General features: G+C 67.6%; 102 protein-coding genes, 1 pseudogene and 1 riboswitch (2 of these 104 only partly in view). Of the genes and pseudogenes, 42 read left to right on the top strand and 61 right to left on the bottom strand.

Annotated features, from left to right (window positions below; translation table 11 throughout):
• The 15 genes from GTZ97_RS00740 to GTZ97_RS00670 all read right to left on the bottom strand — a co-directional run.
• Positions 1-1446, bottom strand: the 5' portion of a protein-coding gene (locus GTZ97_RS00740; protein WP_161648588.1) for a putative baseplate assembly protein. The gene continues 849 nt to the left of window position 1, outside the view; 1446 of the gene's 2295 nt are visible here — the first part of the coding sequence; the start codon lies at positions 1444-1446; its stop codon lies off the left edge, out of view.
• Positions 1446-1889, bottom strand: coding sequence for a GPW/gp25 family protein (locus tag GTZ97_RS00735; protein ID WP_161648587.1), 444 nt, complete (start codon positions 1887-1889; stop codon positions 1446-1448). Before GTZ97_RS00735 ends, GTZ97_RS00740 begins: the two co-directional genes overlap by 1 nt.
• Positions 1886-3838, bottom strand: coding sequence for a hypothetical protein (locus tag GTZ97_RS00730; RefSeq protein WP_161648586.1), 1953 nt, complete (start codon positions 3836-3838; stop codon positions 1886-1888). Before GTZ97_RS00730 ends, GTZ97_RS00735 begins: the two co-directional genes overlap by 4 nt.
• Before the next feature lie 7 nt (positions 3839-3845).
• A complete protein-coding gene (locus tag GTZ97_RS00725; protein ID WP_201748108.1) occupies positions 3846-4532 on the bottom strand; it encodes a phage baseplate assembly protein V in 687 nt (228 codons plus the stop codon).
• The gene (locus tag GTZ97_RS00720) at positions 4529-5623 is read right to left on the bottom strand and encodes a phage late control D family protein (protein WP_161648585.1); all 1095 of its coding nucleotides are present in this window, start codon (positions 5621-5623) and stop codon (positions 4529-4531) included. Before GTZ97_RS00720 ends, GTZ97_RS00725 begins: the two co-directional genes overlap by 4 nt.
• 15 nt (positions 5624-5638) lie before the next feature.
• Positions 5639-5827, bottom strand: coding sequence for a hypothetical protein (locus tag GTZ97_RS00715; protein WP_161648584.1), 189 nt, complete (start codon positions 5825-5827; stop codon positions 5639-5641).
• A 53-nt stretch (positions 5828-5880) separates the two neighbouring features.
• Entirely contained in the window at positions 5881-7233 is a 1353-nt protein-coding gene (locus tag GTZ97_RS00710; RefSeq protein ID WP_161648583.1) for a CIS tube protein, read from the bottom strand.
• On the bottom strand, positions 7230-7778 hold the full coding sequence (locus tag GTZ97_RS00705) for a phage tail protein (protein ID WP_161648582.1): 549 nt from the start codon (positions 7776-7778) through the stop codon (positions 7230-7232). Before GTZ97_RS00705 ends, GTZ97_RS00710 begins: the two co-directional genes overlap by 4 nt.
• Positions 7779-9854 carry a phage tail sheath C-terminal domain-containing protein gene (locus GTZ97_RS00700; RefSeq protein WP_161648581.1) on the bottom strand — a complete coding sequence of 692 codons (2076 nt, stop codon included), beginning with the start codon at positions 9852-9854 and terminating at the stop codon, positions 7779-7781.
• Positions 9855-9875: 21 nt separating this feature from the next.
• Positions 9876-10325: a phage tail protein gene (locus tag GTZ97_RS00695; protein WP_161648580.1), complete on the bottom strand. Its 450-nt coding sequence runs from the start codon at positions 10323-10325 to the stop codon at positions 9876-9878.
• A 15-nt stretch (positions 10326-10340) separates the two neighbouring features.
• Positions 10341-12215 carry a phage tail sheath family protein gene (locus GTZ97_RS00690; RefSeq protein WP_161648579.1) on the bottom strand — a complete coding sequence of 625 codons (1875 nt, stop codon included), beginning with the start codon at positions 12213-12215 and terminating at the stop codon, positions 10341-10343.
• A 31-nt stretch (positions 12216-12246) separates the two neighbouring features.
• Positions 12247-13194, bottom strand: coding sequence for a hypothetical protein (locus GTZ97_RS00685; RefSeq protein ID WP_161648578.1), 948 nt, complete (start codon positions 13192-13194; stop codon positions 12247-12249).
• Positions 13191-13823 (bottom strand): Pvc16 family protein, encoded by a 633-nt coding sequence (locus tag GTZ97_RS00680; RefSeq protein ID WP_201748107.1) that lies wholly within the window; start codon positions 13821-13823, stop codon positions 13191-13193. The genes GTZ97_RS00685 and GTZ97_RS00680 overlap by 4 nt, the downstream gene beginning before the upstream one ends.
• 166 nt (positions 13824-13989) lie before the next feature.
• A complete protein-coding gene (locus GTZ97_RS00675; protein ID WP_161648577.1) occupies positions 13990-15135 on the bottom strand; it encodes a GGDEF domain-containing protein in 1146 nt (381 codons plus the stop codon).
• On the bottom strand, positions 15132-16313 hold the full coding sequence (locus GTZ97_RS00670) for a GGDEF domain-containing protein (RefSeq protein WP_161648576.1): 1182 nt from the start codon (positions 16311-16313) through the stop codon (positions 15132-15134). Before GTZ97_RS00670 ends, GTZ97_RS00675 begins: the two co-directional genes overlap by 4 nt.
• A 99-nt stretch (positions 16314-16412) precedes the next feature.
• On the opposite strand from GTZ97_RS00670, the gene GTZ97_RS00665 reads away from it, so the two are divergent.
• Complete coding sequence (locus GTZ97_RS00665; protein ID WP_161648575.1) at positions 16413-16781, top strand: phage holin family protein; 369 nt, start codon at positions 16413-16415, stop codon at positions 16779-16781.
• A 21-nt stretch (positions 16782-16802) separates the two neighbouring features.
• Here GTZ97_RS00665 and GTZ97_RS00660 read toward each other — a convergent pair whose 3' ends face one another.
• The 3 genes from GTZ97_RS00660 to thiL are packed head-to-tail and all read right to left on the bottom strand — an operon-like array spanning position 16803 to position 18917.
• Positions 16803-17297, bottom strand: coding sequence for a CinA family protein (locus GTZ97_RS00660; protein WP_161648574.1), 495 nt, complete (start codon positions 17295-17297; stop codon positions 16803-16805).
• A gap of 13 nt (positions 17298-17310) precedes the next feature.
• Positions 17311-17916 carry a phosphatidylglycerophosphatase A family protein gene (locus GTZ97_RS00655; RefSeq protein WP_236650932.1) on the bottom strand — a complete coding sequence of 202 codons (606 nt, stop codon included), beginning with the start codon at positions 17914-17916 and terminating at the stop codon, positions 17311-17313.
• Positions 17913-18917 (bottom strand): thiamine-phosphate kinase, encoded by a 1005-nt coding sequence (thiL, locus tag GTZ97_RS00650; protein WP_161648846.1) that lies wholly within the window; start codon positions 18915-18917, stop codon positions 17913-17915. Before thiL ends, GTZ97_RS00655 begins: the two co-directional genes overlap by 4 nt.
• A gap of 153 nt (positions 18918-19070) precedes the next feature.
• Between thiL and GTZ97_RS00645 the strand changes: the two genes are divergently transcribed.
• From GTZ97_RS00645 to GTZ97_RS00635, 3 genes and pseudogenes are all read left to right on the top strand, one after another.
• Positions 19071-21365 carry an NADP-dependent malic enzyme gene (locus tag GTZ97_RS00645; RefSeq protein ID WP_161648573.1) on the top strand — a complete coding sequence of 765 codons (2295 nt, stop codon included), beginning with the start codon at positions 19071-19073 and terminating at the stop codon, positions 21363-21365.
• Between the two features lie 179 nt (positions 21366-21544).
• The gene (locus tag GTZ97_RS00640; protein WP_161648572.1) at positions 21545-21994 is read left to right on the top strand and encodes a guanyl-specific ribonuclease; all 450 of its coding nucleotides are present in this window, start codon (positions 21545-21547) and stop codon (positions 21992-21994) included.
• Between the two features lie 101 nt (positions 21995-22095).
• A pseudogene (locus GTZ97_RS00635) lies at positions 22096-22482 on the top strand (barstar family protein); the annotation flags it as partial.
• Between the two features lie 249 nt (positions 22483-22731).
• On the opposite strand, the gene GTZ97_RS00630 reads toward GTZ97_RS00635, so the two are convergent.
• The gene (locus GTZ97_RS00630; protein ID WP_161648570.1) at positions 22732-23700 is read right to left on the bottom strand and encodes a complex I NDUFA9 subunit family protein; all 969 of its coding nucleotides are present in this window, start codon (positions 23698-23700) and stop codon (positions 22732-22734) included.
• Positions 23701-23732: 32 nt separating this feature from the next.
• A complete protein-coding gene (locus tag GTZ97_RS00625; protein WP_161648569.1) occupies positions 23733-25994 on the bottom strand; it encodes a lytic transglycosylase domain-containing protein in 2262 nt (753 codons plus the stop codon).
• A gap of 29 nt (positions 25995-26023) precedes the next feature.
• Between GTZ97_RS00625 and GTZ97_RS00620 the strand changes: the two genes are divergently transcribed.
• Together GTZ97_RS00620 and GTZ97_RS00615 are read left to right on the top strand one after the other, a co-directional pair.
• Complete coding sequence (locus tag GTZ97_RS00620) at positions 26024-26605, top strand: 5-formyltetrahydrofolate cyclo-ligase (protein WP_161648568.1); 582 nt, start codon at positions 26024-26026, stop codon at positions 26603-26605.
• A gap of 138 nt (positions 26606-26743) precedes the next feature.
• Positions 26744-27439 (top strand): PEP-CTERM sorting domain-containing protein, encoded by a 696-nt coding sequence (locus GTZ97_RS00615; protein ID WP_161648567.1) that lies wholly within the window; start codon positions 26744-26746, stop codon positions 27437-27439.
• Positions 27440-27577: 138 nt separating this feature from the next.
• On the opposite strand, the gene GTZ97_RS00610 is transcribed toward GTZ97_RS00615, so the two are convergent.
• The 9 genes from GTZ97_RS00610 to GTZ97_RS00570 form a co-directional block, all read right to left on the bottom strand.
• A complete protein-coding gene (locus tag GTZ97_RS00610; RefSeq protein WP_161648566.1) occupies positions 27578-28024 on the bottom strand; it encodes a hypothetical protein in 447 nt (148 codons plus the stop codon).
• On the bottom strand, positions 28021-28320 hold the full coding sequence (locus tag GTZ97_RS00605; protein WP_161648565.1) for a nucleotidyltransferase domain-containing protein: 300 nt from the start codon (positions 28318-28320) through the stop codon (positions 28021-28023). Before GTZ97_RS00605 ends, GTZ97_RS00610 begins: the two co-directional genes overlap by 4 nt.
• A gap of 70 nt (positions 28321-28390) precedes the next feature.
• Positions 28391-29155, bottom strand: a complete 765-nt coding sequence (locus tag GTZ97_RS00600) for a hypothetical protein (RefSeq protein WP_161648564.1) — start codon at positions 29153-29155, stop codon at positions 28391-28393.
• Between the two features lie 464 nt (positions 29156-29619).
• Positions 29620-30231, bottom strand: coding sequence for an OmpW/AlkL family protein (locus tag GTZ97_RS00595; RefSeq protein WP_161648563.1), 612 nt, complete (start codon positions 30229-30231; stop codon positions 29620-29622).
• Positions 30232-30450: 219 nt separating this feature from the next.
• On the bottom strand, positions 30451-31302 hold the full coding sequence (metF, locus tag GTZ97_RS00590) for a methylenetetrahydrofolate reductase [NAD(P)H] (RefSeq protein WP_161648562.1): 852 nt from the start codon (positions 31300-31302) through the stop codon (positions 30451-30453).
• A 4-nt stretch (positions 31303-31306) separates the two neighbouring features.
• The gene (locus GTZ97_RS00585; protein ID WP_161648561.1) at positions 31307-32083 is read right to left on the bottom strand and encodes a TlyA family RNA methyltransferase; all 777 of its coding nucleotides are present in this window, start codon (positions 32081-32083) and stop codon (positions 31307-31309) included.
• A gap of 32 nt (positions 32084-32115) precedes the next feature.
• The gene (ahcY, locus tag GTZ97_RS00580; RefSeq protein ID WP_161648560.1) at positions 32116-33552 is read right to left on the bottom strand and encodes an adenosylhomocysteinase; all 1437 of its coding nucleotides are present in this window, start codon (positions 33550-33552) and stop codon (positions 32116-32118) included.
• A gap of 84 nt (positions 33553-33636) precedes the next feature.
• Positions 33637-33735, bottom strand: a riboswitch (S-adenosyl-L-homocysteine riboswitch).
• Between the two features lie 24 nt (positions 33736-33759).
• Complete coding sequence (locus GTZ97_RS16920) at positions 33760-34818, bottom strand: GGDEF domain-containing protein (RefSeq protein WP_161648559.1); 1059 nt, start codon at positions 34816-34818, stop codon at positions 33760-33762.
• A gap of 108 nt (positions 34819-34926) precedes the next feature.
• Positions 34927-35661, bottom strand: coding sequence for a PEP-CTERM sorting domain-containing protein (locus GTZ97_RS00570; protein ID WP_161648558.1), 735 nt, complete (start codon positions 35659-35661; stop codon positions 34927-34929).
• Positions 35662-35847: 186 nt separating this feature from the next.
• On the opposite strand from GTZ97_RS00570, the gene GTZ97_RS00565 reads away from it, so the two are divergent.
• A complete protein-coding gene (locus GTZ97_RS00565; protein ID WP_161648557.1) occupies positions 35848-37464 on the top strand; it encodes a peptide chain release factor 3 in 1617 nt (538 codons plus the stop codon).
• Here GTZ97_RS00565 and GTZ97_RS00560 read toward each other — a convergent pair whose 3' ends face one another.
• Complete coding sequence (locus tag GTZ97_RS00560) at positions 37465-38697, bottom strand: HD-GYP domain-containing protein (RefSeq protein WP_161648556.1); 1233 nt, start codon at positions 38695-38697, stop codon at positions 37465-37467.
• Between the two features lie 251 nt (positions 38698-38948).
• Here GTZ97_RS00560 and GTZ97_RS16915 point away from each other — a divergent pair, with 251 nt between their 5' ends.
• Together GTZ97_RS16915 and GTZ97_RS00550 are read left to right on the top strand one after the other, a co-directional pair.
• Positions 38949-40490, top strand: a complete 1542-nt coding sequence (locus GTZ97_RS16915; RefSeq protein WP_161648555.1) for a methyl-accepting chemotaxis protein — start codon at positions 38949-38951, stop codon at positions 40488-40490.
• A gap of 37 nt (positions 40491-40527) precedes the next feature.
• On the top strand, positions 40528-41136 hold the full coding sequence (locus tag GTZ97_RS00550; protein ID WP_161648554.1) for a DUF938 domain-containing protein: 609 nt from the start codon (positions 40528-40530) through the stop codon (positions 41134-41136).
• 21 nt (positions 41137-41157) lie between these two features.
• Here GTZ97_RS00550 and metK read toward each other — a convergent pair whose 3' ends face one another.
• Positions 41158-42339, bottom strand: a complete 1182-nt coding sequence (gene metK, locus GTZ97_RS00545) for a methionine adenosyltransferase (RefSeq protein WP_161648553.1) — start codon at positions 42337-42339, stop codon at positions 41158-41160.
• A 237-nt stretch (positions 42340-42576) separates the two neighbouring features.
• On the opposite strand from metK, the gene GTZ97_RS00540 reads away from it, so the two are divergent.
• The 7 genes from GTZ97_RS00540 (at position 42577) to GTZ97_RS00510 (ending at position 49393) form a co-directional block, all read left to right on the top strand.
• Positions 42577-43497 carry a lysophospholipid acyltransferase family protein gene (locus GTZ97_RS00540; protein WP_161648552.1) on the top strand — a complete coding sequence of 307 codons (921 nt, stop codon included), beginning with the start codon at positions 42577-42579 and terminating at the stop codon, positions 43495-43497.
• The gene (locus GTZ97_RS00535) at positions 43494-44402 is read left to right on the top strand and encodes an LpxL/LpxP family acyltransferase (RefSeq protein WP_161648551.1); all 909 of its coding nucleotides are present in this window, start codon (positions 43494-43496) and stop codon (positions 44400-44402) included. The genes GTZ97_RS00540 and GTZ97_RS00535 overlap by 4 nt, the downstream gene beginning before the upstream one ends.
• Positions 44403-44494: 92 nt before the next feature.
• Positions 44495-46060, top strand: a complete 1566-nt coding sequence (locus tag GTZ97_RS00530) for a methyl-accepting chemotaxis protein (RefSeq protein ID WP_161648550.1) — start codon at positions 44495-44497, stop codon at positions 46058-46060.
• 73 nt (positions 46061-46133) lie between these two features.
• Positions 46134-46997 (top strand): diaminopimelate epimerase, encoded by an 864-nt coding sequence (gene dapF, locus GTZ97_RS00525; protein ID WP_161648549.1) that lies wholly within the window; start codon positions 46134-46136, stop codon positions 46995-46997.
• An 11-nt stretch (positions 46998-47008) separates the two neighbouring features.
• The gene (locus tag GTZ97_RS00520) at positions 47009-47725 is read left to right on the top strand and encodes a DUF484 family protein (RefSeq protein WP_161648548.1); all 717 of its coding nucleotides are present in this window, start codon (positions 47009-47011) and stop codon (positions 47723-47725) included.
• Positions 47726-47823: 98 nt separating this feature from the next.
• Positions 47824-48327 carry a PEP-CTERM sorting domain-containing protein gene (locus GTZ97_RS00515; RefSeq protein WP_161648547.1) on the top strand — a complete coding sequence of 168 codons (504 nt, stop codon included), beginning with the start codon at positions 47824-47826 and terminating at the stop codon, positions 48325-48327.
• Positions 48328-48424: 97 nt separating this feature from the next.
• Positions 48425-49393: a tyrosine recombinase XerC gene (locus tag GTZ97_RS00510; protein ID WP_236650931.1), complete on the top strand. Its 969-nt coding sequence runs from the start codon at positions 48425-48427 to the stop codon at positions 49391-49393.
• 21 nt (positions 49394-49414) lie between these two features.
• On the opposite strand, the gene GTZ97_RS00505 is transcribed toward GTZ97_RS00510, so the two are convergent.
• Positions 49415-51019: an ATP-binding protein gene (locus GTZ97_RS00505; RefSeq protein ID WP_161648545.1), complete on the bottom strand. Its 1605-nt coding sequence runs from the start codon at positions 51017-51019 to the stop codon at positions 49415-49417.
• A gap of 162 nt (positions 51020-51181) precedes the next feature.
• Between GTZ97_RS00505 and GTZ97_RS00500 the strand changes: the two genes are divergently transcribed.
• The 5 genes from GTZ97_RS00500 to GTZ97_RS00480 all read left to right on the top strand — a co-directional run bounded on the left by GTZ97_RS00500 (position 51182) and on the right by GTZ97_RS00480 (position 57675).
• Positions 51182-52378 (top strand): class I SAM-dependent rRNA methyltransferase, encoded by a 1197-nt coding sequence (locus tag GTZ97_RS00500; RefSeq protein ID WP_161648544.1) that lies wholly within the window; start codon positions 51182-51184, stop codon positions 52376-52378.
• A 102-nt stretch (positions 52379-52480) separates the two neighbouring features.
• Positions 52481-53560 (top strand): AraC family transcriptional regulator, encoded by a 1080-nt coding sequence (locus GTZ97_RS00495; protein WP_161648543.1) that lies wholly within the window; start codon positions 52481-52483, stop codon positions 53558-53560.
• Positions 53561-53737: 177 nt separating this feature from the next.
• The gene (locus GTZ97_RS00490; protein ID WP_161648542.1) at positions 53738-54568 is read left to right on the top strand and encodes an HDOD domain-containing protein; all 831 of its coding nucleotides are present in this window, start codon (positions 53738-53740) and stop codon (positions 54566-54568) included.
• Between the two features lie 99 nt (positions 54569-54667).
• Entirely contained in the window at positions 54668-55660 is a 993-nt protein-coding gene (locus GTZ97_RS00485; RefSeq protein WP_161648541.1) for a hypothetical protein, read from the top strand.
• A gap of 107 nt (positions 55661-55767) precedes the next feature.
• Positions 55768-57675 carry an ATP-binding protein gene (locus GTZ97_RS00480; protein WP_161648540.1) on the top strand — a complete coding sequence of 636 codons (1908 nt, stop codon included), beginning with the start codon at positions 55768-55770 and terminating at the stop codon, positions 57673-57675.
• Positions 57676-57707: 32 nt separating this feature from the next.
• On the opposite strand, the gene GTZ97_RS00475 is transcribed toward GTZ97_RS00480, so the two are convergent.
• Genes GTZ97_RS00475 through GTZ97_RS00465 form a run of 3 tightly spaced genes read right to left on the bottom strand, consistent with a single transcriptional unit; the run spans position 57708 to position 59569 of the window.
• Entirely contained in the window at positions 57708-58280 is a 573-nt protein-coding gene (locus tag GTZ97_RS00475; protein ID WP_407926716.1) for a YceI family protein, read from the bottom strand.
• Between the two features lie 53 nt (positions 58281-58333).
• Positions 58334-58966 carry a YceI family protein gene (locus tag GTZ97_RS00470; protein WP_236650930.1) on the bottom strand — a complete coding sequence of 211 codons (633 nt, stop codon included), beginning with the start codon at positions 58964-58966 and terminating at the stop codon, positions 58334-58336.
• A 39-nt stretch (positions 58967-59005) separates the two neighbouring features.
• A complete protein-coding gene (locus GTZ97_RS00465) occupies positions 59006-59569 on the bottom strand; it encodes a cytochrome b (protein ID WP_161648539.1) in 564 nt (187 codons plus the stop codon).
• Between the two features lie 193 nt (positions 59570-59762).
• Between GTZ97_RS00465 and GTZ97_RS00460 the strand changes: the two genes are divergently transcribed.
• The 3 genes from GTZ97_RS00460 (at position 59763) to GTZ97_RS00450 (ending at position 63800) form a co-directional block, all read left to right on the top strand.
• The gene (locus GTZ97_RS00460; RefSeq protein WP_161648538.1) at positions 59763-60938 is read left to right on the top strand and encodes a GGDEF domain-containing protein; all 1176 of its coding nucleotides are present in this window, start codon (positions 59763-59765) and stop codon (positions 60936-60938) included.
• 2 nt (positions 60939-60940) lie between these two features.
• Positions 60941-62110, top strand: a complete 1170-nt coding sequence (locus tag GTZ97_RS00455) for a GGDEF domain-containing protein (RefSeq protein WP_236650954.1) — start codon at positions 60941-60943, stop codon at positions 62108-62110.
• Between the two features lie 121 nt (positions 62111-62231).
• Complete coding sequence (locus GTZ97_RS00450; protein WP_161648536.1) at positions 62232-63800, top strand: PAS domain-containing hybrid sensor histidine kinase/response regulator; 1569 nt, start codon at positions 62232-62234, stop codon at positions 63798-63800.
• Between the two features lie 20 nt (positions 63801-63820).
• Here GTZ97_RS00450 and GTZ97_RS00445 read toward each other — a convergent pair whose 3' ends face one another.
• From GTZ97_RS00445 to GTZ97_RS00435, 3 genes are read right to left on the bottom strand one after another with little or no spacing between them, the layout of a single operon-like run.
• Positions 63821-64336: a flavin reductase family protein gene (locus tag GTZ97_RS00445; protein ID WP_161648535.1), complete on the bottom strand. Its 516-nt coding sequence runs from the start codon at positions 64334-64336 to the stop codon at positions 63821-63823.
• A gap of 21 nt (positions 64337-64357) precedes the next feature.
• On the bottom strand, positions 64358-65098 hold the full coding sequence (locus GTZ97_RS00440) for a class I SAM-dependent methyltransferase (RefSeq protein ID WP_236650929.1): 741 nt from the start codon (positions 65096-65098) through the stop codon (positions 64358-64360).
• A gap of 20 nt (positions 65099-65118) precedes the next feature.
• Positions 65119-66021: a ParB/RepB/Spo0J family partition protein gene (locus GTZ97_RS00435; RefSeq protein WP_161648534.1), complete on the bottom strand. Its 903-nt coding sequence runs from the start codon at positions 66019-66021 to the stop codon at positions 65119-65121.
• A gap of 61 nt (positions 66022-66082) precedes the next feature.
• Between GTZ97_RS00435 and GTZ97_RS00430 the strand changes: the two genes are divergently transcribed.
• The gene (locus tag GTZ97_RS00430; protein ID WP_161648533.1) at positions 66083-68176 is read left to right on the top strand and encodes a hybrid sensor histidine kinase/response regulator; all 2094 of its coding nucleotides are present in this window, start codon (positions 66083-66085) and stop codon (positions 68174-68176) included.
• Between the two features lie 6 nt (positions 68177-68182).
• On the opposite strand, the gene GTZ97_RS00425 is transcribed toward GTZ97_RS00430, so the two are convergent.
• The gene (locus GTZ97_RS00425) at positions 68183-68968 is read right to left on the bottom strand and encodes a ParA family protein (RefSeq protein WP_161648532.1); all 786 of its coding nucleotides are present in this window, start codon (positions 68966-68968) and stop codon (positions 68183-68185) included.
• 158 nt (positions 68969-69126) lie between these two features.
• Here GTZ97_RS00425 and GTZ97_RS00420 point away from each other — a divergent pair, with 158 nt between their 5' ends.
• On the top strand, positions 69127-70728 hold the full coding sequence (locus GTZ97_RS00420) for a choice-of-anchor I family protein (protein WP_161648531.1): 1602 nt from the start codon (positions 69127-69129) through the stop codon (positions 70726-70728).
• 40 nt (positions 70729-70768) lie between these two features.
• Here GTZ97_RS00420 and rsmG read toward each other — a convergent pair whose 3' ends face one another.
• Together rsmG and GTZ97_RS00410 are read right to left on the bottom strand one after the other, a co-directional pair.
• Positions 70769-71410, bottom strand: coding sequence for a 16S rRNA (guanine(527)-N(7))-methyltransferase RsmG (gene rsmG / locus GTZ97_RS00415; protein WP_236650953.1), 642 nt, complete (start codon positions 71408-71410; stop codon positions 70769-70771).
• Positions 71411-71639: 229 nt separating this feature from the next.
• Positions 71640-73760, bottom strand: a complete 2121-nt coding sequence (locus GTZ97_RS00410) for a tRNA uridine-5-carboxymethylaminomethyl modification enzyme MnmG/GidA (protein WP_161648529.1) — start codon at positions 73758-73760, stop codon at positions 71640-71642.
• Between the two features lie 283 nt (positions 73761-74043).
• Here GTZ97_RS00410 and GTZ97_RS16540 point away from each other — a divergent pair, with 283 nt between their 5' ends.
• The gene (locus tag GTZ97_RS16540) at positions 74044-74304 is read left to right on the top strand and encodes a YkgJ family cysteine cluster protein (RefSeq protein WP_330863516.1); all 261 of its coding nucleotides are present in this window, start codon (positions 74044-74046) and stop codon (positions 74302-74304) included.
• A gap of 25 nt (positions 74305-74329) precedes the next feature.
• Here GTZ97_RS16540 and GTZ97_RS00405 read toward each other — a convergent pair whose 3' ends face one another.
• The gene (locus GTZ97_RS00405; protein WP_236650928.1) at positions 74330-74761 is read right to left on the bottom strand and encodes a YchJ family protein; all 432 of its coding nucleotides are present in this window, start codon (positions 74759-74761) and stop codon (positions 74330-74332) included.
• Positions 74758-75738, bottom strand: coding sequence for a hypothetical protein (locus GTZ97_RS00400; RefSeq protein WP_161648528.1), 981 nt, complete (start codon positions 75736-75738; stop codon positions 74758-74760). The genes GTZ97_RS00405 and GTZ97_RS00400 overlap by 4 nt, the downstream gene beginning before the upstream one ends.
• A 303-nt stretch (positions 75739-76041) precedes the next feature.
• Here GTZ97_RS00400 and rbp point away from each other — a divergent pair, with 303 nt between their 5' ends.
• Complete coding sequence (gene rbp / locus GTZ97_RS00395) at positions 76042-76452, top strand: RNA-binding regulator (RefSeq protein WP_161648527.1); 411 nt, start codon at positions 76042-76044, stop codon at positions 76450-76452.
• A 94-nt stretch (positions 76453-76546) separates the two neighbouring features.
• On the opposite strand, the gene lptC is transcribed toward rbp, so the two are convergent.
• Both lptC and GTZ97_RS00385 read right to left on the bottom strand, forming a co-directional pair.
• Positions 76547-77158: an LPS export ABC transporter periplasmic protein LptC gene (gene lptC, locus GTZ97_RS00390; protein ID WP_161648526.1), complete on the bottom strand. Its 612-nt coding sequence runs from the start codon at positions 77156-77158 to the stop codon at positions 76547-76549.
• Positions 77155-77670: a KdsC family phosphatase gene (locus GTZ97_RS00385; protein ID WP_407926718.1), complete on the bottom strand. Its 516-nt coding sequence runs from the start codon at positions 77668-77670 to the stop codon at positions 77155-77157. Before GTZ97_RS00385 ends, lptC begins: the two co-directional genes overlap by 4 nt.
• On the opposite strand from GTZ97_RS00385, the gene GTZ97_RS17045 reads away from it, so the two are divergent.
• Complete coding sequence (locus GTZ97_RS17045; RefSeq protein WP_407926715.1) at positions 77636-77809, top strand: hypothetical protein; 174 nt, start codon at positions 77636-77638, stop codon at positions 77807-77809. The two genes, GTZ97_RS00385 and GTZ97_RS17045, sit on opposite strands and share 35 nt — an antisense overlap.
• On the opposite strand, the gene GTZ97_RS00380 is transcribed toward GTZ97_RS17045, so the two are convergent.
• Positions 77772-78770, bottom strand: a complete 999-nt coding sequence (locus tag GTZ97_RS00380) for a KpsF/GutQ family sugar-phosphate isomerase (RefSeq protein ID WP_161648524.1) — start codon at positions 78768-78770, stop codon at positions 77772-77774. The two genes, GTZ97_RS17045 and GTZ97_RS00380, sit on opposite strands and share 38 nt — an antisense overlap.
• Before the next feature lie 175 nt (positions 78771-78945).
• Between GTZ97_RS00380 and GTZ97_RS00375 the strand changes: the two genes are divergently transcribed.
• Positions 78946-83004 carry a response regulator gene (locus GTZ97_RS00375; RefSeq protein ID WP_161648523.1) on the top strand — a complete coding sequence of 1353 codons (4059 nt, stop codon included), beginning with the start codon at positions 78946-78948 and terminating at the stop codon, positions 83002-83004.
• Here the strand turns inward: GTZ97_RS00375 and GTZ97_RS00370 are convergent.
• The 3 genes from GTZ97_RS00370 to mnmE form a co-directional block, all read right to left on the bottom strand.
• Complete coding sequence (locus tag GTZ97_RS00370; protein WP_161648522.1) at positions 82985-84052, bottom strand: HD-GYP domain-containing protein; 1068 nt, start codon at positions 84050-84052, stop codon at positions 82985-82987. The two genes, GTZ97_RS00375 and GTZ97_RS00370, sit on opposite strands and share 20 nt — an antisense overlap.
• A gap of 59 nt (positions 84053-84111) precedes the next feature.
• Positions 84112-84579: a cyclic nucleotide-binding domain-containing protein gene (locus GTZ97_RS00365; protein WP_161648521.1), complete on the bottom strand. Its 468-nt coding sequence runs from the start codon at positions 84577-84579 to the stop codon at positions 84112-84114.
• Between the two features lie 115 nt (positions 84580-84694).
• Positions 84695-86122 (bottom strand): tRNA uridine-5-carboxymethylaminomethyl(34) synthesis GTPase MnmE, encoded by a 1428-nt coding sequence (mnmE, locus tag GTZ97_RS00360; RefSeq protein WP_161648841.1) that lies wholly within the window; start codon positions 86120-86122, stop codon positions 84695-84697.
• 160 nt (positions 86123-86282) lie between these two features.
• Here mnmE and GTZ97_RS16845 point away from each other — a divergent pair, with 160 nt between their 5' ends.
• Positions 86283-86411: a hypothetical protein gene (locus tag GTZ97_RS16845; protein WP_269089896.1), complete on the top strand. Its 129-nt coding sequence runs from the start codon at positions 86283-86285 to the stop codon at positions 86409-86411.
• Between the two features lie 104 nt (positions 86412-86515).
• Here the strand turns inward: GTZ97_RS16845 and yidC are convergent, their stop codons facing one another.
• From yidC to rpmH, 4 genes are all read right to left on the bottom strand, one after another.
• Positions 86516-88204, bottom strand: a complete 1689-nt coding sequence (gene yidC / locus GTZ97_RS00355; RefSeq protein WP_236650927.1) for a membrane protein insertase YidC — start codon at positions 88202-88204, stop codon at positions 86516-86518.
• The gene (yidD, locus tag GTZ97_RS00350) at positions 88201-88473 is read right to left on the bottom strand and encodes a membrane protein insertion efficiency factor YidD (protein WP_161648839.1); all 273 of its coding nucleotides are present in this window, start codon (positions 88471-88473) and stop codon (positions 88201-88203) included. Before yidD ends, yidC begins: the two co-directional genes overlap by 4 nt.
• A 38-nt stretch (positions 88474-88511) precedes the next feature.
• A complete protein-coding gene (locus tag GTZ97_RS00345; protein WP_161648520.1) occupies positions 88512-88982 on the bottom strand; it encodes a ribonuclease P protein component in 471 nt (156 codons plus the stop codon).
• Positions 88983-89175: 193 nt separating this feature from the next.
• Complete coding sequence (rpmH, locus tag GTZ97_RS00340; protein ID WP_161648519.1) at positions 89176-89310, bottom strand: 50S ribosomal protein L34; 135 nt, start codon at positions 89308-89310, stop codon at positions 89176-89178.
• A 206-nt stretch (positions 89311-89516) separates the two neighbouring features.
• Between rpmH and dnaA the strand changes: the two genes are divergently transcribed.
• From dnaA to gyrB, 5 genes are all read left to right on the top strand, one after another.
• On the top strand, positions 89517-90977 hold the full coding sequence (gene dnaA, locus GTZ97_RS00335; protein WP_161648518.1) for a chromosomal replication initiator protein DnaA: 1461 nt from the start codon (positions 89517-89519) through the stop codon (positions 90975-90977).
• A 270-nt stretch (positions 90978-91247) separates the two neighbouring features.
• Positions 91248-92378, top strand: a complete 1131-nt coding sequence (dnaN, locus tag GTZ97_RS00330) for a DNA polymerase III subunit beta (protein WP_161648517.1) — start codon at positions 91248-91250, stop codon at positions 92376-92378.
• A 149-nt stretch (positions 92379-92527) separates the two neighbouring features.
• Positions 92528-93589 (top strand): PEP-CTERM sorting domain-containing protein, encoded by a 1062-nt coding sequence (locus GTZ97_RS16535; protein ID WP_236650926.1) that lies wholly within the window; start codon positions 92528-92530, stop codon positions 93587-93589.
• Positions 93590-94474 (top strand): PEP-CTERM sorting domain-containing protein, encoded by an 885-nt coding sequence (locus GTZ97_RS00320; RefSeq protein ID WP_161648516.1) that lies wholly within the window; start codon positions 93590-93592, stop codon positions 94472-94474. It begins immediately after the preceding gene.
• Between the two features lie 77 nt (positions 94475-94551).
• Positions 94552-97080 (top strand): DNA topoisomerase (ATP-hydrolyzing) subunit B, encoded by a 2529-nt coding sequence (gene gyrB, locus GTZ97_RS00315; protein ID WP_161648515.1) that lies wholly within the window; start codon positions 94552-94554, stop codon positions 97078-97080.
• A 300-nt stretch (positions 97081-97380) separates the two neighbouring features.
• On the opposite strand, the gene GTZ97_RS00310 is transcribed toward gyrB, so the two are convergent.
• The 4 genes from GTZ97_RS00310 to GTZ97_RS00295 form a co-directional block, all read right to left on the bottom strand.
• On the bottom strand, positions 97381-98238 hold the full coding sequence (locus GTZ97_RS00310) for a DMT family transporter (RefSeq protein WP_330863515.1): 858 nt from the start codon (positions 98236-98238) through the stop codon (positions 97381-97383).
• Positions 98235-100925, bottom strand: coding sequence for a bifunctional acetate--CoA ligase family protein/GNAT family N-acetyltransferase (locus GTZ97_RS00305; RefSeq protein WP_201748102.1), 2691 nt, complete (start codon positions 100923-100925; stop codon positions 98235-98237). Before GTZ97_RS00305 ends, GTZ97_RS00310 begins: the two co-directional genes overlap by 4 nt.
• Before the next feature lie 14 nt (positions 100926-100939).
• Positions 100940-101863 (bottom strand): histone deacetylase family protein, encoded by a 924-nt coding sequence (locus GTZ97_RS00300; RefSeq protein ID WP_161648514.1) that lies wholly within the window; start codon positions 101861-101863, stop codon positions 100940-100942.
• A 100-nt stretch (positions 101864-101963) separates the two neighbouring features.
• Positions 101964-102470, bottom strand: coding sequence for a hypothetical protein (locus GTZ97_RS00295; RefSeq protein ID WP_161648513.1), 507 nt, complete (start codon positions 102468-102470; stop codon positions 101964-101966).
• Between the two features lie 45 nt (positions 102471-102515).
• On the opposite strand from GTZ97_RS00295, the gene GTZ97_RS16840 reads away from it, so the two are divergent.
• Entirely contained in the window at positions 102516-102650 is a 135-nt protein-coding gene (locus GTZ97_RS16840) for a hypothetical protein (protein WP_269089894.1), read from the top strand.
• Between the two features lie 14 nt (positions 102651-102664).
• On the opposite strand, the gene GTZ97_RS00290 is transcribed toward GTZ97_RS16840, so the two are convergent.
• Positions 102665-103768: a hypothetical protein gene (locus GTZ97_RS00290; protein ID WP_161648512.1), complete on the bottom strand. Its 1104-nt coding sequence runs from the start codon at positions 103766-103768 to the stop codon at positions 102665-102667.
• A 209-nt stretch (positions 103769-103977) separates the two neighbouring features.
• On the opposite strand from GTZ97_RS00290, the gene GTZ97_RS00285 reads away from it, so the two are divergent.
• Positions 103978-105549, top strand: a complete 1572-nt coding sequence (locus GTZ97_RS00285) for an esterase/lipase family protein (protein WP_161648511.1) — start codon at positions 103978-103980, stop codon at positions 105547-105549.
• 9 nt (positions 105550-105558) lie between these two features.
• Here the strand turns inward: GTZ97_RS00285 and GTZ97_RS00280 are convergent, their stop codons facing one another.
• Both GTZ97_RS00280 and GTZ97_RS00275 read right to left on the bottom strand, forming a co-directional pair.
• On the bottom strand, positions 105559-107154 hold the full coding sequence (locus GTZ97_RS00280; RefSeq protein ID WP_161648510.1) for a 2Fe-2S iron-sulfur cluster-binding protein: 1596 nt from the start codon (positions 107152-107154) through the stop codon (positions 105559-105561).
• A gap of 10 nt (positions 107155-107164) precedes the next feature.
• Complete coding sequence (locus GTZ97_RS00275; protein WP_161648509.1) at positions 107165-107710, bottom strand: carboxymuconolactone decarboxylase family protein; 546 nt, start codon at positions 107708-107710, stop codon at positions 107165-107167.
• A gap of 126 nt (positions 107711-107836) precedes the next feature.
• On the opposite strand from GTZ97_RS00275, the gene GTZ97_RS00270 reads away from it, so the two are divergent.
• A complete protein-coding gene (locus tag GTZ97_RS00270) occupies positions 107837-108739 on the top strand; it encodes a LysR family transcriptional regulator (protein WP_161648508.1) in 903 nt (300 codons plus the stop codon).
• On the opposite strand, the gene GTZ97_RS00265 is transcribed toward GTZ97_RS00270, so the two are convergent.
• Positions 108736-109395 (bottom strand): sterol desaturase family protein, encoded by a 660-nt coding sequence (locus GTZ97_RS00265; protein WP_161648507.1) that lies wholly within the window; start codon positions 109393-109395, stop codon positions 108736-108738. The genes GTZ97_RS00270 and GTZ97_RS00265 overlap by 4 nt on opposite strands.
• Before the next feature lie 62 nt (positions 109396-109457).
• On the opposite strand from GTZ97_RS00265, the gene bsrA reads away from it, so the two are divergent.
• From bsrA to GTZ97_RS00250, 3 genes are all read left to right on the top strand, one after another.
• The gene (bsrA, locus tag GTZ97_RS00260; protein WP_161648506.1) at positions 109458-110372 is read left to right on the top strand and encodes a LysR family transcriptional regulator BsrA; all 915 of its coding nucleotides are present in this window, start codon (positions 109458-109460) and stop codon (positions 110370-110372) included.
• Positions 110373-110562: 190 nt separating this feature from the next.
• The gene (locus tag GTZ97_RS00255) at positions 110563-111951 is read left to right on the top strand and encodes a hypothetical protein (RefSeq protein ID WP_161648505.1); all 1389 of its coding nucleotides are present in this window, start codon (positions 110563-110565) and stop codon (positions 111949-111951) included.
• A gap of 4 nt (positions 111952-111955) precedes the next feature.
• A protein-coding gene (locus tag GTZ97_RS00250) for a DUF1176 domain-containing protein (protein ID WP_161648504.1) crosses the window boundary here: on the top strand, positions 111956-111986 show its 5' portion. 1094 nt of this gene lie beyond the right edge of the window; 31 of the gene's 1125 nt are visible here — the first part of the coding sequence; the start codon lies at positions 111956-111958; its stop codon lies off the right edge, out of view.

Below are 111986 nucleotides of genomic sequence, written 5' to 3'. Positions count from 1 at the left end.
CAGTGGCGGCACCGGCGAGCTGAGCAACTCGCCCCAGCGTTGGAGCGCCTCGGCGGGCACATTGCCCGCCGCACCGCCGCCCCAACGATAGCGCCCCACACGCACGCGCTCGCCGATCTGCGGCGCATTCAGGCCGAAGCGCACCGTGCCAGCCTCGCGGTCGAGCACGAAGTGCGCGTCGTCGGGCCCGCTGGCATCCAGATCCTCGACCTGGATCCAGTCCTGCCACACGCCTTGCGACTCCACCTGCAGCGGCAGCGGCTGAACGGGGTCGTGCAGCACAGGCCGGTGCGCCAGCTGGAACACCGCGTCGGGCTGGCCGTCTCCCGTGCCCAGCAACTCCGGCGCCGCATGGACCACCTGCTCGCAGGGCAGCACGTTCAAGCCCACCCAGCGAAGCGGCCCCAGCCGACGGCCATCGCCAGGCCACACCCGCAGCCAGCACCAGATGCGGTCGGCGCGCTCGTCATCGAGCGCTGGCGGAAAATGCCCGGTGCCCGCCAGGCCGGGCGGCGCCACCGGCACGCCCCAGTCAGCGAGCGCGGCGCCCGCCGGCAGCTCCAGGCGCACCGTGCCGGCGCGGCTCAGGCCCTGGGTGTCGTCACCCGACACGCGCACGGCTGCGAAGCGCGGCTGTCCGTCTGCGCCCAGTGTGCGCAGCGACGCCTGCCACCACAGCGTGGGCGCCCCCCCTGTTGCGCAGGCCGCGACCTCGTCGAGCAGCGGCCGGATGGCTTCGGGCATCACCCCGAGGCTGAGCGACACCGGGCGTCCCGCCCCGGCGTTCAAGGCCGTGGCCGGGTCGAAGCCCGGCGGCGCCTCCGGCTTGAGCAAGGCGATCCACAGACAGTTGTCCACCGTCTGCCCCAGGTCGACCGGCTCGGAGCGGCCATCGGCCTCCAGCCGATGCAAGGTGTAGGGCGCCACGGCGGCGAGGCCCGGCTGCTGGCGCGACAGCGCGTCGATGCTGGCCTGCAGGGTGTCGTGCACCTCGGGGTCGAGCGCTTTCATGAAGCCTTGCAGGGCCTGCGCCGTGGGCTGTGCGATCTGGCGCACCCGGGCCACGGCCACGCAGTCCAGCGGCCACACCGTGGCATCCTGGGTGACGGTGAACACCGTGGCGCCTGCCTGAATCTGATCGCCCGCATACACGCTCACGCCGACCTCGGCTTCGCTGACGGCGCGCACCAGCGCGGTGGCGGGGCGCGCCGGCCGCAAGGGCAGATCCAGCAGACGCAAGAACGCCAGCTGCGTCGCCTCGGGCACCTGGTTGAGGCGGAACTGCAGGCCCTCGCCCATGTAGGCAAACAGCTGCAGCAACGTGATGGCCGGATCGCTGTCGAGGTGATCCGTCCACTGCGGGTTGTAGACCGGGATGCGGGCACGCAGCTCGGCAAAGAGCGATTCGAAATCGCGGTCGTCGAGCACCGGGGTGATCAGGGGCATCAGCGCTGCTCCAGGTAGAAGGGGTAGACCAGCACGTCCTGGCGGCCATCCAGCACATGGGCGTAATGCAGGTCGATGTGCACCAGCGCCGGGTCGTCGGTCGACAGCACCTGCACCTCCAGGACGCGGATGCGCGGCTCCCAGCGGGTCAGCGCCTGCGTCACGACGCGCTCGATGCCGGCGCGTGTGCCCGGGTTGTTGGGCTGCATCAGGAAGCGGCGCAAGCCGCAGCCGAAATCGGCTCGCATGACCCGTTCACCCGGCTCGGTGTCGAGGATGGTGAAGATGGCCTGGCGAACCTTCTCGGGCCCGGCCACACGGGCCAGCCGCCCCTGCGCATCGGGCGCCAGCGGCTGGCCCCAGCCCTGGCCAAGACGGCGATCGCGTTCGGACAGCGCGGCGGAGGCCAGCGGGCCGGACGGGGTGACAAAAGGACTGCTCATGCGGACGCTCCAGACGGCGCGGAAACCCCAGACGCCACGGGCCATACCGGCGTGACAGCCGGCTCCACGACCAGCCGTTCACCCACCGGCGGCAAGGCGGCAGCGCCCGCCGGCGAAGAGACCGGCTGCGGCACGGCCGGCAACGCGGCGTGGTCCTGGAAGGATTGATCGATGCTGCCCAGGGTCTGGTTGTCACGCCCTTCCAGTGACGGCGTGGTGTTCAGGCCGGCCGACTGGCGGATGCGCACCTCCATCTGGCCGATCCCGCCGTTGCCGGTCAGGTGGGCGGCCAGGTCGGTCGCGCGCACCAGGGTGTCGACCCCGTTGACCGCCACCGTGAAATCCGCGTCGAGGTCCACCCCCGGTGGCGTGGCCGCCAGGGCCGCATCCAGCGTGAGGTTGGCCTGCACCGACGGCGGGATGCAGAAGCGGAAGACCAGCAGGAACCACAGCTGGAACACGAACACCACGATGGGCAGGAACAGGTTGAGCACGAACAGCGCCACCAGCGTGATCAGCGGGATGGAGAAGCTGCAGATGGCCTCGCCGCCCAATGTGCCGCCGGCCAGTCCGCTGCCGTCGGTGTTGGGCGACAGATGCTGCGGCTGCACCATGCGCACCGGCGACAGCCGGCCCTTGGGCCGCATGGCCGCCTGGGCCGCCAGCTCGCGCAGATCGGGCAGCTTGATGGTGATGGGGCGGTTGGCCGAGCCCAGCACGTCGAACGGCGCGGCCACGCGATAGGCCTCGGTGGGTCGGCTCCAGGTGACCGGTCCGTGGCAGTCAGGCTGCTTGCCCACGCGCGCCGCGCACGGGCTGTGGCGGCGCACGAAGCAACGCACCTCGTACGTGGCCTGATCATGAAAACGCGCCTGCCCCTGCAGGTCGTGCTGCAGGCTGGCGGTGGGCACCACACCGTAGTACATCGTGCGCCCGGCCGCATCGTGCGCGGGCTCGCGCGGGTCGGCCACCAGCGCAAACATCGGGTAGACCTGCTCGCTGGCCAGCCCCTGCGCAGCCAGCGCCGCCACGCGGGCTGGTGCCCAGGGATCGCCATCGCCGCCGAGGTCGCCGCCATCGGTGGCTGCTGCGTCGCCGGCCCCGCCCGCCGTGTCGTCCAGCACGCGCCACTGGCCGAAAGTGGGGCTCGGGCGGCCGTTGACCCGTTGCGGGAACCAGCCCTCGATCTGCACCCGCACGCCTTCACGCTGCTGCACCGCCTGCAGCGTCGCACGGGCGGCATCCACCCGCTCGGTGGCCTGGGTCACCAACGCGGCCCAGTTGGTCACGCCGGCGGCCTGGGCCAGCGCGGCCTGACGCCGCTGCACGTTGCGCGCAAGGTCAGAGCCGGCTGCGGCGTCCTCGCCCGCGCGGGCCAGTTGCTGCAGCGCGTGCCAGTCGGCCTCGGCGGCACGCACGGCCTGCAGCGCCTGGTCGATGGCGGCCACATCGGCGCCGGCTGGCTGGACGCTCGTGCGTCGGCGCACCACAAAGCCGGCCTGGCAGACCTGCTGCCGCGTGACGGACGGCAGGCCTGGCGCATCGCAGTGCAGCTCGCAGCTCACCACGTAGTGCCGATCGTGTGTGGGCTGATACAGCTTGCGCAGGCCCGTGGGGGCCAGCCTGGCCTTGAAGGCCTGGCCACTGGCTTGCTCAGCCGCGCTCGCGGGTTGCCCCTGCCGGTTGAGCAGCAGCCAGCGGCCCAGCGGGCTGAAGCGGTTCATCGGCACCAGATCATGCTGATGCACCACGTCGTGCACCGGGTCGAACTGCAAGGATGCCTGGGGTCGCGCCAGAAAGGACTGGATGAAGTCGTCGCCCGCGAACTTCTGCAGCGCGGGCGCACTCAACCGCCCGGCGCGCGGCAAGCCCGGTGCCGACCAGCGGTACCACGGCCCGGTGAGCAGCCAGCCGTCGCTCAAGCCGTTGCTCAAGCCATCGCTCAGCATGTGCGCCTCACCATATGTTGCCCGCCCCGGGTGTGTAGCTTGGCGAAATCACACCCGCCTGCGCGATCAGCGTCTGGCACTGCACCACACCATCGGCCACGACCACCGGCGCGTGCAGGTTCACCGCGGAGGCGTTGACCTCGACGGTGCTGTTGGCCGTGATGCTGACCTGGCCGGCAATGTTGATCACGATGGTGCAACCATTGCTGTGCGTGAGCGAGACCTCCTGTGCGGCGTCGTCCATCACCAGCCGGTGGCCACTGGCCATGGACACCGTGACCTTGGCTGCGCCCCGCGTGTCATCGAACTGCAGCACACTGCCCGAGCGGGTCTTGAGCGTGCGCAGGTTGTTGGCGGCCTCGGGCGATTCGGGCTGGGTTGTGCGGCCGTTCCAGCAGGCGCCCACGATGTAAGGGCGCGAGGGGTCGCCGGCCTCGAAGCCCACCACCACCTGCGAATCGACCTCGGGCAGGATGTGCAAGCCCTGGTCGTCGTCGGCATAGGGCGACAGCAGTGTGGCCCAGGCTCGCACGGCCTCGCCCGCCTGCCCCAGAAAGGGAAAGCGCAGCTGCACCCGCCCCTTGCGGTCCGGGTCGACAATGTCGGTCACCACGGCGGGGTACAGCCCGTACCAGTGCGGGCCATGGCCGTCCGGCGGCAGTCGCGGGTCGAGCCCCTGTGCGGTCATGCTCATGCGCCCTGCCCCACCCAGGCCCGCTCGGCCTCGAAATGCGTGCGGTAACCGTGGACCAGGTCGAAGCGGTGCGCCACCTGCGTGGCCACGTAGCCATCGCCTTCGAACAGCGGCGAAACGCGCTGCAGGCACAGCCGGCTGCCCACCTGCAAGCCGGCATCGCCCTCGGCCACACCACTGGCACGCACGAAACGCCGCGCGCGCGTCAGCAGCTGGGCCCGGGCCCAGGCCCGCGCCTCGTCGCCCTTGAGCGGCACCTCCCGCGTGCGCAGGCTGTGGCGCTCGCCGAACGCCTGCTGCAGCACAGCCGGCCCATGGGTGCCCCCCTGCGCCTCGGCGCGCACCGCGCTGTCGTTGGCCGCCTCGTCCAGCGCCTCCGCCTGGGCGTCATCCCAGCCCGCAACATGCACGCTGCTGCGCTGGTGGGCCAGATCGGCCCGCAGCTGCACATGCACGAGGTTGTGGCCCTGGATCAAGGTGACCAGCGGCTGTTGACGCTGCTCACGTGCGGCCATGTGCAATGTGCGGCCGTCCAGCCACAGCTCGGCGCCCAGCCGGCGGGCGCGCTCGCGCAGAAAGGCCAGGTCGCTCTGGTTCCACTGCTGCAGGCAGGCATGGCGCGGGCCGTCGATCTCGGCCTGGGCCTGCAGGCCGTGGCGTGCGGCGATCTGCTGCACCAGCTCGGCATCGGTGAGCTGCAGCCAGGTCTGGCAACGGTGTGTCATGCGCAGGTCCATCAGGCGGTCTTCGGCGCGCACGGTGACCTCGGGCGCCCGGCCCTGGCTCATGTCCAGCTCGATGGCGCTGATGCGGCCCGCGAACACCGTGGCCCGGCCGGCCTCGGCGCCCATGGTCACCTCCAGCTCCCGCCCGAAATCCAGCACCTCACCGTCCAGCCACAGCAAGGGCTCATGCGCCTGGCCTTCAGCCGGGCCCACGGCCGTCAGCGTCATCTCCAGGCGGGCCAGGCCATCCAGGTCGTGGCGGGCCTCCAGCCGCACGAGGTCGCGCGTCAGGTGCGGGCGCAGCTGGCCGGCCACCGACAACGCGGGGCGGGTTTCGGCCTGGAGGGGCAGACGTTGCAGGGTCATGCCGACATCCCATGCTCAGTCATCAAAGCCCCAGGCCGCCGTGCGCGCCTCGCGCTCGGCCTCGACGCGCGCAAGCTGGGCCCATCGCCACGCTTCAGGGCGCGCGGGCGGCTCGGCGGTGCGTGCATCGGGCTCGCCATCGCCCGCGCCACGGTCGCCGTCCACCATGACGGTGCTGTCGATCTGTCCGATGGCGATGGGCATGGTGCGGTCTCCGAATGTGTGAGGGATGACATGACGTGGTCGGCGATGCGGATTCAGCGGCTCCGTGAGCCGCCGCGGGCGCGGCCCCGACAGCCACAGCCGGGCGCGGGGCTGCGGGCGGCCTTGCCCGCCAGAGGGCGAGGCGCGGTGGACATGCGCCCCGACAAGGCGGAGGCGGACGAGGCGGAGGGGGCTGAGGCAGTCCCAGCGTTCATGGCACCCGACTGGGGCCGTGCGCCGCGCGCCGTGCGCCGGCCCATGGCATCCAGATCGGCCTGCCCCAGGCGCGGACGCAGCGGCACCCCGGCACCCCAAGGGCGGTCGGCCGCGCCCTCGGTGGCGCCCGGTGCCTGCCCGAACGCGCGCAGGCTGTCGGCCGCGCCGCGCTGATGACGCGCGTCGTGGCGCTGGGCGATGGCTTCGCCCACGCCGCCCAGTGCCGTCATGGCCTGGCCCTGCATGACCGCCTGCTCCCCGCCGACAGCTGCAGCCGGGCTCATGCCGGGCTGTGAGCCGCGCTGGGAAGGCGAGGTGGCAGTCAGGGGCAAGCCGGCCGCCGCCCTGGCCGGGTCGCGGCCCGCGCTCTGGCGGCCGGTGGCCAGCCCCCCGCCCGAACCGGACGCCAGACCGGCCGGCACGGCCACCTCCTGACCCAGCGCCAGACCCTGGCTGCCAGTGGCCGCCAGCCCGCCCTGGGCCAGCGCCCGCCAGGCCCCTGGCGCCACGCCGGCGCGGGCGGACAACTGCGCCAGGCTTTCGCCCGGCAAGGCCGCCAGCAGTTGCTGGGCAGGCCCTTTGGCGCCCTGGGTGCCCGGCGCACCCGCCGGCAAGCCCCCTGCCCCCCCCGGCGGCGCCTGCAAGCCCGCGGCCCCGCCGGGCCGCCCGCCTGCTGACGCAGCGGGCGCCGCATTGCCACCCGCCAGGCGGGGATCGGGCTCGTAGGCCCACTTCGGATCCTGCCCCTTGATCGTGACCGACACCTTGGCCCGCAACGGCACGCCCGAGGCATCGAAGAAATCCAGGTCGATGTTGGCGCTTTCCATCACGCCCTGCACCTGAAAGCTGCCCCATTCAAACGCCACGCGGGGCGGCGCCTCCTGACCGGGTTGCGTGCCGCGGGGACGCACGAAGCGTTCGACCGCCGCCGTGCGCTTGAGCACATCCACGGGCGCATCCGTGTCGCCTTCGTCTGCGGTGTCGAACACGAGGTCGAAGGTGACCTGCATCTCGCCCGTGCCCGGACGCTGCCGGGCCTGCGCGCCAGCCTGCTGGCCCCCGGCCGTGCGGTTGCTGATCTGCACGCGCAGCGAACTGGGGTTGAACTGCACGTCCACCCAGTTGCGGCCCTCTTGCGGGCCGTCACCCGAGCCGATTTCGCCCAGACGGGCCTTGCGCAGCTCGCTCATTGCGGAGGCTCCACAGGCAAGAGGCGCAGGCCTTCATGCGCGATGGTCAACTCCTCGATGGCGATCTCGCCAGTGCGGGCGTTGAGCTCGGGGCCCTTGATCTTCTGCGGCAGGCCGCGGTCGAAGACCCAGCTGGCGCGCACCGTGCCATCGGCGCCCATGACATGGATGACACCGTCGTAACGCCGCACCGGACGCACCCCGTTGGCGATGCGCTGCAACCAGTGCCACAGCTCGGCGTTGACGCGCGCATCGGCCGGCTCGCCATGGAACATGCCCCGCTTGAGCAAGAGCGGCGCGTACTTGGCGCGCCCCACCCGGCGGACCACACCGTTGTTGCGCCCGCCTTCGACGTACTCCTGGATGTCCAGCTCGATGTCCAGCCCAGACACCTCCTGGAACGCGCCCGAGCCCAGCACCTGGCTGCCCTGAGGCGCGCTGTAGCCGCCCGCTGCGCCCGGCAGCCGCTGGCGCCCGGCAATGACCTGGGGCGATGCGATCAGGCGCACATCGAAGCGGAAGGTGGTCAGCAACAACTCGGACACTCAGGCCTCCAGCTCGAAGGCGCCGTCGGCATCGCGACGCAGGCGCACGAGGATGAACTCCATCGGCTCGGCCGGTGCCACGCCAATGTCCACACACAACTCACCGCGGTCGAGCCGGCGCGCCTCGGTGTGGATGCGCACGAAAAAGGACTCGGCCTCGGTGCGGCCGGCAAAGACGCCGCGCTGGTACAGACGGCGCAACAGCGTCTCAATGGCCGACTGCAGATCCCGCCACAAGGTGGGCCCGTTGGGCTCGAACACGGCCCACTGCGTCTCGACATGCAGCGTGCGGCACAGCATCAGCACGATGCGGCGCACCGACAGCTGACGCCATGCGCGCTCGCGTGACAGCGTGCGGGCCGCGAGCAGCTCGACGCCGCGCGGGCCCCGCACAAACGCGTTGAGGCCCAGCGGGTGCAGCGCATCGACGCAGCCTTCGGTCACCCGCTCGGCCAGGTCGACCACCTCGCGGGCCACCTCATTGGCCGGGCCCACTTGCAGGCCCCACTCGCGCTCACGCCGAGCCACGATGCCGGCGGCCACCGCGCTGGGCGGCACCAGGCCGCGGCGGTCGCGCAACCAGGGGTGGTAAGCCGCCACCCAACTGGAATCGAATGCCGCACGCCAACGCTCGACCGCCCCGTGCGACAGGCCGGGCGGCACATCGATCAGCGCGATGCGACGCGTGGCCTCGCAAAAGGCCACCACCGCCTGCTGCCAGCCCGTGATGGCTGCCAGCTCGGCGGGCTTGCGCGGATCGAGGATCAGGCCCGTGAGCGCCGATGGCGCCATGCTGGCCGCAGGGGGCGCCGTCGGCACGGTCACCGTCACGCAAGCACCGAAGCTCGCGCCGGCCCCCAGATCCGGGCTGGCTGCCTCCTCGTCGGGCAGCAAGGCCGCTGGCATGTACAGATCCGGCACCACGACCTGCGTGACGGCGGCCAGCCCCTCACCCGCCACGGTCTGGGCCTCGGGCACGGCCAGCGCCATCAAGCCGCCCCCTGGTGCGTCATCGGCCGGCGACCACAGCGGGTCGAAAAAGTCGGCTGGCGTGATGTCGGCGAAGTCGTCCTGGCCGCCGTGCATCAGCGTGCTGCGGCCATGCCAGCCGGTGCTCGCCAGGGAGGCTGGAACCAGCCGCTGGGCCACCCAGTCCGGATGCGGCCACACCAGCGCGGATTCGGCCACCAGCACCGACGCCAGACTGCGTGGGTGCGCAGGCGACAGCGCCAGGTCGTCGAAGCGCTCGACCTGACCCTGCCCGTCGTCGATCTGCAGCGCGGCGCGCAGCACCTCCAGGCGCACCACTGGCCCGCCCAGCAGCGCGGCGATGTCGGCCTCGCTGCCCAGGTCGAACACGGGCTGCAAGCGCGTGCGCGGCGCGCGGGCCAGTCGCGGCAGTGCGGCATGCGCCTGCGGCAGCACCGGGTCGGCCACCGGCTGCACGCCCTCGCACCACGCCAGCACGTTCGCGCCGCTGGCCGCCCACAGCCGCACCGCATCGCCTGCGGCCAGCGCGGCGTCGGGCGCCACCGTCAGCGCGGCCACATGCGGCGGCCAGGCAGGCACCGGCTCGCAGGCCACCGGCTGCGCGCTGAGGCTGCACTGCAGGCGCAGGCCCGCGCCCCAGCGGCCTGGGTTGCGCGCGAGGAAGGCCAGCGGCTGCGTGAACGGCGCAGGCAGCGTCAAGCGAGCCCAATGTGCATCGCCCAGCTGCGCATCGCGCGCATGCACCACGCGCACCACCCAGGCCAGTTGGCCGCCCTGCGCAAAGAAGCTGGCCACCGCCTGGGGCAGCAGGCCTGGCCCATCCAGCCCGCCGAAGATGCGCGCATAGTCGTCCACGCTGCGCACCGGCACGGCCACGCTGCGGCGCAGCGGGCGTGCCGGCTCGGTCAGCATCTGCCAACCCGCTGGCCATTGGTCGTCGACCACCGGCTGCCAGGCGGGCCCGCGCGCGGCCACCCCGACGAAGGCGCACACGTCCATGCGCTGCGGATGCAGCGTCAGCGGACGCACATCGGGCAGGGCAAAGACGCCAGGCGCTCCCAGCGGTGATCGGGCCGAACGCATCATGCTCAGTCAGGCGCGCCGCGCTTACTCGTAGACGATGCCTTCGTGCGTGAGGTGCAGCTCTTCCATCGCCACCTCTCCGCCGCCCTTGGCCGCCAGCGTGGGCCCAACCCACTTCTTGGGCTGGGCATTGAGCAGCTTGAACGAACTGACCGGGTTGCGGGCCTCGTCCAGCAGCGTGATGGTGACCGAGCGCCGACGGTCGGCGCCCTCGCGCACTTCCTTGACCCACTGGAACAGATCGGTCGAGCCGATCAGGCCCCGCTTGAGCGTCACGTCCTCCTGCTTGAAGGTGTTGGGCACCTTGCGCACGGTATTGACCGGGTCGTTGCCGCTGCGGTACTCGGAGTAGTTGATTTCGGTGCCCAGGCCGCTCACGTCGGAGAAGCCCGCGATCACACTGGTCTCATCGCCGTTACCCAGCGAGACCAGGAAGTTGAATGCACCGTAGGGATTGTTGCGCAGGGTGGCCATGCTGTGCCTCCTTCATCAGGACTGCGCGTTGGCCGTCCACTGGCCCACGCGGAAGATCACGAACTCGGCTGGACGGCTGGGGGCCACACCCACCAGACAGATCATGCGGCCGTTGTCCAGGTCGTTCTGGGTCATCGTGCTGCGGTCGCAGCGCACGAAGTACGCCTCTTCGGGCTTGCTGCCCAGCAGCGCGCCGTCGCGCCACAGCACGTAGAGAAAGTCCTCCACCGCCGAGCGGATGTTCTTCCACAGGCGCTCGTTGTTGGGCTCGAACACGGCCCACTGCGTGGCCTTGTCGATCGAGTGTTCCAGGTAGATGAACAGACGCCGCACGTTGACGTACTTCCACTCGGGGTCGGAACTCATCGTGCGCGCACCCCAGACGCGGTGCCCACGGCCCTCGAAGAAGCGCAGGCAGTTGACGCCCTCGGGGTTGAGCACGTCCTGACGGGCCTTGTTGATGTTGATCTCGAACTGCGTGAGGCCACGCACCACCTCGTTGGCCGGCGCCTTGTGCACGCCGCGCTCGATGTCGTTGCGCGCGTAGATGCCGGTGACGAAGCCCGAGGGCGGCAACAGCAGCTTGCGCGGCGGCACGCCGGGGGCGTTGGGCACGGTGGGATCGAGCACCTCGATCCACGGGTGATAGAGCGCGGCGTACTTGCTGTCGAACTTGCCCCGGAACTCGCGTATCGCAGTCAGCGATGCGTTGGGCGGCCCATCGACCACGGCAATGCGGTAGCGGCACTTCTCGGCATGCGCGATCAGGTGGCCGGCGGCTGCCTGCACCCGGTCGTCGCCATCGAGCGAGCCGGCGTCGGGCAGTGCCACGATGGCGATGTCCGTCAGCTCGGCCAGCGCCTCCAGACCCGTGGCCTTGACCGACGCGTTGTCGACATCGGCCTCGCTGCCCCGGAAATCATCCGGCTCCGGCACGACGCCGTCACTGCCCTGCGCCAGGCGCTTGTCGGCCCCCTGCAGCGCGGCCACCAGGGCGGCGGGCCACCAGGCCTCACCGGCGTCGTCCCATTCCAGCGCAACCAGGGCCGTTTCGTCTTCCGGGTTGTTGAGGCCCAGCACCGTGCCGATGAAACGGCGCTGCCCCGGATGGGCAGCCAGTTGCTCGTGGCTATCGACCCGCCCGCGCGGGCCATACACCGTCACGCGCATCTCGACGATGGCCAACTGCACCCCCGGCAGGTCGATCAGGGCGTTGTCCACCACGCCGCCCGAGCCGACAAAGGTCTGGCGCCCATCGGCATCGACCTGCACCACCAGCAGGCGGGCCGGCACCACTGCGTCATTGCCCTTGAGCACGGGATCGGCCGCCTGCGTCACCTCGACGACCGTGCCATGACGGGCCGTCTTCACCTGGATGCCCCAGGTGTGGCGCGCCAGCAGATCACCCACCACCGCCGGGTGCTTGAAGGCCAGGTTCTTGCTGCGCACGACCTCGGTGTGCAGCAGCACATTGCCATCGCGGCCGGGCCAGCGCGCCCACCACATGGCCGCGCCCAGCGCCGGCGAGGCGTCCAGCCGCGCGACATGGTCACGCACCGTCTTGCCGGCGTCCGGGCGGAACACACGCGAGATGTACAGCCGCGTGCCACCATTGTTGAAGAAGGCCCGCGCCGCATGTGCCAGGTACACCGGCCGCGGGTCGGAGACCCCCGTCATCTCCATGGCATCCAGGCCGCCATAGACACGCTCGAACTCGGTGTACGAGGTGATCAGGCGGGGTTCGGTGGCGGCAGGCCCGCCGGTGAACTGCACCGGGCCGAAGCGGGCCACGCCGGCAAAGCCGGTGGTGCTGGTCGGCACCCCCTCGATGGACTTGGAGCGGAAGCTGACTTCTTCCACATAGACGCCTGGTGCAAGGTACTCGGGCATGGTGATTCCCTCGGTTCAACGGTTGGGGTGGTCAGGAAAAGATCAGGCTGGCCTCGGGCACGACGTGCACACGGCCCAGCGTGAGTTGAAGGGCGCGCACCGCCTGAAGCGCGTAGCCCGGTGGCACCTGCGTGCCGCGCAGCACGTCATCGAGGCGCGCCGCGGAGGCGCGCTCCAGCGGCAGGCTGTCTTCGGGACGCTGCGTGTCGAAGCCAGGTGCAGCGGGCGGCAGGTAGACCCACAGGTGCACGGACAACTGCGCCGGCAGCGCGGCCCCGCTCACGGCCGAGGGCCCCAGCACCGCCAGGAACTCCCCCCGGTCATCGCCATGGGCGTGGGCCAGGCGGGCTTCGGTGGCCACGTTGGGCGCACCGTTGCCCGGCCGCGTCACCAGCACGCGTGCCCAGGGCACAGGCTCGCTGCGCCCCGGAGCCACGGTGCGGCGCACGGTGCCGCGGATGGCGGTGGCATGGCTGGGCAGGGGGTAGGCGGCACCCGGCCAGAGCCAGGCTTCGCGCAGGTTGTCCAGCGTCACAGGCGGGCTGCCATCGGCCAGCACGGGCGGCAGCGCCAGCCGGCGCGGCACGAACCAGCGCGGGTCGGCAGCCACGCCGTCGTCTGGCCCGGCCCCGGCACGGCGGCCCAGCACGCGCAGGTGCAGGCGACGTCCGTCTGCATCGTTGGCCGGGTTGCCATCGTCCACCGGCTCGGCCTGCGCCAGCGCGCGCGCCAGCAGCCTGGCCACCCGGCCTTCATGGCGCAAGGCCACGCGCCCTTCGCCATGCGCGCCGAAGGCCTGCGAGCAGGGGCGCTGGCCCACCGATTCCAGCCAGGTGTGCAGGCTCAGCCCGCCCGGCAAGGTCATGGGGTATTGCGTGACCGCATCGCGCCATTGCACACCCAGCAGCAGGCGATGCCGCACACGGCCCATCGGCACCGTGTCGTGGGGCGTCAGCGGCCGGGGCAGCACGACGCTCATGCCTGCGTGCCCTCAAGCTGGATGTCGGCGTCGATCACCGGCGGCGTGGGCAGAGCCAGACGCGTGTCAATGCGCACCACCCGCGCCACATAGGGCACAGAGAGGTGGTACTCGCCCGGCAATGAATCGAAGGTGCGCATCAGCGCCTCGGTCGAGACCTCTTCGAGCAGCAGCTGCACCGAATCGGTGGGCTGCAGGGCGGGCTCATCGGCATAGTCGGGCGGCAGCGCCGGCTGGTACAGCAGCGGGCCGGTCAGCGTGGGGCTGCCTTCGAGCACCTGCATGGCGCGGCCCAGGATCATGTGCTGATACTCGGCGTTCTCGGCCCAGGGCGTGATGAGGTAGTGCAGGTCGAGCGCCAGGTGGCCCCGGCCGTCACCGTGGCCCACGGCCGACCAGGTGCTGCGCATCGTGCGGTTGAAGTCCACCCGGTACAACAGGATGGACAACGCATACGTGCCGATGCGGCTGGCCAGCAGGCTGTCGCTGAGGTCTTCGGTGCGGATGAGCACGACCTTGGTGGTACGGCCCGGCACGGGCTGGCGCGCCAGAAAGGCTTGCGCCATCAGGCGCTCGATGCTTTTGCCGACGGCGGCGATGCTGGCGTAACCACCCACAAGTGTCCCCACGGAGGGGATGCCGCGCGACCGCTGCGGCAGGAGGCATCCCGTTCAAGTCGGCGCAGTGTGCCGAGCGCGACAGGGGGCGCCCATCCCTAGGGGTAGGGGGACGGCTCAGGGAACTTGCAACAAGGTGTACCACGCCGCCTGCCTCCCCGGCACGCTTGCGCTCAACTCAGCTCAGACTCGCAACAATGCGGTCGCGTCCGGCCTCCTTGGCCTGGTACAGATTGCGGTCGGCCGTCCTCAGGGCCTGATCCGGGTCACCACCGGTGTACTGGGTCACGCCCATGCTGGCCGTGACCTTCAGCGCGCGGCCCTTGGTCGCGAACGGATGCTCGCGCAGGCGCATGGCCAGCTTCTCGGCCACGAGCTGGGCGCCCTGCAGATCGGTTTCGGGCAGCAGCACGACAAACTCCTCGCCACCATAGCGTGCGGCCAGATCCACGCGCTCGCGGGTGTGCTGCCGCAACAGCCGACCGACCTGCACGAGCACCTCGTCGCCTGTGGCGTGGCCCCACTCATCATTGATGCGCTTGAAATGATCAATGTCCAGAATCAGGATGCTCAAGGGGCGGCCATGACGCTGATGCCGGTGGGCCTCGCGCGCCAGTTGCGTCATGAAGGCGCGCCGGTTGGCCAGGCCAGTCAAGGCATCGCTGAGCACCAGCGCCCGCAAGGCCAGGCGGCGGCGCATCAGCACCCAGGCCAACAGGAACAGCACACCCGACAGGGGCACCGTGGCCAGCAGGAACACCACCCGCACCCACAGGCTCCACCACGGTGACAGGGGGTGACCGTCGAACACGGGTCGGGTCAGCAGGAAAGCGTAAGGCAGGTTGCCGGCCCACTGGGCCACCTCGCACGCCATGATGAGCCCCAGGGTGAGCCACAGGGCGAACCGGATCTGCTCATAGCGAAAGAGGGCGCGGCCGATCACGAAGGTCACCAGCATCAGCATGCCCATCGGGGTGTCCTTGATGCCATGGCCCAGCGACAGAATCGCCAGCCCCGCCATGGCCGGCACCAGGGTGAGCTGCACCAGCCACGCCGCCGGCTCCCCGCGATGCCGCCACCACCAGGCGTGTGCGGCAACGGGCAGAAGCCACACCAGCACCGCGCCGTGCACGGCCTGCATCCACACCCATTGCGGCTGTGCATAGGCCGCGGCCACCTCGGGCCGCCCGAGCGGCGCCCACTGCAATGCCCACAGCACGCCCAGCATGGGCCACACCAAGGCCACGAACAGCAGGACGCCCGCGCGATCCTCACGCTGGGCGAAGCGCTGCTCCAGCCTCAACAGCCAGCCGGGCGCCCTCATGCCCCACCCCACATCGACACCATGCAGCACACGCGGTTGCGGCCTTCCGTCTTGGCCTGGTAGAGCTGGCGGTCGGCTGCGGCCAGGATGGCGTCGGCGTCCTGGCCGCGGCTTTCCACCAGACCGATGCTGACGGTGACCCGGTAGTTCTGACCTTCCGCGCGGAAACGCTGGGCGGCCAGCGTGCTGCGCAGGCGCTCACACACACGGCGAGCGTCCTCCAGGCGCGTGTCGGGCAGCAACAGCGCAAACTCCTCGCCGCCCAGGCGTGCCGCCACGTCGGTTGGGGTGCGCACCGAGCCCAGCATCACGGCACCCAGCGTGCGCAGCACCTCGTCGCCCGCGTGGTGGCCGAAGCGGTCATTGACACGCTTGAAGTGATCGGCGTCCAGCAAGGCCACGCACATCGGCTGACCGCTGCGCCCCTGACGCACCAGTTCGGCCTGAACGGCCTGCATGAAACGTCGGCGGTTGGCCAAGCCGGTCAGCTCGTCGGTGTGCGACAACTGGATCAGCGATGCATGCATGTCATCGAGGCGGCTGAACAGCAGCAGCAGCAGGTACAGCAGCACAACATAGCCGGCGTAGAACACGTACTCGCGCCACGCGGCGAGCCACCAGGTCGGCTGGTCCGACACGAAAGCCTGAGGCCCCAGCGCGGGGGCATAGGCCCACAGACCCAGCAGCACGCCGACGTCGTGCCCCACGATCAACCCCGTGCAGACCAGATAGGCCACGAACATGGTCGACATGGGAAAGATCAGCAGCCCGATGGCCAGCACGCCCACGAGGATCACGCTGGCGCAGGTGGTGAAGGTGCCTGACAGGATGGTCAGGGCCGTGTATCCGACGCCAATGGACAGACACACCAACATCGCCGATCGGGGCACGCGCTCACGCCGCCCGCGACGCGGCCACAGACGCCAGGCCAGCGTCAGGTTGAGCGCCACGCAGGCCAGCAGCAGCGCCTGCAACGCCCACATCGGCCCCGCATTGAGACCGGCACGCACCTCGTCGCTCGACAGCGCCCAGCCATGCGCGAGCAGCACGATGACGAAGAACGGCGTGCTGGCCCACACCGCCAGCAGCACGCGCGAAGCGGGGGTGGCGCTGACCAGGAGACGCTCGAACAGCTCACGCAAGGGCGTGCTCCCAGCAGGCGCAGAAGGGGCTGGCATAGGGGACCATGAAGGGTTATCGGCCACGCCCCCGCTGCGCCCAAGCAGCGCGGTCGTGCATAGCTCACGAAATCTGGGGGCTGCGCTATGCTTGAGGGCATGACTCTGATCCTGCGCTGGCTGCTGCTGGGCTGCGCCTTGCTGCTGCTGACCCAGCTGAACATCGGCATCGACGTCCGTTCATTCGGATCGGCCCTGTGGGCCGCTTTTGTGATCGGGCTGCTCAACGCCTTCGTGCGCCCGCTGCTCATCCTGCTGACCCTGCCGGTCACGGTGCTGACGCTCGGCATGTTCCTGTTCGTGATCAATGCCCTGACCTTCCAGATGGCATCGGGGCTGCTCGAAGGCTTTCAGGTCGCGGGCTTCTGGAACGCGCTGCTCGGCTCGGTGCTCTACAGCATCATGAGCCTGGTCATCGACGTCGCGATCCAGCGCCTGTTCGGCCCACGGCCGCCGCAGATCGGCTGAACGGGCCCCGTCAGCAGGGGCTCACAGCGGCGTCAGGCGTTGCCGTAACCCTGCCAGGGCATGTATGACCGTCGCGGCCCGCACGGCCGCACGGTCGCCATTGAACAGGTGATGCGTCGCATGCGCGGCCCCACCCCGCTGCGCCCACGCGATCCACACCGTGCCCACCGGCTTGTGGGCCGATCCACCAGCCGGCCCAGCGACCCCGGTGACCGCCACCGCGATGTCGGCCGCCGAGTGCGCCAGCGCCCCGCGCGCCATGGCCAGTGCCACGGGCTCGCTGACCGCGCCGTGCTCGGCAATCAACGCCGCATCGACGCTGAGCAACTCGGTCTTGGCGGCATTGCTGTAGGTCACAAAGCCGCGTTCGAACCAGGTGCTGGAGCCCGCCAGCTCGGTGCAGGCCGCCGCGATGAGGCCGCCGGTGCAGGATTCAGCCGTGGCGAGCCGCTCGCCCCGCGCCAGCAGCAGCGTGGCGAGGGCCTCGACCTCGGGCAAGAGGGTTTGCGTGTCCATCGTGTGCCTCCCGTCAGCCCAGCAGCCCCACAGGGGGGCCGCCGTGGCGCCAGGCCACGGCCAGGGCCAGCACCATCAAGGTACAGCCGGCCGCCACCAGGTCGTCGAACATGATGCCCAGCCCCTGGCGCCAGCCAATCGGCTCGCCCGGCCGGGCCTTGAACAACCCATCTGCCCAGGCCACCGGCCCGGGTTTGATGGCATCGAAGGCGCGGAAGGTGACCACCGCAAGCAACTGGCCCTTCCAGTCAACCGGCGAGGTCAGCCACAAGATCAGCCAGATCGCCCAGATCTCGTCCCATACGATGCTGCCGGGGTCGGCCACCCCCATGGTCTGCGCCGTGCGCGTGCACGCCCACCAGCCCACGATCCAGCCTGCGGCCAAGAGCACCAGCCAGTAGCCGTCTGACGCCGGCGCACGGCCCCATGCGTCTTGCAGCGCCACAAACGTCAGCCAGCCCCACAGCGTGCCCACCGTGCCGGGCGCGATCGGGCTGAGCCCGCTGCCCGCGCCCAGCGAGATGAAGTGCGCGGGGCGGGACAGCAGCAGGCGCACGCTGGCGCGACGTGGCGCCGCCACGGCCATCGGCCCGGCCGACCCGTCTGAACCGGCGTTCATGCGCCCCCCTTGAAGTGGTCGAACGACTGCCAGCGGTTGGCCACCGGCTGCCGCGCCGGGTCCCCCTCCCACAGATCCAGCTCGCCGCGCCATAGCCGCAGGCCCGGCTCGGCCTCGATCCGGCCGACACGGGTGAGCATCAGGCCCAGCGCGTCGCCCAGCGCATGGATGCGCGCGCGGGCGCCTGTCGGCGCGGTGAACGCCAGCTCGTAGTCGTCGCCACCTGCGAGGATGCAATTGAGCTGCTCGGCTTCCGGGCGCGCCGCGAGCCAAGGGCTGACCGGCAGGGCATCCACCACCAGCGCCGCCCCGACCCCACTGCGGCGCAGGATGTGTCCCAGGTCGCCCAGCAGGCCGTCAGAGACGTCGATGGCGGCGCTCGCCAGCCCCCGCAGGCCCACACCGAGGGCCACGCGCGGGTCGGGGCTCTCCATGGCCAGGCGCACGGCGTCGAAGGCCTCGCCCGGCAGGCTGGGATGCAGCGTGCCGCGGAACGCTTCGAGCGCCAGACGGGCCTCGCCCAGCATGCCGCTGACCCAGATGTCGTCATCCGGCCGCGCGCCCGAGCGCAGCAAGGCCTGCCCGGCCGGCACCTCACCGAACACCGTGATGCCGATGGCCAGCGGCCCGGCCGTGGTGTCACCGCCGACGAGCTCGCAGTCGTGTTCATCGGCGAGGTCGAACAGCCCCCGCGCAAACGCCTTGAGCCAGGCCGCGTCCACCCGCGGCAAGGTCAGGCTGAGGGTGAAGCCCAATGGCTGGGCGCCGCAGGCGGCCAGATCCGACAGGTTGACGGCCAGCGCCTTGTGGCCCAGCCGGCCCGGGTCGACGGTGGACAGAAAATGCCGCCCCTCGACCAGCGTGTCGGTGGAGATGGCCAGCTGCATGCCCGCCGCCGGGGCCAGCACGGCGCAGTCATCTCCGTTGCCCACCGCCGCTCGACGGGGGCCCTGGCCGGCGGGGCGCCGGAAGAAGGTGTCGATCAGGTCGAATTCGCCCAGGCTCATGCCGACATTGTCGCTTGCCGCACCGGGCGGGTCGTGCAAAACCGCGGCAGGTGCCGCGAGATGTGGACATCCACGCACCCGGGTGGCGCCGAAGTTCCTAGAATCGGGGGTCGCGACGGTGTCGTCCGTCGGCTCACAAGGCGCAGCATGACCACCCCTGAAGAAAAACGCGCGGAACTCAAAAAGGCCGCTCTCGAATACCACGAACGCCCGACGCCCGGCAAACTGGCCATCAGCGCCACCAAGCAGCTCACCAACCAGCGCGATCTGGCGCTGGCCTACTCGCCCGGGGTGGCTGCCCCGTGTGAAGAAATCGTCGAAAACCCGGCCAACGCCTTCAAATACACCAGCCGGGGCAACCTGGTGGCGGTGATCACCAACGGCACGGCCGTGCTCGGCCTGGGCGACATCGGCCCGCTGGCCGCCAAGCCGGTGATGGAGGGCAAGGCCGTCCTGTTCAAGAAGTTCTCCGACATCGATGTGTTCGACATCGAGATCAACGAGAAGGACCCGGACAAGCTGGTCGACATCATCGCCAGCCTGGAGCCCACCTTCGGCGGCATCAACCTCGAAGACATCAAGGCACCTGACTGCTTCTACGTCGAGCGCAAGCTGCGCGAGCGCATGAACATCCCCGTGTTCCACGACGACCAGCATGGCACCGCCATCGTCGTGGGCGCCGCCCTGCTCAACGGCCTGAAGGTCGTGGGCAAGGACATCCAGAAGGTGAAGCTGGTCACGTCTGGTGCGGGCGCGGCCGCCCTGGCCTGCCTGCAACTGCTGGTCAAGCTCGGCCTGCCGCGCGAGAACATCTGGGTCACCGACTTGGCTGGCGTGGTCTACGAGGGCCGCACCGAACTGATGGACCCGGACAAGGCCTTCTTCGCCCAGAAGACCGACCAGCGCAAGCTGGCCGAGGTCATTGCGGGTGCCGACGTGTTCCTGGGCCTGTCGGCTGGTGGCGTGCTCAAGGCCGACATGGTCGCGAAGATGGCCCCCAACCCGATCATCTTTGCCCTGGCCAACCCCACGCCCGAGATCCTGCCTGAAGAGGTCAAGGCCGTGCGTGACGACGTCATCATGGCGACCGGCCGCACCGACTACCCCAACCAGGTCAACAACGTCCTGTGCTTCCCCTACATCTTCCGCGGGGCACTGGATTCGGGCGCGACCACCATCACCGACGAAATGGAGATCGCGGCCGTGCACGCGATTGCCGAGCTGGCCCAGGCCGAGCAGAGCGACGTGGTGGCGGCCGCCTACGTGGGCGCCACGCTGAGCTTCGGGCCGGAGTACCTGATTCCCAAGCCCTTCGATCCGCGGCTGATGATCAAGATCGCCCCGGCCGTGGCCAAGGCGGCCGAGGAATCAGGCGTGGCCACCCGGCCCGTCACCGACTACATCGCCTACACGGAAAAGCTGCAGAGCTTCGTCTACGCCTCGGGCCAGACGATGAAGCCGATTTTCAGCGTGGCCAAGCGCGCCAAGCACAAGCGCATTGCCTACGCAGAAGGCGAAAACGAAGGCGTGATGCGCGCTGCCCAGATCGTGGTGGACGAAAACATCGCCCGTCCCATCCTGATCGGCCGCCCCGCTGTGATCGAGCAACGCATCGAGCGCTTTGGCCTGCGCCTGCGCCCCGGCGTGGACGTCGACGTCGTCAGCACCGAAAACGACCCGCGCTACCGCGACTACTGGCAGACCTACCACCGGCTGACCGAGCGCAAGGGCGTGACCGAGCAGATGGCCAAGATCGAGATGCGTCGCCGCCTGACGCTGATCGCTGCCATGCTGGTGCACAAGGGCGACGCCGATGGCCTGATCTGCGGCACCTGGGGCAACACCGCCCTGCACCTGCACTACATCGACCAGGTCATCGGCCGCCGGGCTGGCGTCAAGACCTATGCGGCCATGACCGGTCTGATCCTGCCGGGCCGCACGGTCAACATCGTCGACACGCACATCAACTACGACCCGACCGCCGAGCAACTGGCCGAGATCACGGTGATGGCGGCCGAAGAGATGATGCGATTCGGCCAGCGGCCCAAGGCCGCCTTGCTGTCGCACTCGAACTTCGGTTCGAGCAACCACCCCTCGGCGGTGAAGATGCGCGAGGCGCTCGCCCTGATCCAGCAGCAGGCCCCCTGGCTGGAAATCGACGGCGAGATGCATGGTGACACCGCGCTCGACGCCCCCTACCGCCAGCAGCTGATGCCGCACAGCACGCTGAGTGGCGAAGCCAACCTGCTGGTGTGCCCCAACATCGACGCGGCCAACATCTCGTACAACCTGCTCAAGGTTGCAGCTGGTAACAATATTGCGCTGGGCCCCGTGCTGCTGGGCGCGGCCAAGCCGGTGTGCATCCTGACCCCCTCGGCCACGGTGCGCCGCATCGTCAACATGACAGCCATGACGGTGGCCGACGCGAACGCGATTCGCTGAGCCGGCCGCGCTGCACGGGGGTGCGGCTTATAGCATGGGCCGTCAATCCCCCATGAAAAGGCCCCTTCTCCACGGTTTTCCCTGGGAAGGGGCCTTGAGCTTTTTAGCCGATTTCTATAGCATCACTGCTTTCACGAAGAGCTGCATTGCTGACGGAGATCCGGCAGGACACGCCCACCATGGTGCCCCGCACGCGCAACAGGGAACCTGCATCGAGCGCCTGTGGCTCGTCACGCCGCCGCGCCGGCTGGCTGGGCGCCTTGGCCTTGTCCTTGTGCCTGATCGCACCAGTTGACGCCCGACCGCCCGCGCCCGCTGCCCCGACCACCGGTTTGCCGGTTGTGGCCTTGAGCGCCTTGCCGGCGCAGGCCCGCCAGGTACACCAGCAGATCCACCGCGGCGGCCCGTTCCGCTACGAGAAGGATGGCACGGTGTTCGGCAACCGGGAGCGTCTGCTGCCCCGCCAGCCACGCGGCTTCTACCGTGAATACACCGTGCCCACGCCGGGGGTGCGCCATCGCGGCGCGCGACGCATCGTCTGCGGGGGCCAAATCATTCACCAGCCGGAAACTTGTTTCTACACCGAAGATCACTACCAGAACTTTCGCGAGATTGATCCGCGGCATTGACAGCCCTTCCGGCTGACCGCATTGTTCTTTTGTTTCAGACCTTCAACCTGGCCCGGCGGGACCCGACCCCAGATCGGCAGCACCCGAGGCCCACAGCGATCATGTTGTTGCAATCCGTTCGACCCAACATCGTCCAAGCCATCCGCGCCTACCGCCCGGAAGATTTGCAACAGGCGGCCAACGCGGCCGGGCAGCACTTCCTGTACACCAACCTCAAGGGCGCCAGGACCAAGCAGGATGTGCTGGACGTCATCGCACGCGACTTCCTCTTCCCGGATCACTTCGGCAAGAACCTCGATGCCCTGTACGACTGCATGACCGACCTGGTGCACAAGTCGGGCCCACAGCCTGGCTTCGTCGTCGTGCTGGAGCTGATCCCGGGCGGCACCGAGTTCGACCGCGAGTCGCGCGAGCAGTTGCTTGACGCCTTCCGCGACGCGGCCGATTTCTGGTCCGAGCGCAAAGTGCCCTTCCGCGTGTTCTATTCCATGGCCCTGTCGGGCAAGGAATCGGCAGGCAACTGGGACAAGGCCGACGTGGCCCAGAACGACGCCACCGTCAAGCCGGTGAAGGTGTCGAAGAACGCCGTGCAGCCCATCGTGATGAACCTGCCGCCGATGAGCAGCGTGTTCGACACCGGCGCCCTGCTGGCCGCGGCCTGAGTCCTGCGGCCCGGCCCGACCCGGCCGCCCTCGCTCGCCGCCGAAACCGCCCGCCCATGCGGGCGGTTTCGCTTTTCAGCGGCGCGCCCAGGCGCGCCAGGCGTCGAGTTGCCGGGCCAGGCTCGGCGTCTGTCGGCTGAGGTAGCCCGGCGCCACTGCCTCGGGCGAGGCCGGGTCGATCCCCAGTTCGCGCAGCCCGGGGAGCGTGCCGCCCAGCACATTGGCTACCTTCATTGAGTCGAGGTTGTCAGCCGACATCAGCGGCTCGCCTGGCAGGCAGGCCATCACCGCCGCCTGGATGCGCCCGACCGCCATGGGCACCGGCACCACCGGACGTGCGCAGCCCGCCAACCGCCCGGCCAGGCGTACGAGGTCGGCCAGCGTCATCACCACCGGCCCGCCCAACTCGTAGGTCGAACCGGCCAGCGTCGGGTCCATTACGCCCCGCACGACGGCACGGGCCACGTCTTCTACCCACACCGGCTGGAAGCGCGCGTCGGCCCCGGCCAGCGGCATCACGGGCGCCAGGCGCTGCAGCCCGGCAAACAGGTTGAGGAAGCGGTCGTGCTCGCCAAAGATCACGCTGGGCCGCAGGATCACGCAAGGCACACCCGAGGCGCGCAACACCGCCTCGCCCTGGGCCTTGGTGCGCAAATAGTTGGACGGGGCTTGCGCGGCTTGCTCGGGCACGCCCAGCGCACTGACGTGGACGATGCGGGCCACGCCGGCCTGCCGGCAGGCCGCGGCAAGCCGCTGCGGCAGCGTCACATGCGCCTGCTCGAAGGCCTGCGGGCTGCCATGCAGGATGGCAATGAGGTTGACGACCACATCGGCCCCACGCAGCACGGCCGCCAGATCGGCGTCCTGGTGCACATCGGCCTGCACCACGTCGACCTGCGGCAGGGGAAACAGGTGCTTGCCCCGCTCGCGTCGGCGAGACGGCACGACGATGCGCGCGCCCCCCAGGCGGCCGTCGGCCTGCAGCTGCTCACACACGGACCGGCCCACGAAGCCGGTTCCACCCAGCACGACGATGCGTTTCATGACAGCTCGCTCCTTGACTGCTCAACCGGAACTCAGGGCAGATCGCGGGACTCGGCCGGCGCCGTGGTGGCGCGCGGCCCGATGGTGGGCCCCAGCCTGTTTGTAATCGACAGGCTGTGGCCGTGCAAGAGCTGGCCGTAGACCACGGCGTTGGCCAGCACCTTCTTCACGTAGTCCCGCGTTTCGGTAAAGGGCACGTTCTCAACCCAGGCCGCCGCCTCCATCGTGGGGCCCTCACGCCAGCGGCGCGGGCGCCCCGGCCCCGCGTTGTAAGCCGCCGCGGCCAGGGCCTGCGCGCCCTGGAAGTCGTCCAGCACCAGCTTCAGGTAACCCGCACCCAGACGCAAGTTGGTGTCCGGATCGGTGATGCGGTCCGGCGTGTAGGGAATGCCCAGCTTGCGCGCCGTCCACGTCGCCGTCGCGGGCATGACCTGCATCAGGCCCGAGGCCCCCACCTGCGAGCGTGCGGTGGGCATGAAGCGTGACTCCTGGCGGATCAAACCGAACATGTAGGCCGGATCCAGCCCCACGTCACGGGCCGCGCGCAACACATCGGCACGGAAAGGTGTGGGGTAACGCTGATTGAGGTCGAACTCGGCGCGCGTGCGGTCGCTGGTGTTGATGCAGCGGTCCCAGATGGCGCGCGTGCAGGCGGCATCGGCCACGGCCAACAGCTCCCGGTCGTTGAAGCCACCCGGGCGCGCGTGGCCGATGGTGAAGTTCCACTCCCGCACGGCTTCGATCCGCCAGCCCAGTGCAAACAAGCGCAAGGCGCGGTCGACCCCGGGGTGGGAGGCAGCCCAACTGCGCTCCAGTTCGGTCAGCGGCGCAGCCGCCGCCACCGGCGGGTGCGGGCGACGGTGCAGGGTTTCGTGTGCGAGTTGGCCGTAGAAGCTGAACGGATCCACCGTGCGCGCCAACAGGGCGCGGGCCTGTGCGCGTTGCGCCTCGCCACCTGGACCGGCCGGTGCACGGGCGAGCATGGCGCGCGCCTTCCAGTACATCCAGGCGCCGTCGCGTTGCAGGCTCTCGGGCATGGCATCAATGGCCTGCTCGACGAGCGCCCAGCGAGCCGGCTCACCTGTCACGGCCGAACGCAGGCCGGCGCGGGCCATCCATTGCAGCGTATCGGTCGACCACGCCGCCGCCGCATGACCGCCCTGTGGGCGCCACTCGCCCGTCGATACGGCCAGCGCCAGGTCGGTCAGCGCGCGCTCGAAATGGGCCGGCGCCTCGGGCAGGAAGCGCCAGGCCGAATGCCGGCCCAGGTGAGCCCAGGCCCAGGCCGCCTCTTCGCTGCGCCACTGCCAGCGCTGCCGGGCAGCCGGATCCTGCATGGCCTGCGCGGCGGCGGCCGGGTCGCTGGTGGCCCAGCGGATGAAGGCCAGCAGGCTCATGGGCCCGCGCCATGCGGGCTGCACCTCGGGCACAGGGGGCGGCGCCGCGCGGCGCTTGGCCTGCTGGCGCGGCGTGCCCCGCTCGGGCGCAGGGCCGACAGCGGCGCCGGGCGTGCGAGCGCCCCCGCCAGCGCCGCCTGCCGCTGCGGTGCCGCCGCCCGCCATCAAAAAGGCCTGCGGCGCATCCATCAACCGCGCCACCACGGTGGGCGCTGAGCCACCCAGCAACCGCGCCGTCTGCTCGATGCCCCTTGGGCGGTTGGTCTCCACCATCAAACGCAGCTTGCGCCAGACATCGTCCTGCGTGAACACGCCGGCTGCCACCATCCGCCGCGCCAATGCGTCGCACCCTGCGTCTGCGTCGCGCTGCGCCAGCCAGGCATCGCGGGCCTGGCCGCGCCAGTCGCCTTGTGTATCCGACACCGCACGCGTCTCATAGCGCGCCAGCCACCCCAGGCACGTGACCTCGCGGTCGTCGTTCATCCGAAAGGCCGGCTGGATGCGCAAAAAGGTCTGCCAGTCCTGCCGCCGCCCCAGCTCCAGCAGCCAGTCATTGCGCGCCCGGTCAGCCACGTAGCTGTCGGGCCAGCGGGCGAGGAACGCGTCCACCTCGTCGGGCGTGGCCTGAGACAGGCGTTGCACCACGGCCCAGTAGTCGGCCCACGGCGCCAGCGGGTGGCCCGCCTGCAGCAGTTGCTCACGCGCGGCAAGCAGACGCACGCGGTCGCCGGTGCGGAAGGCCTCGCGGGCCACGCTGATCGCTGCGTCGGCCTCGGGCATCGCCTGCGCCGCAGCGGGCAAACCGAAGGCCATGGCGGCGCAAGTCAACCCCGCACCCGCGATGGCGCGGCGCACCCGGCCCGCCAGGCGGGGCGCATACACTGATCCCAGAGTCATCTTGTGTCCGTTTGCTGTTGGTGTGTGCCATGCCCCCTTCGCCTGCTCCCGATTCCGATCGCACCAGCCTGCGTCGCGCGCTGCTGGCTGCACGCAAGACCTGGTGGGCCAGCGAGGCCGCCGCCGCGGCGCATGACGCGCTCGCGCAGCGGCTGTGGGACGCGCTGGTGCAACTCGAGCCGACGTGCCTGGGGGTGTACTGGGCACTTCCAGGGGAATTTAACCCGAACTCCCTGGCCCTGAAGGCCCAACGGACGTTGGGCTGCACGCTTGCCCTGCCCACGTCGCAGAAAAACCCACCGGCCATGCATTACCGCCTGTGGGACGGGCAGCCGCCGCGGGCCACCGACGACCACGGCATCGCCTGCGCCGACGGGCGCGAAGTTCGGCCCGACGTGCTGTTGGTGCCATGCGTGGGCCACACCGCGGGGGCCATCCGCCTGGGTTATGGCGGCGGCTACTTCGATCGCTACCTCGCCGCCCATCCCGAGGCCGTCGCGATCGGTCTGAGCTGGGAAATCGGGCTGCTGCCGGCGGACCAGCTGGTCGCCCAAGCGCATGACGTGCCGCTGATGGCGGTGATCACCGAACGCAACACTTGGAGCAGTTAACGCACCCCGTGTTTCGGGGGGAATTAAGGTGAACCCTATCGCCCATCGGGTGGAGGAAGTAGAACATGGCGTAGACAAGGCCTCAGTGCCGTGTATTTGATCGAATCACCAGCCATTTCAGCCTTCAAGGAAGAACCGATGACATTCACCAAGCTCGCCAGCGCCGTTGCGCTGTTCGCAGCGGCCGGTGTGGCCTCTGCGGCCAACCAGCCCTTCACGGCCACCAACGCCACCGTGACGCTGAACCCGTCCGCCATCTCGTCGACCGGCTACTCGGTCGCCGCGACGGGCGGCTCGACGTTGAGCGGCAACAACCTGACCATCGCCGTCGAGTCGGTCAGCCTGGACGCCAGCCCCGGCCCGATCGACATCAACTTCGCCCAGACCGCCGGCATCCGCCTGACCAAGACGCTGAACCCGACCGTCACGCTGAGCGACTTCACCTTCGACGTGGGCACCAACACCCTGTACGGTGATCTGCTGGTGGGCTCGACCCTGCTGCCCCTGCTGAACCTGAACGACCAGTCGCTGCTGACCGCCACCAATGTGTCCAGCAGCTTCGGCGGCGTGGCCGGCACCAACGTGACCAGCTCGGGCACCACCCGCACCCTGGGCCTGGACGCCTCGGGCTTCGTGCTGTCGCAAGGTTTCCGCGACTACCTGACGGCCGCCGAACTGAACCCCGACGACTACACCTACATCGCTGACCTGATCGGCTCGATCAAGATCGGCACCGTGTCGGTGACGCCGGCCATCCCCGAGCCCTCGACCTACGCGCTGATGGGCATCGGCCTGATCGGCCTGGCCCTGGCCAAGCGCCGCCGCCAAGCCTGATCGCCGCAGGCTTCGGCCTGCCGCGTCGGCTCAAAAGCCCGCCTTGTGCGGGCTTTTTTGTGGCCTGAACGCGCCAGCCCATACGTGGCGACGCCTCAGGGGCAGCAACTCCGGCACGTCGTCCATCGGCGCTGGCTCTCAGGCGGCCTGGCGCATCCGCTGGGCGGTGTGGACCAGCAGAGGCACGAAGTCGTGAGCCGCTTGCAGCGCCTGGGCCAGTTCGGCCGGGTCTTTCACATACTCGTGGATCATGCGGTTGCGCAGCTTGCGCACCACCAGCCATTCATCCACCGAGGCCAGCCAGCCAAAGCGCTCAGCCTTGTTGAGGTTGTCGAGCGCCGGGCCCACGGATTCGGCTTTGGCCTGCAGCAAGGCGGGCAGCAGTTTGTCGGCCACGGTGTCTTGCAGCCGCCCGAACCGCGCCACAAACGCATCCACGCGCTCGGCCAAGTCAATGTCGTAGCGGAGCCGTCGCACCCGGTCCGCATCCATGGGCTCTTGAAACAGGCGCTGATCGGTTTGCTGCAGGTGCTCCACCTCCAAGGCCACGATGTCACGCAGGAAGGCCAGGCGCTCGTCGCTCACAGCACCACACCTTCCTGGCGGGCCACGGTGTGCACCGGCTGATGGGTGGTGGACGGGTCCACCAGCACGACATCCACCTTGCGGTCGCCCAGGCGGCGCTCCAGCCGTGCGGCCACTCGGGCGGCGGTCAGGGCGCGGTTGTTCAGCACATGGGGCGTTTCGATGTAGAGGTCGATGTCGCCGCCCCGTGCCTGATCATCCAGGCGCGAGCCAAATAGGCGCACCTCCACGTCGGGCCCAAGCTGCTGCTGGGCCACGTCCTTGATGACTTGAATCAGGTCGGCGTGCAAGCGCATGACTTCATTCTGACCGAAACCCGCGTTAGGCGCCACGCTGTGCTGGGTTCAAGCCAAAGCGCGGGGCCGATCACCCTCCCAGCTCGGGCACATCGCTCATCGGAAAAAAGCCCGACGGGAAATGCTGCTTGAGCTCGGCACGGCGCTCGGCAAAGGCGGCATAGTCGCGCGCCACATCGGCCAGATCGGGGGTGATGCGCACCAGGTAACCGTTCGGCATGGACTCGACCAGGAAGCCCGCAGCCTGCAGAACCGGGACGTCCACATGCTGAGCCATGCCCTCACCGAAATACATGGCCCAGGCGGCATTGAGAAACTGAGGGTTGTCGTAACTCCCGAGGGAGCCCGCGTGGAAATAAACGGCCTCGAGCTGTCGGTCGGCCAGTTCCGTGGGGGTGAAATGGTGCAGCATGGCCAACTGGGGCGGACAGATTTCACACCACTGCTTGAACAAGGCCAGCCAATCCACCTCAGGATGGGGGGCGGCCCTGAGGTTCAAGCGCCCAGGAATCACCTCTCCCCTCAGATTGACGAAGCCGTGGCAGAGGTACGCCAGGCAGGCGATGCGCTTGCGACGCTTCCAGGCGAAATCGTTCTGCAACAGAACGACATCATTGCCATGTCCGGCCACCGGGTGCTGCGCATTCCAGAGGCGCTCAGCCATGGCCTCATCCGTCAGCGGCTCGCGACAGTCGTCCGGGTTGTTCGACACGTAATGCGGTGTCAGAAGCGGGTGGGCCGCCACCTGAGCATCCAGCAACTGTCGGCCCACCGACCACGCGGAGGTGTCCCGGTGGGTGTAAAGGGCCATCACTATTTTGGGCTTCTTGCTCATGTGTCCGACGTCAGGTCTCTGGTGGTTGCGTTGAGGCAGGCCATGCAGGCGCCCATTGCCCAAGATTGTGTCGCGCAACGATGGCCACCGGCGCGATGATCCGTCGCACGCCACGACTCGGCATCAGGCCGCCGGGGGCGGCGGGCGGGCGCCTCGATGCGGCCGAGGCGCGCAGGCATGGGCTGGGCCGAGCTTCGCGGGCGAAGATCGGTCTCGTGATCTGACTGGCCGGGGATGTTCGAGCGGAGCGACAGCGCAGCGAGTTCCACGGCCCCAGCCCATGGCGAGCACCGCAGGGAAGCCCTGCGCCAGCAGGGCCCGCATCGTGAAGCCCGCCCGCCGCCCCCGGCGGCCTGATGCCCGCGACCCACACAAAGCAGCAGAGACCCCAAAAAACCAAAAGCCTCCCGAAGGAGGCTCTTGGTGCGGTGATGCGCGAGCGCTCAGCCGATCAGATCAGCCAATCAGAAGCGCCAGCCGATGCCCAGGCCGATCAGCAGCGGATCGACCTTGACCTTGCCCAGCTTCTCGCCTTCGAGCTTCAGGTCGGTGCGGATCTGCACCTTCTTGACATCCAGGTTCAGGTACATGCCCTTGCTGATTTCGTAGTCCACACCGGCTTGCAGAGCCAGACCGACGCTGTTCTTCTTGATCGTGAAGCCGTCGGGCAGGTCCACATTCGAGAAGCGGGTGTAGTTCAGGCCGGCGCCGACATAGGGCTTGAAGCCGTTGACCTGATCAAAGTGGTACTGCAGGCTCAGCACGGGGGGCAGGTGCTTGAGGGTGCCGATCTTGCCACCGTGGGCCGACGAACGCACGTCTTGCTTTTGCGGGTAGGTCAGGATCAGCTCGGCCGCAATGTTGGGGGTGAAGAAGTAGCTGATGTCCACTTCCGGCAGCCACTTGTTGTTGATGCTCACGTCGGTGATGTCGACGGTGTCCTTGTTGGCAGCATCCAGATGGACGGCACGGGCACGCACCAGCCACTGACCGTCAGCGGTCTGGGCGACGGCGGGCGTCAGGGTGGTGGCGGCCAGGGCCAGCGCAGCGGCGATGCGAACAGCGGTGTGGGTCATGATGGTGTCCTTCTTGATGAACCAGAAACCTGCGACCCCGCCCGGGGCCGCGATGGATTCATTTCAACAATCACCACCCCTGCCCGACTTGTGCTGCATCAAGTCGCAACCGCCTGAAAACGCTGCCGGGGTCTCACAGCCGCCCCGTCTTTGCGCCAGATCAGATGCAACAAGGTGAAACGATGCGGCCACGCAACACGGTGGCTGCGCGGCGGGCGTTCACCAGCCCAGGCGCTCGCAGATGGCCTTGACGGCCGTGGCCTGGTTCATCGAATAGAAGTGCAGGCCGGGCACGCCGGCGCAGCGCAATTGGTCGCACAGGTCGACCACCACATCGAGCCCAAAGGCCTGGATGGAGGCCTTGTCATCGCCAAAGCCTTCCAGGCGGGTGCGGATCCATCGCGGGATCTCGGCACCGCAGGCATCCGAGAAGCGCAGCAACTGGCTGGCATTGGTGATGGGCATGATGCCCGGGACCACGGGGATGGTGGCACCGGCCTTCTCGGCGTCGTCCACAAAGCGGAAGTAGGCGTCGGTGTTGTAGAAGTACTGGGTGATGGCCACGTCGGCCCCGGCCTTCACCTTGGTGACGTAGGCCTGCAAATCTGCCTGCGGGTTGCGGGCCTGGGGGTGCATCTCGGGGTAGGCGCCCACCTCGATGTGGAAGTGGCTGCCCGTTTCTTCGCGGATGAAGGCCACCAGCTCGCTGGCGTACTTGAACTCGCCAAAGCCACCGTAGCCACTGGGCAGGTCGCCACGCAGTGCCACGATGCGCGTGATGCCTTCGGCCTTGAACTGGGCCAGCTGCTCGCGCACGCTGGCCTTGCTCGCGCCAATGCACGAAAAGTGGGGGGCCGCATCGCAGCCTTCGGCCAGGATGGCGCGCACGGTCTGGATGGTGCCGTCTTGCGTGGAGCCGCCAGCTCCGTAGGTGACCGAGCAGTACTCGGGCTTGAGCGGGTAGAGCTGCTGGCGCACCGCCGCGAGCTTGTCCACGCCCTCGGGCGTCTTGGGCGGGAAGAACTCGAAGCTGATGGGCAGGCGCTGCTGCGTGGGGTCAACGGTGGTCATGAGATCACGCTTGCTCGGGCGCCAGCGGCGACTGCGCCCAGATGAAGAATTCCAGGTTGCCGTCGCCACCGGCAATCGGGCTGGCAAAGCCCTTGTGCACCTTCCAGCCCAGATCGGTACACGCGCGGCGCACCATGTCGCGGGCACGTGCGTGCTGGGCCGGGTCTTTGACGACGCCGCCCTTGCCTACATGCTCTTTGCCCACCTCGAACTGCGGCTTGATCAGCATGACCACCTGGCCGCCCGGCTTCAGCCAGGGGCCCAGGCCGGGCACGATCTTGGACAGCGCGATGAAGGACAGGTCGGCCACGATCAGATCGAAACCCTCGGCCGGCGCCTGCTCACGCAGTGCGCTGCCGTCCAGCTCACGGGCGTTGAGGTTCTCCAGGCACACCACGCGCGCATCGGCCTTGAGTTTGTCGTGCAACTGGCCATGGCCCACGTCCACGCCCACCACGCGGGCCGCGCCCTGAGCGAGCAGCACATCGGTGAAGCCACCCGTGCTTTGGCCCACGTCCAGGCAGGTCATGCCCGCCGGGCTCAGGCCGATGTGCGCCAGGGCGCCCTCCAGCTTGAGCCCCGCACGCGACACCCAGCGCAGCTCATCGTCGTTGGTGACGCGCAGCTGCGCGTCCTCCGGCAGGTCTTCACCCGCCTTGCGCAGCGTGGTCCAGCCCTTGGGGCCCAGCCACTGTGCGGCGCCTGCGTCCACCAGGCGGTGGGCGGCAGAGCGGGTGGGCGCATGCCCATGTTGAACGAGAAGCTGGTCAGCGCGTGGCATGCAATTCCTAACAATGGGCCGCAGGGGCGAGATCAATACCTGTAAGTGTCAGGCTTATAGGGGCCTTGCTTGGGCACACCGATGTAGGCCGCCTGCTCGTCCGTCAGCTCGGTCAGCTGGGCGTTCAGCGTGGTCAGCTGCAGGCGGGCCACCTTCTCATCCAGGTGCTTGGGCAGCACGTACACCTTGCCGATGTCGTAGGCATCTTGGTGGGCGTACAGCTCGATCTGGGCGATGGTCTGGTTGGCGAAGCTCGACGACATCACGTAGCTGGGGTGGCCGGTGGCGCAACCCAGGTTCACCAGGCGGCCCTTGGCCAGCAGGATGATGCGCTTGCCATCCGGGAAGATGACATGGTCGACCTGCGGCTTGATCTCTTCCCACTGGCACTGGCTTTCCAGCTCGGCCACGTCGATCTCGTTGTCGAAGTGACCGATGTTGCACACGATGGCCTGGTCCTTCATGGCCTGCATGTGCTTGTAGGTGATCACGCTCTTGTTGCCGGTGGCGGTCACGAAGATGTCGGCCTTGTCGGCAGCCCAGTCCATGGTCACCACGCGGAAGCCCTCCATCGCGGCCTGCAGGGCGTTGATGGGGTCGATCTCGGTCACCCACACCTGGGCGCTCAGGGCGCGCAGGGCCTGAGCCGACCCCTTGCCCACGTCGCCGTAGCCGCACACCACGGCCACCTTGCCGGCCACCATCACGTCGGTGGCGCGCTTGATGCCGTCCACCAGCGATTCGCGGCAACCGTATAGGTTGTCGAACTTGCTCTTGGTGACCGAGTCGTTCACGTTGATGGCGCGGAACATCAGGGTGCCCTTGGCGCTCATTTCATTGAGGCGGTGCACACCGGTGGTGGTCTCTTCGGTCACGCCGATGATCTCGGCGCTCTTGCGGCTGTACCACGTGGGGTCTTGCGCCAGCTTGGCCCTGATGGCGGCAAACACGATGCGCTCTTCTTCGCTGCCGGGCTTGTCCAGCACGCCGATGTCGCGCTCGGCGGCCTTGCCCAGGTGCATCAGCATGGTGGCGTCGCCGCCATCGTCCAGGATCATGTTGGGGCCTTCGCCCGGGGTGCCCTTGGCGCCAAACTCGAAAATGCGGTGGGTGTAGTCCCAGTACTCTTCCAGCGATTCGCCCTTGTAGGCAAACACCGGGGTGCCGGTGGCCACCAGCGCCGCCGCGGCATGGTCTTGGGTGGAGTAAATGTTGCACGAGGCCCAGCGCACCTCGGCGCCCAGCGCCTGCAGGGTTTCGACCAGCACGGCCGTCTGGATGGTCATGTGCAGCGAGCCGGTGATGCGCGCGCCTTTGAGCGGCTGGCTGGCGGCGTATTCCTTGCGGATGGCCATCAGCGCGGGCATCTCGCTCTCGGCGATCTTGATTTCCTTGCGGCCCCAGTCGGCCAGCGACAAATCGGCGACAACGTACTGGTCTGAGGCCAGTGGCTTGAGAACAGCGTTCATGACAGAGCTCCTAAAGCAGTTTCAGAAGCCGCGGTGCGCGCCCGGGAACACGAGAAATGGATACAGCTCACCCAGCGGGACACATGCGGGTGAGCGCCGTTGCAAGAGGGAGAACACCTTCGAGCCTGGGGCCACGCCGGGCGCAATGGTTTGCGCGGGGGCCTTGCAACGCTCCTCGAAAGCTGGAGAGGATTATAGGGCGACCGCTCAGGCAGCGGAAGCAAGGATCACACGGTTGCGGCCGGCTTCCTTGCCGCGGTACAGCGCCTGATCGGCCCGTGCCAGCGCCTGCTCCACGCCTTCGCCCGGGCGCAGCACACTGACGCCAAAGGTCATGGTGACGGCCAGCGCGCCGGCCCGCGGGCCCGCTTCCAGTCGCTGAACGGCCTCACGCAGCCGATCGGCCACCTGCTCGGCCTCGGCCACCTCGGTGCCAGGCAAGAGCACCAGAAACTCTTCGCCACCCCAGCGGGCCACATGGTCGATCTCGCGTACGCCTTCGCGCAGCGCCTGCGCGACCGCGCGCAGCACAGCGTCGCCTGCATCGTGGCCATGCTGGTCGTTGATGCGCTTGAAGTGGTCGATGTCGCACAGCAGCAGGGCCAGCGGCCGGCCGCCGCGCTCGAACACCGCCGCCTCGTGTTGCGCCACCTCCATCGCGAAGCGGCGGTTGCGCAACTGGGTCAGTGGATCAGTGCAGGCCTGCAGGCGCAACTGGTGTTCGGCCATGAGCACCAGACGCTGGTAGAAGAAGGCCAGAAAGCCGAGGATGGCCAGCGTGGCGACCAGGTTGAAATAGTAGAGAAAGGCCTCAAGCGCCTGAGGCACAGCCACCACCGGCGCTCGCCCGCGCAAATACACGTCCGCCGCAATCAGCAACGCGCCGATCATCACGGCCAGCAGCGTCTTGACCCGCAGCGTCCACATCGTGCTGAGCATGAGCACGGGAATCGTGAGGACCATGTAGTAATGGAAGCCGGTGTCCCAGCCGATGACAAAAGCCGCCAGCAGGGCATGGCCCAGGATCTCGACGCCCATGAAGAACAGCGCCGGATCGGGGCGGTGGCGCTTGACCAGCCAGAACGTCCACGCGTACAGCGCCACGCTGCCGACGTTGACCCAGGCCAGCAAGGTGACGCCCGCCCAGAGCATCAAGCCGATGAAGACAAGGTGTGCCAGACCGGCGATTGCGGCAATCGCCAGCATCATCCTCTGAAACACGTCTGGCCGCCATGGCATGGCAACCAGCCCATCACGGGTGTCCACGGAAACATCCATCCTTCACACTGCAACAGACCGGTACTTCGTCTGTCAGCGCAAGAACTTGAGGCCGGCGGCCTCTCGGTCGCCGGCCTTCCGTGGCGGCTGAACGGTTCAGACGAGACGGCGGCGTGCGACGCCGGCCACCGTGGCCAGGCCGGCCAGCAGCAGGGCCAGGCTCTCGGGCTCGGGCACCGGCGTCACGGGGCTGCCCGAGACGGTGACCATGTCGAAGCGCCAGGTGCCCGTGCCAGCATAGTTGCCGCCGGCGGCCGAAGCCTGGTATTGCGACGTGCCGGGGGCGAACGTGCTCACGATGCGAAACGCGAAGCTGGCGTTGTTGGCCACACCAGCCACGCCGGACAGGTCGACCGTGCGGCCATTGAACCAGGTGTCGCCGGCCGCCCCGGTGAAGGTGGCGAAGTCGATGAACTGCACGCCGTCGAGGCTGTACTGGAACAACTCGTGACGGGCGCTGGTGTTGCTGTGGCGCAGGTCGTAGCTTACCGAGATGGTGTCATAGCCCAGCGTGCTGACGGCAAACTGCACGCCGCGGGTTTTGTCGCCCATGCCTTGGGCGGCGTAGCCGGTGGTCTGCCAACCGGAGTTGTCGGTCGCGGCGGGGTCGGACGAGCCGCCGTTGGCCGTGCCGCTGGCAAACGAGCCGGTGACGCCCAGCAGGCTGGCGGTGCCCACGCCGGCGCTCGGCACGGTCACGCCGGTGCTGGTGCTGCCGTCGGCAGGCTGCGAGTTGAAGTTCCACTGGGTGATGACGTCGGCCTGGGCGGCGCCGGTCAGGACGATGCCGGCCATCAGGGCGGCGGTGCGAACGGATGCGAATGCGGACATGGGTACCTCTCGGGACGGTCGGAACAAAATCGCGGCCTGCTGACGGGCCGCTGGTGAGCGATGGTGCGCCGCGGTGGTGAACCGGCGATGACGCCGCCCCCCTGCCATCCGCACCACCGCCGCCCGACCTGCGAGAATCACGGGTTTGCCGCGCGCATTTCTTCACCGTTCCCGAGAGCCCGCCCCGTGAGCCACGCCGCCGAAACCCGCCGCCGCCGCACCTTTGCGATCATTTCCCACCCCGACGCCGGTAAAACGACGTTGACGGAAAAGCTGCTGCTGTTCTCTGGCGCCATCCACATCGCGGGCGCCGTGAAGGGCCGCAAGGCATCGCGCCACGCCACGTCGGACTGGATGGAGATCGAGAAGCAGCGCGGCATCTCGGTGGCGTCATCGGTCATGCAGATGCTCTACCGCGAGCACGTGGTCAACCTGCTGGACACGCCGGGCCACAAGGACTTCTCGGAAGACACCTACCGCGTGCTGACCGCGGTGGACTCGGCCCTGATGGTGATCGACGCGGCCAACGGCGTGGAAGCCCAGACCAAGCGCCTGATCGAGGTCTGCCGCCAGCGCGACACGCCCATCATCACGTTTGTGAACAAGATGGACCGCGAGGGGCGCGACCCGCTGGAGCTGCTCGACGAGGTCGAACAGGAACTGGGCATGCCCTGCGTGCCCATGACCTGGCCAGTCGGCCAGGGCAAGGCCTTTGGCGGCATCGTCAACCTGCGCACGCGCGCCATGCGCCTGTTCGATGCGGGCGGCGACAAGCGCAGCGACGAGTACGAAGAGGTCTCGCTGGACGAGCGCGACAAGCTGCACGCGCGCTTTGGCCACGACTGGGAGCTGGCCGAAGCCAACATGGAGCTGATGGCCGAAGCCGCTCCCGCCTTCGACATCGAACAGTTCCTGGCGGCCAAGCAGACGCCGGTGTTCTTCGGCTCGGCCGTGAACAACTTCGGTGTGCAGGAGGTGCTGGACGCCCTGGTCGACCTGGCCCCCTCGCCCCGGCCCCGCTTCAGCACCGAGAAGGATGGCAGCAAGAAAGAGATCGCCCCCGAGATGGAGAACTTCTCGGGCGTGGTCTTCAAGGTGCAGGCCAACATGGACCCGTCTCACCGCGACCGCATCGCCTTCGTGCGCGTGTGCTCGGGCAAGTACACCCCGGGCATGAAGCTCAAGGTGCAACGCAGTGGCAAGGAGTTGCGCCCCACCTCGGTCGTGACCTTTCTGTCGCAGCGACGCGAGGCGGTGGACGAGGCCTTTGCCGGCGACATCATCGGCTTCACCACGCACGGCGGCGTGCAACTGGGCGACACCATCACCGACGGGATCAACCTGCAATACACCGGGCTGCCTTTCTTCGCGCCCGAGCTGTTCCAGACGGTGGAGCTGGCCAACCCGATGAAGAGCAAGCAGTTGCAGGCCGGCCTGATGCAGCTGGGTGAGGAGGGCGCCATCCAGGTCTTCCGCCCCGAGGTGGGCGGCGCCATGTTGCTGGGCGCCGTCGGCCAGCTGCAGTTCGAAGTGGTGCAGCACCGGCTCAAGGCCGAGTACGGTGTCGAGATCCGGCTGATGCCCTGCCGCTTCACCGGCGCGCGCTGGATCACGGCCGACACACCCGAGGCCATGAAGAAGTTCACCGACGAGAACGCCAGCAAGCTGGCACTCGACGCGGCCGACACGCTGGCCTACATGATCACCTCGGCGTATGACCTGCGTCTGACGGCCGAGCGCCACCCGCAGGTGCACTTCCACCCGCTGCGCGAGCATGCGGGGCTGAGCTTGTCGACGCAGTGATCAGGGCTGGGGCCGCCAGAACCGATCCAGGTTCTCGAAGCCCCAGGCCGTCGATGACTCGCGCGAGACGATCTGGTCAGCCGACTGCCCCATGTCGATCAACTCGGGCGTGATGGGCTCATTGGCCTTGGTGGAATAGAACACGCGCACCAGCGGCTGCAGCAACGAACCGCTGCCCTGCTCGACCACCACGGCCAGCCGGCCGGATTTGAGCTTGACCAGCGAGCCGGTGGGATAGATGCCAATGCTCTTGACAAAAGCCTGGAAGATGGCCTCGTCGAAATGGCCGTCCTTGGTCCATTGCGCCATCTTCTGAACCGACTCGGCGGGATCCCAACCGGCCTTGTACGGGCGGTTGGAGGTGATCGCGTCGTACACGTCGCACACCGCGCCCATCTTGGCAAACAGGCTGATCTCGTCACCCTTGAGGCCTTTGGGGTAGCCCTTGCCGTTGACCTTCTCGTGATGGTGCAGGCACACGTCCAGGGGAATAGGCCCCACCCCGCGTCCTTCCACCAGCATCTCGTAGCCGGCCTGGGGGTGGCGCTTCATGATGGCGAACTCTTCAGTGGTCAGCGCGCCGGGCTTGTTGAGCACCTCCAGCGGCATCTGCGCCTTACCCAGGTCATGCACCAGCCCCGCCAGACCCGCTTCCCGGGTGTCGGCCTCGCTGAGCCTGAGCTGCTTGGCCAGGGCCACCATAAGGGCGCACACGGCCACCGAGTGCATGTAGGTGTAATCGTCGCTCGTCTTCAGCCGCGCGAGGCTGACGATGGCGCCCGGGTTGCGGTCCACCGAGCGGGTGATGTCGTCAACCAGCGGCAGGCAGGTCTCAGCATCCACTGCCTTGCCCAGACGGGCGTCCTGGAACAACGACTTCATCGCCGTGCGCGATTGCGCGATCAGCCGCGTGGCGCGGACGACTTCCTGCTGGAAGCTGCAACTGGTCTCAAGGGGTGAGGCTTCGGCCAGATTGTCGAGCGGCGCCTCGGGCCCTTCTTCGGCGGGGACCTCGATGTCATCCATCAGCGCCGCATCGTCGGGCGACGCCGGCACGTCCAGCCCGCGCGCCGTGTCGATCACCACATGGCTGACAGCCAGCAGCTGCTCGACCTGTTTGGCATGTTCCACCCGGAACGACGACCGCCAGAACGGGTGCGCGAGCCAGGAGCCGCACACCTCGTGCACGTACATGCCGACACGCAGTTGCTGAGTGGAGATCTTTCTGAGCATGGTGAATGGGCGCCCCTGCGGCCACGCGCAACGGGACACAGTGCGGATGGTAGTGCGCCACGCGCGCCTCGGGTGCCGGAAATGGGCCCGGGATGCGACATTGTTGTCACGCTTGCCCGGGCTACAGATTCGCATCACTGACGCCGATATGCCACTTGGGAGGCGCCATCCGGGGACACATCGGGCGGCGCGGGACGCCGTGTCGCGGCTTCTGCGCGACAGGGCCTGTTTGTCACAGGATGGATTGCACCATGTTCCGTGAAATCGGTATTGCCGGTCGTTTATGGGCGGCCGTGATGGCCTTGATCGTGGCGATGCTGGGCATCGTGGCATTCGCTGCCTGGCGCTCAGTCACTCAGCAGGCCGCCGCAGGCGAGGCCATGGCGCGCAGCGACGCCAAGCTTCGCGCAGCCAACGAATGGGTGTTGGTGGCCAATACCGCCACGGCGAAGCTGGTGGCGGTCGGGCTGAGTCAGGAGCCGGCCGTCGCGGAGCACCTGCTGCCGGAGGTCAAAGGAGCCACCCAGCGCGTGGAGCAGATCCTCGCGGATCTGGCGCAGCATCCGATGTCGGCCGCCGATCAGGCGCAGCTGGACCAGATCGCTGCGGCACGCAAGGAGGTGCTAAACCTGAATCAGCAGATTCAGAGTTTGAAGGCCCAAGGCCGTGCTGCCGAAGCATCGTCGCTGGCCCTGCAGTCGCTCGTCCCGAAGGCCAGGGCTTATGGTGAGGCGATCCATGGTTTTGCTCGGATTCAGGACGAGGAGGCCGCACGCATCCGCGATCAGATTGCCGCCAGCCGCAAGGCGATCACCGGCACGGCCGCGCTGATGGTGCTGTGCGTGATGGTGGCCGTGGCGGTGGGCGCGCACTTCCTGATCCGGTCGATCAAGCAGCCGCTGGCAGAGGCCATTGAGGCCGCATCGCGGATCGCCAGTGGTGACCTGCGGGTGAACATCACCGCCCACCGCCAGGACGAACTCGGCCAACTGATGACCGCCATGCAGGGCATGGCGCAGTCCTTGTCGCGTCTGGTACAGGATGTCAGACAAAGCACCGAAGGCATCGCCACGGCCTCCGGCGAGATCGCCTCGGGCAACCAGGATCTGTCGAACCGCACCGAACAGGCCGCCTCCAGCCTGCAAGAAACGGCCTCGTCCATGGAGCAGCTCACCGGCACGGTAATGCAGTCGTCGCAGGCCGCCCAGCAGGCCAACGAGCTGGCCGGTGGTGCCAGCCAGGCGGCACGCCGTGGCGGCGAAGTGGTGGGCCAGGTGGTCAACACCATGCAGGACATCGCGGCCTCGTCGCGCAAGATCTCCGACATCATCGGCGTGATCGACGGCATCGCCTTCCAGACGAACATCCTCGCGCTCAACGCCGCGGTGGAGGCGGCACGCGCGGGCGAACAGGGCCGCGGTTTCGCGGTGGTGGCCTCCGAGGTGCGCTCGCTGGCACAGCGCTCGGCCAATGCCGCCCGCGAGATCAAAAGCCTGATCGTGGATTCCAGCGACAAGGTCGACGCGGGCGCCACCCTGGTGTCCCAGGCCGGTGAGGCCATGAACGACATCGAGCGGGCGATCGACCGCGTCACCGACATGATGCGCGACATCAGCGCCTCGGCCTCGGAGCAGAGCGACGGCATCCGCCAGGTCAACCAGGCCGTCACCCACCTCGATCAGATGACGCAGCAGAACGCCGCGCTGGTCGAGCAATCGGCGGCGGCAGCCGCCAGCATGCGCGAACAGGCCGAGCGACTCAGCCATGCAGTGAACGCGTTCCGTACCCTGTGAGCCGCAGGGGCGGCCAGACTGTGCGAAGGTATCGCCCATGTCTGCTGCCACGCCCAAACCCTTTGCGCCCGCCTGCGAGCGCAACCGCGATCCCATCCTGGCCGTCCTGCGCCCGCTGTTGACCGGTTGCCGCACCGTGCTTGAAATCGGCAGCGGCACAGGCCAGCACGCCGTCTACTTTGCCGCGCACCTACCGCATCTGCGCTGGCAGTGTTCCGACCGGGTCGAGCATCTGAGCGGCATCCAGGCCTGGCTGGACGAGGCCGCGTTGCCCAACACACCCGCGCCGCTTGCGCTGGACGTGGACCACGACAAGGGGTGGCCTGTGGCGGCGGCCGACGCGGTGTTCACCGCCAACACCCTGCACTACATGCCGGCCGCCTCGTCGCAACGGTTGCTGGCCCGGGCCGCACGGGCGCTCGCGCCCGGCGGCCTGCTGGTTGCCTACGGGCCCTTCAATGTCGAAGGCCGCTACACCAGCGAGAGCAACGCCGCCTTTGACACGTGGCTGCGCGCGCTCGACCCGCGCTTCGGCATCCGCGACATGGGCGCGCTCGATGCGGCCGCCGCACCACTGGGCCTCACCCGGGTGGGCCAGCACGCCATGCCGGCCCACAACTTCTGCCTGGTGTGGCAGAAGGGCTGATCCGCTTCGCGGATGCTGTTCTTACAGGCCAGCCGCTGCACGCAGCGCAGCTGCTTTGTCCGTGCGCTCCCAGGTGAACTCGGGCTCTTCGCGGCCGAAGTGGCCGTAGGCCGCTGTCTTCGAGTAGATCGGGCGCAGCAGGTCCAGCATCTGGATGATGCCCTTGGGGCGCAGGTCGAAGTGGGCCTTGACCAGTTCGGCGATCTGCGCGTCGGGGATGACGCCCGTGCCCTCGGTGTAGACCGTCACGTTCATCGGGTGGGCCACGCCGATGGCGTAGGCCACCTGCACCTGGCACTGACGCGCCAGGCCAGCGGCCACGACGTTCTTGGCCACGTAGCGGGCGGCGTAAGCAGCCGAACGGTCCACCTTGGTGGGGTCCTTGCCCGAGAAGGCGCCGCCGCCGTGCGGGCAGGCCCCGCCATAGGTGTCGACGATGATCTTGCGACCCGTCAGGCCGCAGTCACCTTGCGGGCCACCGATCACGAAACGCCCGGTCGGGTTGATCAGGTACTTCGTTTCCTTGAGCCAGTCCTTGGGCAGCACGGGCTTGATGATCTCTTCGATCACGGCCTCGATGAAGCTGTCCTTCATCTTGGTCGGCGTCTCGCTCTGGTCAGGGCTGTGCTGGGTCGACAGCACCACGGTGTCGATGCTGTGCGGCTTGCCGTCCACGTAGCGCATCGTGACCTGGCTCTTGGCGTCCGGGCGCAGGAAGGGCAGGCGGCCATCCTTGCGCAGCTGGGCCTGGCGCTCAACCAGGCGGTGCGCGTAGTAGATCGGCGCAGGCATGAGCTCGGGCGTCTCGTCGCAGGCGTAGCCAAACATCAGGCCCTGGTCGCCCGCGCCGATGTTGAGGTAGTCGTCCGAGGCGTGGTCCACGCCCTGGGCAATGTCGTTCGATTGCTTGTCATACGCCACCAGCACGGCACAGCCCTTGTGGTCGATGCCGTACTCGGTGTTGTCGTAACCGATGCGCTTGATGGTGTCGCGCGCGACCTGGATGTAGTCGACGTTGGCTTGCGTGGTGATCTCGCCGGCCAGCACGACAAGGCCGGTGTTGGTCAGCGTCTCGGCGGCCACGCGGCTGCGCGGGTCCTGTGTGAGGATGGCGTCGAGGATGGCGTCCGAGATCTGGTCGGCCACCTTGTCGGGATGGCCTTCGGAAACCGATTCAGAGGTGAAGAGGAAATCGTTGGACACGCTGTGTAACTCCAGAGTTGACATGAACCTCGGCGTCGCCGGGGCTGGAGAGTCATCACTCTGGGCAGCGGCGAACGCTTTAGCGGCATTTGTGAATCGCCCCGCAAGTTGTCCTGTTAACTCGGCGATCTCCACAGTGTAGCGAAATCGGGCCGCCGCTTCTGCGAAGATGCGGGCTTTGTCCCACTTTGTGGCGGGTTGCTGCCCCCGCCGTGCCGCTGCGGCGGCCCTGCCTTGATGACGAAACTGTTCTTCGCGCTGTCCCGCTGGCCCCTGGGGGTGCTGCACGCCCTGGGCTGGATCATGGGCTGGCTGACCTACGCACTGTCGCCCAGCTACCGTCGGCGGCTGCGCGCCCATGCCGGCCAGGCCGGGCTGTCGCGCTGGCAACGCTGGCAGGCTGTGGGCCAGGTCGGGCGCATGGTGGCCGAGCTGCCGCGGCTGTGGGCCCGACCGCGTGACGAAGCGCTGGGCGCCCGCGTGCAATGGCAGGGTGCCGAGGCGGTGGCACAGGCGCTGGCCGAAGAACGCGGCCTGCTGCTGCTGACGCCGCATACCGGTTGCTTCGAGGTGGTCGCACAGGCTTATGCCGAACGCTTCGGCGCCGAGGTGCCGTTGACGGCGCTGTACCGCCCGGCGCGCCAGCGCTGGCTGGCCGAGTTGATGCTGCACGCGCGCAACCGCCCCGGCATCCAGACCAGCCCCGCCACGCTGACGGGTGTACGCCACATGCTGCGCGCACTCAAGCGCGGCGAGACCGTGGGCATCCTGCCCGACCAGGTGCCGCCCGAAGGCATGGGCACCTGGGCGCCCTTCTTCGGGCGGCCGGCCTACACGATGACCATGGCCGGTAAGCTCGTGGCGCAGACGGGCTGCGCCGTGGTGCTGATGCGCGGCGAGCGGCTGAGCACGCTGGCACGCTGGCGGCGCGGGTGCGATTACGTGGTGCATGCCGAGCGCGTGGCGCCGCAGGATGAGGCCGTGCTGGCCGCCGGTGATGCGGCACAATCGGCGGCCACCATCAACCGCCTGATGGAACACGTGATCATGCAAGCACCCGAGCAGTACCTGTGGGGCTACAACCGCTATAAAGGCCCGCGCCCCGAAGCGCTGACTTCGGCCGACGTGGGCGGCCCCCCGCCCGGAGGGGCTGGATGAAGCACACCTTGCGCGAAGCCGGCATCCGCTTGGGCCTGGGGCTGCTGTGGCTGCTGCACTGGCTGCCGCTGCCCATGCTGGCCATGCTGGCGGCCGGCGTGAGCCGACTGCTGTACCGCGTGGCCGCCTCGCGCCGGCGCATTGCGCTGCGCAACCTCGAGCTGTGTTTTCCCGAGCAGCCGGTCGCCGAAAGGGAGGCGCTCGCACGCGCCCACTTCCGCTGGCTCACGCAAAGCCTGCTGGACCGCGCCGTGCTGTGGTGGGCACCGGCCTGGCGCCTGCGCCGCCTGATCCACGTGGAAGGTGACATCGGCCTGGCCGAACGACTGTGGCAGACCGAGCAGCGCCCGACGATGTGGCTGTGCCCGCATTTCGTCGCGCTCGACGTGGCCGGCGCTGCCATCCTGCTCAAGCAGCCCAGGCCTGGCGCCTCGATCTACCAACGCCAGAGCCACCCGCTGATGGACAGGCTGATGAAGCGCGGCCGGCTGCGCTTCGGCAACGCCGAAATCTTCCCGCGCCAGGATTCGGTCAAGCCACTCTTGCGCGCGATCAAGTCCGGGCGGGGCTTTTTCAACCTGCCTGACATGGATTTCGGCCTGCGTGACGCGGCCTTCGTGCCCTTCTTCGGTGTGCCCGCGGCCACCTTGCTGGCGCCCTCGCGCATGGCGCGCATGCTCGACATGGCCGTGCAACCGGTGATCGCCGAGATCCTGCCCCGCGGCCAGGGCTGGCGAGTGCGCTTCATGCCGCCGCTGGACGGGTTCCCGACCGAACATGCCGAGGCCGACACCGCCGCGATGAACCGCTTCATCGAGGCGCAGATCCGCCTGCAGCCCGCCCAGTACCTGTGGGTGCACAAGCGTTTCAAGACCCGACCGCCTGGCAGCCCGCGTCTGTACTGATTCAAGTTGGTGCGCCCCGCGCCGATACCACCGATGTGATGCCAACGGATGCCCCCGGGGTGCCGTTTGGCGAGCTATCGGAGTACATACGCATGAACTGGATCGTCTGGCTGAGGAATTTTTCCATCCGATCGCGGCTGCTGATCTGCATGGGCCTCGTCGTGGTGATCGGCACCATTGTGGGCGCGGGCATGAGCTGGCAGTTGCTGAACCTGCAACACGAATTCGACGCTTTCGCCGAGCAGGAATTCACGGCTACGCAACGCATGGCCCGCCTGGCTCAGAGCATGAGCGACCTGCGTGGCCACGAGCGCGCGGCCATCATCAACGCGGGCGACTCGGTCTCGGCCGAAGAAGAGTTCAAGGCGTGGCAGGCTGCGCTGACCACCAGCATGCAGCGCGCCGACGAACTGGCCAAGGCCGCCCCTTCTGACGACGTGCGCCAGGGCGCCCAGGCGCTGAAGGACACGCTCAAGTCCTACGGCGACAGCATGCGCCCGACGCTGGAGCTGGTGGCCTCGCTGGCGCTGGCGTCCGCGGCCGAGGCGTATCAATCCAGTGGCCCGGCCCGCGAGCACGCCGTCGCGGCCGAGGCGGCCACCGACAAACTCAACGACCGCGTCACCGAGCTGGCCGAAGCCCGCCGTGACAAGGCCAAGAGCGCCGTGACGCAGGCCATCGTGTCGCTGTGGGCGCTGCTGCTGTCGCCCGGCATCATTTTCCTGCCGCTCATGGGCCTGACCATCCTGTCCATCACCGGGCCGCTGCGCCGCGCTGAAGACATCACCCAGGCCATTGCGCACGGCGACCTGACCCGCGACATCGCCCCCCGCGGCCGCGACGAAATCGCCCGCCTGATGTCGTCGATGAAGACCATGCAGGACGGGTTGCGGGAAATGGTGGCCTCGGTGCGCGAATCGTCGGAAAGCATGCTGACGGCCAGCACCGAAATCGCCGCCGGCAACCAGGACCTGTCGAACCGCACCGAGCAGACGGCCTCGAACCTGCAGGCTGCGGCCTCGTCGATGGACCAGATCAGCAAGACGGTGGAGCACTCGGCCGATGCCGCCACCGAAGCCAATCGCCTGGCCGATACGGCCAGCAGCCAGGCGGCCAACGGTGGCGACGTGGTCGAAAGCGTCGTCTCGCAGATGGAGCAGATCAGCCAGGCCTCGCGCCAGATCTCCGACATCATCGGCGTGATCGACGGCATTGCTTTCCAGACCAACATCCTCGCGCTGAACGCGGCGGTGGAGGCCGCACGGGCGGGCGAGCAGGGTCGCGGCTTTGCCGTGGTGGCCGGCGAGGTGCGCTCGCTGGCCCAGCGCTCGGCCGAAGCCGCACGCGAGATCAAGGCGCTGATCGGCAAGTCGGTCGAACGCGTCGAGGTCGGCTCGCAGAAGGTGCGTGAGGCCGGCTCTGTGATGACCGAGATCGTCTCGTCCATCCAGCGTGTCACGCAGGCCATGGGCGAAATCGCCGAGGCCACGCGCCAGCAATCGGCCGGCATCGGGCAGGTCACGCATTCGGTGACCGAACTGGACCACATGACTCAGCAGAATGCCGCGCTGGTGGAGCAATCGGCCGCCGCTGCCGACAGCCTGCGCCAGCAGGCGCGCGACCTGGCCCAGGCCGTGCAGCGCTTCCGCCTCAGCTGAGCTGGCCTGAACCGGCCGGGGCCATCGCGCGGGCGCCTTGGTGCGGGCGCCGTTGGGGCCGATAATCGGCCCCATGAAGCTGCGTTTCACCAAGATGCACGGCGCGGGCAACGACTTCGTTGTGCTCGACGCCACCCAGGGCCCGCTGAGCCTCAGCACGGCCCAATACCGCTTTCTGGCCGATCGGCGCTTCGGCATCGGGGCCGACCAGATCCTGGTCGTCGAGCCGGGCAACCCGGCTGATGGCACCGACTTCACCTACCGCATCTTCAACGCCGATGGCGGCGAGGTCGAGCAATGCGGCAATGGCGCGCGGTGCTTCGCCCGCTTCGTGCACGACACCGGGCTCACGGCCAAGGATGTGATCCGCGTGCAGACGCAAAAGGCCGTCATCGAGCCGCGCCTGCAGACAGATGGCCGCGTCACCGTCGACATGGGCGCGCCCTTTCTGGTGCCCGCCGAGGTGCCATTCGACACCCGCGGCCTGACGCCCCAGCTGATCAACGGCTGCGAGCTGTGGCCCATCGAGCTGGCCAACCACCCGGTCGAAGTGGCCGTGGTGTCGATGGGCAACCCGCACGCCGTGATGCGCGTCGACAGCACCGAACACGCACCCGTCGACGAGCTCGGCCCGCAGATCGAGGGCCATGCGCGCTTTCCGCGGCGCGTCAACGCCGGCTTCATGGAAGTGGTGTCGCGCGGCCACATCCGGCTGCGCGTCTTCGAGCGCGGCTCGGGCGAGACGCTGGCCTGCGGCTCGGGCGCCTGCGCGGCCGTGGTCGCCGGCATCCGGCTGGGCTGGCTGGACCCCACCGTCGACGTCGACATGCCCGGTGGCCGGCTGACGATTTCATGGGCCGGCCCCGGCCAACCCGTGATGATGACCGGTCCGGCCGTCAAGGTGTTTGACGGCGAGATCGACATTCCCGAACTGTGAGCATCCCCAACATGACCCTGCAAGGCATCACCGAAGAAGAGATCGCCAACTACCTCATCCACACGCCCGGCTTCTTCGAGCGCCAGGCGCCGCTGCTGGCCGCGGTGCAGCTTGTCAGCCCGCACGGCGGGCGCGCCGTCTCGCTGCAGGAGCGGCAGATGGAGATGCTGCGCGACAAGATCAAGGGCCTGGAGCGCCGGATCATGGAAATGATCCGCCACAGCCAGGAAAACGAAGCCATCGCGCTGCGCCTGCACCTGTGGGTGCGCAGCGTGATGCTCACCCACGACGACCGAGCCCTGGCCGACGTGCTCGTGGCCGGGCTGAAAGACCAGTTCCTGATCCCGCAGGCCGGCGTGCGCCTGTGGGGCACCGAATCCCACGCGCTGCGCGCCGAGCTGGCCGACCTGCCCTGCGCGCAGGCCGTCAGCGCCGACGCCCGCAGCTTCGCCAGCAGCCTGACACTGCCTTACTGTGGTGTCAACGCCGGCTTCGAAGCCAGCCGCTGGCTGGAAGACGGCACCAGCATGGCCTCGGTGGCCTTGCTGCCGCTGCACCACGGCGAGACCTGCTTCGGCCTGCTCGTGCTGGCCTCGCCCGACCCGACCCGCTACACCGCCGACATGGGGGTCGACTTCCTCGTGCAAGTGGCCGACATCGCCAGCGCGGCGCTGTCGCGCTGCCTGGTGCCGGTGGCGGCCGAGGGGGAAGGGACACCCGGCGAGTAAGCACACCTCGACAGCGCCCCCCAGACCAGGCGGCGGGACAGCGGCTCCCGCCGGTGTAAGCTCCCACGGACAACACAACAGATCCAAGGGAGCTTTCCATGCGACACCTGCTCGCCATCTTGGCGCTGGCCGCCGCCAGCCAAGCCCACGCGGCCATCCCCGATGGCCTCACCACCACCTGCAACGGCGCCTTCAGCCAGAGTTGGTCCGACGCCATCGTGCTGGACTGCGCCGGCGACCTGGCGCTGACCGGCACGCAGGCCGATGTGCGGGTAACCTCTCCGGTCTCGATCACCCTGCGGGCAGGCGGCATGCTGCAGCTGCTGAACCTCACACTCGCGGCCCCGGTGATCAACCTGGATGCCGGCACCCTTGACTTTCAGAACGCGCAACTGCTGACCGGCGGCACGGGCGTGCCCCCCGCGCCGCCCGCAGGCGGCAACATCGGCATCGGCCTCGGACCAGGCACCATCGGCGGGCTGCCCGGCAGCTTCGACCCGCACGTCATCGCCGTACCCGAGCCCACGACCTGGGCCCTGCTGCTGGCCGGCTTGGCCACGGTGGTCCTTCGCCGCCGCGCACCCGCCTCGGCGCGCCGCTGAGCGGTGCCGCCACCCCAGGCGCCGCTCGGTTGCCGCCCTGGGCGCAACGGGGCGTGCACCACACCGGCTGCCGCCATCCCGGGCCACAATGCGTCACATGTCGCCCGAGCCCGACCTGATTGACCAGCACCTCGAACACCTGCGCGTGCAGCGCCGGCTGGCCGAGCGCACGCTGACCATGTATGCCGAGGCGTTCGCGCGTCTGCGGCAGGCCTGCACCACGCAACAGCTCACGGTCACCCAGGTGCAGGCACACCATGTGCGCGGCTGGGCGGCCCGGCTGCACGGCCAGGGGCTGGGCCCGCGCAGCATCGCCATCGTGCTGTCGGCCTGGCGCGGCCTGTACCGCTGGCTGGCACAACAGCAGCACGTGCGCGTGAACCCGGTCGACGGCATCCGCGCGCCCAAGGCGCCCAAGCCCCTGCCCAAGGCGCTGACGGTGGACCAGGCCGTGGCCCTGGCCGAAGCCCGGCCCGACCCCGCCCCCCGAGCCGCCTCACCGGCGGCCCTGACCCGCATGGAGACCGAGGCGCCGTGGCTGCAGGCGCGCGACCACGCCATGGTCGAGCTCATGTATGGCAGCGGCCTGCGCAGCGCCGAGCTGCTCGGGCTCGACGTGCAGCCCGGCCCCCAGGCGCTGGGCTGGGTCGACCTGCAGTCCGGCGAGGCCCATGTGCTGGGCAAGGGCAGCAAACGGCGCATCGTGCCCGTGGGCACCGCCGCACAACAGGCATTGAAGCAATGGCTGGCTGTGCGCGGCAGCCTGACAGCGCCGCAGGACGACGCGCTGTTCCTCAGCCGCCTGGGCCGACGCATCACCGCGGCCCAATGGCGCAACCGCCTGCAGCAGCTGGCCACCGACGCCGGGCTGGCACAGAAGGTCCATCCCCACATGCTGCGCCACAGCTTTGCCAGCCACCTGCTGCAATCCAGCGGCGATCTGCGCGCCGTGCAGGAGCTGCTGGGCCACGCCCACATCGGCACCACCCAGGTCTACACCCGACTGGACCACCAACATCTGTCCAAGGTGTACGACGCAGCCCATCCCCGCGCCAAGCGCAAGTGAACCCGCCGTGGCCGGGGCCGCTCAGGCCGGCGTCACGCGACGGGCGTGCCGCAGCACCCGGTCGCGCAGGTCTTCGAACAGAAAAGGCTTGGTCACATGGTCGACCATACCCGCCGCGCGCGTGCGCGCCTGCGCGTCTTCCAGCGCATGGGCGGTGAGCCCGACGATGGGCAGGTCCGGATCCAGCTGGCCGATCAGGCGCGCCGCCTCGCAGCCGTCGAGCACCGGCATGTCCACATCGCAGAGCATCAGGTGGTAGTGGCCGGGCCCCGCCTCACGCACCGCATCGACGGCCGCCTCGCCGTCATCGCGGCAGTCCACCTCGGCACCCATCCCGGTCAGGAACTGGCCCAGCACCATCTGGTTGACCCGGTGGTCTTCGGCCACGAGCACGCGCAGGCCGGCCAGCATGCCGTCCGCCGGCCGCTCTGGCAGCGGTGGCGCCGCCACCGACAGGGACGGCGCCAGACCCGGCGCACCCAGGGCCTGCAGCGGCAGCGTCACGACAAAGCACGCGCCCGGGGCGACGGTGTCGTCCAGCGCGATCTCGCCGTCCATCAAATCAACCAGGCGCTTGCAGATCGACAGGCCCAGGCCTGTGCCACCCGCGCGGCGGCGGCTGGCGGCGCTTTGCTCGAAGGGCTGGAACAGCCTGGCGCGCATGTCGGCGTCCAGCCCCGGGCCGGTGTCCTGCACCGCGAAGCGCAGCCCATGTGGCACGGGCTGCAGCCGCAGCCTCACCTCGCCCACCTCGGTGAACTTCACCGCGTTGCTGAGCAGGTTCAGCAGGATCTGGCCCAGGCGCAGGCCATCGGCCCACCAGCGCTGCGGCAGCTCGGGGGGCGCGTCCAGCACCAGGCGCAGGCCTTTCGTCTCGGCCTGCGTCCTCACCAGCGCCAGCGTGCGGTCGAGCAGCTCGGGCAGGTTGAGTTCTGCCGGATGGAGGGTGAGCTTGCCTGCCTCGATCTTGGAGTAGTCCAGCACCTCATTGAGCAGCGCCAGCAAGTGCTGACCCGCATGCAAAATGCGCTCGAACGATTCGGCCGCCGGTGCCCCGGGATGCTGCAGCCGGCCGATCTGGGCAAAGCCGATCACGGCATTGAGCGGCGTGCGAATTTCGTGGCTCATGCTGGCCAGGAACTCGCTCTTGGCCCGGCTGGCCGCCTCGGCTGCGGCCTTGGCCTGCTTGAGTTCGGTGACGTCCAACGCCATCACGATGAAACCGCGCACCTCGCCACCGACCACGTCGGGTGTGTAGGTGACGTGGGCCGTCAACTCGTCGTGCTCGACATGCTCGACGTGCTCACACGCACTGGCCCGGCCTTCGAGCGCGGCGATGACATAGGGCCGTGAGCGCGCCCAACCCTGCGGCGACAACACCTCGGTGATGTGCCGCCCCATCAGCGGCCCCGGCTTATGAGCCCAGTGGCGGGCCAGATACGGATTCATGAAGCGCAAACGCAAGCCCGCGTCCCAGTAGGCGACAGCGCCGGGCATGCGGTCGAGGATGGTCTGCAGCCGTGCCTGCTCGGCCGACTGCTGCGCCAGGCGCGCACGCAACGCCTCGACTTCTTCCAACAGGGCCGCACGCTCGGCCTGCCAGGCCGATGTCGGGGTCGACGCCATACTGCTCCACGTTTGCTGTTGAAACAACAAGATACACGTAACCGACCGGTTTTCTTATGCCGGCGTCCGGTTTTGCGGACAAACCCTCCCCAGCAGATGTGGGGACATTCGGTCCGGACACAGCGGACAATGCGGGTTTTGACGGAGACCGGATTCCTGACCATGAAAGTCATCACCTTGCGCGAAGGCAAAGAGCGCTCATTGTTGCGGCGCCACCCCTGGGTGTTCCAGGGCAGCGTAGCCAAGGGCGGTGGTGACCCGGGCGAGACGGTGCGGGTGCAGTCGCACGATGGCAAGTTCCTGGCCTGGGCCGCCTTCAGCCCCAGCTCGCAGATTCGCGTCCGCGCCTGGAGCTTTGACGAGGCCGAGCGCATCGACGCGGCCTTCTTCGCCGGGCGCGTGCGCGCGGCCGTGGCCTTGCGCCGTCGTCTGGGCATCGACTCCAACGGCGTGCGGCTGATCCATGGCGAGGCCGATGGCCTCCCCGGGCTCATCGTCGACCAGTACGACGATGTGCTCTCGGCGCAGTTTCTGAGTGCCGGCACCGAGCGCTGGAAGGACGCGATCGCCGATGCGCTGGTGGCGGAGACCGGCTGCCCCTACTTGTACGAGCGCTCGGACTCGGGCGTGCGCGGTCTCGAAGGCCTGCCCCCGGTGACGGGCTGGCTACGCCACCCTGACGGCCCGCACCGCGCCACCGCCGTCACCATCCACGAAAACGGCTGGAAGCTCACGTTGGACGTGGCCGAGGGCCACAAGACGGGCTACTACCTCGACCAACGCGACAACCGCGGGCTGTTCGCGCGCCTGGTGCGCCAGCTGGACTGCCGCAGCGTGCTCAATTGCTATAGCTACACCGGCGGCTTCAGCGTGGCCGCCCTGGCTGGCGGCGCCAGCGAGGTGATCAGCGTGGATTCGTCTGCGCCTGCCCTGGCGCGCGCCAACGCCCATGTGACGCTCAACGGCTACGAAGCGAGTGCTCACGTCGCGCTTGACGCGGATGTCAACGGCACGCTGCGCCGCTTCATTCAAGAAGGCAAGCGCTTCGACGCCATCGTGCTCGATCCGCCCAAGTTTGCGCCCAGCGCTGCCCACGCCGACCGTGCCAGCCGCGCTTACAAGGACATCAACCGCCTGGCCTTCAAGCTGCTGAATCCGGGCGGCTTGCTGCTGACCTTCTCGTGCTCGGGCGGCATCGGGGCAGAGCTGTTCCACAAGATCGTCGCGGGCGCCGCCATGGACGCCGCCATCGACGGCTACCTGCTGCAGCGCCTCGAAGCCACAGCGGACCACCCGACCACCCTGACCTTCCCTGAAGGGGAGTACCTCAAGGGCCTCGCCATTGTCCGAAAAGCTTAAAACTTCCTGAAACTTTACCGGGCAAGCCGGGAAAGCCGGACACAGCGCCTTGGCACTTCGACATAATTCCTTTTCAGATTGGCAGGAAAGTGTTTTGGTGGCATGAACCCGAAGGCATCCCCCCGGTCCTCCTGGGACTTCCGCCGTGGCGTCGCCACGGCCCGCGTCTTGACCCAGCTCGGCTTTGACCATGGCGTCAGCGTGGACGCCATGCTGCGTCACACCGGCATCACCCGGGCCATCCTCGACGACCCGAAAGGCGAGATCGAGGCGCATCAGGAAATCCAGCTGATCCGAAACCTGCAGGCCGAGCGTCCACATGTGCCGACGCTGGGGCTGCAGGCGGGCACCCGCTACCACGTCACCACCTACGGCCTGTGGGGCTACGCCGTTCTGGCCAGTCCCACCCTGGGCGCGGCCGTCAGCATGGCCTCGCGCATGCTCAATCAGACCTTTTCGCTGACGACCAACGAGGTCGAGCAGGTGGGCGATCAGGTCATGGTGACCTACCACAGTGACCACTTGCCGCTGGATGTGCGCCAGTTCATTGTCGACCGCGACCGCGCTTCGGTGATGACACTGCAGCGCGAGATCCTGGGCCACCCCCTGCCCTACCAGGCCATCTACCTGCGGCGCCCCGAACCAGCCCAGGAGATGGTCGAAGCCTACACCAGTCTGTTTGGCGTGCGGCCATTGTTTGGTCAAGCGCACGACCGCAGCGTGTTCGCCGCCGCGCTGATGCAGCAACCGCTGCCCCAGGCCGACGCGCACACGGCGCAGTTGTGCGAGCAGATGTGCAAGCGCCTGGTGGAGCGGCGCAGCAGCCGCACGGGCGTGGCCGGCGCCGTGCGCGACCGCCTGCTGCGCACGCCGGGCCACATCCCCGACATGGAGGAAGTGGCCGCCGAGATGGGCATGACCTCGCGCACGCTGCGCCGCCACCTGACCGCCGAGGGCGCGTCCTTCCGAGGCCTGCTGGAAGAGGTGCGCTCCACGCTCGCAGAAGAGCTGATGGCCTCGGCCAGCCTGACCCACGGCGAGATTGCCGAGCGCCTGGGCTACGCCGATGTGACCACCTTCATCGAGGCCTTCCGCCGCTGGCGCGGCGTGCCGCCCAGCGAGTTCCGCCGACTGCGCGGCCTGCCCGGTCAGGCGCCGCGTCGCCGTTTCATCCCGCGCTGAGCGCCACCCGTCGCAGCGGCCCGACGGCCCGGCGGCCCTGCCTCGGCACAGTGGCCTGCGGCAAGCGGTGATCCTTCACGCCAAACGGGGCGTATGGCCCTTCGCGCGCCTGCTGTTCCGCTTTTCGTGATGCGGGCGGCGCCCTAGACTGATCCGATCTATTCGAGCGGATCCGTCATGAGCATTGCCCCCCAACTCCGCAACCTGAACATCGACCTGCCGGCCTGCCCCAGCACGCTGGTCAAGCTGTCGCTGCTGATGGCCGACGAAGAGTGTTCGGTCGACCAGCTCGCGGCGCTGATCGAGACCGACATGGCGCTGTCGTCGGCCGTGGTGCGCACGGTCAACTCGGCGCTGTTCGGCCTGCTCAAGCGGGTCGAGACCGTCCATGAAGGCATCCGCTACCTCGGCATGGCCCAGGTGGCCGGCCTGACCTACGAGATTGGCCTGCGCGGCGCCTTCCCGCCCAGCCCGCTGCTGCAAAGCATCTGGGACCGCGCCGGGGTGCGCGGCCTCGCCATGGGCCGCATCGCCCGCCAGCTTGACGTCGATCCCTGGCTGGCCCACACCACCGGCCTGTTCGCCGAAAGCGGCCGAGCCGTGCTGTACGCCCACGACCGCCAGCGCTACGCCGAGCTGGAATCGACCCATGACGATGAAGCGCTCGTGTGTGCCGCCGAGATCGAAGCCTTTGGCGTCAGCCACTCGGCACTGGGCGCCGCCCTTTGCCAAAGCTGGGGCCTGTCGCGCGACGTGGCCGACAGCGTGCGCGCCCGTCCGAACGCGCCGAGCCAGTGGGTGCAGGAGCGCGAGACCGTGCGTAAGCTGCTGACCATCGGCGCCGCCGTGGACGCCCTGCTGCTCAACGCGGCCCAGGCCAGCGACCCGCACGCCGTGTGGCAGTCGCTCGAGCCCCTTGCTCACCAGGTCGGCCTGCACTTCCAGGCCTTTCAGCTGGCGACGATGCGCGTGTGCGAGCGACTGAACCTCACGCACAACGAGGGGTGACAAACCCGCGCCACAGCATCCAGGCAGGTGGTTGACGATCCCGTTGGTGCACCGGATCATCCCGAGACACAAGCATAACGACGTGTCCCAGGGAGCCCCATGACCACCACCCCTTTCCGCGCACGTCGTGCAGCGGCCACCTTCGCCCGCACGATGGGCGCCGCCGCCCTGCTCGCCAGCGCCGGCCTGAGCCACGCGCAACTGGCGCCTCACGACACCGTGATGTTCGCGCATGCGAGTCTGACGAATCTCCAGGTCACCCTGATCGACCTGACCCCGGACGATGGCGTGGCGCCCAGCGCGACCTTTCTGGCGCAGCGGTACGCGCTCAGCACGCATTACGGGTCGAATCCGTTTGCGATGCGCCAGACGACCCTGGTCTGGCCCGAGGTTGACCTGTTGTCAGACCCAGAGCGGGCCGCCAGCGGCCTGTCGGCCAAGGCCGAGCTGAACGCGACCACGGCGGCCAGCCTGGTACAGGACTGGCAGGCCAGCCCACCGATGGGCTACTTCGGCTTGGCTGGCGAGACGCAAACCTACCGGACAGAAGTGACGCCCGAGCCCGTGGCCTCGGTGCTGCTGGGCAGCGGCACGGGCATCGTCCTGCGCGGCACGTGGTCGATGTGGGGCAGCACCGACCTGGACGCGCTGCTGACGCCGGTCGCCTCGCTGGACGAGGACACACGCGACCCGACGCTCATGACCGAGGTGTACGCCGGGTTCTCGCCCATTGGTTTCCGCCCGGGGCTGACCGGTCTGCATGGCATCGCCTCAGGCGAAGGCACGGGCACCGAAAGCAACTTCGGGTTCAGCAACACCGGCACCTTCGAGATCGGCTTCGGCAACTTGGGCGACGAGGAAGCGGCGGTGGCACTGACGCTGCTTGCCAAAGCCAGCGTCATGGCCAACTTCTCTGGACTGCGCATCCCGACCATTCCCGACATCCAGCCACCAGTGGCCATTCCAGAGCCCGCGAGCGCCGCGCTGATGCTGGTTGGGTTGGTCGGTCTATTGGCCCTGAGGGGGCGCATGGGCGCCACCCCCCGCTTTTCACGGATTGACATCCACCCCCCCACCCCGCAGCATGGTTGACCAATCCCGTCAACCGTGCATCCACCGCGTCGAGCGTTTGTCCCAGCCTCAAGCGGGAGGAGCGGGCAGACGATAGCGAAGGGATGCGGCTTCGCCTTCCCGCCTTCATGCTGTTTGCTCCCGACCCGGCCCGTGCGGCCGTGGACGATCCCGAGCTGGATCGGCTGATCCGCGCCGAGCGCCTGCGCATGCTGTTCGCGCCCACGCTGCAGGTGGCCGTGGTCAGCGCACTGTGCGCCGCTGCGCTCGGCCTGGTCGTGGCCGCAGGCAACGACTGGCGCAACCTGCCCTGGGTGGCGGGCTGGGTGGTGTTGTGCGTGCTGGGTTCGCTGCTGCGCATCGGTCACTGGCGCGCCTATCTGCGGGCCAGCGACCGCGCCTCGCCGCGCTGGTTGCACAGCCTGTCGATCGTCTGCGCCGTGCATGGCGCGGCTTGGGGCTTGGCCGGCCTGCTGGTGCCCGTCGAAGACCTCGTCACCAACGCCGCCATCGTGGCCACGCTGGTGGGCGCCTCGGCGGTGTCGACCTTCACGCTGCAGGCTCACCTGCGGCCCAACCTGGCCACCAACCTGCCCATGTTGACGCCGGTCGCGTTGATGCTGTTGACACGCCAGGATGTGCTGGGCGTGTTCGGCGGCATGGGCACGCTGACTCTGCTGGGCGTGATGCTGTTTGAGAGCCGACGGGCGGAGCGCCGCATCACCGAGCTGCTGTGGCTGCGCTTCCTGACCGACCGCATCTCGAAGGAACGTGCCGAGGCGCTGCAACTGGCTCGCCGCAACAGCGCCGTCAAGGACCAGTTTCTGGCCACGATGAGCCATGAGATGCGCACGCCGCTGCACGGCATCCTCGGCCTGTCGCGGCTGGTGCGCGAGCGCCTGCCCAACCGCCCGGGCGTGCTGCAGGAAAGTCACCACCAGCTCGAACTCATCGAGCACACGGGCGAGCACCTGCTGGAGATCATCAGCGACGTGCTCGATTACTCGCGCATCGAAGCCGGCAAGCTGCAAATGGATGCGGCGCTGATCAACCTGCGGCCGCTGATCGTCGAGGCGCTGGACGTGCTGCAGGTCACCGCGCAGGACAAGGGCCTGCGGCTGCTGACCGACGTGCGCCTGCCGCCCACCTGTTGGGTGTGGGTGGACGGCGCCCGGGTGCGTCAGATCCTGACCAACCTCGTGGGCAACGCCATCAAGTTCACCGAACGCGGGGAGGTGCGCGTGACCGCACAGCTGGCCAGCCGCGACGGCGCCGACACCGGGAGCTTCACGCTCACAGTGGAAGACACTGGCGAAGGCATCCCAGCCGACCAACTCGGCCAGATCTTCGAGGCCTTCCACCAGGTGGATGGCAGCTTCGGGCGCAAACACAAGGGCACAGGCCTGGGCCTGACCATCTCGCGCGAGATGGCCCGCGCCATGGGTGGGGACATCCGCTGCCGCTCGGTGTTGGGCGAAGGCGCCACCTTCGTGTTCGAAGCGCCCATGCCGCTGCGAGCCGGTGTCGTCGACGCGGCAACGCTGCCTCAAGGCGCCCCCCACCCTGCCGGCTCACCAATGTCCGAGCCGGCCGACGATGTCGGGGATGCCGGGCCCGCGCAGGCAGCGGCACGTGTGCTGCTGGCCGAGGACAATCCCGTCAATGCCCTCGTGGCCGAGGCCACGCTGGCCAATCTGGGGCTGATGGTCACGCGGGTGGAGGATGGCCGTCAGGCCCTGAAAGCCTTGCAGCAGGTGCCCCCGCCGTTCGAGCTGGTGTTGATGGACTGCCAGATGCCCGGGCTGGACGGCCTGGAGGCCACCCGTCGGCTGCGTCGCTGGGAGCGCGAGCAGGGCGTGCCGATGACGCCGGTGGTGGCGCTGACCGCCAATGCCCTGGCGGCCGACCGCGACCGCTGCCTGGCCGCCGGCATGGACGGCCATCTGGCCAAGCCCTTCCGGCAGGAGGAGCTGGCCGATGTGCTGCAGCGCTTTCTGCCACAGTATCCGAGGCCCGCCGAACCCATCGGCGGGTAAAGCTGGGGCAAGCCCCCCGGCCGCGCGCCAGCTTACTGGCGCACGCCTTCCACCTGGATCACGAGCCGGATGTTGTCAGGGATCATGGGCAGGCCATAGGTCATGCCGAAGGCGCTGCGCTGGATGGTGGTGTCGAAGTCGCCACCGCACACCTCACGCTGCAGGCGCGGGTGCTGGAAGCAGCCGTAGTTCGAGGCGGTCAGCGTCACCGGCAGGGTCTTGCCCAGCAGGGTCAGCTGGCCTTCGACGGCCTTGAGCTTGTCGCCATCGAACACCAGCTTGTCGCCCACGAAGGTGGCCGTGGGGTGGGCCTCCACGTTGAAGAAGTCCTTGCTCTTGAGGTGACCGTCGAACGAGGGCGTGCCGGTGTTGATCGAGCCCATGTCGATGCTCACCTCGATCTTGCCGGTCTTGGCCGCGGTGTCGATGGTGACGCTGCCGGTCTTCTTGTCGAAGCGGCCGCGGTTGGTCGACGTGCCAAAGTGCTTGGCCTCGAAGGTCACGAAGGTGTGAGTTGGATCCAGCACATAGGTGGCTGGAGCGGCGTGGGCCACACCGGTGACGGCAGCGGCAGCGATGGCGGCAAGGGCAATGCGAGACATCATGGTCAGGGCTCCTGGTTGCAACAGACAAGCGCCGGCTGGCGCGGGAAAGAAACTCACAGCGGCGGCATGCCGCGGAAGACGAGCTTGATGCGCACCTGCACGTCGTTGGCGACGATGCTGGTGTCGGTCCATTCGCCGTCGCCGATCTTGAAATCGAGTCGACGCAGCGTGGCGGTACCGGTGACGGTGCTCAGCCCCTGGGCCTGGGCCAGCTGCACGGGCACGACCAGGTCGCGGCTCAGCCCCTTGATGGTGAGCCGGCCGGCGACGTCGAAGCGGCCCGGCCCGGTCGCGGTGATGCGCGTGGACTGGAAGCTGGCCTTCGGGAAGCGCGCCGTGTGAAACCACTCGGGCTTGGGCAGCTCGACATCGGCATCGGGATTGAGGCTGACGCTGCCGAGCTCGACGTCAAAGGCGATCTGGCCGGCCTGGGGAGCGCGCGGATCGAACCGGCCCTGCGCGGCAAAACGCTGGAAGCGGCCGTTGAGCGGCACGCCGAGTTGGCGGACCACGAAGCCCACCTCGCTCTGGGCCGCCACGAGGTTCAACGCGGGCGCGGCGGAGGCGGGGGTCGCGGTGGGCGCGGTTGTCTGTGCAGGGGCCCCGGGCGCCCAAGTCATCAGGCTGGCCGATACGGCCATGGTCAGGGCGAGTCGGAAGCGGGGGGGAAAGTGCGTTGCGTGCATGGACAGTCTTTCGCGTGATGTACGGGTGGCGGCGGCCGCTCAGCGCCGGGGCAGCATGCGGGCCATCAGCCCGTCACGGTCGACCAGTTGGTGCTTGAGCGCCGCGGCGACGTGCAGGCCCGCCAGCGCGATCAGCCCCCATGCGGCCCATGCATGCAGACCCTGCAAGGTCTTGCCGAGTTCCTGATCGACGCCCACCCAGTCGGGCAGCGGCAGCACGCCAAACCACACGATGGGAAAGCCCTTGGCTGAACTGGCGGCCCAGCCCAGCAACGGCACGGCAAAGAACAGCCCATACAGCAGGTGGTGCACCCCGTGGTGTGCGGCCTGCTGCCAGCGGGGCATGGCACCCACCACCCGGGCTGGCAAGGCCGGCGGCCGGTGCGTGAGGCGCCACAACAGGCGCAGCACCGACAGAGCCAGAATGGTGATGCCCGCCCACTTGTGCCAGTTGATCAGCTTGAGCTTGGACAGCGAAAACGGCTGCTCGCTGAGGTACCAGCCCATGGCGAAGGCGCCCACGATGCCCAGCGCCAGCACCCAGTGCAAGACGATTGCAGGGGTGCTGTAACGTGGGTCTGCCGGGCTTTCACCGTGTTTCATGACCGTTCCTCCTGGAGGCGATGTGCCGATGATGTCAGCGTACCGTTCATCCTGTGAAACACGTTGCGCTGCCTTCACGCCATCGTTCAAAGAATTTGAGCGCAGGCGCAAAGCCTCAGGGGCGATCGTGCGCAAACGGGCTCAAGGATGAAGCAGAACGTCCGATAGTGGGACAAGTTGTCACCAAGCTGTCATGTCGACCCGCCTCCTCCCCCGCCTGCTGGACGCGCTGCTGAGCCGCGACCCCAAGCAACGCCTGCGCATCACGCGCTCGCTGTTGGCGGCCAATGTGTTCGTGGCCTGCTGTCTGTTGCAGCTGTATGCGGCGTGGATCGGCTTCATGGATTTTGACGATGTCTGGCGCCTGAGCGGGATCATCGTCGTCAACTGCCTGTTCTGGTACGGGTTTTTGCGCTCGGGCGCCAACCAGCGCTACGCCGACCCGGCGATGACCCTGCCGCAGATCCTGTCAGCGCTGACCATCATCGGTGGCGCCTATGCGGTCACCGGCCCGGTCCATGGTTCCACGCTGATGCTGCTGGCGCTGGTACTGGTCTTCGGCATCTTCAACATGAAGCCCAAGGGCGCCCGCATCGCCGGCGCCTACACCGTGGTGCTGATGGGCCTGATCATCCTGTACAAGACCCAGACCGATCCGGTTCACTACCCCTGGAAGCTTGAAATCGCCCACTTCGTGCTGACGGCCGCCATCGTGCCCACGATCTCGTCGCTGGCCGCCCAGCTCAGCAGCCTGAGGTCGCGCCTGCAGAAGCAGAAAGACGAGCTGGCCCAGGCGCTGACCCGCATTCAGATCCTGGCCACGCGCGACGAACTCACCGGCCTGATCAACCGCCGCCACATGATGGAGGTGCTGGGCCAGCACCAGAAGCGCCTGATCCGCTCGGGCCACCACCGTTTCTGCCTGGCCGTGGTGGACATCGACCACTTCAAGCGCATCAACGACACCCATGGCCACAACGTGGGCGACGAGGTGCTGCGCCACTTTGCCCAGGTGCTGCAGCGCGCGCTGCGCGAAACCGATGTGGTGGCGCGCTGGGGCGGTGAAGAGTTTCTGCTGCTGCTCAACGACACGGCGCCCGAACTGGCCAACATCGGTCTGGAACGCGCCCGAGCCGCGCTGGCCGAGGCTGTGCTGGTGCCTGCCATGCCGCAACTCAAGGTCACCTTCTCGGCCGGCCTGACGGCCTATGACGACCACGAATCGCTGGACCAATGCATTGACCGCGCCGACAAGGCGCTTTACCGGGCCAAGCGCGACGGCCGCAACCGCACGGTGATCGATGCCACACGATCCAGTGCCGACAACCCCGCCGCCCATTCCAACGCCGAGGCGGCCCTGCCCTCGTGAACATGACCTGGAAGCGGCCCTGGCGCCGCCTGCTCGATCTCGTGCTGGGCACCGAGCCCAAGCTCCGTGGCCGCGTCAAGCTGAGCATGATCGCGGTGTACGGCTATGTGATCAGCTCGATGCTGCTGGCCTACGGCATGGACATCGGGCTGGTCGAACAGGGTTGGGGCTGGGTGCTGATGGCCTACATCTGGGTCGGCATGCCCACCTTCTACCTGTTGGTGCGCACCGACCTGTCTTCCAGGCTGGGCAACCCCGGCATGGACCTGCCCCAGTGCCTCTACGCCATCGTGGCCATCCTGTTTGCCTATGTGATCACCGGGCCGGTTCGCAGTTCGGTGCTGATGCTGGTGTCGCTGGTGCTGGTCTTCGGCATGTTCACGCTGAGCGCGCGCCAGGTGGTGATCATGGGCGTGTTCACCGTGCTCGGGCTGGGCGTGGTGATGACCGCCATGGTCTGGCAGCACCCCGACCTGTTCGACGCCCGGCTGGAGTTCATCAAGTTCGTGCTGACCGCCTGCACCTTGCCGGCGCTGTCGGCCGTGGCCTTCTACGTGGCGCAAGTGCGCGAACGGCTGGTGCAGCGCAAGCAGGCGCTGCGCGAGGCCCTGGCCCGGCTGGAGCAGGTGGCCATGCGCGACGAGCTCACTGGCCTGTACAACAGGCGCCACATGCAGGCGCTGGTGGAGCAGCAAGCGTTGCGTCAGCAACGCAGCGGCGAGGGTTTCTGCCTGGCCATCATCGACCTGGACCACTTCAAGCAGATCAACGACCGGCTGGGCCATCAGGCGGGTGACCAGGTGCTGGGCACTTTCGCGCGCGTGGCCGGCGAGGTCATGCGGCAGACCGACACGCTGGCGCGCTGGGGTGGCGAAGAGTTTCTGCTGATGTTCACCGCACCCGATCCCGGCACCCCGGGCGTCGAGGCCGCGCTGGACCGGCTACGCCGAGCAGCCGCGGCCGCCCACTGGCCTGCAGGCATCCATGTGACCTTCTCGGCCGGTGTGACGGCTCACCCGCTCGGCGAGCCCTTGCATGAAACCCTGGAGCGGGCCGATCGGGGCCTCTACGAGGCCAAGGCCGCCGGGCGCAACCGCACGGTGGTGTTGCCCGCCCCCTCGGCCACCCGGCCGACCATGCAGGGGGAACTGGCCGAAACCGGCCAAGTGTGAGACAGTTTCACGACAGCCCGGGGCGCGCCACCTCCGGATGCACAGGGAGTCGTCTGGTGAAAGCGCCGCACACAGGTGCCAGCCGGAATGAGAGGTGTGGCGCACCGCAGCCCATTTGATCATGCACAGCCCGTCCCACGACGCGCCCTATCGCCAGATCTTCGAACAGGCCGGGTCTGGCCTGGCTCGTCTGTCGCTTGAGGGACGCTTTCTCGAAGTCAACCCGCGTTTTGCGGCCATCGCCGGCCGCCATGCGGTCGACCTGGTCGGCCTGCTGGCACAGGACCTCGTCCACCCCGATGACTGGCCGCTGACCCAGGCCCAGATGGACATGGCGCGGGCCACCGGATCGCCCTGCCCCGGCAGCGTCGAACTGCGCTGCGTGCGGCCCGATGGCCATGTCGTCTGGGTGGCACTCAATCTCAGTGTCTGGCGCGACGAGGCCGGCCAGCCCAGGCAGTTCGTGGCCGTGGCCGAAGACATCGGCCATCGCCGCCAGACCCAGGAAGCCATGGCCGCGGCCCAGGCGGCCGAGCGGGCGAGCAAGGCCAAGACCGAGTTCCTCTCGCGCATGAGCCACGAGCTGCGCACGCCCCTCAACGCCATGCTGGGCTTTGCCCAACTGCTGCGCGTCGACCCGCGCTACCCGCTGACCGACGTGCAGCGCCAGAAGGTGGACCACATTGAGCGCGCTGGCGCCCACCTGCTGGCCATGCTCACCGATGTGCTGGATCTGTCGCGCATCGAAGCCGGCAGCCTGCCGATGACGCTCAAGCCCGTGGCCGTGGCCCAGGCGCTCGACGAGGCCGTGGCCCTGGTCTCGAACCAGGCAGCGGAGGCGCACCTGTCGCTGCGCGCCACGCCGGCCCAGCCTGACTGGCTGGTGGTGGCCGACCAGGTCCGCCTGCGCCAGGTGCTGCTCAACCTGCTGAGCAACGCCATCAAGTACAACCGCCCCGGCGGCCGGGTGCTGATCGAGGCGCAGCAGGTGGATGAGGCCGTCGTGTTCGCCGTGACCGACACAGGCCGCGGCCTCACGCCCACGCAGCAGGCCCACCTGTTCGAGCCCTTCAACCGCCTGGGCGCCGAGCGCACGACCATCGAAGGCACCGGCATCGGGCTGGTCATCGTGCGCCGCCTGGTCGAGTTGATGAACGGGCGGGTCGAGGTCAGCAGCACACCGGAGGTGGGTTCCACCTTTCGCGTGTGGCTGCCGCTGGCGCGGTCAGAGGCCGAGGAAGAGCCCGAGGGCGGCCGCACCACGCGCTCAGGCTTCGGCGCGCTCGACGACCTCGGCAGCCGCACGCTGCACGTGCTGTACGCCGAAGACAACCCGGTCAATGTCGAGCTGGTGCGTCAGGTCTTGCGCATGCGGCCCCAATGGGCGCTGGACGTCGCCACCTCGGGTGAGGAGGCCATCACACGGGCCATGACGCAGCCGCCCGACCTGCTGCTGCTTGACATGCACCTGGGCGACATGACCGGGCTGGATGTCTCCGATTCGCTGTCGGCCCATCCGGCCACCAGCGACATCCCCCGCGTGGCGCTGTCGGCCGACGTGATGCCCGATCAGATCCACGCCGCCCAGCAGCGCGGCTTCGTCGCCTACCTGAGCAAGCCGCTGGACGTCAGCCGGCTGCTGCGGCTGCTGGATCGCTGCGCCCGGGGCGAGCTCGTGGCGCCCGGCTGACGAGCCGGCCCTGCAGGCGCTCAGATCGGCAGATCGGGAAAGAAGCGCCCGCCGTGGAACACCAGCGGCGTGGCACCAATGCGTCGGCGGCAATGGGCCACCTGCCCCACGAAGATGACGTGGTCGCCCTCGTCATGCTGGCTACGGTGGCTGCACTCGAAGACAGCCACGGCGCCATCGATCACGGGCGCGCCGGTCAGGCCTGGCCGCCACGGCGTGCCTTCAAAGCGGTCGATGCCCTTGCGGGCGAAGCGCTCCGCCAGCAGGCGCTGGTCACCGGCCAGCACATTGATGGCGTAGTGGGTGGCCGAGAGAAAGCCCGGCATCGAGGTGGACTGACGCGCCAGGCTCCACAGCACCAGCGGCGGCGCCAGCGACACCGAGTTGAATGAGTTGGCTGTCAACCCGACCAGCCGTCCATCGGGGGTGCGCGCCGTGACGATGGTGACACCGGTGGTGAACTGGCCCAGCGCGGCGCGGAAGTCCTCGGCAGAAAACGGGGGCGCGGACGAGGGGGCGGCGGGCAGATCAGGCATGGCAATCCAGAGAGCAAGCGCTCAGTGTAGACGGTAGACCCACACCGGCCGCCCGCCAGGCAGCGTCAGCACCACATGCGGCGCGTGGGCATGGCCCTGGGCATCGCGCCCTTCGAACTCCAGGCTGACCAGCCAGGTGCCCGGCCGCATCTCGCGCCGGGCTTTTTCGAGCGCCCGCGGCATGCTCTCGGGGCGCTGAAACAGATAGACCATCTCGAAGGCCGACCAGTCCACCGCCCACATGTCGCCGCGCTGCACGCGGGCCCAGGGGCAGCGCAGCCGGGCCACCGCCCACCACAGCCAGCTCCACTCGATGCCACTGAGTTGCGCAGTCGGGTAGGCCTCGCGCAGCGCCTTCAGGCCATCGCCCAGGCCGCAGCCAGCATCGTGGATGGCCGCGCCCGGCGGCAGGGCCACATGCGCCGGCAGCGCGCGCAATGCGCCCGCCGGCGTGGGAAAGACCGGCGCATCGCGCCAGGCCTGCCGTGGATAGGCCAGCAGCAACACGGCCAGGGGCACCAGCCACAACCAGGCCGGCAGCGCCGCGGCCTGCCCCAGCGCCAGCGCGCTGACCGGAAAGCCAGCCGCCACGAACACCTGGCGCCACCGGGTGGCCGCCACCGCCGGCATCAGCGCCAGCAGCGCCGCGCCCGCGGCCGGCAGCGCCCACACCGCCCAGCCCGGGGCACCCGCCTGATGCAGCACCCAGGCCAACGCCCAGGCCAGCAGCCAGGTCAGGGCCGCCGGGAGCGGCCAGGGCAAGGGCCACAGCCGCACCGGGCTTACGCCTCGCCGCGGCCGCCCCGCAGCTTGTCGATCAGACCGTTGAGCTCGTCCAGGCTGCCGAAGGCAATGGTGACCTCGCCTTGTTCGCCGCGCTTGGTGCGCTTGCGCACATGGATCTGCACCGGCGCGGTCAACAGGTCAGACAGCGCCTCTTCGATGCGCTGCAGGTCGCGAGACTTTTCTTGTTTGACGCGCAACAGCGGCGTCTGGCGGCCCATGCCCTGCGTGCGCGCCACGAGCTTTTCGGTCTCGCGCACATTGAGCTTGCGCGCCGCCACCTCGTTGGCCGTGGTGATCTGCAAGGCCTTGTCCAGCGGCAGCAGCGCCCGCGCATGGCCCATGTCGAGGTCGCCGGCCATCAGCATGCCCTGCACGGGCTCGGCCAGGTTCAGCAGGCGCAGCAGGTTGGTGGCCGCGCTGCGCGAGCGCCCCACCGCCTGGGCGGCCTGCTCGTGCGTCAGACCGAATTCGGTGGTCAGGCGCTGCAGGCCCTGGGCCTCTTCGAGCGGGTTGAGGTCCTCGCGCTGGATGTTCTCGATGAGCGCCATGGCGGCAGCGGCCTCATCAGGCACGTCTTTCACCAGCACCGGCACCTCGCTGAGGCCCGCCAGCCGGGCCGCACGCGAGCGGCGCTCGCCGGCAATGATCTCGTACTTGCCACCGCCGACGGGGCGCACGAGGATGGGCTGCATGATGCCCTGCGACTTGATGCTCTCGGCCAGCTCGTAGAGCGAGCCCTCGTCCATGCGCGTGCGCGGCTGGTACTTGCCGGGCTGCAACACATCCAAGCGCAGCACCGACGGCGCGCCCTCGGCCGCCGACCGCGGGGTATCACTGACCTTGGGGCCCAAAAGGGCCTCCAGGCCCATGCCCAAACCTTTGGATTTTTTCGTCGCCATGGGCCGCATTGTCGCCGCAACCATTCCTTCCGGACCAGCCCGGCTCGATAATCTGAAGTTGATGGAGCCCACTGCTGTACCTTCCGGACCGCATCCTGCCCAGCCTGACGACGACGCGGCGTCCGAGCTGGCTCGGCTGCGCGCGGCGGTGGTGGCCGGCGAGGCCGAGATCACCCGCCTGCGGGCGGCGCTTGCCGAGCGCGACAGCGTGCTCACGGGCTTCAGCCACCACGTGCCGGGTGCGCTGCTGATCCTCGACCGGGCGCCCGACGGCACCCGCGTGATCCCATTTGCCAGCGACGGGTTGGCCACGCTGTTTGATCTCGACCCCGCCCTGCTGTTGCAACCAGAGGCGCTGTTCCAAGCCATCGTCCAGCGCCTGCACCCGGAAGACCTGCCCAAGATTGCCGCGCTTGAAGCCGACGCCAATGCCGGATCGGGGCAGTTGACCGGCGAGTTCCGCATTCAGCGCCGCGATGGCCACCACTCCTGGGTGTGGCTGCAGCTCGGCCTGCAGCGCACCGAGAACGGCCACCGCATCTGGTACGGCGTGATCCAGGACATCACCGAGCGCAAGCGCCTGGCACGGCGCCTGGAAGCCCGCGATGCCATGCTCAAGAGCCTCAGCCGCAACCTGCCTGGTGTGCTGTTCAAGGTCATGGTGGCGCCCGACGGCCGCGCCGAGCTGGCCTACGTGAGCGAGCGCGCGCGCGAGCTGTACGCACTTGACGACATCGCCGCAGACCAATGGACCTGGGCCTCGCACCACGAACGCATCCACCCGGACGATTTGCCCGAGATCCAGCGGCTGAGCCGGCTGGTCTGCGAGCAGCCCGGTGAGCTGCAGCGCTACGAGTACCGGGTCTGCCTGCCTGGCAAGGGCGTGCGCTGGATGGCGGGCCAGTCCATCGGCCAGCGAGAAGGCACCGAGGGATACACCGCCTGGTACGGCTACGTTCAGGATGTGACCGAGCAAAAGCTCTACGCGGACGCCGTCATCTCGGCCGAGGCCGCCCAACGCGCCAACCAGGCCAAGAGCGAGTTCCTCTCGCGCATGAGCCATGAGTTGCGCACGCCGCTGAACGCCGTCATCGGCTTCGCGCAGTTGCTGCTGATGGACCGCAGCGGCCTGTTTGGCGCCGAACAGCGTGGCCGTGTGCAGTTGATTGAGAAAGCCGGCAAGCATCTGCTGTCGATGCTGGGCGATGTGCTCGACCTGTCGCGCATCGAAGCCGGCGACCTGCCCTTGTCCATCGAGCCGGTCGACGTGCGCAGCGTGGTCGACGAAGCCTTGGCCCTCGTCGAGCCGCAGGCACGCCAGGCCCATGTGCAGCTCGATGCCAGCGCGCTGGCCGACCACCTGTACGCCCAGGCCGATCGGGTGCGGCTGCGGCAGGTGCTGGTCAACCTGCTGAGCAACGCCATCAAGTACAACCAGCCTGGCGGCGCGGTGCGCCTGACCGGCAGCAGCACACAGACCGACCAGGGCGCACGCATACGGCTGAGCGTGGCCGACACCGGCATTGGCATGCGGCCCGAGCAACTGGCACAACTCTTCGAGCCCTTCAACCGGCTGGGCGCCGAACGCACGGCCATTGAAGGCACCGGCATCGGCCTGGTGATCGTACAGCGCCTGCTGACGCTGATGCACAGCGAGGTGGCCGTGCAGAGCCAGCCCGGGGTGGGCAGCACCTTCACGCTGAATCTGCCCCAGGCGGCCGACGCGCCCCAGCCCTCTGACCACGTGCCGCTGCACGACGCCACCCCGGCAGCCCAGCAGGCGGCCACCATCCTGTACGCCGAAGACAACGAAGTCAACGTGATGCTGGTGCACGAGGTGCTGAAACTGCGCCCGCACTGGCGCCTGCTGGTGGCCACCAACGGCGAGCGCGCCCTGACCTTGGCACGGCGCACGCCACCCGACCTGCTGCTCATCGACATGCACCTGGGCGACATGAGTGGGCTGGATCTGGCCGATGCGCTCACGCGTGTGCCCGGACTGGCCGACGTGCCGCGCGTGGCCCTGTCGGCCGACGCCATGCCCGACCGCATCCACACGGCCAAGGCGCGCGGCTTCAAGGCCTACCTGACCAAGCCGCTGGACGTCCTGGCGCTGCTGCGCTGCCTGGATGAACTCCTCGGGCAGCGGGGCTGAGGGCCGTCAGGCCACGGGCGCCGGCTCGTGCGCCACGCGCTCGACCAGTTCGCGCGCGAAACCCACAAAGGCCTGCGCCCCCTTGCTGGCCGGATCGAACACCACACCCGGCACCCCGTAACTCGGCGCCTCGGCCAGGCGCACATTGCGCGGAATGACGGTGTTGAACACCTTGTCGCCGAAGTGGCCCTTGAGCTGGTCACTCACCTGCTGCTGCAAGGTGATGCGCGGGTCGAACATCACCCGAAGCAGGCCGATCAGCTTGAGCTCGCGGTTGAGGTTGGCGTGCACCTGTTTGACCGTGTTGACCAGATCGGTGAGCCCTTCGAGCGCAAAGTACTCGCACTGCATGGGCACGATGACGCCATGCGCGCAGGTCAAGCCGTTGAGCGTCAGCAGGCTGAGCGAGGGCGGGCAGTCGATCAGCACGAAGTCGTAATCGGCTGCGGCCGCCTCGATGGCCGCTTTCAGGCGCCGGTCACGCCGCTCAAGGTTGACCAGCTCCACTTCGGCGCCGGCCAGTTCGCGGTTGGCGCCCAGCACGTCGTAGCCGCCCTTGTCACTGCGCACCCGCGCCTCCGCAATGCTGGCGTCTTCCAGCAGCACGTCGTAGACCGTGTGGGCCAGCGTGCGCTTGTCCACACCCGAGCCCATCGTGGCATTGCCCTGCGGGTCCAGGTCCACGATCAGCACCCGTTGCCCGATCAGGGCCAGGCCGGCGGCCAGGTTCACGGTCGTGGTGGTCTTGCCCACCCCACCCTTTTGGTTGGCAATGCAGAAGATGTGCGGCATGAGTCGGATTATCCCCGTATCCACGGGGGATCTTGGGGGTCTTGCGGCGTCATGCACGCCCGCGCTGTCACGGGGGTTTCATGTGCGACGCCGACATTACGGGCGGCCGGCGCCCAGATGCGCCCCATGGATTGTTGTACCCCCTGCATGACCACCTTATGAAAAAGACCCTGACTCTTGTGGCGCACCGCGCCTGCGCGGTCTCATTGGCCGCCACCTTCGCCCTCGCTGGCGCCCTGCCCTCGGCTCACGCCGGCCTGCTGGACAACGCCAGCCTGTCGTGGACCTACCAGCACAGCGCCAACGGCGGCTTTCTCTCCGAGATCGTCAGCTTCGACGCCACCCGCAACGAGCTGTGGGTGTCAGGCGTGACCGGCATCGACATCCTCCACGCCCGCACCGGCGCTTTCATCGAGCGCATTGATGTGAGCGCCTACGGCTTCGTCAACAGCGTCACCATCCACAACGGCGTCGCCGCCCTGGCCATCGAGAACAAGACCAACCGCGAGCTGCCGGGCGTGGTACAGACCTGGCAGACCGCCAGCCGCACGCTGAGCGCCAGCTACACCGTGGGCGCCCTGCCCGACATGCTGACCTTCACGCCCGATGGCCGCAAGCTGCTGGTGGCCAACGAGGGCACGCCCAACAACAGCACCACCGGGGCCACCGGGGCCGGTGTGCACTACGGCAGCCTGACCAGCCCGGCGGGCAGTTTTCCGCGCAGCTATGGCAGCAACCCGCTCGACCCGGCCGGCAGCGTCAGCATCATCGACCTGGCGTCGGGCGCCGTGACCACCAGCACCAACCTGGAGACCGCGCTGCGCACGGGCAGCCACCTGCGCACCAACACCGGCATGAACTTCGAACCGGAGTACATCGCCGTCAACGCCGCCGGCACCAAGGCTTATGTGACACTGCAGGAGGCCAACGGCATTGGCGTGCTCGACATCGCCAGCGGCCAGTTCGAGAAGGTCGTCGGCCTGGGCGCCAAGGACTTCAGTGCCCCGGGCAACCGCATCGATCCCAAGAACGACAGCACCCAGACGAACAACCAGATCGAACTGGTTTCGGTCAACGCCAAGGGCCTGTACATGCCCGACGGCATCGCCACCTACCAGCGCGCGGGCAAGACGTATCTGGTGATGGCCAACGAGGGCGACTTCCGCGAAGACGACGCCGACCGCAGCCCGGCCGCCAATGTGGACCCGAGCCTGACGGGCACCCTGCTGTCCAACCTGCGCGTGTCGAACACCGACTCGTCTCCCGGCAACCTGTACGTGGCGGGTGCGCGCTCGTTCTCCATTCGCGACGGAGACGGCAACCTGGTCTTCGACAGCGGCGAGATCCTGGACCGCGAGGCCATTGCCCTGGGCATCTACGACGATGGGCGCAGCCGCGACAAAGGCGTGGAGCCCGAAGGTGTCGAGCTGATGGACATCGGCGGCCGGACGTTCGCCTTCATCGGCCTGGAGCGCACCACGCAAGCGGCCGTGGCTGTGTTCGACATCACTGATCCGTATCAGGTGAGCTTCGTGCGCATGCTGGTGGCCGATGGCAGCCGATCCCCCGAAGGCCTGAAGGGCTTCCGCATGGGGGACGATTACTACCTGGCCTTGTCCAATGAGGTCACAAACACCACGGCCGTGTTCTACCTGGCCACGGCGACGGCCCCGGTGCCGGAGCCAGAGGTCTACGCCTTGATGGCGGCCGGGCTCCTGGTCGTGGGCCTTGCTGCCCGCCGTCGCGCCCGCAGTTGTTGAGAGGTGTAGTTGGCCGCCGAGGCGCGCTGGATCGACCCGCTCAGGCGGCCGGCCGCATCCACACGATGCAACGTGCCGCCTCCAGCCCCGGCACGACGATGGGTTCCACGTGAAACACATCCACATCGGGCGGGAGCGTCGCCCGCTCTTCTACTGGATCGTGCCCCTTCATGGCCATCCAGACACCGTCCGTTCCCAACAACTGGCGTGTCCAGGCGGTGAAATCAGCGAGCGCGGCAAATGCCCGGCAACTCACGACATCGGCCTGGAGCGCAAGCTGCTCGACCCGCGCATGCTCCGCGCGGAGGTTACTGAGCCGCAACTCGGCTGCCACCTGACGGATGAAGGCTGCTTTCTTGCCCACGGTGTCGACACAGGTCACCAACAGGTCAGGAAACACGATGGCCAGCACCACTCCCGGCAAGCCCCCGCCGCTGCCCACGTCGACCAGCCGTTTCAAGGGCTGACCAGCAGGCGATCCACCGCCTGCCGCCGCCCCCCAGGGCAAGCCCAGCTGTCGGCTCAAGGGTGCGCACACGGCCAGGCAGTCCGCCAGATGGTGACTCAGCATCTCGCGCGGGTCACGCACCGCCGTCAGGTTGAACGTCACGTTCCAGTGCGCCAGCAAGGCCAGGTAGGCGGCCAGGCGTTCAATCTGGCTCGCGTCAAGGCTCAACTGCATGTCTGCCGCGACACCGGCCACGCCCTCCTGCCACTGCGTGGCCGTCCAAGCTGGCCCGGGCGCTGCCGCCTTGTTGGCACGCAAGGCCGGGGCCGCGCCATCCGACGTGGGATGGGAAGCCGGGCGACTGGAGCGACCAGCAGAGCGTCTGAAAGGTGGGGGCATGGGCGTGGACAAACAGAGTCGAACAGAAAAGGTCGAGAGAAAAACGAGCGCAGTCGTTCGTGGATCAAGCCGCCTCGCCGCCCGTGTGAGGCGGGTCGCGTCGCTGAACATCTTGCTGTTCGTGCCGCCCATCATTGGCAGCAAAGCCCTTGAACCGCCCCTTCTTCAGGTGGATCAACAGCAGCGAGATCGCGGCAGGCGTGATGCCGGACATTCGTGAAGCCTGGCCCAGTGTTTCCGGGCGATGCTTGTTGAGCTTCTGGCGGACCTCATGGCTCAGGGCGCTGACTGCCATGTAATCGAGCTCGTCTGGAAGACGCAGGTTTTCATAGTGGGCTGCGCGCTCGACCTCTTCGTTCTGCTTGTCGATGTAGCCCGCATACTTGATGCTGATCTCCACCTGCTCGATCACCGCGCCAGCCAGCGCGGCGCCAAGCTCAGCAGCCAGCGTTTCACGTGAAACACACGAGGCGGCCGACTCATCCCGGCCAGACCCTGCGCGCAGGCGGGCTTGCTCCGCAGCTGCGATCTGGCCGACTTCAGCGACTTGGTCGTACCCGACTCCTGGGCGCCGAAGCAGATCAGCGAGGTTGTATTCCCGTTCAAGCGGCTTGCCCACCAGTCGCTCGGCGTCTGCCGCCGGCAGGGTTGCCGGGCGGGCCCACGTGCTGCGTAACCGCTCTGTTTCACGTGAAACCGCGTCGCGCTTGCGGTTGAAGGCGTCCCAGCGAGCGTCGTCCACCAGGCCCACACCCCGTCCCAGTTCGGTCAGACGCATGTCCGCGTTGTCCTCACGCAGCTGCAGCCGGAACTCGGCCCGGCTGGTGAACATGCGGTAGGGCTCGGTCACGCCCTTGGTGATCAGGTCGTCGACGAGCACCCCCAGGTAGGCTTGGTCGCGCCGCAGCGTGAACGCCTCTTTGCCCTGCGCCTGCAGCGCAGCATTGACCCCCGCGTACAGCCCCTGCGCGGCCGCCTCTTCGTAGCCCGTCGTGCCGTTGATCTGGCCGGCAAAGAACAGCCCGGCAATGGCTTTGGTTTCGAAGGTCGATTTGAGTTCGCGCGGATCGAAGTAGTCATATTCGATCGCATAGCCCGGGCGCAGGATGTAGGCCTGCTCCAGTCCGGGCATGGTGCGCAATGCATTGAGCTGAATGTCGAACGGAAGCGAGGTGCTGATGCCGTTCGGATAGAACTCGTTCGTGGTCAGGCCCTCGGGCTCCAGAAAGATCTGATGCGAGTCCTTGTCGGCGAAGCGGTTGATCTTGTCCTCAATGGACGGACAGTAGCGCGGCCCCACCCCTTCGATCACGCCGGTGAACATCGGGCTGCGGTCAAAGCCCGAGCGGATGATGTCGTGCGTCTGCTGGTTGGTGTGGGTGATCCAGCACGGCAGCTGGCGCGGATGCATCTCGGGCGAGCCGAAGAAACTGAACACCGGCACACCGGGCCCTGTGGGCGCCGACAGGGGCGCACCGGGCTCACCCCAGCCACCCACCCGCTCCACCCCATCGCCTGGCTGCTCGGTCAGCTTCGAGAAATCGATGCTGCGGCCATCGATGCGCGGCGGCGTGCCGGTCTTCAGGCGACCCTGCGGCAGCTTGAGCTCCCTGAGCCGCCCGGACAGCGACACGGCCGGCGGGTCGCCCGCGCGGCCCGCACTGTAGTTGTTCAGCCCGACGTGGATCTTGCCGTCCAGAAAGGTGCCGGCCGTGAGCACCACCGCCCGCGCCCGGAAACGGATGCCCACCTGCGTGACGGCACCCACCACCCGGGCCCCGTCGCCATCGCCTTCGACCATCAGGTCATCCACCGCCTGCTGGAAAAGCCACAAGTTCGGCTGGTTCTCGAGCCGCTTGCGGATGGCGGCCTTGTACAGGATGCGGTCGGCCTGGGCACGGGTGGCGCGCACGGCCGGGCCCTTGCTCGAATTGAGGATACGGAACTGGATGCCGCCTTCGTCGGTGGCCAGGCCCATGGCCCCGCCCAGCGCATCCACCTCCTTGACGAGGTGGCCCTTGCCGATGCCGCCAATCGAGGGATTGCAGCTCATCTGCCCCAGCGTCTCGATGTTGTGGGTCAGCAGCAGCGTGGCACAGCCCATGCGGGCGGCGGCCAGCGCGGCCTCGGTACCCGCATGGCCCCCGCCAACGACAATGACATCAAATTCTTGTGGATACAGCATGCGCACCTCGCTGGCCCGGCCCGACAGGCCGTTGCCACATTTTTGAGCAACCTTCCATTGTACCGAGACGGGGGCTGCCTGTGGCGATGCCCCCGCGCGCGGCCTTCTCGGCGTCTGCGACGCGCCCGGCCCTGCGCCTGCGCGGCTCAGCTGGCGCTTGGCAAGCGCCAGACTTGTCCGTATAGTGAATGTCTCGCTGTCGTCACTGAGCATTCAAGCAGGGTCCCCTTTCCTGCGGCACGCCGCCGCGACACGGCGGGCCTGTCTGCTGTTCGCCGCACTCGTGAAATGCCGTTCGGGCTGCGCTGCCTGCTGCATCGCCCCTTCCATCAGCTCCCCGCTGCCCGGCCTGCCGGAGGGCAAGCCAGCCGGCGTGCCCTGCCCTCATCTCGATGAGTTCCTGCGGTGCCGCCTCTTCGGTCAGCCACAGCGGCCTGCGGTCTGCGGCTCGCTCCAGCCGAGCCCCGACATGTGTGGCGACACGCGCGAACATGCCATGCGCTGGTTGGGCGCACTCGAGCGCGCCACCCAGCCTGCAGGCTGAGACCGCCTCCGTCGGGCCCGCCTGTTCAGCTGACGGGCACCGCACCGTCGAGCGCGGCCACGTACAGCCAGATGCCCGACTCGCGTACGAACCGGCTGTGCTCCACCAGGCGGTGGGCCCGGCCCCCGATCTTGTAGCGCGCAACGAACGCGACCGTGCCCTCGTCCCCACCACCGGTCGAACCCACCCGCTGCACCGTCAACCCCAGCCATCTCAGGCCCGGCTCGGGCGGCTCGATCTCGGCCGGGCGGGTATCCGGATGCCAGGTCGCCAGCAGGTACGGCCGCAAGTCGTAGACAAACGCGGTATACCGTGAGCGCATCAAGGCCTCGGGACCGGGCGCCATCGCGGCGTGGTCGCCGCGCGCCCAGGCCGCGTGAAAACGCCCGCAGCAGGCCTCATACGCTTGCGGTTGCCCACAGGGGCATGCCACCGCCATCGGGACCATGCGGCTCATGCCGCGCCTTCGGTCGAGTCCGTCTGGCCTGGCGCAGGCGCCAGCGCCAAATGGATCTCGCACACCCCGCGCAGGTACACGAGGGTGGGGAGCACCAGCGCCACCGCAAAAATGACCCCGCCGCCAATCGTGGCCGACCAGATGTACTGCAAAGACTCGGCCGGCACGGCAGACGGGTTGTTCACCCAGACGCCGCGTCCGATGAGCCCGGCCATGAGCGCCTCGGGCGGCACGTCGACGCCGATGATCCACACCGAAGCCTCCGCCATCACCCGCCCGCCCAGCAGCACCAGGCCACTGGTGGCGGCACCGACCAGGCCGGTCGCCACGCTGAGCGCCGCCGTCAGCACCGTCGCTGGCAGCAGGCGCCGCCGCATCAACCAGGCCACGCGCCGCAACGCGCCGATCGAGCCCAGGCCACTCCAGACCGTGGGGGCCGTCAGCGGTGCCAGCACGGCCGCACCGGCGACCACCGTCAGGCCAATCACCACCACCGTGACCGGCGCCACCACCGCAAACAACCACGGGCCCACGCCCCGCAAACCGCTGAGCCAGTACAGGCCACCCAGCGCTGCAGCCACCAGGGCGCCAGCCGCCAGCATGCACGCCAGGACCACCAGCACGCGATGGGCCATGCCCAGGGCGTCTTCGACAGCCTGCATCACCTCGCGCGGCGGGCGACCCATCGCCCGATCCATCATCACGAGCCCGGCGGCATTGACGCCATAGAAGGCCGCGAACAGCCCGGCCGCGCCCTGGCCGACGGCCCAGGCCAGTTCGTCGCGGCCAAATGAGGCCTGTGCAGACGCCCCGGCCAGCCCGGCGCCGCAAAAGGTGGCCAGCAGGATGTAAAGCGCCCGGCCCTCGCGCAGGCCCTCCAGGCTGCTGAACACCCGGCCCATGGCCTGACCCCAGTCAAATCCGGCGCCATTGCGACGCCGCGAAGCGCCTCCCAAGGTATCGATCTCGTCACTCATGCAAGGTCCCTGATGGTCCACGCTGTGCGCCCGCGTGGCGCCCTGTGCCCCTTGAACGGGCCGCGATGAAGGCGTCGAATTCAGGCGCTTGATCATAGGGCTAGCCCGAATCGGATCCTGAGGGGCCAGCACAACAACCCACACAATGGGTTGACATCGCCTTAAATTTTCAGGTGGAAAGTGTGGTGAAAGCGATGTAGCTCACCCATAATGGTCAGGTCTGTGTCTGGATGCGACACCGTCTGATGGAATGGGTCCTGATGGGTTGAAGCTCCGCATGGTTAATTGGAAAGGAGCTCTCTGATGGGCAACAAGCTGTACGTGGGCAATCTGGCCTACAGCGTCCGCGATCAGGATTTGAATGACGCGTTCTCGCAATTCGGTTCGGTCAACTCGGCCAAAGTCATGATGGACCGCGAAACCGGTCGTTCGAAGGGCTTCGGCTTTGTCGAGATGGCTTCTGACGAAGAGGCACAGGCTGCCATCAACGGCCTCAACGGCCAACCCGTGGCCGGTCGTGCCGTCGTGGTGAACGTGGCCCGTCCGCGCGAAGAGCGTCCGGCTGGCTTCCGCAGCCCCTACGGTGGCGGCGGCAACGGCGGTGGCCGCCGTGAAGGTGGCTTCGGTGGCGGCGGCGGCGGCGGTGGTCGTCGCGAAGGCGGCTACGGCGGTGGCCGTGGCGGCAACGGTGGTGGCTACGGCGGCGGTTACTGATCGCCGCGGCTGACCTGCCGCACGACACCCCACACGACAAGGCGACCCAGCGGGTCGCCTTTTTTCATGGCCCTCAGCGGGGCGACCGGCCCGGTCAGGGCTGCGGCATGAGGCGGCCCGTCACGCGACCACTCAGCTCGGTCACACCTTGGCGACCGTCGTGGACGAAAGCGCGCGCGTGCAGTTCATTGTCGCCCTGCATCACGACCACGGGCTGATCCGATCGCACGGTCCGCGTGGGCAGGGTCACCACCAACTCCTCGCCTTCCACCCGCGTGGGCGGCGCAGACACGCTGCCCGCGTCGGATGCGGGGGTCAACACCACGCGCGCCACGCCAGACAGCGTCACTTGTTCGGCGCGCTCGTCAGCCTGCCCGCGCAAGGCCTCGGCCTGCACGCGCCGGCCCGCTTCGTCCAGGGCACTGAGGCTCAGGCGCTCGACCAGCAGGCGCTCCTGCACCGGCAGATGACGAATGCGCTCGCCCGTCAGCACGGCCTGGAGGCGCCCATCGGGCCCAACCCTCAGCACACGGGCCTCTTCCAGCTCGACATCGGCCGTGTCCGGTGTCAGGGGAGCCGACGCCCGCGTCACCCGCTCGCCGGAGGACTGAACCAGCCACCAGGTGAAGCCGGCCACGGCGGCCAGGCCCAGCAGAGGCAGCGCGGCCTGCGCGCGCTCGATCCAGGTCCAACTGGCGGCCTTCACGCGCGGGGCCCCTCCGCAGTCGTGTCCAGCGTTTCAGCGTGGCTGTGGAACAGCCGGCGGTAATGGCCAGTGGCGCGCAGCAGCAGATCGCAACATTCGCGCGCCGCGCCCTGGCCGCCCCGCAGGGTGCTCACGTGGTGGGCCACGGCACGTACTTCGGCATGCGCGTTGGCCGGCGCCACGGCCACCCCGGCCCGCAGCAACAGCGGCAGGTCGGGCCAGTCATCACCCATCACGGCAACCTCCGTCCACGCGACACCCAGTTGCGTGAGCAACGGCTGCGCCACCGCCAGCTTGTCGTGTGCCCCAAACACCGCGTGGTTCACGCCGAGGTCCTTGAGGCGGCGGCGCACGGCGGGCGAGTCGCGGCCCGTGATCACAACCGGCGTGATGCCGGCCATGGCCAGCAGCTTGAGCCCGTGGCCATCGAGCGCGTGAAAGGCCTTGAGCGTCTCGCCCGCCTCGCTGATGTAGAGCGTGCCATCGGTCAGCACACCGTCCACATCGAAAATCGCAGCGCGTACACCGGCGCAGCGGCTCAGCAGCGGTTCGGGAAAAGTCAAGGCCGGTTCAGGCAAGGTCACGGCGGGGGTCACGGAAGGGGCGGACGGCATCAGATCACCTTCGCGCGCATCAGGTCGTTGGTGTTGACGGCGCCCACCAGGCGCCCGTCGGCGTCAACCACCAGCAGGGTGTTGATGCGGTGCGTCTCCATCAAAGCCACCGCCTCGGCCGCCAGCACGTCGTCGCGCACGGTGCGCGGCGCCGGCGTCATCAGGTCCACCGCACGCTGCGCGCGCAGGTCGGCTCCCGCTTCGATGCGGCGGCGCAGGTCGCCGTCGGTGAACACGCCCAGCACCTCGCCGGCCTCGCCGACCACAGCCGCTGCGCCCAGGCCCTTGGCGCTCATTTCGCGCATCAGTTCGCTGAAGCCCGCGTCTGGCCGCACGCGGGGCACGGCATCGCCCTGGCGCATGACATCGCGCAGATGGGTCAGCAGGCGCCGGCCCAGCGAGCCGCCCGGATGCGACCGGGCGAAGTCCTCGGCCTTGAAGCCGCGCGCGTCGAGCAGCGCGACGGCCAGGGCGTCGCCCAGGGCCATCTGGGCGGTGGTGCTGGCTGTGGGCGCCAGGTTCAAGGGGCAGGCCTCCTGGTCGACGGCGCTGTCAAGCACCACGTCGGCATGACGGGCCAGTGCCGAACCAGGTTTGCCCGTCATGGCCAGCAATGCAATGCCCTGCCGCTTGATGACGGGCAGCAAGGCGGTGAGCTCTTCGCTTTCGCCCGAGTTGGAAATGGCCAGCACCACGTCGCCAGGGCGCACCATGCCCAGGTCGCCGTGATGGGCCTCGGCGGGGTGGACGAACATGGCCGGCGTGCCGGTCGAGGCCAGCGTGGCGGCGATTTTGCGGCCCACATGACCGCTCTTGCCCATGCCCATGACCACCAGCCGGCCCTGGCAGGCCAACACGGTCTGCACCGCACGCGCAAAGGCCTCACCCGCTGCACCGGACAGGCGCTCACGCAGGTCGCTGAGCGCCTGCGCCTCAATGGCCAGCGCACGCTGAGCCTGAGCCACCACGGCCTGGGTCGTCAAATGGGGGAGAGACATGGGAAAGCGGTCAGTTGGAAGCAAACCTGATTCTAGGTTGTGTGCACTCTGTTGTTGTTCCGTAGACATAAATGGGGCCTGTCCCACTAGGCCGAAAAGCGGCAGCAAGGCACACTCGTCGGCATGCGCTCTGAGGGCTCAGGCCCGACGGGGTGCCCACACCACGGAGGACCCCATGGCCCTGGCCCCGCCCGCCCAAGCAGCCCCCACGCGCGTCGCCCCTCGGCCTTGGCGAGCCCTGTCCCGGCGCGTGACCGTGGCCGCCGTGGTGTGGACGGCGCTGGTTCTGGTTGCCGGCGCCTGGCTGACCCACACCGCCGTGGCCCATCGGCGGGCCGAACAGGTCGACGCTGCAGCCCATCGGCTCGACAGCGCGCACCGCACACTCACGGCCAGCCTGCAGCAGCTGACCGTGCTGCCGCGCGCCCTGAGTCGCCAGAATGGCATCCTGCAGTTCCTTCAGGACACGCGCCTGGCCCGCAGCGACCGCCTCAGCGTCGAGCAGCGCCAGCAGGTCCAGTCCATGGCGCAGGACGCCCCGGGCGTGTTGCAACTCAGTCGCCTGCTCAAGGACACGGCCGACGACTTCGGTCTCAGCGCCCTTTTCCTGACCGACTCCTACGGCACGGCCCTGGCCGACAGCAACCACGAGCTGGCTGACAACGCCATCGGCCGCAGCTTCCGCGGCCGACGCTACTACATTGATGCGCTGGACAACACCAGCGGCTTGGGGCACCAGTTTGCCGTCTCCCAGGTCGCCAGTGGTCCGGCGCTCTTTTTCTCCTCCCGAGTCGGCAGCCCGGATGCGCCACTCGGTGTCGTGGTGGTCATGCAGTACAGCCGGCACTTCAGCCCCATGTTCGAGGATCCACAACGTCGCCTGTTCGTCACCGACGAGCATGGCGTGATCGTCATGGCGCCGAACATCCAGGTGCCGCTGCAACGCACTCCGCTGGCCAGCACGGGCAAGCTGCCCGAAGAACAGGCACAGCGCCTGTACAGCCGCCTCCCTGAAACCCTGGACTGGCGGCTTGAGCGCATCAACGTCGGCAACCAGCAGGTGCTGCTGGTACACGACGCAGGTCAGCGCTACCTCGCGCTGTCGCGCCCGCTGGATGGCATGAACCTGACGGCCTGGATTCTTGTGCCCCTGGCTGGCGAGGCCCAGTTGATCGCTGGCATGCTCGCGCTGACCGCCCTGGTGCTGTTTGCCGGTCACGGGGTGCTGGCGCTGATCGGCCAGCGCATCCGCCGCCAGGCCGTCATCACGCGCGCCCAGCGCGAGTTGGAACACATGGCCCACGCGTTGCCGCTGACCGTCTTCTGCTATCGTCAGCCGGCTCAAGGTGCCGGACGATTCAGCTTTCTGGGCGACGGCGCAGCCGCCCTGTTGGGCATGGATCAGGGCGACATTCTGGCGAACCCCGAACGCGTGTGGGAGCGCATGGGCGGCGAGCCCCACGAGCAGCCTCTTCCGCCTCAGAAGGCCACCGATTTTGCCGTTGACACCCCGCGGGGACGCCGTTGGCTGCGCTGCGACAGCCAGTGCACCGTCAGCACCGACGGTGGCCGCGTCTACAACGGCTACTGGATGGACATCACCGCGCGCAAGCAAGTTGAAGCCCGCTCGCAGGCCGTCTTCACCAATGCGCCCATAGCCTTCCTGTTCTTCAATGCCGAGCAGGGCATCACGCGTTGCAATCCCAGCGCGGTGCGCCTGTTTGCCGGCGACAGCGAGCAAGCCTTGCTCGGATTGGATCTGACCCGTCCACCGCTGTCGCCCGCACATGCCCATGACCCGGTCCTTCAAGCCCGTGTCGAGGCGGCCGTGACCGCCCGCGAGGCGCTGACCTTCGAATGGCGCCACACCCGCCTGGACGGCGAGCCCTTCGACGCCGAGGTCGTGCTCGTGCCTTTCGAGTTCGAGCAGCGCATGCAGCTGTGCGCCATCATCCAGGACATCAGCGCCCGCAAGCGCGCCGAAGCTGCCCAGCAGTCCGCCCAGCAAGCTGCCGAAGCCGCGACCCGCGCCAAGACCCACTTCCTGGCCAACATGTCGCACGAGATCCGCACGCCCATGAACGCGATCATGGGCATGACACACCTGGCCCTGATGGACGAGCTGCCATCGAAGGCTCGCGGCTACATCGACAAGGCCCACCGCGCCGCCACCGCCCTGCTGCAGATCCTCAACGACGTACTGGACGTCTCCAAGATCGAATCCGGCAAGCTCGAACTCGAAACCACGCCCTTTCAGCTCGAAGACGTCGTGCGCCACATGGCCGAGGTACTGGGCGTGCGCGCCGAAGAAAAAGGCCTGGAGCTGCTGTTCACCGCGCCTCCCGACATCCCCACCGCCCTGATCGGCGACCCCACCCGGCTCGGCCAGATCCTGATCAACCTGGGCACCAACGCCATCAAGTTCACGCAAAAGGGCGAGATCCTGATCGGCTGCGAGGTGCAGCGCGTGGACGCCCACGAAGTGCTGCTGCACTTCTGGGTCCGCGACAGCGGCATCGGCATGCGCCACGATCAGATCGAGCAGCTGTTCGAGCCCTTCACCCAGGCCGACAGCTCCACCACGCGCGAGTACGGCGGCACCGGGCTGGGTCTGACCATCTCACGCCAGTTGGTCGAGCTCATGCGGGGGCGCATCTGGGCCAACAGCCAGCCCGGCAAGGGTTCCACCTTCCACTTCACCGCACGCTTTGGCCTGCAGTCTCAGCCGCAGGCCCGGCGGGCGCTCATGGCCAGTGAACTGCAGGGCAAGCGCGTGCTGCTGGTGGATGACAACGCCACGGCCCGCGAGGTGCTCGGCGACATGGCCCACCGCCTGGGACTGAGCGTTGAAACCTGCGACGGCGGCGAAACCGCACTCACCAAGATGCGCCAGGCGTCCAGTGAAGGTCGGCCGCACGACATCATCCTGACCGACTGGCGCATGCCCGGGATGGACGGCATCGCCTTTGCGCGCGCCGCCCTGGCCCTGCCCCCCGAGCAGCGCCCGTGCGTGCTGCTGGTCACAGCCTTCGGCCGCGAAGAGGCCATGCAGGCCGCGCAAGGCGTGGGCCTGGCCGGCGTGATCAACAAACCCGTGACCCCGTCCACCCTGTTCGACACCCTCAGCCGCGTGCTCGGCAAGGATGAGGCGCCACCCTCGGCCGCCCCGGAAAGCACACGCATCCTGGAGCAAGCCCGCGAGCAACTCGCCGGCGCGCGCGTGCTGCTCGTCGAAGACCAGCCCATGAACCAGGAACTCGCGCGCGACCTGCTGGAGCGCGTCGGCATGACCGTGGTCACCGCCAACAACGGCGAAGAGGCCTTGCGCCAGCTGGACGACAACGGCCCCTTCGACGGCGTGCTGATGGACTGCCAAATGCCCGTGCTCGATGGCTACAGCGCCACCGAGCGCATCCGCGAGCGGCCCGAGTGGCAGGGCCTGCCGGTGATCGCCATGACGGCCAGCGCCATGGCCACCGACCGCGACCGCGTGCTGCGCAGCGGCATGAACGACCACATCACCAAGCCGCTGGATCTGGGCCGCATGTTCTCCATCATGGCGCGGTGGATCCGGCCCAGCCGTCCCGGCGACGCGCTGGCGCTGCCCGAAGCCGCCGCACCCGAGGCCCCCGGCACCGACACGCTCGACACCGCCGACGGCATGGCCCGCTGCATGGGCAACCTCGACCTCTACAGCCGGCTGCTGCGGGGGTTTGCGCGCACGCAGCGCGATTTCGGTGCGCTGTTCGACGCCTGCGGCAGCCGTGAACAGGCGCAACTGCTCACCCACACGCTCAAGGGCCTGGCCGGCAACATCGGCGCGCGGCAGCTGCATGCGCACTGCCACACCCTTGAGCAAAAACTGATCGCCCTGGCCCAGGCCACCGACGCCTCTGACTGGCGCGAGGCCTGCCAGGCCGAACGCCGTGCCGCCGTGGCCGCGCTGGACTCCGTGCTGCACGAGATCGACCGCATGCAGCAACCCGATGCGACGCGCCAGCAGGCCCTGCAGGCCACCCTGGGCAACGCCGAGCTGACGCCGCACTGGGCCACGCTGCGCACCCTGTTGAGCGACCACGACGCCCACGCACGCGACCTGTTGCAGGAGTTGCTCGACCGCTGGCCCGCCCTGCTGGACGAGCCGCACGTGCAGGTCCTGCGTCAGGCCCTGGAACAGTACGACTTCGACGCGGCCGAAGCCGCACTGACCAAGCTCACATCTGCGAATCGCTGAATCCAGCGCCGCGGTCGTCGGCGTAAAGCTCCATGATGCGCAGGATCTCGTACTGCTGCTGCATGAAGGCGTCGACCAGCGCCGGGTCGAAACCCCGGCCGCGCTCGTCGGCCATGATGGTCAAGGCTTGGGCGGCCGTCATCGCCGCCCGGTAGGGCCGGCGGTTCATCAGCGCATCGAACACATCGGCCATGCCGACGATGCGGCCGAACAGCGGGATCTGCTCGCCCTGCAGGCCCTGCGGGTAGCCGGTGCCGTCCCAGCGCTCGTGATGCGTGAGCGCGATCGTGCGCGCGGTGGCCAGCAGTTCGTGCTCGTGCTTGCCGATGATGTCGGCGCCGATCTGCGGGTGCTGGCGCACGATGGCGCGCTCCTCATCGTTCAGCGGGCCGGGCTTGCCAAGAATGTGATCCGGGATGCCGATCTTGCCCACGTCGTGCAGGGCGGAGGTCTGGAACAGCAGCTGCAGCGCCTCGGGTCCCAGGCCAATCTGCATGCCCACCAGACGCGAGATGTGGCTGATGCGCACGACATGGTTGCCGCCCTGCTGGTCCTTGAAGCCCGCCGCGCGCCCCAGGCGACGGATGATCTGCTGGCGCGTCGCCACGAGTTCGCTGGTGCGCTGGGCCACCATGCGTTCGAGCTCGCGCGATTGGTCGTACAGCGCCAGATGGGTGCGCACGCGGGCCTGCACCAGGGGTGGACTGATCGGCTTGGTGATGTAGTCGACGGCACCCAGACTCAGGCCCAGGCGTTCATCATCGACCGTGCTCATCGCCGTCACGAAGATGATCGGTATGCGTCGCCGGTCGGGGTTGGCCTTGATGCGGCGGCACACCTCGTGCCCGCTGAGGTCGGGCATCATGATGTCGAGCAGGATCAGGTCTGGCGGCTCGTCCGAGTAGGCCAGCTGCAGGGCCTTCTCGCCCGAGGTGGCCACCTTGATGCGGTAGTCTTCCCCGAGCACGCGCGTGAGCAGCTCGATGTTCTGTGGCGAATCGTCGGCCACCAGAATGGTCGATCGACGCACCCCTTGCGTCACGGACATCACCCTCTCCTTGTGTGTCAGCCGGTCCGGCGTGGCCTGTCTCGGTCTACGGGCAGCCTTCAGGCCACCGGCACCTGCCGCGTCAGGTTGGCGCGCATGCGTGTGGCCATCACGGCCCCGGCGGCACGCACCACCTCGACGGCCACCGCCGGCACCCGCGCCGAGAGCTCCTCGAAGCGTGGCAGACGCAAGGCATACACCACACAAGGCGTCATGGCCTCCACGTTGGCCAGCCGTGCCATGTCAGAGAACAGTCCCGGTTCACCACAGATGGCACCCGGCCGCAGGATGGCAATGCGCGACGCACCCGGTGCCGCGCCCGTGACGAACACCTGCAGCGAACCCTGGCCGAGAAAGTAGACCGTCCGATCATGGTCGCCCTGCTTGATCAACAGGTCGCCCGAGCGCAGCTCATGACGGGTCAGGTACTGGCAGAACGTGCGCCACTGCTGCCCGTCAAACCGGGGCCTGAAAGCATCCTCGGTGTTGAGCGTCTGTATCGCCTGAATCAGTTCTGTCGAATCCATCGTTGCCTCGCCTGCTCGCATCCGACGCCGTACAGCGCAATCGACCGACTTTAATCCATCAAGCTACCCGTTTGGGTAGGAATTCACAACTTTTCAGGAAGGATGGCGCCAAGCGTCATTTGCCGATGCAGAAACGCGTGAATATTTCACCCAGCAGGTCGTCTGCCGAGAACGCGCCCGTGATCGTACCCAAGGCGTTGTGCGCCAACCGCAACTCCTCGGCCAAAAGGTCGAGGGCACCGTCGTTCAGTGCGGCATGGGCCTGCGCCACCATCAGGTGCTCACGCGCCGCGCGCAGCGCCTGGACGTGGCGTTGACGCGCGATGAACACGCCCTCGGGCACGGCCTGCCAGCCGGCCATGTCCAGCAAGGTCTGGCGCAAGGACTGCAGCCCCTCGCCCGTGCGCGCCGACAGAGCGATCACGGGGCCGGCCGGCTGAACAGCTTCGGCCGCCGCCGCCGACAGGCACGCCGCATCGGCCTTGTTGAACACATGGACCACCGACACGCCCTGCGGCAGACGCGCCGCGATCGCCGCGTCGGCCGCGGCGTAAGCAGGCTCCCCCAGCCGGGTCAGGTCGTGCAGGAACAGCACGGCATCGGCCTGACCGATGGCCTCCCAGCTGCGCGCCATGCCGATGCGCTCGACCTCGTCGCTGGCTTCCTCTTCAGCGCGCAGGCCGGCCGTGTCGATCACGTGCAGCGGGACACCTTCGATCTGGATGGTTTCGCTGACCCTGTCGCGCGTCGTGCCCGCGATCGGCGTGACGATGGCGAGTTCGGCGCCGGCCAGCGCATTGAGCAGCGAGCTCTTGCCTGCGTTGGGCTGCCCGGCCAGCACCACCTGCAGGCCCTCGCGCAGCAGCGCACCCTGGCGGGCCTGGGTCAGCACGCCGTCCAGCGCCGCGGCCAGTCGGTCCAGTCGGCCCCGCGCGTCGGCCTTCTCCAGAAAGTCGATCTCTTCTTCCGGGAAGTCCAGCGTCGCTTCCACCAGCATGCGCAGGTTGATGAGCTGGTCGCACAGGGCCTCGATCTGCCGGGAGAACGCCCCGCCCAGCGAGCGCGTGGCCGACCGGGCGGCCGCCTCGGTGCTGGCATCGATCAGATCCGCAATGGCCTCGGCCTGCGCCAGATCGATCTTGTCGTTCAGAAAGGCCCGTTGGGTGAACTCGCCCGGTTCGGCCAGACGCAGGCCCGGCAAGCGGGGCCGGCCTGTGGCCGGATCGGCCTCGGCCGCCGCCGCCAGGCAGCGCGCCAGCAGCAACTGCATCACCACCGGGCCGCCATGACCCTGCAGTTCAAGCACATCCTCGCCGGTGTAGCTGTGCGGCGCCGGAAAGAACAGTGACAGGCCATGGTCCAGCGCCTCACCACCCGCATCCAGAAAAGGCCCGTAATGCGCCACCCGCGGCTGCAGCGCCCGGCCGCACAGCGCCAGCGCCAGCGGCGCCAGCCCCTTGCCTGATACGCGCACGATGCCCACCGCGCCCCGGCCCGGTGCCGTGGCCACTGCCACGATGGGTTCATTGCGTTGTGCCCAGATCATCCCTTGCTGCCTCGCCCGCTGCTCACCATGAGCCTCGCATTGTCGTTCCTGGATGGCCCACCCCCTGCGTCACGGGGGTGTCACATCGCCGGGCCAGCATGTTGGCACCAATGTTGCACCGCAACAACCGACCATTCAAGTCAACCGGAGGTTCCCGATGCTCGACCTGCTTGCCCAAGCGCTGCACTTTCAGTCCCCCGTCCCGGCCGACGCCCAAGGCTGGTGGCCTGTGGCTCTGGCCGCAGTGGCCATTTCGCTGAGCGTGCTGCGCCGCGCGCGCGACTGAGCGCCTCGCCGCCTTGCCCTGCTGCGCGCCGGGGCCCCACGAAAAAAGCCGCCGGGCGGACCCTGGCGGCTTTTCATTTTGGTGCATCACCTGGCGGCAACTGCTCAGTTCTGCACCCCGAGGCTGCGGTTGATGTACCACTGTTGGGCAATCGACAGCAGGTTGTTGGTCAGCCAGTACAACACCAGGCCAGCCGGGAAGAAGAAGAACAGCACCGAGAACATCAGCGGCATGATCCACATCAGCTTGGCCTGCAGGGGATCCGGCGGCGTCGGGTTCAGCCAGGTCTGCAGCAGCGTCGAGGCGGTCATCAGCAGCGGCAGCACGTAGTACGGATCCTTGACCGACAGGTCGGTGATCCAGCCCACCCACGGCGCGGCACGCATCTCAACCGACGACAACAGCACCCAATACAAGGCGATGAACACCGGGATCTGGATCAGGATGGGCAGACAGCCACCGATCGGGTTGACCTTCTCCTCGCGGTAGATCTTCAGCATCTCCTGCTGCATCTGCTGCGGGTTGTCCTTGAGCGACTCGCGCAGCGCCTGGATGCGCGGGTTCAGTGCCTTCATCTTGGCCATCGAGCGGTAGGCGCTCGCATTCAGGCCATAGAAAGCCGCCTTGAGCAGCACCACCAGCAGCACGATGGCCCAGCCCCAGTTGCCTACGACACCATGAATCTTGTCGAGCAACCAGAACAGCGGCTTGGCCAGCAGGTGCGTCCAGCCATAGTCCTTGACCAGCTCGAGCCCCGGCGCCAGCGCGCTGAGCTTGTTCTCTTCCTGCGGGCCCACGTACAGCTGCGCCGCCAGCGTCTTGCTGCCACCGGCTGCCACCTCGCCTACGGGGAACAGCATGCCGACTGCGTACAGATTGCTGCCCTCGACGCGACGCGCAAAGAACTCGCGCGGCATCTTGTCGGTGTTCAGCCAGGCCGCAGTGAAGTAGTGCTGCACCATGGCCACCCAGCCGTTGTCGGCGGTCTTCTGGAAGTCCGCCTCGTTCTTGTCGATGGAGGTGAACTCCACCTTGCGGAACTTCGACTCTTCCGTATAGAAAGCCGGCCCGGTGTACGACTGCGGCGCACCCCACACGTCGGGGCCTTCGTGGATCAGCGAGCCATCACGCACCAGCTGGACGTACAGCTGCGGGCTGATCGCCTGCTCGGACTGGTTGACCACCTCCTGCTGGACACCCACCACATAGCTGCCACGCTGGAAGGTATAGGTGCGCACCAGCTGAACGCCGCCCACCGGCTCCGAAGCCAGCTTCAGCACGAGCGCATCGGCGCCATCGGCCAGCGCCCGTTCGGTCGATTGCACCGTAAACGGCGTCAAATGCGTGGGCACACCGCCGGGTGTGCTGTGAATCAGGCCCGACTGGGCCACATAGGTCTTGGCGCCTGAACGGTCAAACAGCACCATGTTGCCCTCTTGCCCACCCGAAGCACGGTGCTGCAGCAACTCGGCACGAACCAGGCTGCCGCCCAGCGTATCAACCGTGACCTTGAGCACGTCGGTGGTGAGCGTGATGAGCTCGCCCCGCGCTGGCGTCGCGCCGCCAGTGCCGGCCGGTGTCGCCCCTGCGGGTGCATTGCCGGCCAGGGTGCTACCAGCTTGCGGCACGGTGGCGTCGGGCGCCGGTCCGCTGGCGGCCTGGGCGGGCGCCGCTGGCGTCGGCGCAAACAGCGAGGGCTGCCCGGTGTGGCGCAACCAGCCGTCCCACAACATCAGCAGTGAGAAGGCAAACACCGACCACAGCAGGACGCGGCGCATATCGTTGTTGATCATGGTCGAGGTGAATCCGACGAAGGTTGACAGAAACGGGTGAACAGGCCCGGCGCACGGTCCGGTACCGGGTCGTGCCCGCCGGCGCAGCCCGGATGGCAGCGCAACAGCCGCCGTGCCGCCAGGTAGGAACCGGCGGCCGGGCCATGACGGTGCAACGCATCCAGGGCGTACTGCGAGCAGGTGGGCGTAAAACGGCAGGCCGATCCCAGCCACGGGCTGAGCAGCAGACGATAAGCCGTCACCAGGCCAATCAGCAGGCGATTGACCATCCGCCCCAGCCCTGCCGCCAGACGACACAGCACGCGCATCATGCCTGAACCCGCGCCGCACGCGCCCACAGTTCGTCCAATTCCGCACGCACGGCGACACGCAGCGCGTCCGACGCCGCACTGGGGAACTCGGTGCGGTCAAAACCGCGGGTCAGGCGCAGCACCCAGGCGTCGATGGATCGCGAAGCCGCCCGGCCAGCCTGCCAGCGGGAACAGGTCTGCGCCGCGTGGCGCAGCACCGACTCCCGCGCCTGGTGGCGAATCAGCGAGCGCGTCACGGCGCGGCGAGCCTGCTTCTTGGGCAACACCAAGCCCAACCGGCCGCCCGAGTCATCCACAGCACCACACGGCTTGACCCGTGGGGGTGTTGACAACTCCCCCGCGGCCTGCGATGCCACCGCCGGAACCTCACGCCACAACACATGCAACGAGAAGTGGGCCGTGCGGCACACGGGACGTGTGCCCAGAGCCCTCTGGAAATCCGACGGCGTCAGACTGGTTGGCTTCACGGCTGCGTTGTCCACTGAAGATGGCCGCCCCGAGCGTGACAAAGCCGGGCACAGGCCCGGCCTTGCTCACATGCAGGCAGCAACAGAGACACTGCTGCCACGCGCTGCTGTTTTGGCTGTTGCATCACGTTGTCTGCCCGACCCCATCGGCCTTCGAGAAGGCCCGACCGGGGAACAGCAACGTTCAGACAGCTCAGACAGCCAGACGCTTGCGGCCCTTGGCGCGACGGGCGTTCAGCACCTTGCGGCCGCCCTTGGTCTTCATGCGAACCAGAAAGCCATGGGTACGGGCGCGACGGGTCTTGGAGGGTTGGTAGGTACGTTTCATGATGATCCTTCAGCCAACGGACCGGGTCGGCGAAACCCGCGATTACATCAGCTTTTCCACAAGCGGTCAACCATTTGCCTGCAGGCCGTGGCCAACAGACTCTCGCCATGCCCCCTGACGGGGGACAAAAAAACTGTGGATAACCCAGGTGACACCGGGCCGAACATGCTTAGAATTCGCCTCCCAAGGAAGGACTTGTCCACAACATGAGTGCCGCCGAATTGCCTGCAACGGGTCTGACCGACCTGGCCCAACTGTGGGCGCGCTGCTGTGAGCGCCTGGCCACCGAATTGCCCGAACAGCAGTTCAATACCTGGATCCGCCCGCTGCCCGAAGCCGAGGCGAGCCGGCAGGACGGCGCCACCGTGCTGGCTGTGCGCGTGCCCAATCGCTTCATGCTCGACTGGATCCGCACGCAATACAGCGCGCGTCTGGAAAGCATTCTCGCCGGGCTGATCGATGGTCCTGTCCGTCTCGACATCACCCTGGCCCCCCGCATGGCACCTGCTCCCATGGGCGGAATGGCACGCCCAGGGTCCGCCATGCCTGCCCGCGCGCTGCCGCCCAACGCCCAGGTGGCCCGCGCCGAGCCGGCCGCATCTCAGCCTGCCATGGCGCCCGAACCCGCGCGGCGGCCGAGCCACCAGGCCATGGGGCTGAATCCGGCCCTCACGTTCGACAACCTCGTGCCGGGCCGTGCCAACCAGATGGCGCGCACCGCCGCGCTGCATGTGGCCGGCAGCCCCGGCCACATGTACAACCCGCTGTTCATCTACGGCGGCGTGGGTCTGGGCAAGACCCACCTGATGAACGCCGTCGGCAATGCCTTGCTGGCCGACAACCCCGATGCGCGCATCCTGTACCTGCACGCCGAGCAGTTCATCAGTGACGTGGTCAAGAACTATCAGCGCAAGACCTTTGACGAGCTCAAGGCCAAGTACCACCAGCTCGACCTGCTGCTGATCGATGACGTGCAGTTCTTCGCTGGCAAAGACCGTACGCAGGAAGAATTCTTCAACGCGTTCGAGGCCCTGCTGGCCAAGAAGGCGCACATCATCATGACGTCGGACACCTATCCCAAGGGTCTGGCCAACATCGATGAGCGGCTGACCTCGCGCTTCGACTCGGGCCTGACGGTGGCCATCGAGCCACCCGAGCTCGAAATGCGCGTGGCCATCCTGATCAAGAAGGCCGCTCAGGAAGGCATCGAGATGCCAGAGGATGTTGCCTTCTTCGTCGCCAAGAACGTGCGCGCCAATGTGCGCGAGCTCGAAGGCGCGCTGCGCAAGGTGCTGGCCTTCGCCAAGTTCAGTCACAAGGAAATCACCATCCACCTGGCCCGCGAAGCCCTGAAGGACCTGCTGTCCATCCAGAACCGGCAGATCTCGGTGGAAAACATCCAGAAGACGGTGGCCGATTTCTACAAGATCAAGGTCGCCGACATGTACTCCAAGAAGCGCCCGGCCTCGATCGCCCGGCCCCGCCAGATTGCCATGTACCTGGCCAAGGAGTTGACCCAGAAAAGCCTGCCCGAGATCGGCGAGCTGTTCGGCGGCCGCGATCACACCACCGTGCTGCACGCCTGTCGCAAGATCGCCGGCGACCGCGCCAAGGACACCGAGCTCAACCAGCAACTGCACGTGCTGGAACAGACGCTCAAGGGATGATCGGACGTCAGTTCGTGGACCAGAGGCCGCACTGGCCTCTTTTTTTTCGCCCGCTGTCAAGTCATAACGCTGTGGACAAGACTGGAACAAGCACCCTGTTGTCCACAGGGCTGTCGCGTTTTCCAAAGTTGTTGTCTGTTGTCCCCATCACGAAGCCGGGTACGATCCACAGACTTGCCCGGGGCGTAAATCCTTGATGGATCAGGACAAAATAGCGTTGTTCACAGCGAAAGTCATCCTCTACTACAACGACCAGTTTGAAAGACTAAGATGATTGTGTTGAAAGCAGCCCAAGAAAAAATCCTGGCCGCCCTGCAAGCAGTGGGCGGCATCGTGGAGCGGCGCCACACTCTGCCCATCTTGGCCAACGTCCTGATCCGCAAGCAGGGCCCCGACGTTGAACTGATCACCAGCGACCTCGAAATCCAGATCCGCACCACCGCCCAACTCGATGGCGACGACGGCAGCTACGCCACTACCGTGGGCGCCAAGAAGCTGGCAGACATCCTCAAGAGCCTGCCTGCTGACCAGATCGTCTCGCTGACCGCGGCACAGAACCGGCTGACACTGCAAGGCGGCAAGAGCCGCTTCACGCTGCAGACGCTGCCCGCTGAAGACTTCCCACTGGTCCAGGAGGCTGCCGACTTCGGCCCGGCCTTCAGCGTGCCGCAAAAGACGCTGAAGATGCTGATCAGCCAGGTGCACTTCGCCATGGCGGTGCACGACATTCGCTACTACCTCAACGGGATCCTGTTCGTCGCAGAAGGCAAGACCCTCACCCTGGTCGCCACCGATGGTCACCGTCTGGCGCTGTCTCAGGCCACGCTGGACGTCGAAATGCCCCGCCAGGAGGTCATCCTGCCCCGCAAGACCGTGCTCGAGCTCCAGCGGCTTCTGAAGGACGACAGCAAGGTCAAGGAAGGCGAGGCCGAGCCCGTCATCGAGATGCGCTTTGCCGGCAACCAGGCCAAGTTCAACTTTGGCGGCCTGGAGTTCGTCACCAAGCTGGTCGAGGGCAAGTTCCCCGACTACAACCGCGTCATCCCCAAAAACCACAAGAACCACATCACCGTGGGTCGCACGGCCTTGCTGGCCTCACTGCAACGGGCGGCCATCCTGACGTCGGAAAAGTTCAAGGGTGTGCGCATGAACTTCGCCCCGGGGCTGCTGAGCATCGCCTCGAGCAACGCCGAGCAGGAGGAGGCCAAGGAAGAGCTCGAAATCGACTACGGCGGCGACAGCTTCGAAATCGGTTTCAACGTGAGCTACCTGATGGACGTGCTGGCCAATATGAGCCAGGACATGGTCACCGTGTCCCTGCAGGACGCCAACAGCTCGGCGCTGATCACCAACCCCGAGTACGAAGGCTTCAAGTACGTGGTGATGCCGATGCGCATCTAAGTGGTTGCGCTGGGGTGACGCATTGCCACACACCTGCGTTTCGGGGATGAACGCCCGACTGATTCGGGCCTGCCCCTCCTTCGGTGGGTGGTGAAGGCGGCAAGTTCGCGCTAGCCTCTAACCTACATTTAACAGGAGGGGAGAGGGCCATGCGTTTGAATCAGTGGGCCGCTGCTGCGTTGATCGCAGGCATGCTGGGGGGCTTCGCACAAAGTGCAGATGCCAATGCCATTGACGTCCGTGCCACAGCATCGGGTCTGACTTTCAGGCTGGTTGATCTGGATCCAGATGACGGCGTCGATCCATGGATCCAGTTCAGCGGACTGAGCACAGTGGGCCTTGTGATGGCTCAATGGCAAGGTACGGAGTCCATTGACTTCACCCCACTTGCCGGTACGTTGTTTTCGGCACCGGCCTTTTCCAAGTCGACACCGGACGGGCTGCTTTCGCTCGACTACAGCCCTGGAATGCTCAATGTCCAGTCCCGCCTTACTGCGGCAGAGGTTGGCGCACTGCCGGCCATGACGGGCACCTTGTTGGGTCGCACGGGTGGTATAGCCAACTTTTATGGTTCGGGTATCGATGAAACGGCCGGCCTGCCATTGGCTCTTGATGGCGAATTTGCCCTCACGCTTTCGGCCCGTACTGCGCTGATCGTCGAAGCCAGCGTCAACCTCAGTGCCAGTGCGCTGCCAGGTGCTCTGGCGGATGGCACCTTCGCCCAGCAACTCTCCAACAATCAGTTGGCCGCTTCCGTCTCAGGCTCCGCGTCTTTTCATATGTGGCTGGTCAGCGAAGTCCCGCCAGAGGTGCCCGAAGACTTTGCTGCGCTGTATCCTGACATCGTCTCCGACGCTGTCGCAGCATCGTTCATGATGGGCGGAACGGAGCAGCCTGAAGCTGTCGAGCGTGCAATGTCGTTCGCTGCCGCCATTGGCTACTACAACGGGTCATCCGACGCAGTGGACATTAACTTCGACTTCGTCTTGAGTGCTTACGCGGATGTGTACGCTTATGAGCACTGGACGGATCCTGTCGATCCTGAGTGGCCCCCCATTGATCCGCCGGTTGACCCGGGCTTCCCGCCTGTCACCCCGGCCATCCCGGAACCGTCTACCTATGCCCTGATGCTACTTGGCCTGGGTGGCGTCGTGGCTGCAGCACGGCAACGTCAAGCTGTCAAAAATGATAAAAGACGTGAGCGGCAATGAATGAAGTTCTCAGTTCACTTTTTACCGGCATTGTTCATACTGACAGCGTCGAGCGGTGTATTTGCTTCTTCAGCAGTGGCGTTGAAGACGACTGTGGACGTGTCGTATACGTTACAAGACCTGAATCTGCGTGATTCCATCGCGCCCAAGTTGAGTTTCCCAAATCAACGCGCCCGCCTTGCGGTTGGCGATGCCGCAGGCGCCCAGTACACAGGGAACCCCTGGGAAAGCTACATGGTCAGTCATATTCCGACAAGCGGCACCACCGCAATATCGGATGAGGCGGATGCGGCCAGGCTTGTCAGACGCGGGGGGTTTACTGAGACGTCAGTGTCATTCTCTGACGCACAGCTTTCGGCGGCCATCCAGTCCGTCAATTCAGCGGGGCCGGGGGGTGTCGAATATGGAAGGGCGCGGATCAGCAGAGCCGCTGTCTACGAATACGAAGGCGGTCTGGCTTCGTTTACGCTCTCGCCGTACACGTCTGTCACGTTTTCGCTGAACATCAGCCAGGAGCTTTCACTGGATCAATCATTGATCAAAACGCTTGCCGGTGGAACGGCGGGGATCACTGTTGATCTGATTTCTAACTTGGGAGGGCCGTATCTTTATATGACCTCTCATGTGTTTTCCGCAAGCGGGACAGTTCAGAGCGAAACTCCGCGCTACGCCTTTGACCTGGCCAATACGACCTTCACAAGTTTGTTCTCGTTTCAGAATAACAGCGATTACGAGCAGGCCTTCCAGTTTCCCCTGATTCAGACGAGTTCGATTGTCTTGAACATCACACCTGTCCCTGAGCCCTCCACCTATGGCCTCATGCTGCTCGGCCTCGGTGGCATCGCGGTCGCAGCCCGGCAACGCCGTCGTCAGCAAGCCAGCTGAAGCATCCCTTAAGCCGGCTAAAATGTCAGAGCCCTGTCGAGTGCGTCAGGGCTCTTTTTCATTCCCAGGGCCATTCCATGAGCGACGTGACGCCTTCTCCTGACCAGCAGCCTCAGAACCAGCCCGCGCCCGGCGCGGACACGGGCTATGGCGAAGGCAGCATCCAGATCCTGGAGGGGCTGGAGGCGGTGCGCAAGCGCCCGGGCATGTACATCGGCGACACGTCGGATGGCACTGGCCTGCACCACCTGGTCTTTGAGGTCGTCGATAACTCCATCGACGAAGCCCTGGCCGGCCACTGCGACGACATCGTCGTCACCATTCACACCGACAACTCGATCTCGGTCATCGACAACGGCCGCGGTATTCCCACCGGCGTGAAGATGGACGACAAGCACGAGCCCAAGCGCTCGGCGGCCGAGATCGCGCTGACCGAGCTGCACGCGGGTGGCAAGTTCAACCAGAACAGCTACAAGGTGTCGGGTGGCCTGCACGGTGTGGGCGTGAGCTGCGTGAACGGCCTGAGCAAGTGGCTGCGCCTGACGGTGCGCCGCGAAGGCAAGGTTCACTACATCGAGTTCAAACAGGGCGTGCCGCAAGATCGCCAGATCGAAGTGCGTGACGGCGTTGAAATCAGCCCCATGAAGATCATCGGTGACACCGACAAGCGCGGCACGGAAGTCCACTTCCTGCCCGACACCGAGATCTTCAAGGAGAACAACGAGTACCACTACGACATCCTGGCCAAGCGTCTGCGTGAGCTCTCGTTCCTGAACAATGGCGTGAAGATCCGCCTGGTCGACGAGCGCAACAACAAGGAAGACAACTTCGCCTATGCGGGCGGCGTGCGCGGGTTCGTGGAGTTCATCAACAAGGGCAAGAACGTCCTGCATCCGAACATCTTCCACGCAGTCGGCGACAAGCTGTCGGATCAGGGCACCAACATCGGCGTCGAAGTCTCGATGCAGTGGAACGAGAGCTTCAACGAATCCGTTCTCTGCTTCACCAACAACATCCCGCAGCGCGATGGCGGCACCCACCTCACCGGCCTGCGCGCCGCGATGACCCGCGTCATCAACAAGTACATCGAAGACAACGAGCTGGCCAAGAAGGCCAAGGTCGATGTCTCGGGTGATGACATGCGTGAAGGCCTGGCCTGCGTGGTCAGCGTCAAGGTGCCCGAGCCCAAGTTCTCCAGCCAGACCAAGGACAAGCTGGTGAGCTCGGAGGTCCGCGGCCCGGTCGAAGAAATCGTGGCGAGCAAGCTGACCGACTGGCTGCTTGAGAACCCCAACGACGCCAAGATCATCTGCGGCAAGATCGTCGAGGCTGCCCGCGCGCGCGAAGCGGCGCGCAAGGCTCGGGAAATGACACGCCGCAAGGGTGTGCTCGATGGCCTGGGCCTGCCCGGCAAACTGGCCGACTGCCAGGAAAAAGACCCGGCGCTGTGCGAGATCTACATCGTGGAGGGTGACTCCGCCGGTGGCTCGGCCAAGCAAGGCCGCGACCGGAAGTTCCAGGCCATCCTGCCCTTGCGCGGCAAGATCCTGAACGTCGAGAAGGCCCGCTACGAAAAGCTGCTGACCAGCAACGAAATTCTCACGTTGATCACCGCACTCGGCACCGGCATTGGTCGCGGCGCGGGCAGCGACGATTTCAACCCCGATAAGCTGCGCTACCACCGCATCATCATCATGACCGACGCGGACGTGGACGGCGCCCACATCCGCACCCTGCTGCTGACCTTCTTCTTCCGCCAGATGCCCGAGCTGGTCGAGCGCGGCCACATCTACATCGCGCAGCCGCCGCTCTACAAGGTCAAGCACGGCAAGCAGGAGCAATACCTCAAGGACGCCCACGCGCTCGACGAGTACCTGACCAAGGTGGCGTTGGACAGCGCCGTGGTCGAGCCCGGTGGCGGCCGCCCGGCCATTGCCGGTGAGCAATTGCAGGAGCTGGCCCGCGCTTACGTGACGGCCAACAGCGTGATCGAGCGCCTGGGCAACTGGATGGACATCGAGGCGCTGCGCGCCATGGCCAACGGCCTGACACTCAACCTCGATACCCAGGCCGATGCCGAAGCGAGCGCTGCAGCGCTCAAGGCTGCGCTGCACAACGCCGAGGTCACGGCCGAGTACGACGCACGATTGGACAAGCACATTCTCCGCATCAGCCGCATCTTCCACGGCAACACCAAGTCGAGCATCATCAACGCTGACTTTGTGCATGGCGCCGACTACGAAGCGCTGGCCAAGGCCGGCGTCACCTTCAAGGGCCTGCTGGGCGAGGATGCCGTGGTCAAGCGTGGCGAAGGCGAGAAAACCAAGGAAGCCAAGGTCACCGACTTCCGTGCGGCCATGGCTTGGTTGATGCAGCAGGCCGAAAGCTCGGTGGGACGCCAGCGCTACAAGGGCCTGGGCGAGATGAACCCCGAGCAGCTGTGGGAAACCACGATGGACCCGAACGTGCGCCGCCTGCTGCGCGTGCAGATCGAAGACGCCATCGAGGCCGACCGCGTGTTCACCATGCTCATGGGCGATGAGGTCGAGCCGCGACGCGATTTCATCGAGAGCAATGCGCTGCGGGCGACGAACATCGACGCTTGACGGATGCGCATGGCTGCAGGAAGGGGTCTGATCGACGATGTCGAAGCATGGTTTGGTTACCGGAAGATGCGCCACATCACCGCGCACACCGAGGACCAACTGCCACGCTTTGCATCGCGCCATGCTTGACGAGAACCCGGTGCCGCCGGGTCTCGCTTCAGCCCAGGCACCGAACGATCCTGCGGACCATCCTCATGCAGCACCTGCCTGACCGCGAGGTCTGGGCCTTTGGCTCGCGGGGGGTGACCAGTGAGCCATTCAGGGCACTGATCGCCACGCACAAGGTGATCGTCAAGCAGCCTACCGCCGCGCCGTCAACGTCACCCACGCGATCCCGCCCAGGGTGACCAGGGCGCACGCCGCGGCTTGAAGCGAGACAGTCTCGCCCAGCAGCACCACGCCCAGGGCGGCCGTGATCACCGGCACCGACAGCTGCACGGCGCCGGCGCTGATGGCGGTCAGCCGCACGCGCACCCAGTACCACACGACATAGCCCAGGCCCGAGGCCACGCTGCCGGACAGCAGCGCGTACACCACGCCGGGCGGGTCGAGCTCAAGCCGTGGCGCCTGAATCAGCAGCAAGACGGCGGCCATGGGCACCGCGTACACAAAACTGCTGGCGGTGTGGGCCACGGGCGTGCCGCCTGAGCGGCCCATCAGCGAGAAGCCGCCCCAGGCCAGGCCCGCCAGCACCATCCACGCGGCCGCGCCCATCGGGGGCGCCGAGGCCGACGGCGCGAGAAAGGCCGCCAGGCCGCCCAGCGCGAGCAGCACGCCCCAGACGCTGGCGCGCTCGCCCTGGTACAGGCCATACGTGATCATCGTCAACTGGGCTGTGGCAAACAACACCAGGGCGCCCGCGCCGGTGCTGATGTCGCGGTAGGCCATGGAGAAGGCCGCGGCATAGCCGAACAGCAGCGCGGCGGACATCCAGCTGCTGCGGTGGCCCACCATCTGGCCGCCCTGCTGCCTCAGGATCCACGCCAGCACCAGCGCGCCCGAGGCCATGCGGATGGCGGTGAACGAGGCCGCATCGATGGTCGTGGTCTGAAACGCCGCGCGGGTCAGCAGCGAGTTGGCCGCGAAGGCGACCATGGCCACGCAGGTCATGAGCATGACCATGGCGCGGGGCGAGCGCGTTGGGGTGGCGGGGTTCACAGCGGGTGCGTCACCAGCCGGAAGTCCGGGTCATCCGGGTAGGGCTTGACCGTGAAGCCCAGGCTGCGCATCAGGCGCAGCATGCCGCCGTTGTTGGTCAGCACCAGGCCGATGATCTCGGACAGTCCCCGGTCGCGGGCCACGTCCATGATGCTTTCCATCAGGCGTGAGCCCAGGCCCTTGCCGCTGAAGTCATCGGCCACCACCAGCGAAAACTCGCAGCTGGTCTGGTCGGGGTTGGTGATGTAGCGCGACACGCCGATGATGCGTTCGCGCTCGACGATCTCGCCGTTTTCTTGCGCGCGCCGCTCGCGGTAGACGGCCACCAGCGCCATCTCGCGGTCGTAGTCGATCAGGGTGAGCTTGGCCAGCATGGGTGGCGGCAACTCGGTCATGCTCGAGACGAAGCGGAAGTAGCGGCTTTCGGGCGAGAGGCTTTGCACCAGCTCTTGCAGCATCTGCGCGTCGTCGGTATGGATGGGGCGCACGGTGTACTCTCCGCCACCCCGCAGCGGCCACACCTGCTCCAGCCGCGCCGGATACGGCAGGATGGGCAGGTGGCTGTAGTGGCCGGCGCGGCCACCGAGCGCGTGCGGGCCGCTGTCGATCACGATGCGCGCATCGACCGAGATGGCGCCGTCTTCGTCCACGATGATGGGGTTGATGTCCATCTCGCGCAGCTGCGGCAGCTCGCACACCATTTCCGAGACGCGCAGCAGGATGCGCTCGACGGCATCCAGGTCCACCGGGCGCAGGCCGCGCCACTCGCCCAGCGTGTCGGCCACGCGGGCGCGCTCGATCAGCCGGTGGGCCAGATACTGGTTGAGTGGGGGCAGCTCCATGGCGCGGTCATCGATCAGCTCGATCATCGTGCCGCCCGCGCCAAAAGCGATCACCGGACCGAAGGCATCGTCGGTCACCACGCCGATGCAGATCTCGCGGCCCGAACGGGTGCGCGCCATCTGCTGCACGGTCACGCCGTTGATGCGGGCGTCCGGTCGCAAGCGCTTGACCCGCTCCATCATGTCGTGGAAGGTGTCGCGCACGCCCGCGCCGTTGGTGATGTTCAGCGCCACACCCTGCACGTCGGACTTGTGCGAGATGTCGGGCGAGTCGATCTTGAGCGCCACCGGAAAGCCCAGCTGCGTGGCGATCATCATGGCCTCGTGCGCCGTGCGCGCGAGGATGGTCTCGGTCACCGGGATGTGGAAGGCCGACAGCAGCGTCTTCGATTCCATCTCGGTGAGCACCTTGCGGCGTTCGGCCAGCACGCCTTCGATCACCAGCCGCGCGCCTTCGATGTCGGGCTTGGCCAGCGTCGACAACGGGGGCGGCGTCTGCTGCAGCAGGGTCTGGTTCTGGTAGAACGAGCTGAGGTTGCCGAAGGCGCCCACGGCCGATTCGGGCGTGCGGTAGGTGGGGATGTGGGCGTCGTTGAGCACCTGGCGCGCTTCGACCACCGATTCATCGCCCATCCAGCAAGTCAGCAGCGGCTTGGACAGCCCCGGCTTGCAGCCGGCGACCGCGCGCGCGTAGGCCGTCGCATCGGCACCGGGCTTGGGCGAGTAAATCATCAGCAAGCCATCCACACCCGGGTCGCGGTTGGCGGCCTGCAGCGCGGTGGCGAAGTGGGCGGGCTCGGCATCTTCCGACAGATCGACCAGGTCGACGAGCGAGGCCGTGGGTGGCAAGGCGGCGCGCAGCGCCTCAGCGGTCTCGGGCGACAACTGGCCCAGCGCCAGATCAATGTCATTGGCCCAATCGGCCGCCAGCACACCCGGCCCCCCGCCATTGGTGAGCACGGCCAGGCGCTTGCCCGCAGGCCGAAAGCGCGAAGCCAGGCACTTCGCCGCCGAGAACATCTCGTCGTACGACTTCACCCGCACGGCGCCGGCTCGGCGCAGGGCGGCGTCAAACACCTCGTCGTCGCCGACCATGGCGGCGCTGTGCGTGCGGGCTGCGGCACGACCGGCCGCACGCCGGCCAGCTTTGAGCACGATCACCGGCTTGGCGTTGGCGGCCGAGCGCAGCGTGCTCATGAAACGCCGCGCATCGCGGATGCCTTCCATGTAGATCAGGATGCTTTGCGTGTGCGGGTCGTTGGCGAGGAAATCAAGTGTCTCGGCCAGGCCAATACCCGGGTGCGGGCCGAGCGAGACGACCGACGAGAACGTCACGCCATTGCGCACAGCCCAGTCCAGCATGGCCGCCGTCAGCGAGCCCGATTGCGACACCAGCGCCAGCGGGCCGGGCTCGGCCAGCGGGCCCATCGTGCCGGCGTTCAGGCTCAGCGCCGGCCGTTGAAATCCCAGACAGTTGGGCCCCAGCAGGTGGAGGCCTTCGCGGCGCGCCTGCTTGTGCCAGGCCGTGGCCTGGTCGGCGTCAATGCCGGCCGACAAGACCATCACCGCCTGGCAGGCCATGCGCGCGGCCAGCTCGATGGCGGCGGCCACCTCGGCTGGCGGCAGGGCGATCAGCGCCAGATCAGCCTTGATCTGCATCAGGTCGGCCAGCGTGCCGCTGGTGCGCGTGCTGACGAACTGCAGCTGGCCCTTGTAGCGCTGGGCCTTCAGGGCCTGCAGCAAGGCGGCGGCTTGCGGGGTGGCGGCTTCCTCTGGTTGAGATGAGCCTGCAAACACCACGATGCTGCGGGGCGCAAAGAGGGGCGCGAGGTAGTGCTGATCCATGATGGAGTGCTTTCTCAGGCGCCGATCAGCGCCTTCACATGGGCGGCTGCCGCACGGCCCAGCGCATCGAGCACGTAGCCACCTTCCAGACACGAGATCACGCGGCCCTGGCCATGGCGCTGCGCCACGGCCACCAGCTGCTCGGTCACCCATTCGTAGTCGGCGTCGACCAGGCCAAGATTGCCCATGTCATCGTCGCGGTGTGCGTCGAAGCCGGCCGAGATGTAGATCAACTCCGGGCGAAAGGCCTCCAGCGCCGGCAGCCAGTGTTGCGTCACGGCCTCGCGAAAGGCATCGCTGCCCGAGCGGGTCGGCAGGCCCACATTGACCATGTTCGGTCCCGTGGCCTCGTCGCCATTAAAGGGGTAAAGCCCGCGCTCGAAGATCGAGCACATCAGCACCCGCTCGTCGCCCTGGAAGATGTCGGCGCTGCCGTTGCCATGGTGGACGTCGAAATCGATCAGCGCCACGCGACCCAGGCCGTGCACATCCAGTGCGTGACGGATGCCCACGGCCACGTTGTTGAAGAAGCAGAAACCCATTGCTGCCGCGTGCTCGGCGTGATGACCGGGGGGCCGGACCGAACAGAAGGCCGTGCCCACCTGGCCTGCCAGCACCAGATCGGTCGCCTCAATGGCGGCACCGGCGGCGCGCAAGGCGGCCTGCAGCGTGTGGGGGCACATGCTGGTGTCGGGGTCGACCTGCAGGATGCCCTCCTGCGGCGCCAGCGCCATCAGCTCCTGCACATACAGCGCGCTGTGGGCCCGTCCAAGTTGCTCGGGCGTGGCCAGCGGCGCGTCGTACGGCACCATGTAATCCAGAAAGCCACGCGCCAGCAGCTGATCATGGATGGCCCCCAGCCGTTGGGGGCACTCGGGATGTTGCGCGCCCATGTCGTGGCGGGCGCAGTCCGGATGCGTGATGTACGCCGCCAGCATCGGGTCTCCTCGTCGCGCCCGGGTGGGGCGTCTGATGTAACCGAGTGTAGGCCGCCGTGCCTGCGGCCGGCAACGCTGCCCGACTGGCCTACTGCGGCAATCAGTTCACCAGCCGCCCTCCTTTACGGCAAACCGGGCCTTGCTCGGGTGAGCGGGTGGCCGTCAGGATGTGCTGGTCGGTCATGCCGATGCCGCGCAGGAACTGCTCGCGCAGGCGCAGCACATCCTCGATGGTTTCTTCCGAGGCCTCGATCAGGTAGCCGTCGATGCGCTCCAGCTCTTCCAGCTGGCTTTCCGAGAAGCTGGGACGGGCCCAGACCGGCAGCATGGTGCAAGGTGCAAAGCCCCAGGCCTTGGGCTGGTGGTGTACCTCCTGGGCCATCAGCGCCTGGGTGAGGTCTTCCAACTCGCTGCTGCCCAGGTCGGTCACGGTGCCGTGGTCGATCGCCTGGGCGGCCACCACACGGGGCTCGGCCAGGTCCAGGACGACCCGGCACAGCACCGGCTCCGCGTAGGGATGCAGCGCGTGCCGCCAGTGGCCCTGCACAAGGCAGGCCGCAGCGATGGGCTGATCGCTGTCTGACGAGACGTTGTCGAACCAGTTCATGGCGTCTTCCTCCGGTGAAGTGGTTGCAAGGCAATCACCCCCATCATGCAGAAAGCGCGCCCGCCGTGGTGGAAGAAATTGGCACGCCCCACCGGCTTCGGCGTTTGTTTGCAACGGCGCCCTGAAGTCGCCAACTTCGCCTATATTCTGGAATGCTGTGCCGGCCACGACTGCGGCTGACACAGCGGGCTGGCTCAGGCCGCGATGGCCGCCCCACGCACGGGCGGGCCGTAGCGCCGGCCCTTGAGCCACAGGCCCAGCATCATGCCGGCAGCCAGGAAGCCGATCGTCGACGGCTCCGGCATCGGCGTGAGCAACACGGCGCGGTACTCGCCCACGCTGTTGTAGCCCAGCGCAATGACCTGGCGGTGGGCATTGATGCCCATGGCGCTGGTCAGCGTCCAACCCGATCCGGGCTGCAGCATGTCGTTGATGTCGCGCATCTCCAGATCCGGCGTCCACAGCGCGGCGCGCTGCTCGCCCAGGCCGACCCCGTCGGCCGTGCCAAAGCCCACGATGTAACCACCGTTGTTGACGCCGTAGGCACGGCTCATGAACGCCCCGCCGCCAAAGTCACCCAGGTCGACCAGCGCGCCCTGACGCCACAACACGGCGTGCGTGTCGCCGCCCTGTGCGCTCGCGCCCACCACCAACCCGTGGTCGTTCATCGCTTCGGCCAGAGCCCACTCGAAGGGGTCGCTCAGGGCAGGCAACTCGCGCAGCGTGCCGCCCTCCAGCGTGAACACATGCTGACCCTGCTCGGTGATCATCGTGCCGGCCACATGGCCATGGTTGTTGATGGCCCCGGCGCGAAAGCCCTCGGGCAACGCGCTGACCGTGCCGTCGGCCGAGACGCGGTGGCTGCCCACCATCTCGCCGCGGTCGTTGATGGCCACCACGCTGACCGAGCCCATGTCTCGCGCGGGTTGGCCGGGTGACCACACCACGCCGTTGGTGTCGAACCAGGACTCGGCCGGCCGGCTCCAGCCCACGACCTGACCGCGGTTGTTGATGTCGAGCCCGGCGCTTTCGGGATGACCGAAGCCCAAAGTGCCCAGCGACTGCATGCCGGCGCCGGGCCGCCACAGAAACGCCTGACGCTGGTCGCCCACGTATGAGACACCGGTGACCCAGCCCTGGTCATTGATCGCGTAAGGCAGCGTCAAGCCGCCGGTCCCGAGCGTGCCGAGGTCGCGCACGGCATAGCCTGAAGCCTGAGCCGAAGTGAAGGGGGTGGTGGAAAGGGCGGCGATTGCCCATGCGGCGGCCGTGACGAGGCCACGCCAGTTGCTGGTCATGTGTCGGTTCCTACGAGGTTGTAACGGGATGGACCAGGAACACTCAAACACTGGCGCCGGGAGGCAGTCTAGCGGGGGGCGATGACAGCAGGTGTATCCAACCCTCGACCTTGGTCAACAACTGATGCAGATGTGAGTGGCTGAAACGTTTCACCCACAGCAAAATCTGATTGACATACACACGCTCACAGGTCACGGAGGCATCACGCATGCAAGCGCCCCACTACCCCATCATCTACGTGCGCGGCTATGCCATGACGGTGGCCGAGCGCGATGACACCACGGCCGATCCCTTCTGCGGTTTCAACCTGGGCTCGACCGTGTACCGCGCAGCCGTCGATCGCCAGCGGCCACCCAACAAGTTCATCTTCGAGTCACCGTTATTGCGCCTGATGAGCGAGTTCGGCTATCAGGAGATCTACGAAGACGGCTACGACATCATGGATCCCAACTGGTCGCCCAAGGGCGATCAGCCCGGCATTCCGGCGCGCTCGGTCGTCATCCATCGCTACTACGACGGCGGCTCGCGCCTGCTGGGCGACGGCAAGGCCCAGCCCATCGAGGCCTATGTCAAGGCGCTCAACGCCCTGATCCTGCGGGTGCGTGATCTGGTGGTGGCGCGCGAAGGCATCGCACCGGCCGATTTCAAGTGTTACCTCGTGGCCCACTCCATGGGCGGCCTGGTGTGCCGCGGCCTGCTGCAAAACCCCAAGCTCGGCAGCGCCGAGGCGCGCAAGGCCGTGGCCAAGCTCTTCACCTATGGCACGCCGCACAACGGCATTGAGGTCGGCGGCATCAACATTCCGAGCTGGCTGAGCGCCAGCGAGATGAACACCTTCAACCGCGAGCGCATCGCCGAGTTCCTCAACATGAAGGAGGTGCTCAAGCGGCATGGCCGGGTGGATTACCTGCCCGCCTCGGCGCTGCCGATCGAGAACGTGTTCTGCATGGTGGGCACCAACCGCAACGATTACGAAGCCGCCGCCGGCTTGTCGCGTGCCTTTGTGGGCCATGGCAGCGACGGCCTGGTGAAGATCGCCAACGCCTCGCTGTGGGGGCTGGATGCGGCCGGGCAGGTCACGCAGTCGGCCGCCACCGGTTACGCCTACCGCGCCCACTCGGGCTACTTCGGCCTGGTCAACAGCGAAGAGGCGTATCAGAACCTCGTGCGCTTTCTGTTTGGTGATGTGCGCGTGGACATCTGGCTGCAGGTCGACGAGGTGGGCCTGCCCCCGGCGCTCAAGGGCCAAAAGGTCGAGGCGCTTTACCAGTTCGAACTCAAGGCCGCGCCGCGTGGCAAACGCTGGCAGCTCACCCGGCGCGTGGCCGAAGAAGACTCACCGGCCTGCCGCACCCATGCCGAGCTCACCCGCCCCGCGCAGAAAGGCGCGCGGTTGATCTACCTGTCGACCGTGTTCCTCGCGTGCAGCGCCCGCGTGAATCCGCAAGACCCGTCGCTGGCGTATCACATGGACGTCGGCGTGCGCGTGCCCGACTACGAGGTCGACAACCGCTTCTGGCCCAATGGGCACTTCGAAGGCGCCTACCTGTTTCGCGACCAGCTGGTGGTCAAGCTCGTGCCGCCCGCCACGCCCGATGGCGCCTGGCAGGTGGCCCATGGCTGGCACTCGCAAGGCGCGGGCGTGGCCCCCGGCAACGACGCGCTCACGCAGCAGACCATGGCCCAGAGCCGCTTTGAGGTGCGCGCGCCTTTTGCCAGTGCCACGATGGCGCCAGGCATCAGGGGCCAGGTCTTGCTGTCGGTGTCGAGCTGGGGCTGAACCGCCGGCTCACAGGTCGAGCACCAGTTCGTCGTCCATCGGGCGAGACACACAAACGCAAACCAGCGAGGCCTGCTCGCGTTCCTGCGCGCTCAGTGCCGTGTCACGGTGGTCGACGCGGCCTGCCAGCGCCTTGACGGCACAGGTGCCGCATTGGCCCACGCCGCAGCTCGAAGGCACATGGACGCCGGCTGCCGACAAGGCCTCCAGCAAGGTTTGGTCTGCGGACAGGGCCACCACACGGCCTGAGCGCGCCAGGCTCACGCGCGCGGGTCGGTCTTCGTGCCCTGGCGTCACGCTGAAGGGCTCTGTGCGGATGCGATCGGCATCGATGCCGTGCGATCTGGCCCACGCCTTCACCGCACGGACCAACGACATGGGCCCGCAGACATAGAACCGCGCATCCGGTGTGGCCCCGGCCAGCGCGGCATCGGGCGAAAACCGCCGCCCCTCGTCGCCGGCATAAACCGACACACGGCCTGGATAGCGGGCGATCAGTTCATCCAGGTAGGCCGCTTCGCGGCGCCTGCGCGCGGCGTAATGCAGATGGAAGGGCACACCGTGCGCCGCCAACGCAAACGCCATGGACCGCAGCGGCGTGATACCGATGCCGCCTGCAATCAGCACGGCTGGTTTGCCCGCGTCGAGCTGGAAGCGGTTGACTGGCAACGCACAGCGCAACCGCATGCCCAGCCGATAGCGGTCGTGAATGGCGGCCGAGCCACCTCGGCCCGCAGGCTGGCGCAACACCGCGATCTCGTAGTGGTCGCAGCGCGACGGGTCCGAGCAGATCGAGTACGAACGCATGACGACCTCGCCGCTGTCCAGCCGCACCGGCACCTCCAGGTGCGCCCCGGCTTCAACCGTCGGCAGCGCCCCACCGCCCGGCGCCGACAAGGTGATGGCGAGCACCTGGGTCCCCCGTCGCCGCAGGCCGGTGACCTCGAGCGCCAGCGGGCCGTTACCCAGTTCTGCTGTAGGGGCCGCGGCGGGCGCGTGCGGACGGCTGTCTGCCAATTGCGCTTGCAGGTCATGCAACCGCCGCAGCAGCGGGGCCTGCATGGCGGCCATCTCCTGCTCAGTGAAGCGGGGCGTGATGTGCTGAGGGCAGTTCCAGTCGTAGCCCTCCACATGGATGATGACCGCCCGTTCCACCGCCGCCCGGTAGCCCGGCATCCGCAAGCGGGCGACCAGCGCCGGATCGTCAGCCACATCGACCAGGCGCGCGCGCCCTACCAGCTTCAGGCGCCGCTGGTTGGCATAGTCCATGAAGATGAGCGACACCCGGTCGTCCAGCGACAGGTTGCCCACGCTGATGTACTGCACGTTGCCGCGGAAGTCGGCGTAGCCCAGGGTGGTGGCATCGAGCGCCTTGATGAAGCCCGGGGGGCCGCCGCGATACTGCACATAGGGCCAGCCGGTCTGGCTCACGGTGGCCTGGTAGAAGCCGTCGCGCGCCTCGATGAAGGCCGCCTCCTGGGCCGAGAGCTGGTCGCGCCGATCGGCGGTGTGGTCCAGCGCTTCATAGTGGGCTCGGCTGCCCCTGTCCGTCTGGATCAGGCGAACCTGGGGTGTGAACAGGATGTCCGAGTAGGCGCGCGACATGGGCGGCTCCTCAGGCGGCCAGTTGCAGGCTGACCTGGGGGAAGTCGACTTCCACGCGCGAGGCCTTGCCCAGGATGTTGGTCAGCAGGTTGAGTCCCACGTGCGTGATGATCTCGACCAACTCGGCGTCCGAGAAGCCCGCGTGGCGTGCCTCCAGCAGCTCGGCCAGCGTGACCTCGCCCTTCTTGTCGGCCAGGCTGCGCGCCAGCTTGACCGCCGCGGCGGCCTTCGGGTCATGGCTGGTGCCGGCGCGTGCGGCCTCGATCTCAGCGGTGCTCAAGCCCGTGCTGCGCCCGATCTCGGTATGAGCCGCCACGCAGTATTCGCAGCCGCTTTGCTGGGCCAGCGCCAACGCAATGCGCTCGCGGGTGTGGGCGTCCAGCAGACCATCGGCAGCCACCTGGTGTAGCCCCAGAAAGGCACGAAGCGCCACGGGCGAGTTGGCGAACACGCGCAGAAAGTTGGGCACGCGGCCCAGCTGCGACTCAATGGCTTGCAGCAAGGCGGCCTGTTCATCGTTGGCGTTGGATGTGTCGATCAGTGCGAGGCGGTTCATGGGTTCTCTCCTTGGACATCGGGTTGAAGGTCACGGGCGTCGGCCTCGTGTGCTGTCACTATGTCGGGGTGAGCGGCCGTTGAGAATGGGCGCCGGATCGAACACATCACTACAAAACCAGAAACAATGGACCGACTACAAGCCATGGAGCTGTTTCTTGCCGTTGTGGAGGACGGTGGCTTTGCCAGCGCAGCCAGGCGCATGAAGCAACCCGCGCCCGCTGTGACGCGTGCGGTGGCCGAGCTGGAGGCGCGACTCGGCGTGCGCCTGCTTCACCGCACCACGCGTGTTGTGCGCGTCACCGAAGCGGGCGCGCGCTACGCGGCAGACTGCCGGCGCCTGCTGGCCGAGATCCGCGACGCCGAAGAGGCCGCATCGGGCGTGCAAGCGGTGATCCAGGGCACGCTCACGGTCACGGCACCCATGCTGCTGGGCGCCGTCCACGTCAACCCCATCGTGCTCGAGTACCTGCGCCTGTACCCTGGCGTGGATGCACGGTGCTGGTTTGTGGACCGGGTGGTCAATCTGATCGAAGAAGGCGTCGATGTGGCCGTACGCGTGGGCGACTTGCCTGATTCAGGGCTGCATGCCGTGAGGGTCGGCCAGGTGCGACAGGTGCTGTGTGCATCGCCGGATTACCTGCGACATGCCGGCACGCCCACCACCCCGCAGGATCTGGCTCACCACACCGTGATTGCCGCGGCCATGTCGGTCGGTTCGGAGTGGCGCTTCGTCAAGGACGGCGTGGGCATGCGCCAGCCCATTCAGCCTCGCCTCACCACCACGAGTAACGATGCGGCTGTGCGCGCCATGTTGAACGGCTTCGGCATTGCGCGCATGCTGTCGTATCAGGTGGCCGAGCATGTTCAACAAGGCCGGGCCGTGATGGTGCTGCGCGATGTCGAGCCGCCGCCCTTGCCCGTGCATGTCGTCTACAGCGAAGGGCGACACGCATCTCAGAAGGTTCGCGGCTTTCTCGACCTGGCCGTCGAGCGCCTGCGGGCTGACCCCGTCCTGCAGTTACCCTAAGGCCTCTTGCTTGGCTCGCGCTCAAGCGTGCCCAGCAACACATCCCACAGCGGGAAGGTGATGTTGAAGTTGCGCGTCTGCATGAGGTCGCGCCGGTGGTGCAGCGCATGCAGCCGGTGCATCAGGCGGATGCCAGGTAGCCGGGCGATCCAGTGTTCGCGTGGCAGGTGTTCGCACACGTGCATCAGCTCGTAGCCCATGTAGCCGGCCAGCAGCGTCTGGGCAAACAGCGCGGCCACATTGGGCTGCCAACCCTTGAGCGCCCACCACAGCCCGAAGGCGCCGGCGCTGAACACCACCACCAGCCATGGCGGGAAGAGGATCACGCGCCAATCCTGCCGCGTCTCGTACACCATCTGCCCTTCGACAAAGAAGCTGTGGTGATCGCCCGTGTGGCGCTTGTAGAAGAGCTGCGCCAGGCGCCGCTTCACATGGCCGGCGTGGCGATGCACCATGTACTCGCCCCAGTTGAAAAAGACGAGTGCGAGCGGGATGGTCAGCCACTCCAGCGGGCGTACCGCCTGCAGTTGCTGGCCGAACCACCACAGCGCGCCCATGCCCCAGGCCAGCATGAAGCCGCCATGCGCCCAGGGGTTGTACCAGCGCGGGATGCCGGCGCGGTAACGCGCCCGAAAACCTTGGGTGTCGTGAAGCATGGGCCCGAGTCTAGGCAGGCCAGTAATATTTGCCAATCTGATTTTGGTGATGGGCAATATTCATGATTCAGAACTTGCGCCAGCTGAACCTGAACCTGCTCGTGGTGTTCGATGCGCTCATGCGCGAGCAGCAACTCTCGCGCGCGGCCGAGCAGCTGCACATGAGCCAGCCGGCCGTGAGCAACGCGCTGGCGCGCCTGCGCGAGCAGCTGGGCCAGCCGCTGTTCACCCGCACCGCGCGCGGCCTGGTGCCCACGCCGCAGGCCGTGGCGCTGCACGAGCCCATCCGCCAGGCCATGCACCTGCTTCAACTGGCGCTGGGCCCGCAGGCCGCTTTCGACCCGAGCCGGCCCCACACCTTCCGCCTGGCCATGAACGACTATGCCCAGGGCCACCTGCTGCCCCCACTCATGGCTCACCTCGCCCATATTGCGCCCGAGGTGAGCCTGTCGGTGACGGATGTGCCTGCCGAAGCCCTGCCCCGCGCGCTGGCCGCGGGCGAGGTCGATCTGGCCATCGACTACCTTTACTTCGACCACGACGACCTGCGCTACCAGCCCTGGATCGAGCAATCACTGCGCGTGATCGGCCGAGCCGGCCACCCAGCCTTTCGGGGCGGTCTCACGCTGGCGCGCTATGAAGCGGCCCGCCATGTGTCGGTCCAGCCCCGGGCCGGGCGCGGCTCGCCGCTCGAGATTGTGCTGGGCTCAGCCCGCGTGCGCCGGCAGGTGGGCGTGTGGGTGTCGCATTACCTGGGCATCCCGGCCATCGTGGCGCAGACGGATCTGCTCGGCGTCGTGCCCACCCCGCTGGCTGATGCGGCTGCCCGCGTGCATCGCCTGGCCGTGGCCCCCATGCCGCTGCCCATGCCTGACGTGCAGGTCAGCCTGATCTGGCATGCGCAGCAGGATCGGTCGGCGGCGTTGGGGTGGTTGAGGGGGGTGTTGGGTGCGCTCCCCCAAGAGAGGGTGCGCTGAGGCGTCAAACGCCTTGCTTCCTTGGCTAGAGTGCCGGCCATGTCCATCGCTGCAAGCGTGTGGGCCAGTATTCATTCAGCAGGGACGCGATGAACAGTCACACCACGATTGCCTCGGCCGTGAGGGGTCTTGACGTTGCCGGCGCACCAAGCGGCCTGCCGGCACCCTTGATCATCTGAGGCCTGCCCACATGCGTGTGCTGATACTGATTGCGGCTGCGGTTCTGGGCCTTGGGCTCTTGGTCTGGTGGCAGGCGCCACGGAACCTTGATATCCAGGTTCCGGAGGAGGTGCCGTATGAGGCCACCCTTACCGTCGATTTTGATCGGATCGAAGGGGATGTCGATCCCCACGCCCTGTCGCGTTGGCTAACTGCTGCTTCTGGCGATATCCGGTTGGGTTATCAATCCAGCTTGGTGGTATGGCCGTTCACTGCCGAGTTCAAGGTGCACTGGGGCAGCTACCTTCCCATTCCCACGTTGAGTATCGAGCCCACGACGTTCTGGCTGCGTGCTGATCGCGAGCATCTGACGGTGGATGGTTTGCGTTTGACCGTACGGGTTCGAGAAATCGTGGGACGGCTTCTGCATCTCAAGGCGGTGACGCTGGGCGCCGAGCTGCCATCGGCAGGGCTGGGCCTACCCGCGCAGCAGGGCCAGCTTGAAATCCACGTTCGGCCCTGGACGATCCATGACGACCAGCGCCTGGGCAACGAGGTGACAAAGCCGTTTGTCATGCGTCATGCCACCTTTGTGGCGCACGGTGTACTGAATGCGCGAGGAACCTATGCCGTTCCTGTCTGGGTCCGCGAACCTGCCCTGACCCAGGCCGACGGGGCACCCTATCGTTCCCCCCGCGTGCCTCATCGTTACGCATGGACGTTGTTGAGCATGGCAGAGCCGGGGTACTTCGACATTTCACAGCACGACCCAGACCGCATTGGGCTCGCGGTGGATGCCATGTCGGATTACCAGAGCAGGCTTGCGCGTCGGCTGGAACAGCCAGAAGGCTGTCCGTGTGATGACGGCATGTATCCTGAGGAAGAGGTCCTCCGCATCAGGGCGGCAGTGGCTGCTGCTGGCCGGCTGGTGGAGGGTGCGGCCGAGGTCAGACCTTATCCCGTCAACCCGCGTTGGGAGGCGTTTCGGATTGGCGACCTCGTAGTCAGGCAAGTGAACGGAGACCTCACTACCGCCAAGCGGCATGGCGACTGGCTGCAGAGCGTTTCGCTGTCAGCGAGTCACAGGGCGGGCGATGCTGAATCGAGCGAGCCAGAGTCAGTGGCATGCGAGGACTACATCTCTGGCCACTACCTGTTCGTCAATCAGCGCCTGGTCGGCTTCAAAGGCAAGGCCGTCAACTGTGCGGCACGTGATGGATTGGAAGATGTGGTGATCCTGTATGACGAATCAGGCCGACTGGCCTCGTTCACGGCATACGCCAGTAACCGGATATGGGACGACCCGCGTCGTGTCGGCCTCAGCCATGACCCGAACCCTTGGGTCCTGGAGCGAGTCGAGGCGGCGGCGCGCCAAGCGGCGCCCCGGCTGCTGCAAGCGATTCCCGCAAGCGGAGGATGAGGCCATGCCGTCCAAAGCCATGCAGCTGTTTCATT

It is taken from the genome of Aquabacterium fontiphilum, from assembly GCF_009909205.1.
In the GTDB taxonomy this organism is placed as follows: domain Bacteria; phylum Pseudomonadota; class Gammaproteobacteria; order Burkholderiales; family Burkholderiaceae_C; genus Aquabacterium; species Aquabacterium fontiphilum.
Note: the sequence above shows the minus strand (reverse complement) of the source record. Positions and strands in the feature narration are given on the sequence as shown.

What these genes read in the sequence shown, in the direction of transcription:
- GTZ97_RS00535 (WP_161648551.1), top strand. Translation starts at nt 43,494, where the DNA reads ATGAAGCACACCTTGCGCGAAGCCGGCATCCGCTTGGGCCTGGGGCTG.
- GTZ97_RS00400 (WP_161648528.1), bottom strand. Translation starts at nt 75,738, where the DNA reads ATGAGTGACGAGATCGATACCTTGGGAGGCGCTTCGCGGCGTCGCAAT.
- GTZ97_RS00595 (WP_161648563.1), bottom strand. Translation starts at nt 30,231, where the DNA reads ATGACCCACACCGCTGTTCGCATCGCCGCTGCGCTGGCCCTGGCCGCC.
- GTZ97_RS00480 (WP_161648540.1), top strand. Translation starts at nt 55,768, where the DNA reads ATGCTGTTTGCTCCCGACCCGGCCCGTGCGGCCGTGGACGATCCCGAG.
- GTZ97_RS00365 (WP_161648521.1), bottom strand. Translation starts at nt 84,579, where the DNA reads ATGGATTCGACAGAACTGATTCAGGCGATACAGACGCTCAACACCGAG.
- GTZ97_RS00485 (WP_161648541.1), top strand. Translation starts at nt 54,668, where the DNA reads ATGACCACCACCCCTTTCCGCGCACGTCGTGCAGCGGCCACCTTCGCC.
- GTZ97_RS00320 (WP_161648516.1), top strand. Translation starts at nt 93,590, where the DNA reads ATGAAGTTCTCAGTTCACTTTTTACCGGCATTGTTCATACTGACAGCG.
- GTZ97_RS00645 (WP_161648573.1), top strand. Translation starts at nt 19,071, where the DNA reads ATGACCACCCCTGAAGAAAAACGCGCGGAACTCAAAAAGGCCGCTCTC.
- GTZ97_RS00530 (WP_161648550.1), top strand. Translation starts at nt 44,495, where the DNA reads ATGAACTGGATCGTCTGGCTGAGGAATTTTTCCATCCGATCGCGGCTG.
- GTZ97_RS00445 (WP_161648535.1), bottom strand. Translation starts at nt 64,336, where the DNA reads ATGCCTGATCTGCCCGCCGCCCCCTCGTCCGCGCCCCCGTTTTCTGCC.
- GTZ97_RS00265 (WP_161648507.1), bottom strand. Translation starts at nt 109,395, where the DNA reads ATGCTTCACGACACCCAAGGTTTTCGGGCGCGTTACCGCGCCGGCATC.
- GTZ97_RS00720 (WP_161648585.1), bottom strand. Translation starts at nt 5,623, where the DNA reads ATGACCCTGCAACGTCTGCCCCTCCAGGCCGAAACCCGCCCCGCGTTG.
- GTZ97_RS00630 (WP_161648570.1), bottom strand. Translation starts at nt 23,700, where the DNA reads ATGAAACGCATCGTCGTGCTGGGTGGAACCGGCTTCGTGGGCCGGTCC.
- GTZ97_RS00280 (WP_161648510.1), bottom strand. Translation starts at nt 107,154, where the DNA reads ATGTCGCGCGCCTACTCGGACATCCTGTTCACACCCCAGGTTCGCCTG.
- GTZ97_RS00290 (WP_161648512.1), bottom strand. Translation starts at nt 103,768, where the DNA reads ATGACCAGCAACTGGCGTGGCCTCGTCACGGCCGCCGCATGGGCAATC.
- GTZ97_RS00490 (WP_161648542.1), top strand. Translation starts at nt 53,738, where the DNA reads ATGAGCATTGCCCCCCAACTCCGCAACCTGAACATCGACCTGCCGGCC.
- GTZ97_RS00685 (WP_161648578.1), bottom strand. Translation starts at nt 13,194, where the DNA reads ATGAGCGTCGTGCTGCCCCGGCCGCTGACGCCCCACGACACGGTGCCG.
- GTZ97_RS00305 (WP_201748102.1), bottom strand. Translation starts at nt 100,925, where the DNA reads ATGGATCAGCACTACCTCGCGCCCCTCTTTGCGCCCCGCAGCATCGTG.
- dnaA (WP_161648518.1), top strand. Translation starts at nt 89,517, where the DNA reads ATGAGTGCCGCCGAATTGCCTGCAACGGGTCTGACCGACCTGGCCCAA.
- GTZ97_RS00425 (WP_161648532.1), bottom strand. Translation starts at nt 68,968, where the DNA reads ATGCCGCACATCTTCTGCATTGCCAACCAAAAGGGTGGGGTGGGCAAG.
- GTZ97_RS00495 (WP_161648543.1), top strand. Translation starts at nt 52,481, where the DNA reads ATGAACCCGAAGGCATCCCCCCGGTCCTCCTGGGACTTCCGCCGTGGC.
- GTZ97_RS00505 (WP_161648545.1), bottom strand. Translation starts at nt 51,019, where the DNA reads ATGGCGTCGACCCCGACATCGGCCTGGCAGGCCGAGCGTGCGGCCCTG.
- GTZ97_RS00605 (WP_161648565.1), bottom strand. Translation starts at nt 28,320, where the DNA reads ATGCGCTTGCACGCCGACCTGATTCAAGTCATCAAGGACGTGGCCCAG.
- GTZ97_RS00460 (WP_161648538.1), top strand. Translation starts at nt 59,763, where the DNA reads ATGTCGACCCGCCTCCTCCCCCGCCTGCTGGACGCGCTGCTGAGCCGC.
- GTZ97_RS00410 (WP_161648529.1), bottom strand. Translation starts at nt 73,760, where the DNA reads ATGCTGTATCCACAAGAATTTGATGTCATTGTCGTTGGCGGGGGCCAT.
- ahcY (WP_161648560.1), bottom strand. Translation starts at nt 33,552, where the DNA reads ATGAACGCTGTTCTCAAGCCACTGGCCTCAGACCAGTACGTTGTCGCC.
- GTZ97_RS00405 (WP_236650928.1), bottom strand. Translation starts at nt 74,761, where the DNA reads ATGAGCCGCATGGTCCCGATGGCGGTGGCATGCCCCTGTGGGCAACCG.
- gyrB (WP_161648515.1), top strand. Translation starts at nt 94,552, where the DNA reads ATGAGCGACGTGACGCCTTCTCCTGACCAGCAGCCTCAGAACCAGCCC.
- GTZ97_RS00430 (WP_161648533.1), top strand. Translation starts at nt 66,083, where the DNA reads ATGGAGCCCACTGCTGTACCTTCCGGACCGCATCCTGCCCAGCCTGAC.
- GTZ97_RS00470 (WP_236650930.1), bottom strand. Translation starts at nt 58,966, where the DNA reads ATGCACGCAACGCACTTTCCCCCCCGCTTCCGACTCGCCCTGACCATG.
- GTZ97_RS00615 (WP_161648567.1), top strand. Translation starts at nt 26,744, where the DNA reads ATGACATTCACCAAGCTCGCCAGCGCCGTTGCGCTGTTCGCAGCGGCC.
- rbp (WP_161648527.1), top strand. Translation starts at nt 76,042, where the DNA reads ATGGGCAACAAGCTGTACGTGGGCAATCTGGCCTACAGCGTCCGCGAT.
- GTZ97_RS00600 (WP_161648564.1), bottom strand. Translation starts at nt 29,155, where the DNA reads ATGAGCAAGAAGCCCAAAATAGTGATGGCCCTTTACACCCACCGGGAC.
- yidC (WP_236650927.1), bottom strand. Translation starts at nt 88,204, where the DNA reads ATGATCAACAACGATATGCGCCGCGTCCTGCTGTGGTCGGTGTTTGCC.
- GTZ97_RS00570 (WP_161648558.1), bottom strand. Translation starts at nt 35,661, where the DNA reads ATGTCCGCATTCGCATCCGTTCGCACCGCCGCCCTGATGGCCGGCATC.
- GTZ97_RS16845 (WP_269089896.1), top strand. Translation starts at nt 86,283, where the DNA reads ATGCTCGACCTGCTTGCCCAAGCGCTGCACTTTCAGTCCCCCGTCCCG.
- dnaN (WP_161648517.1), top strand. Translation starts at nt 91,248, where the DNA reads ATGATTGTGTTGAAAGCAGCCCAAGAAAAAATCCTGGCCGCCCTGCAA.
- GTZ97_RS00275 (WP_161648509.1), bottom strand. Translation starts at nt 107,710, where the DNA reads ATGAACCGCCTCGCACTGATCGACACATCCAACGCCAACGATGAACAG.
- GTZ97_RS00300 (WP_161648514.1), bottom strand. Translation starts at nt 101,863, where the DNA reads ATGCTGGCGGCGTACATCACGCATCCGGACTGCGCCCGCCACGACATG.
- GTZ97_RS00730 (WP_161648586.1), bottom strand. Translation starts at nt 3,838, where the DNA reads ATGCTGAGCGATGGCTTGAGCAACGGCTTGAGCGACGGCTGGCTGCTC.
- GTZ97_RS00550 (WP_161648554.1), top strand. Translation starts at nt 40,528, where the DNA reads ATGTCTGCTGCCACGCCCAAACCCTTTGCGCCCGCCTGCGAGCGCAAC.
- GTZ97_RS00670 (WP_161648576.1), bottom strand. Translation starts at nt 16,313, where the DNA reads ATGCCAGCCCCTTCTGCGCCTGCTGGGAGCACGCCCTTGCGTGAGCTG.
- GTZ97_RS00455 (WP_236650954.1), top strand. Translation starts at nt 60,941, where the DNA reads ATGACCTGGAAGCGGCCCTGGCGCCGCCTGCTCGATCTCGTGCTGGGC.
- GTZ97_RS00655 (WP_236650932.1), bottom strand. Translation starts at nt 17,916, where the DNA reads ATGAACGCCGGTTCAGACGGGTCGGCCGGGCCGATGGCCGTGGCGGCG.
- yidD (WP_161648839.1), bottom strand. Translation starts at nt 88,473, where the DNA reads ATGGTCAATCGCCTGCTGATTGGCCTGGTGACGGCTTATCGTCTGCTG.
- GTZ97_RS00520 (WP_161648548.1), top strand. Translation starts at nt 47,009, where the DNA reads ATGACCCTGCAAGGCATCACCGAAGAAGAGATCGCCAACTACCTCATC.
- GTZ97_RS00695 (WP_161648580.1), bottom strand. Translation starts at nt 10,325, where the DNA reads ATGGCCACCCTGCGCAACAATCCCTACGGTGCATTCAACTTCCTGGTC.
- rsmG (WP_236650953.1), bottom strand. Translation starts at nt 71,410, where the DNA reads ATGCAGTTGAGCCTTGACGCGAGCCAGATTGAACGCCTGGCCGCCTAC.
- GTZ97_RS00435 (WP_161648534.1), bottom strand. Translation starts at nt 66,021, where the DNA reads ATGGCGACGAAAAAATCCAAAGGTTTGGGCATGGGCCTGGAGGCCCTT.
- GTZ97_RS00700 (WP_161648581.1), bottom strand. Translation starts at nt 9,854, where the DNA reads ATGATGCGTTCGGCCCGATCACCGCTGGGAGCGCCTGGCGTCTTTGCC.
- GTZ97_RS00665 (WP_161648575.1), top strand. Translation starts at nt 16,413, where the DNA reads ATGACTCTGATCCTGCGCTGGCTGCTGCTGGGCTGCGCCTTGCTGCTG.
- GTZ97_RS00255 (WP_161648505.1), top strand. Translation starts at nt 110,563, where the DNA reads ATGCGTGTGCTGATACTGATTGCGGCTGCGGTTCTGGGCCTTGGGCTC.
- GTZ97_RS00585 (WP_161648561.1), bottom strand. Translation starts at nt 32,083, where the DNA reads ATGCCACGCGCTGACCAGCTTCTCGTTCAACATGGGCATGCGCCCACC.
- GTZ97_RS00640 (WP_161648572.1), top strand. Translation starts at nt 21,545, where the DNA reads ATGGTGCCCCGCACGCGCAACAGGGAACCTGCATCGAGCGCCTGTGGC.
- GTZ97_RS00370 (WP_161648522.1), bottom strand. Translation starts at nt 84,052, where the DNA reads ATGTCCGTGACGCAAGGGGTGCGTCGATCGACCATTCTGGTGGCCGAC.
- rpmH (WP_161648519.1), bottom strand. Translation starts at nt 89,310, where the DNA reads ATGAAACGTACCTACCAACCCTCCAAGACCCGTCGCGCCCGTACCCAT.
- dapF (WP_161648549.1), top strand. Translation starts at nt 46,134, where the DNA reads ATGAAGCTGCGTTTCACCAAGATGCACGGCGCGGGCAACGACTTCGTT.
- GTZ97_RS00725 (WP_201748108.1), bottom strand. Translation starts at nt 4,532, where the DNA reads ATGAGCATGACCGCACAGGGGCTCGACCCGCGACTGCCGCCGGACGGC.
- GTZ97_RS00710 (WP_161648583.1), bottom strand. Translation starts at nt 7,233, where the DNA reads ATGAGCGAGCTGCGCAAGGCCCGTCTGGGCGAAATCGGCTCGGGTGAC.
- GTZ97_RS00510 (WP_236650931.1), top strand. Translation starts at nt 48,425, where the DNA reads ATGTCGCCCGAGCCCGACCTGATTGACCAGCACCTCGAACACCTGCGC.
- GTZ97_RS00420 (WP_161648531.1), top strand. Translation starts at nt 69,127, where the DNA reads ATGAAAAAGACCCTGACTCTTGTGGCGCACCGCGCCTGCGCGGTCTCA.
- metF (WP_161648562.1), bottom strand. Translation starts at nt 31,302, where the DNA reads ATGACCACCGTTGACCCCACGCAGCAGCGCCTGCCCATCAGCTTCGAG.
- GTZ97_RS16535 (WP_236650926.1), top strand. Translation starts at nt 92,528, where the DNA reads ATGCGTTTGAATCAGTGGGCCGCTGCTGCGTTGATCGCAGGCATGCTG.
- GTZ97_RS00675 (WP_161648577.1), bottom strand. Translation starts at nt 15,135, where the DNA reads ATGAGGGCGCCCGGCTGGCTGTTGAGGCTGGAGCAGCGCTTCGCCCAG.
- GTZ97_RS00500 (WP_161648544.1), top strand. Translation starts at nt 51,182, where the DNA reads ATGAAAGTCATCACCTTGCGCGAAGGCAAAGAGCGCTCATTGTTGCGG.
- GTZ97_RS00625 (WP_161648569.1), bottom strand. Translation starts at nt 25,994, where the DNA reads ATGACTCTGGGATCAGTGTATGCGCCCCGCCTGGCGGGCCGGGTGCGC.
- GTZ97_RS00690 (WP_161648579.1), bottom strand. Translation starts at nt 12,215, where the DNA reads ATGCCCGAGTACCTTGCACCAGGCGTCTATGTGGAAGAAGTCAGCTTC.
- GTZ97_RS00375 (WP_161648523.1), top strand. Translation starts at nt 78,946, where the DNA reads ATGGCCCTGGCCCCGCCCGCCCAAGCAGCCCCCACGCGCGTCGCCCCT.
- GTZ97_RS00515 (WP_161648547.1), top strand. Translation starts at nt 47,824, where the DNA reads ATGCGACACCTGCTCGCCATCTTGGCGCTGGCCGCCGCCAGCCAAGCC.
- GTZ97_RS00660 (WP_161648574.1), bottom strand. Translation starts at nt 17,297, where the DNA reads ATGGACACGCAAACCCTCTTGCCCGAGGTCGAGGCCCTCGCCACGCTG.
- GTZ97_RS00735 (WP_161648587.1), bottom strand. Translation starts at nt 1,889, where the DNA reads ATGAGCAGTCCTTTTGTCACCCCGTCCGGCCCGCTGGCCTCCGCCGCG.
- GTZ97_RS00285 (WP_161648511.1), top strand. Translation starts at nt 103,978, where the DNA reads ATGCAAGCGCCCCACTACCCCATCATCTACGTGCGCGGCTATGCCATG.
- GTZ97_RS00475 (WP_407926716.1), bottom strand. Translation starts at nt 58,280, where the DNA reads ATGATGTCTCGCATTGCCCTTGCCGCCATCGCTGCCGCTGCCGTCACC.
- GTZ97_RS00380 (WP_161648524.1), bottom strand. Translation starts at nt 78,770, where the DNA reads ATGTCTCTCCCCCATTTGACGACCCAGGCCGTGGTGGCTCAGGCTCAG.
- GTZ97_RS00465 (WP_161648539.1), bottom strand. Translation starts at nt 59,569, where the DNA reads ATGAAACACGGTGAAAGCCCGGCAGACCCACGTTACAGCACCCCTGCA.
- GTZ97_RS00620 (WP_161648568.1), top strand. Translation starts at nt 26,024, where the DNA reads ATGCCCCCTTCGCCTGCTCCCGATTCCGATCGCACCAGCCTGCGTCGC.
- GTZ97_RS00450 (WP_161648536.1), top strand. Translation starts at nt 62,232, where the DNA reads ATGCACAGCCCGTCCCACGACGCGCCCTATCGCCAGATCTTCGAACAG.
- GTZ97_RS00540 (WP_161648552.1), top strand. Translation starts at nt 42,577, where the DNA reads ATGACGAAACTGTTCTTCGCGCTGTCCCGCTGGCCCCTGGGGGTGCTG.
- GTZ97_RS16840 (WP_269089894.1), top strand. Translation starts at nt 102,516, where the DNA reads ATGCAGAAAGCGCGCCCGCCGTGGTGGAAGAAATTGGCACGCCCCACC.
- GTZ97_RS00295 (WP_161648513.1), bottom strand. Translation starts at nt 102,470, where the DNA reads ATGAACTGGTTCGACAACGTCTCGTCAGACAGCGATCAGCCCATCGCT.
- GTZ97_RS00270 (WP_161648508.1), top strand. Translation starts at nt 107,837, where the DNA reads ATGGACCGACTACAAGCCATGGAGCTGTTTCTTGCCGTTGTGGAGGAC.
- bsrA (WP_161648506.1), top strand. Translation starts at nt 109,458, where the DNA reads ATGATTCAGAACTTGCGCCAGCTGAACCTGAACCTGCTCGTGGTGTTC.
- GTZ97_RS00560 (WP_161648556.1), bottom strand. Translation starts at nt 38,697, where the DNA reads ATGCTCAGAAAGATCTCCACTCAGCAACTGCGTGTCGGCATGTACGTG.
- GTZ97_RS16915 (WP_161648555.1), top strand. Translation starts at nt 38,949, where the DNA reads ATGTTCCGTGAAATCGGTATTGCCGGTCGTTTATGGGCGGCCGTGATG.
- GTZ97_RS00715 (WP_161648584.1), bottom strand. Translation starts at nt 5,827, where the DNA reads ATGCCCATCGCCATCGGACAGATCGACAGCACCGTCATGGTGGACGGC.